The organism is Rossellomorea sp. GCM10028870, from assembly GCF_042666755.1.
Taxonomy (GTDB): domain Bacteria; phylum Bacillota; class Bacilli; order Bacillales; family Bacillaceae_B; genus Rossellomorea.
Genome location: NZ_JBHTGN010000001.1, coordinates 1,282,050 through 1,397,392 on the forward strand (window position 1 = coordinate 1,282,050; position 115,343 = coordinate 1,397,392).

Below are 115,343 nucleotides of genomic sequence, written 5' to 3' on the forward strand. Positions count from 1 at the left end.
CTATTCTACCCTATTAATGTAGTCGTTCCTTCTGTTGAAACTGTTGACTCCGCAAGTGAAGCAGTAGGCTATGGTCTGCAAATTGGGAAGGCGTTCTTTATTGGGATGTTCATTAATATTCCTTTATTTGGTACCTTTACCTATTTGGTCATGAATTCCATCGTTAGAAGATACCGTGAGTCTATGCTTACATTCGTTCAGAAGAAATGGGATTTATAATTATTTCAATTCTCTCTTTAACAACCAGTAACAGTAAAGATCGTAGTACTCTCCCATGAAATAATGCTTGTCCCTGAATATTCCCTATTTTTCAAATCTGAGCTTCTCAAGTAAACCGATGGAGGAATGATTTTTCGGTGCTCCATAAGCGTGAATTCGATTAAGTCGTAAAGAAAGCCATGTTTTAAACATTTTCCCACGGCTTTACTCATATACCCTGCCCCCCAGAAATTCCTCAGCCAAATCGTACCCGATTTCAGCAATATGATTATAGTGATCCCATAAATGAAATCCCACGGTTCCCACTATAACCTCCATCCACTTTTCTTATGATCCCCCAGCGATTATGGTTTTTGTTTTCATCATCATATGTATTCCACTCTATATAGTTCTTGGTTGCTCTATAAAACAACTCCTCGTCATAGGGATACTTACATACGTTTCATTAGAATACAAATCCAAGATAAAAGGTGCATCTTTTAAGTGAAGTTCATTTAAAGATAAACGGCTTGTTTCCAAATCAGGAAAATGTCTCACTCTAATCCTTCTTTTATATAAAATGATGAAACTCTTTCAGGTTTATATTCGTATATTCTTGTATAAAGATTCTATCTTAACATTACCACACTATATACTAATCCACCTCGTGTTTTGTTATAATTTAACTATTAAGTAACGAAAACGATTAGGAGAAAAAGGAGGATTGTCATGACTGGAACCATTGCTGTTATCATGATCTTTTCAATACCCATCCTCGGAATCATAACGGATCATTTCCAAAAACAATCCAAGCTAAAACAAAAAATGATAGAAGACCAACTCGAACTGGAAAAACTGAAACACGAAAATTTTGTGATTGAAACGCAGAAAATGAGACTCGAATTAGAACAAATGAAACTTCAGGACCCGAAGGAAAAAACGCAAATTCTATAAATTAAAAACGCCAGTATTTCCTGGCGTTTTTATCTATCTGGCATTATTGATTCAAGGCCACTTGAGTTATATTATTTATACTCCTTAAAAATGCCGCTTGACTTTAACGCTTAAAAGCATTTAAGATATAAAGCATCTTGATCATACATATTTGTGAAGAGCTGTGATGGATTTGAAGTAGTGATCTCCTCCCTGTTATAGAGAGCTAGTGGTGCTGGGAACTAGTACATAGGAAAATCATGAATTACGTTTCTTGAGCTTCTTGTTCTGTAGTGGAACAAGACGGTTATTGTCCGTTATCAATTCGAGTGGTAGGCAATTTGCTTACAACAAGGGTGGTACCGCGATCTTTTTCGTCCCTGCTGATTTATTCAGCAGGGATTTTTTGTATGTTTCTACTTTCGCGCATAAAAGCGTTTAAGCGCTAAATAACATCTTGAAATAAGGAGAATTTAATATGAACCAAACCATTCCAAGTCATTTACGCCAATTTGTAGCTGAACAGCATTATCATTCATACACTCCTATCGATCACGCCGTGTGGCGTTATGTGATGAGACAGAATCATCACTTTCTTGAAGATACCGCACATGAAGCTTTCACTGAAGGATTAAAAGCCTCCGGTATTAACATAGACGAAATTCCTAAGGTAAGTGATATGAACAGGCACTTAGGGAAAATTGGCTGGGGGGCTGCAATTGTAGACGGTTTGATCCCTGGCACAGCGTTCTTTGATTTCCAAGCTCACGGTATTCTTCCGATAGCTACAGATATTCGTCAAAAATCGAATATCGAATACACCCCTGCTCCTGATATATTGCATGAAGCAGCCGGACACGCTCCCATTCTGTTTGATGAAACCTATTCCCGATTTGTAAAGATAATCGGCAATATAGGAGCAAACGCTTTTGCCTCTGAAGAAGAACACGAAGCATTTGAAGCAACCAGGCATTTATCCATTGTAATGGAGGATCCAAGCTCCACTGAGAAAGAAATTGAAGAAGCAAAGCAGATGTTAATTAAAAAGCAAGAGGCCGTTTCCGGTCTATCTGAAGCAGAACAAATTTCACGAATCTTTTGGTGGACAGTGGAATTCGGTTTAATTGGTAATTTTCATCAACCGAAGATCTTCGGTGCAGGACTGCTTTCATCGGTTGGAGAAAGCAAGCACTGTTTATCAAGTGAAGTGATCAAAAGGCCATTCACCATCGAAGATGCCATCCATACTAGCTATGATGTTACCTCCATGCAAACTCAATTATTTGTTTGTGAAAGTTTCGAACAACTCATTGAAGAAGTCGAGAAATTCGGAGAGACCATGGCTTTCCGTAAAGGTGGAACAGAAGCTATAGAGAAAGCGATTCATTCTAATCAACTTGCTCATTTCGAATACAATTCAGGATTACAAGTCACCGGTATCTTCAAAGAAGTCATAAAAAATGAGCATGGTGAAGCTATCTACGTCAAAACCGCAGGACCTACTTCACTTTCCATCCAAAACGAGCAACTGGATCATCACGGGACAGATCATCATGCTGATGGCTTCGGTGCACCTATTGGTATCCTTCAGGATGGTACCATTCTTGAGAATCAGACCGAAGCGGATTTAAGGAAGCTTGGCATTGAGATGAATAAAATAATGCAAATCACATTTGATGGTGGAATTGAAGTCTCTGGACATGTGACGAATCTCGTCTTTCACCATCATCATCTTGTTCTCATATCAATTGATGAATGTATGGTGACTTTGGGTGAACACGTTTTATTCCATCCTTCATGGGGAACATACGATTTGGCAGTAGGCAGTGAAATTGTTTCAGCACGGCCACATGCGGCAGATTATGATGCTTTCTTCGGAGAAGACCCTCTTATCAAAGAAGAGGATGGCAGATGTCATGATTTTACACCATTGGACAGTCTCTTCAGAGAGGTCAGAGAACTGAGAGAGGTAGCCTTTTCCAGAGATCTTATTCATAGTATAGTAGGAAGGCTGAAAGAGGATTTCCCTGAAGAGTGGCTGCTTAGACTTGAAGTTATCGAACTACTGCAGATTCACGAGCCGGGGTCTCAGTTAAAGGAAGAGCTTCTGAAAGACTTATATGCTTTAAGTAAGCAGGATCGGTTTGCACGTCTCATTCAAAATGGCCTAGATGTCATGTATGGAAGGAAAGGAGTTATGGTATGAAGAAGTTAAGTGAAGCTGCCATTTCTCATAAACTTGAAACTCTTGAGAAATGGCGCATTAAAGAAGAGAAATGGATTGAACGGCGCTATCGGTTCAAAGATTACCTTGAAGGAATACGGTTCGTCAACAAACTGGCAGAGGCAGCCGAGCAAGTGAATCACCATCCTTTTATAACGATTCAATACAAATTGGTTATTGTAGAGTTGACTTCCTGGAGTGAAAATGGTCTGACAGATTTGGACTTCGATGTGGCCACTCAGTTTGAAAAGCTCTATAAGGAAATGGTGTAAACAAAGAGACAGTCACACGTGGCTGTCTCTTTTCTTCAATGCCCCCTAATCCAAATACTCACCCGTCAAACTTGAATTCAAATATCTAGCCATACCCGTTTTCAGTTTCTTCATTCCATGTTTTCTATAAAACTCTTCATTACCGGTTGTTGAGATTAATTGAACGCAAGAAACATCTTTTAACTGCTCTAATAGGTCACTCATTATGAGACTTCCGATTCCGATTTTTTGATACTCTAGATGAACGACCACATCATATATTGCGGCATTGAATACGCCATCCGTAAGGGCTCTTCCAACTCCAATGATCCTACCATCACTTATAGCGAAAGATACTATATCACTTCTTTGAAAAACCTTGGTAATTACTTCATTTGAGTGCTTCAACCATCCTGCTGACTGGTACACTTCACATATCTCATCCAGCTTATTCGAATCAAATTTGTGATAAATATTGATCTCCATTATTTTTCACCTTACCTATCCCAATCCGATCATTTTCATAAAATCATAGTTATCTTCATCTTCTCAAAGTCTTGTCTCTTCATGATTAATAAGTGTTCCCCGCTTCTGACCTGAGCATATTTTCTCCATGATTCCTGCCTGGTCGAAATTAAAAATGTGTACAGGGAGTTTATAGTCCCTTGCTAAAAGCAGAGCTGATTGATCCATGACTTTAATATTATTCGTTACAACGTCATCATAATTTAAATTATGGTACATCTTCGCCTTTTTATCCCGTTTTGGGTCACTTGTGAAAACACCATCTACTCCCTGCTTTGCTACCAGGATGGCCTCACTATTCGTTTCGATTGCTCGCTGAACGCTGGGGTAATCCGTCGTTACGAAAGGTTGACCGTTTCCTCCACCGAATATGACAATGTATCCTTTGTCAAGATGGTGAACGGCACGAAGGCGAATATAAGGTTCGGCAACCGTTGATACTGGGATAGAGGTCATCACTCGAACTTCTTTGTCGGTCTTACTTTTCAGCACACCTCTAAGCATTAAACTGTTGATGATCGTTCCAAGAGTACCAATGCTATCAGCTTCTACCCGCTCAATCCCCCAAGTATCTGCCAGACTTCCTCGAAATATATTGCCCCCGCCCACAACTATGGAAACTTCAATCCCCATATTGACGATCGACATGATTTCGCCTGCAATGTGATCAAGCTCTTCAGTGCCAAAATTATTTCCTTCCTTATCCGCCAACGCTCCACCACTTAATTTAATTAACACACGCTTGTATCTCATCACTATTCCTCCCCTGGACATAAAAAAAGAACTAAAAAGGGAATGAATACCCTTTTAGTTCTTTTTATAGGAGAAGAAATGCTGAAATATGATTGATGATTGATTAACATTCCTTCTCCCCCTCTCGCACTATTCAGAATTTTCCTTCTCTCATTGTATAGAAAATACAGGAAATGTTCAAGTGGATTTTTGAATTAGTTGGCCTTACTACCCAAGCCATTTACCTCTTCTTGTAATTTCACCATAACCTCATTTAACTCCAACACACCTACGTTTCCTTCCTTTCTCTTACGTAACGAAATAGTATCACTTTCGACCTCCTTATCCCCTATTATCATCATATATGGAACTTTTTGCATCTCTGCTTCTCTGATTTTCATACCGACTTTTTCTACACGATCATCGATTTCTACCCTAAACCCTTCTCTTTCTAATTGAGACTTCACACTTTGAGCATATTGGAGATGTGCGTCGGAGATCGGAAGGATTTTGACCTGGTGGGGAGCTAACCAAAGGGGAAAATCTCCTCCGAAATGTTCAATGATGATTGCCATAAAGCGTTCGATTGAACCGTAAATGGCTCGGTGAATCATAATCGGTCTGACTGCTCCATTGTCTTCGCCAATATATTCACACTCGAATTTTTCAGGCATTTGGAAATCAAGTTGGACCGTACCACATTGCCAGCTTCGCCCAAGAACGTCCAGTATATGAAAGTCTATTTTAGGCCCGTAGAAAGCACCGTCTCCTTTATTGATCTGATAATTGACTCCTCTCTCTTTCAATACAGCTTCCAGATCTCCTTCGGCTTGATCCCATAATTCGACGGAGCCCATAAAATCTTCCGGCCGAGTCGAAAGCTCGACCTTATAGTCAAACCCGAATTTACTATAGAAAAGATCGATAAGATCCAATACTTTATGAAGCTCCGACCGAATTTGATCTTCCCTAACAAATAGATGAGCATCATCCTGAGTGAAGGAACGGACTCTCAATAATCCGCTTAATGAACCCGATAGCTCATGTCGATGAACTAATCCCAGTTCAGCGTAACGAAGGGGTAATTCACGATAACTTCTTCTCTTGCTTTTATAGATCAAGACTGCCCCTGGGCAACTCATTGGCTTGATTGCATATTTCTGATCATCTACCTCTGAGAAATACATATTCTCATGGTAATGATCCCAGTGCCCCGACTTTTCCCATAGCTCCTGCTTCATCATAATGGGAGTCCTAATCTCCTGGTATGCTGCTTTCCGATGTTCCCTCTTCCAAAAGTCTTCTAACTCATTACGTAGTAGCATCCCTTTCGGTAAATAAAAGGGCATCCCTGGTGCTTCCTCCATCGATACAAACAGCTCCAGCTCCTGACCTAATTTCCTGTGATTTCGCTTTTCCACTTCAGATTGAATTGACATTTTGTCTCCTCCTAATCATTTTTTCATATAAAAAACCGCATTCATCCCTGTCAAGGGACGAATGCGGTCGTGGTACCACCCTAATTCCGAAGTGCTAAACAGAAGCCCTCCGCTCAAAGTTGATAACGGTTTTCCCGATTATGGATACTGACATTTCACCATAATAGCTCCAAGGTGGTAAATCATTTCCTTTTCTTCAGGGCTCTCAGCCATGTGACCCTGTTCTCTGGTAAGAAAAACAGCAAATGATTCGTGTCCTCTTCATCACTTTTTATTCAATTAATAAAAAAACCGCACCCATCCCTAACCAAGGGACGAGTGCGGTCGTGGTTCCACCCTAATTCAGAAGTGTAAATATTACTCTTCGCTTAAGTAAGATAACGGTTTTCCCGATTATGGATACTGACATTTCACCATAATAGCTCCGAGGTGGTAAGGCATTCCTTTCTCTTCAGGGCTCTCAGCCGGTGACCCTGCTCTCTGATCAAGAAAAAACGGAATGAATCATGTCCTCATCTTCGCTTTCGTATAGTATATTCAATTTTGTTAAATTTGTTATTGAAATTATATGGTAGTATTTTCTAACTGTCAAGAGTGTTTAAATAAAAAAAAGAAAAATAATCGCGACTAGAACAAGCCGATAGATCGCAAAAGGAATTAGTTTGATTTTATTAATCACCTTCAGAAAAAAGTGTATCGACAGATAAGCAAAAAGAAATGCACTTAAGAACCCAACCAATAGAAACGGTAAAAACTCAGGGGTAAAATACATCCAGTTCTTCATAAGAGAAAGCGAACTTGCTCCCAACATGATCGGAACCGCCATAATAAATGTGAAATCTGATGCTGCCCGGTAGCTTAACCCAAGTAAAACCCCTCCAGAAATGGTCGAACCCGACCGAGAAAAACCTGGCCATAATGATAAGCATTGAATAAGCCCAATCATCAGCGCTTTTTTATGGGTTATCTGATCGACATTCTCCACTGTGACAATCTTGGGACGAAACAAATCCGCTGCAATCATGAGGAAAGCACCGATTGTTAAACCAGCCAGAACTGTATTAAGCGAAAAAAGATGCTCATCGATATAATCCTCAAATAACAAGCCCAGGATCACTGCAGGAATTAATCCAGCCAGAATATGGGTTAATTTTAAATTGGATGATTTATTTGCGGTACGGTGTTTAAATCCGAGCAAATCTTTAAATCTTTCTCTAAATACAATGACAACTGCTAAAATTGATCCTAATTGAATCACAACTTTAAACGTATTTGCCGGATATTTACCCAATATCTCTTTTGATTTGATCCATAAATCGTCTACTACAATCATATGACCAGTAGAAGATACAGGGGCAAACTCCGTTAACCCCTCAACCAAACCTAAGATGAATGCTTTTATTAACATGATGACGTCCATTTATCAATTCTCCTCTATCTTTTATTCATTCTGTTTATAGGACAGTCACGAAAGATAGTTGGAGTGATATTTCACGATGACCTCAAAGCCGGTTGAATCCCCACGGTAATGGGAATAGAGTCTGTCATTGGAATGAATGGGAGAAGTTAGAGGTAGAATTCTTTTAAAAGGAATTCTACTTTTATCTTCTATTTTCTTCGTCACTAGAGGAGGAGTTAATGAGAAAGAATCATCGTCAAGAAAGGCCATCTGCGCTTGATCCTGAATGACTTCTTCTCCACTATGAGCCTGTATGGCGTCTATCTGCTGAAAAATTCCACAACAGCAAAATAGCACAAGCAACATGATTTTCTTCACACTTTTCCCCTCCCCTCCCGTGATAATCTAGCTTATCATACTATAACCGACAGGGGACGACAATAAGGAAATGTACGCTATTGATCAGAGCACTTCCAATGAATCATCAGCCAAAATGTTCACGAAAGGAGTCTAAAATCAATTTTCTGAGTCAAATCAACAAAAAGCACAGTAAAGGGCTTCCCTATACTGTGCTTCTGACCTAATGAATATCTTTCTTTTTGAACCTCCCCCCCCTTACCTCTGCTATATCAGCAATAGCTAGAAAAGCGGATGGATCATGTTCAGCGACGATGTCTTTAAGTTTGGCTTCCTCCAGACGTGTGATGACGCAGAATATCACTTTTTTGTCATCTCCTGAGAAGGCTCCTTCCCCCTTCAAATAGGTCACTCCTCTCCCCAGTCTGTGTAAGAGAGCATCACCGATTTCCTTATAATTTTCACTTATGATCCAAACCGATTTGGATTCGTCCAACCCTTTAATGGTAATATCAATCATTTTAAAAGCTACGTAATAGGCCAGAAGTGAATACATGGCTCTATCCCAGCTAAATACAAATCCGGCGGAAGCCAAAATGAATAGATTGACAAACATAATAATTTCACCTACAGAGAAGGGCAGCTTTTTACTTGATAAGATAGCAAGAATTTCCGTACCATCCAGGGATCCACCGTAACGAATGACCATACCCACTCCTATTCCAAGAACGATTCCTCCGAATAAAGAAGCCAGTAGAATGTCTTGTGTGAAGGCAGCTACCGGATGAAGAAAAGTAGTTGAAATCGACAGTATAATAATGCCGTAAAGTGTAGAGAATGCGAAGGTTTTTCCGATTTGTTTATAACCGATGAAGAAAAAGGGGATGTTGAGAATAAAGATGAAAAGACCAAGTTTAACGCCTGTAATATGGGAGAGCATAATGGAGACGCCAACGATTCCTCCATCAATGACCTGATTCGGGACTAGAAATATTTCAAGACCAACTGCCATAATCATCGCCCCGATGGTAATGAGGACAGCTCTTTTCACTACCTCTTTAAGGGGAATCTTTTTATGCTTTACTTTCACTTGCTGCAATTGATTTATTACCTGTCCTTCAATCATCTTCATTCCTCCTCCAAAGATAAACATCACGCGACAACTACTGAACTCATCTCACTGGAATCAAAATGATCTATGTAACAAACAGAAAACCAATACCCTTAAGTTCCCTAAAACAAGCTTGTATAACTTATATATTCTATTATCCCCTCCAAAATACCTGCTTATAGTAAGGGACGGACCTCTAAATGAGCACAGTCCAACTTCCATTGGCTTAACGAATACTTGGTTTTAATCCTTCTAATCAAGTTATCCAGCCATTCTCTATTTAACATTTCAAGGTCCGTCCCTCTGCCATTAAATTTGACTCGAAGGGGAAAATGAAGTATTTTTAATACTTGTATATTCATATTTTGGATAAGCTGGAACTGTTTTCTGTTTCCAGGTAAATTAGGTTTTGGAGGCTTTTCTTTGATTACATTAATCAAAACTTTGTTGGTCAATATTACAATATTGTTTTCATTTACGTATAATGCTAACGTATTATTTCCATTTAAAGAGAAACAAGTTCCACATTTTAAACATAAAATCACTTATGGTCTTATCGCATCCTTTGGGGCTTTACTGTGTATGCTCTATCCGATTGAAACCCTTGGAGAAACTCACTTTGACTTACGCATGATCGCCATTTTAATTGCGACAATCTATGCCGGTTTATTATCAGGATCGATCGTTTTAGGATGCGTGATCATCTTCCGCTATTTAATAGGCGGTCCATATGTCATGGTTGGAATAGCGGTCTCAGTTCTGGCATTTGTAATAGGCATTCTCTTTCGTAGGCTGTTATTAGATACACAATATAAATTATTGGGGAGTACAATCATCTTCCTGGTTCATTCATTGTTTTACATCACGATTATAAACAACTATATTCCTATTCTTCATTTGCCGTTTTATTTTATTTATTTCTCTGTTTTCTATTTTACTTTTCTAGCTCTGGTGTTCATTATTGAACATTTGATTCGAACGAACAAACAGATCGAAGAAATGGTGTATCTCGATAAATTGAATATGGTGGGCCAGATGGCAGCTTCCATCGCCCATGAGATTCGAAATCCCCTTGCAACCGTCAGAGGGTTCATCCAGCATCTAAGCGAGGACACTGAGGATGAACAGTTTAAAAGGTACTCTCCTCTTATTCTAAATGAATTAGATCGTACGAATAAAATCATCACAGATTATCTTAGCGTAGCAAGACCTGGTGAATTTCAGCTGTCTACAATCAACCTGGAAAGAGTGATTCAGGACTGTGTCGACTTACTAAGACCATTTGCCTCCTATTCGAATACATCGATACTATTCCATCAAAATGGCACCCATTATATTAAGGGTGATGAGCATCATATGAAGCAAGCGATTATGAACGTCATAAAGAACGGTATTGAATCCATTGATGAAAATGGGGAAATCATCATCTTTTTAAAAGAAGACTCTTCCAGGGACAATGTGGTAATCAATATTTCAGACACGGGAAAAGGAATGACTGGGGATGAGTTGAAAAAGATCGGGTTACCTTTTTACACCACGAAAACAAAGGGCACCGGCCTTGGAAGCATGGTGACGAATAAAATCATTCGTGAAATGGGTGGAATGATTGAGTACGAAAGTGAGTTGAATAATGGCACCGTCGTGAAGATCCGTCTACCTCTCACAACTAAACAATAATTCTCACCAAAAGCTTAGGGTATTTTAACCTAAGCTTTTTTATTAAAAAATCTCATCTCTCTTAATCTATGATACACTTAATTCATCAAGATTTTCCAGTTCTTTCACAACCTGATGGGAGGCTAAATACAATGAGCAAAAGATGGACATTCCTATTTCTAATAGGTCTAATCGTAACACTTTGCAGTATAACCATTCTCAATAAGCCGACAGAAAAAGATTTTACCCTTTGGCTGCAAGAAGAATACACTATTGATTGCAATAAAGACTGCTCTATCATTGAATTGGAAAGTGGTAATGGCAACATCACAGAGAGGATTAAGCTTGCAAATGGAAACGGGGCCTTTTCTCCTGGACTATTTACATTACATATAAATAGACACTACATAAGCCTGTATGACCCGAACCGCATATTTAGTCTAGAAGTCATCGGATTTAATGGAAGATTCTACAAAATGAATTCCGAAAATCGGATTGAGAAATACGGTCTGTTAGAAAATCGGGAATGAATAAAGAACGCAATACAGTTTACATAATTATATTATTGATAAGTGTATACCCATTACAAAACCCGACTCTACAATAGAGCCGGGGTTTCTGCCTGCTATTCCAAAAACCTCAACAAATCTCCATAAATGATATCATCCGACATCGCCAACTCTTTTCTTACCGTTTCTTTGAACGGCTCGCATAATGATTCAGTAGCGGATGTTTCACTATTCTTGTCATAGCAAACATTGTCTTTAAAGACGTACTTTTCTGTAACAAAATCTCCATCCCTGAAAATGACTGGATGATCTTCCTTTCTAGTGAACAGGTTATGACCAAATGAAAGATTATCTTTCATCTTAATCCCCAATAAGTGAAGAATGGTTGGACGAATATCGATTTCTCCCCCTATGGTCTCAATCGTTTTCCCTTTTTCTCCCGGGACATGGATAATGAGGGGTACCTGCTGAAGCTTCACATGATTCACCGGGGTATCTTCCTGCCCCAAAAGCTCGAACACTCCATTTTCATATTTTTCTGAGATGCCATAATGGTCTCCATAAAGTACAAATACAGTGTTCTCATACATTCCGTTTGCTTTAAGCTTGTTAAATAATGTCTTTATCGCTTCATCCTCGTAACGTACCGTGGTGACATAACGGTTAACAACATCCTCCCCTGTGGAAGCCTCTGGAATAAGTTTATCTTCTTCTTCTAATAAAAAGGGAAAGTGATTCGTCAGCATTATGAGACGCGTATAAAATGGTTGCGGCAATTTTTCAAGATATGAAATAGATTGTTGGAAGAACGGAATATCCTTTATTCCATAATTGACTGAGTTATCTTCAGATACATTGAAGTCTCTTTTCGAAAAGTAGCGATCATATCCTAACGATTCGTACATCACATCACGATTCCAAAACGAACGATCATTCCCATGAAAAACAGCGGCATAATAATCTTCTTTCTGTTTCAAAATATGGGGCATGCTTTTATAACGGTTATCAGGTTTACGAACAAAAGCTGATCCACTAGCTAAGGGATATAATCCTGTATCAATCATAAACTCAGAGTCTGACGTCTTTCCTTGTGCAGTCTGGTCATAAATTTGATTGAAATAAAAACTATCCTTAATTAAAGAATTCAAGAACGGTGTGATTTCTTCTCCGTTGACTTTTTGATTGATGACAAAATTCTGTGTAGATTCCATACTGATTAATACGAGATTTTTTCCTTCTGCAACTCCAAATAAGTCTGACTCATTTCGCTTCTTGGATTGTGTATATTTAAGGGATGCTTCTGTATCTGATTTACTGGCAAGCATCTTAGTGAATGGAACCGTAGATTCGACCCCAATATCATATAAATGATAATTATAAGGTCCCACTGATTTGACCATTTGCTCTCTGTCGTAGGATTCAGCAAATAAATACGGTGATTTCACTAGCCCTAATCCAACTGTAACGAGTAGTAACAGGAGGCTTAATCCGATATATGAAAGCTTCCACCTTTTTGACACATTAACGGGATGAGTCCACTTTTTCTTTAATAACCATCCGAGCAGAAGGAAATCTGTAATTAAGAGAAGGTCCCAAGGACTCATCAGTTCAAATGTACTTGGCCCGATGCCCCCTACATTTTTAAACTGAAATAGAATCGGAACGGTTACAAAATCGGAGTAAAACCTAAAATACAATAGATCACCGTATAGTAGACCAGTTGCAATCCCCATGGCAAGGACGACAACAGAGGGTTTTATCTTTTTTGAGAAATAAAAACTGAACCCGACTAATATCATTAACGAACCAATGGAATTGAATAAGATAAGTAATAAGTCCAAGAAGGATTCTATATGCAAATTAAATCCAATAAGGGAAACTAAAGCGGTCTTTAACCATAGGGTTACAAGGGCAAACCCTACTAGTTTATATGTTTTAAAACGGGAGAAAAAAAGGGTAATCCGACTCATTTAACAGCCCTTGAATCGACATTGCTTTGATATTCTTTGTTGAGTATGTTCATTGCTTTCAAAACCTTTCGTTCGTTTTGTGTTCCCATGAGTGCCACCTGCACCCAGTTCCTCTTAACCAAATAGTCACTTTCGTAGCTTAATAAAATACCTCTATCTTTACAAACATCTCCAAACTGTCTACTACACTGTTCCCTCTCTAGTGCAATTGTAATCACTCCTGGGGAATAGTTTTTATCACCTAGTATATGAAATCCTCCTAGTGTTAACACACACCGTACTTTATGAGCTAATTTTTCATGCATTTCATACTCAATAAAATGCAGTGCCTCCTTTAGTGCCCTTACTAGGTTAGATGAGTGGGTAAATGGGATGCTTCCATTCACCTCGTACATTCCCATATCCAAGTACCTTGGAATTGATGTGCTGGATTGTATATCGTCCCTATGAAATACAATAGCGAGGCCGGGATAAGAGCCTAACCCCTTCCCACTGACTGTTGTGGCAAAGTACACTTCCTTGAAGTTCACTGGAATGGTCCCAACAGAACTACAGGCATCGACGCATAGCTCTACTCCATACGTTTTACACAAAGAAAGTAGCCCGTCCAAGTCATACAAATAGCCTGTCGACGTTTCACAATGAACCGTCCAAAGCCATTTTATGTTCTGATTTTTCTGGAGTAGGCTTTCCACTTCGACCAATGAAATGGGTTCATTCCAATCCTTTTCAAACGTTTGAAAATGTAAATCAAACCGGTATGCGTGATCAATCAACCGGTACCCAAATTCTCCGTTTGCCAGGATAAGGCCGCTGCCTGACAAACATTTCAGCTGAGCTGCAACCATGTCATTAGATAGGGTACCCGTTCCCACTGCAACTTCTGTATAGTTTGCGTTTGTTATCTCGCATAATGATCTTTTTACTTCTTCCATTTCATGAATAAACATCGTGCTTCTATGAGAAACGGGTTCTCTTTTGAAAGCTTCTTCTACCTTTCCATGAAGTGGAACCGGCCCTGGAAGGAAAGAAAGCGGAACTGATTTTTCTGTTTTGCGAATCATTAATCGCTGAAAGGCTTTCGTCGAATTTTCGAAGCTATGACGGGTTAAATACATTGGCTGGAATTTTGCCCCTTCCTCCCCTACTAGATCGGCAAAGGGCTGGAAACCTATTCGTTTATACAATTTCAGCTGACGAACCGTCCCTGAAATGAGAGCCATCGTATATCCTTTCTCCAAACAATAAGATACTAAACGCTCACATAATTGATAAAAAACCCTCGTACTTCTATACGCTTCCTTTACAGATAATAAGCGAATTTCACAAGGGACAGCATCAGTCGGCAAATATTCATTAAGATTTCTCAGTTTTAAATCCAATGAGAAGGGACGCTTGTCACGAACTGCAATCATGCCCACCACTTCACCTTGATCTTTAGCAATCACATATGTATTTTCATCGTGAAACTTATCAATCAGTTTGCGTTCTTGATTTCCTTCGTGCTGAGGTATTTCTTCTACAAAGGTCTCATAATTCAATGTATAAATTTGTTGAAACTCATATGATTCACTTGCTATTTTATACTGAAGAGAAAGGTTGTCCATTCTCGTACCTCCTATGTATCGACAGATTGCTGCTTCATCGTTTATGAGCCCATAGTACAAAAACAAATAGTGACAATAATCCGATTGAAATGGTGAATGAACCCTCAAGCACATACGCCGTAATCGGAATGCTTGCCATTGAAAGAAAACCGGCTATGGGGTATCTTCTCAAAATTAGATATAAGATTCCCATAGTGATGGCGAAAATCCCAATGGTAAGGGGACTAAGAAATAAGGCAGATGCTAAATAAGCAACTACTCCCTTTCCACCGTGAAATCCAAGCTGGATTGGAAACAAATGTCCGATCATGGCAAATATCGAACTGAGAACTAAGTAACTCTCGCCTTCTGCCAGTTGTGCCGTGATCATGATTGCAAGAATCACTTTCCCGGCATCAATCAGGAGCGTCAGAAGAAATCCTTTTTTCCCTATTGCTCTACCTGCGTTCGTCGCACCGACATTTCCGCTTCCCAGTTTACGGATATCTTCACCGGTAAACATTTTCACTATATAATAAGCACCTGTTATACTTCCCAGTCCATAAGAAACCAAAATGATAATACTTATGATCATACTATTACTCATCATACCTACACCTGTCTTTTCTTATATGTTAATAGACGGATTGATACCCGAGAAAGTTTCATATATTTACAATTCCCCTACACTCTTCCTTTTTCTTAAGAGATAGAACGGTAAATAAAGGAGGATGAATAATATAAGGGCGACACCTTCAAGAGCAAGGAGGTACCAGGGATACTCGCCTAAATAATCTATGGGACTTGCATTATACGGTTTATGAGAAAGAAACATATAATTTGCTCCAACCAGTCTGTTCAACAAAAACACGATAACAGCGATCAGATTTAAAGCGATGAATGCCCTAACCATAGATCGGAACGTTATTGTGAAGCCTTCTATCCATACCATGTACAAACAGGATATAACGATCGTCAGATGTGCTAAGAAAAATTGAAAATAACGAAAATGAGGAAAACCAAAAAACAACTCAGGTGTCACGATGGCAATAAAAGCACCCGTCATACTGGCAAAAAAACTGATTTCAAAGATTCTATAGCTTTTCGTTATGAGCATGATCGTGCACAGATACAATGAGATGGAACATAATTGAAACGGCAAATTAATGGCTACATCCCAATGATCATTGATAAAGTACCAAATCTGAAATAATGCTTCACTCAAAACCATAAGCACCACCAGAAGCCATTTAAACACACTCTTACCCCTGCCGTTTAGTTGATTTCTGAACACATACAAACCGATCATACATCCAAACGAGACAATCATTGCTACCACATGGGATACCGAAAACAACTCAAAAGGATACTCCTCATATCTAAAATTCATCATCTCTTTCACCAAACCCCTCAACTCCCCTTCGAACACCCATCTATACTATATTCTCTTAATCCTTCCTCAATTCCTTTAAGGGACGGACCTCCCCAAAGATATCTAGCAATCATCGCCCTTAACACAATCGAAATATTCCATCCCTCCCCATTCCCTTGCTCTAAGTATTTAACCCCATGACAAAAAAATCCCCGTTAAGAATCAATCAGATTACTTAACAGAGATTTCTCCACTCTATAACTATATAAATCAAGTTTGCAACTAACATACATCTATAAAAAAACTCCCATCTCAATAAGGAAATGGGAAATTTTTTGCTTTATTGAACCTTACGCAATGGAACGTCTTGGTTCTTATAAATGAAATCAAGAGCCAGTCGATTAAATTCACTTGGCTTCTCTACATTGCACACATGTCCACAATCCTCAATGAACACTTTCGTAGCTGAGGGATCTCCCTTTGTATCCTGATCAAGTGACTGAACAAATAGATGATCTTCTTTCCCGGAAATATAAAGCTTAGGAACATGAGAAGCCCTTTCCTGCACAGAAGCGTACGTTGATTTCACAAAGGGTGTCAGACGATACCATCCGAGAAAATCATTACGATTCATTTTCTTTGCTTCGCGAATGAATAACTTTCTCGAAATTCTGTGATTGCTTTTAGGCATCATGATGTAGGCGAAAATTTTATACAACCACATGAATGGGATCATGTTTTTCACTGCATCACCAATTTTAAGTAGTGTATTGGATAATAAATTGAATCTAGTGATACATCCCCCTAAGACGGCACTTTTTACTCTGTTTGGAGCAGCTTGTAATAAAGCGTGAATTAGAACCGATCCTAAAGAAATTCCAATAAAATGAGCACGTTCCACTTTAAGATGATCTAATACCTTAAGAACTTCACGCACATTTAAATCAATTGTAAACTTTTCATTATATGATTCTACGCTTGGGGACTCCCCATGCCCGGGCAAATGAATCGTTATTACATTATAATATTTTTTGAATATATCGAGCTGCTTACCGAAAATTCTCGAGTTTCCTCCAATTCCATGAAGAAACACCACATATTCTTTGCCGACTCCTTGATGAACATTGTATTCTAGCATCAATTCTCTCCTTAAAACAGCATAACCTACCAAAAGAATGAATGAATCAGCCAATTATTCGAGAACCGTTTTACTTCTATTAACTATTCTTTAATGTAAAAATCGATTTTCAATACAATTGCTTGATGCACTCTAAACTCTTGAAGCCTTACCTTAATTATCTATCATTCTAAACTATATGAAGTCGCTTTGTCATATAATAGCTGAAGAAATTCCGAACATTTTGTGATGAATGGGAGAATACCTGCCATTTTTAGAAATCCCTTACATTTATCGACATGTGGCCATCTAATTTTCAGCTCGGTAACAAGAAGCCTATACTTCCTTCACCATCATGACATCTTTCGTGAGCTCACTTAAACCCAATTCCTTTTGGATATCCTTTTCAGGAATATCTGACGCATGAAACGTAATGGTTTCGGCTCCCCTTGACCTTGCCTCGTTCATCAACACACAAATCATTTTACCCTTATGAGTCTTGAATTCTTGTAAAACCCCAAATGACAATACTTCACTATACTTTGTATCTTCACGTAACGTTATGCCCATGACGCCAATCATCTGTTCCTCGTAAAAAAACGCAATGGAAAAGTCAAAGTCAACGGATGAATAGTATTCTTCCATCATTTTGATTTGGGCTTCATTCACTTCAACCTTTTCCTCAATTATGGAACGCCAATCTTCAAATTTCACTTTGCACACAATTCCCATATTAACAGTGTAACTTATGAATAAATTCCCTCTCAAGAATGTACTAAAACAAAATGTAGATCCAAACCTAATTATGAGATTGGGATACATTTTCTTTCATATGCCTTACTACCGCACTAAAGAAGTGTTAGAAGAATTAAATAACGGACATTAATCAATTTCCAAAAAAAGAGCTACCCAGGTCGGCAGCTCTCTTTACTATTATTTTTTATACTCGTATTTAACGAACAACGGTAGAATCAACGAGATCACAAACGCCAAACCTACGATCACACCAAAAGTCATCGGTTTTGATAACCCTTGTTCAGGTGCAATCAATAATCCGAATACAACTGCTGGAACGATGATTAGAAATGAAACAAAAAATTTTGAGGCAAAATTTATTGTATGCTTTTTACCACATTGACTGCACTCAATAGGTTTATAAGATCTCCAAATGGAGAATAATAACTCTTTCCATTGAAACTGATTCTTACATACATTACACTTCTGCAAAGCATTTCCCCCTATGTAAAACATCTACTCTACTCTCTAGTGTACCATTTTTAACACTTGAGGAGTTACTTTTCTTCACATGAAACATTCCAAGAGAGGATCCCTTCTTCCACCTCTGCTAAACCCTCGTTGCTCTCACACGCTTCAATTGCCTTTTTTAAACCCATTTTATCTAGCATTACGATGGTAATCACCATCAGAATCGTAAGGATTACAAGTAAAGACTTCTGTTTCACCTTCATACATTGAAAACCCCTTTAAAAAACGCCTGATATTCCACTTATAGGGAATTATACCATATCCACCCTCCGAATTGACCTATACAAGGAAATTCGCACTTAAATATATATTCATGCAGGAATTTAAAACTTTCATTCGAATTATGTACTATAACACTTATACATAAGGGGTAACTGCATTGATACAATCATTTAAATTAAACGTTCAAACATTAGGTCAGAAGATGCCCGTTTATATTTTTAAAGTCGATGATGTTCTTGTTGATACGGGACCATACAGTATGAAAAATGAAGTACGTACTATTTTTAAAGAGCTCCAGATTAAAGAAGTCATTCACACTCATCACCACGAGGATCATACTGGTAATAGTTCTTGGATTGAAAGGTTTTACTCCATTCCTCAATGGATTCATCCTTTAGGGGTGGAAAAGTGCAATGACAATACTAAACTTCCTTTTTACAGAGCTATGTTCTGGCATAATCGTCCAGCGTTTCACCCTTTACCACTTCAGAAGGAAGTATTTAAAACGTCGAAACACTCCTTTAGAATTGTTCATACACCTGGACACGCTGAGGATCACATTGTTCTCATTGATGAAGAGAAGGGCATTTGCTTTTCTGGGGATTTATATTTATTCCATTCTCCTACTTCTAATTTTTCATTCGAGTCTGTACCAGAGCTCATTCGATCAATAGACAAAACACTGCAGTATTCCTTTCAAGAAGTGTATTGTTCACATCAGGGGTACTTGAAGCATGGGAGAAAGCTTTTAGAGAAAAAACGAGACTATCTTATCAACCTTCAAGAAGCCGTCACCAAAGCCCACCTGGAGGGAAAATCGCCTAAAGAAATTCGTAATCACCTGCTGCCAAAAAACAAACTCTTTCAATACATCTCACTCTTTGAAAACTCGCCTACACACACAGTCAAATCAATCATCAAAGAAATATCCTAAAAAGGAAGGTCCGTCCCTCTTCACGTACGAGGGACGGACCTTCCTTTTAATGATCTTCGATGCTGGTGAAGTTTCGTTTGAGTTCAAGCTGACAAATGACATCCAAGATTCTTGTTCCGATGAATTGGCAGGCAATAGCAAATAGGATGATTTTCAAATCTACCACGATTCCTGTCAGAAGTAACAGATTACCATTAATGACAAACAGTGTTTTTCCAGGGGTGTATCCTCTAAGCTTTGAAATGATTAGGGCTAAAATATCCATCCCACCTGAGGATGCTCCCATTCTGAAAAGGATGCCTATTCCTATTCCGAAAAGGATGCTGCCAATGAGGAGATCAAAGAAAACAATTGAAACTGTACTCGTGATTAAGGACGATGTGAGATTCACCACACCCGATGTGACTGTCACACAATACATGGTCCATATGGTATTTTCTTTTCCTAACCATTTAACTGCCGCTAATAATAAACCTGCATTTAATGCCCACAGCGTAATGGCAAATGGAACATTCATCAAATAGTTTAGTAGTACACTTACACTTGCGGCTCCACCTGAGGGAATGAAGTGAGGAAACAAAAAAACCGACATGGCCAATCCTTGAATGCTTGCTGCTACACCTAAAATAGTACCTTTTCTTACAACATTCATATGTACATTGCTCCCGATTCTGTATAGGACTCTATTTCATAGTCTAGTAGCTCTTTACCCCCTGTGCAACAGAGAAATGAAAATGGATAGATGGACCACTTAATATCCTTCACAAATTACAGGCATATTTTCAGGTAAAGCAATGGTTTAGTACTATTAACTCGGACAATTAAATCTTTTCCAACCCACTTTATCTTTCATTTAACAAATGCATGTCTTCCTTTTCACACCGACCCTGCCTTTATCTTCTATCTTCTTTATGTAGCTTGTAGCTACCGGTACTTTACATGCTGTATCTCCAACATCGACATGTACCCTCCCAATTTTTTTCGCCACTTGTTTTGCCTCATCTAACAAAGGAGCTACATGTGCTCCAACAGAAATGACAAATCCATTCATTACGTAACGTACTCTATTTCTCTCTTCATGAATCGTATTTTCAATATGTTTCAGATACTGTTTGATTTCGTCTATATTGATTTCTTGATCTGAGGTTATACTAATATACCCTGCATAGGCACTCCAACCAGCCGTTGCCACCATTTCATATTCCGATTTGATCCACTCGTTTGCTAATTCAATAGCGTAGGCGCTCTCCGCGGTTACATTAGCGACAGTGTATTCAGCCAGCATATACCAATCTGCTTTATCGACCCAATCCTGTAGCATTTCCTTATTCATATTTTTGGGATTTACAGATAGCCCCGCCAGGTACATGGCATCGAAGTTGCCCGATTCGTACAGGCTTAGTACAAGCCCTTGATCATTTTTCACATGTTTAACCAGTTTTTTTAAGTCACCAATTTTCACTCCGAATAATGGTTCATGTGCGCCATGACGTAAATATGTATTCTTGGTCTGCTCGTTCCCCATTTCTTCAAGTGCTGCCATCACTTCATCAAAATTCATGTTTAACCACCTCTTCAACATTAATTGTTCACTTGTTTCTTCCTATACATGAATAGTTACTTCTTTCCTTCATTCATCTTCCTTTCATGTTCGATCAACCATTTTTTCCGGGTAAGACCTCCTGCATAGCCGGCAAGATCTCCATTTGTTCTGATCACTCGATGACAAGGAATGATGATGGCAAGCTGATTACACCCATTGGCCCTTGCAACTGCTCGAACAGCTGCTGGGCTGCAAATATTTTCAGCGATTTCAGTATAGGATCTGGTTTGTCCACAAGGTATCCTTTGCAATTCTCTCCAAACGTTTTCTTGAAAAGGCGTTCCGGTGATTTTCAAAGGGGTTTGGAAGATTGATAAAGCGCCTTCAAAATAGGCATTTAATTCCTTTTCAATGGAACGAAGTGGCTCTGTAGTACCGGGAATGATTGCTGCCTTTGTTTTCTCCCGCATTCTTTCCACTTCTTTTTCTAGACCGCGTCGGTCAACAAACTCCAACAGGTAAAGTGCCTCTTCGTCGGAAATTCCAATCATCGGTCCAAGTTTCGTATCAACCCAAGCTGCTTTAAGTATTTGATGTTGATGTGACATAGCGGGTGCTGTTCCCATAATTCTCGAAAAAGCATCTCTAAATCCACTGCTTGATTCATATCCCGTTGTAAGTTGAGCATCTATGACCATCGACCCTGACCTGATGTGCTTCATGGCAAGCCCCATCCTGCGGGCTCTGGCATATTCCACAAAGGTCATACCGAACCGCTTCTTAAATTGACGCCGAGCAGTTGATGCATCAATGGATAGCTCCTGAAAATCCTTATCCTTCCAACGTTTTTCAGGATTTGATTCAACAGCCTCTACCAGCTTTTTCACGACATCCGAAATACTATTTGGGTACGTTAACGGTTGGCATCTTTTACATGGTCGAAACGACGCCAGAAGGGCTTGTTGAGCTGTTTCATAGAATTCACAGTTCTCAAATTTAGGTTTTCTTGCAGGACAAGTCGGGCGGCAAAATACACCTGTCGTTTTAACCCCTACATAAAAAACCCCATCATATTCCGTTCTTTTTTCAATTAAAGCTTGATAATACTCCCTTTGTAATTCGACTGAAATCATCCTCATTCCTCCATTTTATTATCCTAGTCTTATTATAGCTCCAATCAAAAAACGCTGCCGCCGAAAATCAGGCATCGTTTTTTTAGAATTATTGAAGTTCCATTCATCTCTACGAATACTGAGGGACGGACCTATGGATTCCAACAAAATATTGTAACAAGCAGGGATTCTATAACCCAATAGATAAAGTATTAAAGTAGCGAATATTTATCATTCAACCTAAATTACTATAAAGGAGAATCCCTTATGAAACTGACAACACAACAATGGAATACTGCAGCTACCTATATCAAAACCCATGCAAGACCAATTGATCAAAAGATATTCAGCTATTTTTTTGAAGAAGGAAGTAAAGAGGAAGCAATCATAGAATTATCTCGTTTCCAAAATGCTGACGGAGGATTCGGCCGCTCTTTAGAGCCAGATTTCCGCTTGGATAGTTCATCTCCAATGGCAACAACCGTTGGATTACAGTTTGCCAAAGACTTAAAGCTTTCAGCCAGCCATCCTATCGTTCAAAAAGCGATGAGCTATCTACATGACACATACGATGAGCAAATCAACGGCTGGCATGCTGTGCCTGAAGAGGTTAATTCTATTCCCCACGCTCCCTGGTGGCATTTTGATTCTGATAAGGGATATTGCCGCGTTCAAACGACTTGGGCGAACCCTAACGCTGAAATAGTAGGTTATTTCCACTTATTCCACCCAGAACATCCACGCTTACAAGAGTGGACTGAAAGAGCGGTCACAGAATTAAAGAATCTTCCACATCCGATAGAAATGCATGATTTTCTCTGTTATCAACGACTCCTTTTTGAGGTGAAAGAAGAAACGGAATCCAATCTCTATAGAATTCTTTCTTCTTCCGTACGAAAGACGGTTTGTACCGATCCATCACGCTGGAATGAATATGTAGCCAAACCATTGCAGATAGCCAGTCATCCTGCTTCCCCGTTTTATGAAGCGTTAAAAGCGGAGGTATATATGCAATTGAATGTCGAAATTGAAGCACAACACCAGAAAGGTTATTGGCATCCCAGTTGGTCCTGGTTCGGTCAATTTGACGAGACATGGCCAGTTGCTGAAAAGGAATGGAGAGGAATATTGACCCTTGGTATGCTACGGATTTTAAAGACCTATGGTAGGGTAGAATGTTAATTAATAATAAAAAATCCGGAAGACTTCCCTTCCGGATTCTAAAAATTATTTAAAGTTGTCTTCAAACCATCTTTTTGCTTCATCTACTTCGTCACGACGAAGCTCGTGACCGCCTTCAGTCCAGAACTCTTTCACCTGTGTTCCGGCATCATGAAGATTTTTCACAAGTTCTTTTGTCTCTTGTAGGGGAATGAGTGGATCTCGCTTACCAGCCCCAATGAATACATTAACATCACTTAAATCGGGAAGCTCGACATTTCGTCTTGGAACCATGGCATGAAACAGGATTCCACCTTTTAATGCATCCTTGTAATGATACATTAAACTAGCCGCGATATTCGCTCCATTGGAGTAGCCTAACGCAACGATATTGTGACGATCGAATCCATAGTTATTAGCGCTCTCGTCGATGAATTCATTTAATTCCTTCGTTCGGAATACTAAATCCTCTTCATCAAACACTCCTTCCCGTAAGCGGGCAAAGAAGCGGGCCATTCCATTTTCATCCACATTCCCTTTTACGCTTAATACCGTAGCATCGGGCTCAATCATCTCAGCCAGCGGTAATAGGTCCCGCTCATCTCCACCTGTTCCATGAAGGAGTAGAAGTATGGGTAAGTCTTTATTTCCTTGTTTAAAAAGATGTTTCATGCTGCCTTCCTCCTTTATTCTTTTGTATCTAAGGGTTTTAATTTAGCTTCTATGGAATCTCTTTGTGCTTCAAAATATGGTGGAAGTGATAAATTTTCACCTAAAGTATCAAAATCTTCATCGGTCTCAAAGCCAGGTCCGTCTGTAGCCAGCTCGAAAAGAATGCCATTTGGTTCACGGAAGTAGAGGGAACGGAAATAGTATCTTTCAACAAAGCCTGAATTCGGCAGGCGGTTTTGAGTGATCCACTCTACCCACTTTCGCAATTCATTTTCATCTTCAACACGGAAAGCGACGTGGTGAACACTTCCTCTTCCCGGTCTTTCTTGCGGAATATCGCTCCGTTCTTCTATATATACCTCTCCACCAGTACCGCCATCCCCTGTTTCAAACACGCGGATATCGGGTTGTCCATCTACATCTGAAGGAAAAGTCCTTGTTTCTCTAAAACCTAATACGTCTCTCAATACCATTGCCGTGTTTTCCCCACGGGCGACCGTCAGCGTAACAGGACCCAGGCCTACAATGCCATGCTCAACTGGTACAGGGCTCTTGTCCCAAGGCTTGCCGCCAGGAACTCCTTCGTTCTTTTCATCTGACACAAGCATGAGACGCTGTCCTTCAAAATCACGGAAGCTCAGTGTTGCCCTCCCACTATTGTGAGAAATCCCGTCATGCTCGACACCTTTCTCTTCAAAGCGGTTTTGCCAAAAAGCAAGAGACTCATCCGTGTTCACTCGCAGTGCCGTTAATGAAATACTATTCGTCCCTTTATACGTATGCCCCGCATGTGGAATTTCGAAAAATGTCAGGTCCGTCCCTGGATTTCCTCTTTCATCTGCATAGAAAAGATGGTAGACGGATGTATCGTCTTGGTTGATCGATTTTTTCACGAGTCGAAGCCCTAGTATTTTTGTATAGAATTCGTAATTTTTCTTTGCATTTGCTGTAATCGCAGAAACGTGATGCTGCCCTTTAAGTGGTTTTAAGTTCATAGCAGATTCACTCCTTTGTGATATGCTTGCTTACTTACTATCTACATCATACACAAAAATTATCTTTAATTCAAGATATTTTATTTCAAAGTGTTAGCTATTGCTTTTTCTATTCTCTTTTCTTGTGTACGCTGTTTCAATAAGCCTGTTTTTCGTAAACCTTGTCACTATTCGAAGGAAATCCACCAAAAAAAAGCATCCGTACACCTTGTACGAATGCTTTTCATTCTATTCAATTATACGACTTCATTATTCTTAATGGTCAGAGCCTGTGACAGAGTTGAGGTAATCGTAAGGTTTTCAAAATTCACTCCAAGCTGAACGGCTGTTTGTGCTATCTCTGGGCGTAGCCCAGATAGAATCGGCTTAACACCGATCAACTGAAGTGCATCTATTAGCTGAAAGATTTGATGGGCAACCATCGTATCTATTAATACAACTCCAGATAAGTCGATGAACAATTGAGAAACTTCCTTGTTAACACATTGTTCTAACGCATTCTCTAATATTAATTCCGCTCGTGAAGGATCAATATTACCAACAAGGGGTAAAAGTGCTGTATGTCCATTTAAGGATATGACAGGTGAACTTAATTCATTGATCACTTCCTGCTGGGATTGAATCTGCTCTTCCACCACTTTCGTTTGCAGCTCAACAAATCGCAACATAGCCCGGTCAAATGCTTCAATGATTACTTGATTCCAACGGCTGAATTGTTCGAATATGTTTTCTTCCATATGAGTTTCCGCATATTCTTTCAAGAATTCCAGGTATTGATGTCTAACCCTCATGAATTCTTTAAGAATATAGTGATTTGGCGTTTCTAGATGTTCTTTGTCCTCTGCAATGGTCAAGACCCATTCATCGATCCTCTGGTTAAACGTTTCTTTATCCTCAGCAAACACACTACAAAGAATGCCGTGAAACTCAAAGTTTTGTTTTTTTAAAGTTTCTATCACCTTGGGATCTGAGGAAGAATAAACACCACTTGTTGTGTTTTTATCCAGGGAGTTATACCAATCTTCCGTTAATTGACGAGCCTTACTTAATAAAAATGTATGTAGTTCCCGATTTCTGTGCATGTATGATTCCTCCTATGATATTATTCTTCTTCCCTGTCTGACGCAATGAGTAGTTGGGAAATCATACTCTTTTCTCATGTAACTTCGTATAAAAAATTTGACTTTTCGTACAGGTTCAAGTTAATCAATTCACTGTAATTCTCGACATTTTCTTATACTATCCCTCATTCTATATCACATTCATACCAAATTTCCATTCAGACACACTTATCTGTGAGCATTCCAGGTCCGGCCCCAAGTAATACCATTTACTACACTATTCAAATTTAATAAAAATCCAGATCAATTATGAGTATATTCTAAAAACATTACATTATTTTGTAAAATCAACTCTACAATTCACAATATAAAGTGTATAATGGGGGTATTAACTGAGAAACAGACAGCAGGTATGTCTCGATATACTATTTCGATGTATATGAATCTCCTACTAGAAACCAACCGCAAATCTTAATATGATGTCGTAATCCTACTACTTAGTCATTTGTCAAAATAGTTGGGAGCTGATGAGAGAATGAAAAACAATTTGACAAGAAGGTGTATTGAATCACTTGCTATCCAAAGTGCCTATCATTTCTGTGAGACTATAGGAATCAAACCCAGTTTAGTCAATCTGACGATGATTACAGGATTCTCAGAAGAAAGAATACTGGAAATACTCGAAACGAAGTTTAGTAATCAAAGTGTTAAAACAGAAGATCACTCTTTCTAACTCTGTGTTTCCCCTTTATTACTCTACAAGCCGATTGTCCTTCATCCCCTAACCTTTAACTTTAAGTTCTTTCATCACCAAAAAATTCCATTTTTATTTTGAAACAGTGGGTCCTTGCCGATCTTACCAGCAGCTTAATAAGAATAGACTTTTGAACTTATCGCCATAAGTAAATAAGGCAACTCCACTTTGGAAGTTGCCTTTTTAATATGAATTTTATAATACATTAAAATACCTTGCTTCAGGGTGAGCGAAGACCATCGCTGTTACCGATGCTTCTGGTTCCATCATACATCCGTCTGTTAAATGGATTCCAATTCTTTCAGGTTGAATTAGCTTAAACAGCTTTTTCTGATCCTCAAGTTCGGGACAGGCGGGATAACCAAATGAAAAACGCTGTCCTTGATAGAGAGTCCGGAACCGGTCCTGCATCGTAAAATCAACGGGATCAGGGAACCCCCATCTGCTTCTCATCATTTCATGCACTCTTTCAGCCAGTCCTTCTGCTGTTTCTAAGGCAAGAGCCTGCAGGGCGTGACTTTCAAGGAATCGGCCATCTTCCTTCATCTCACTTGCCCACTGCCTGATTTTCACACCGGCCGTTACCGCAAAGAAACCGACATAATCCATTTCTCCACTTTCTACCGGCCGCAAGTAATCTGCTAAACATAAATGCTGATTTCCTGCTTGTCTTGGAAAATGAAATCGTTCTATTTCTGTGGAAGAATCATCCGGGTGATAAATAACAACATCTTCTCCATCTGATTGAGCAGGGAAAAATTGATATCTTGCAGCTGCCTGAATCATCCCTTCCCTATTTGCTTTTTGGAACAATTCATCTGTTACTGCTTTTAGACCGACCGTCCGCTCGTCTCCCTCTTCCAGTAATCTTGAAATTTTCCCTTTAATCCCCAGATGATGCCCAAGCAGCATTTGCTGATTAATGTAGGGATGAATTTGATCAAGTGAAAATTCTTTTATGGTATGTGGAATCAAGTCAGAAGGGACATGAACCTTTACATCTTTTGCAACTGTTGAACGTACTTTCACCGCAACAGAAGCTGTATTTCGATTCGGTGAATCTTCATTCGAAACGACCTTACTTAACTTATCGCGACACTCTTCTTCCAACTGCAATCTTGTTTCTTCATTTTGAATCTTATTCATGATGCCAAGTCCATCCATTGCATCCTTCGCATAAAGAACCAGCCCATCGTATTCCCGGCCAATTTTATTCGTAGTGAATTTTCGGGTGAGTGCCGCACCACCTACTACAAGAGGAACTGAAATATCAGACTGTTTTAAATCTTGAGCAGTAATGACCATTTGTTGGGCAGACTTCACAAGGAGCCCGGACAAACCTACGATATCCGGCTTTTCTTCCCGTATAACTTCTATCAGTTCCTGAGGGGTCACTTTAATGCCTAAATCAATCACTTTATATCCATTATTACTGAGAATAATATCAACGAGATTCTTACCGATATCATGAACATCCCCCTTAACCGTAGCTAAGATCACTTTGCCTTTCGAAGATGAACTTTCCGTTTGTTCCATATGTGGTTCCAAATGAGCAACGGATGCTTTCATGACTTCGGCACTCTGTAATACCTCCGCTACAATCAGCTGGTTATCATTAAATAATCTTCCGACTTCACTCATTCCGGCCATAAGGGGGCCATTGATGATATCCAGGGGAGCATCATATTTCTCCAAGGCGATATTTAAATCGGCAATCAGTCCCTCCTTCGTCCCTTCCACCACATAATGAGCCAGTCTCTCCTCTAGATTCATAGTATTGACGGGTACCTTTACTTCTTTCTTTTTCCCTCTATAAAATGCTGTAAATTCAGCCAGGGTTTCATCCGTCGTTTCAAATAAGAGTTTCTCCGCCATTCGAACTTCTTCTTCAGGAATAGAGGCAAAGCGCTCTAGTTTTTCCGTATTGACTATGGCATAATCAAGGCCCGCTTTTGTACAGTGATAAAGATACACAGCATTGAGGACTTCTCTTCCGACAGGAGGCAGTCCAAAAGAAACATTACTAACCCCTAAGATATGAGGGCATTCAGGTAAGGCTTCCTTAATCCGTCTTATCCCTTCAACGGTGGCATTGGCTGAACCGATATATTGCTGATCCCCTGTTCCCACAGGGAATACGAGAGGGTCAAAGATGATGTCTTCTGAGGCAACCCCATATTTCTCTGTTAACAGTTTATGTGAACGAAGGGCAATGTCTACCTTACGTGCGACTGATACACCCATTCCTTTTTCATCAATCGTCCCTACTACAACCGCCGCTCCGTATTCCTTCATCAGCTTTGTAATCTTCTCAAACCGCTCCTCTCCGTCTTCAAGATTAATCGAGTTAATGATTACTTTCCCTTGAGAATATTTTAAAGCGGTCTCTAGCACTTTCTCATCCGTTGAATCAATGACAAGTGGAACTTTTACTTTTTTCACAACCTCCTGGATAAATACATTCATATCATCTACTTCTTCACGATCGGGATCTGCAAGGCAGATATCGATCACCTGAGCTCCATTTTTCACTTGTGCTCTCGCAATCTCTGACGCTTCTTCTATCTTATTTTCTGCAATCAATCGTTTAAATTTACGTGAACCGATGACATTCGTCCGCTCTCCGACCAGAATCGGTCTTCTGTCTGCATCCTCATAGACGAACGCTTCAATTCCCGACACCGCATGAGGGTGAGACTCATTGGGTTTACGAGGAGGTAATCCCTTTACCACATTTGAAAGGGCACGAATATGCTCCGGTGTCGTTCCACAGCACCCTCCAACAAGATTCACCCAGCCTTTCTCAGCAAAACCTTTCATCTTTATACTGAGTGAATCAGCCGTCTCATTGTAATTTCCTTCTTCATCAGGAAGTCCTGCATTCGGATAACAGCTTACATAGGTAGTGGCTAAGCTTGATAAGGAACGGATATGGTCACGCATAAATTCAGGTCCTGTTGCGCAGTTTAGACCAACTACCAAAGGGTTTAAATGTTCAAGGGATAAATAAAATGCTTCGATGTTCTGGCCGGCGAGTGTAGTGCCCATAGGCTCAATGGTTCCGGATAACAAAATGGGGATCACTTTCCCTCTTGATTCAAAAGCAGTTCGAATTCCGAGGTTTGCTGCTTTTACATTTAACGCATCCTGACTCGTTTCAAGTAACAGGACATCGACTCCTCCATCGAGAAGACCTTCTGCTTGAACCCGGTAGTTGTCTACTAAGTCATCGAAGCTTACCCCTCCTGTAACAGATAAGGTTTTGGTAGTGGGACCGAGAGATCCTGCAACAAACCTGGGCCACTCGGAAGTTGAGACATCTTCTACTGCTTTTTTGGCGATTTCAGCTGCTACTTTATTGATTTCGTATGCTTTAGATCCTATATCATATTCGTCCAACACAATGGGGGTTGCCCCAAACGTATTCGTTTCAATCACATCAGCCCCTGCTTTCAAATATTCCAGGTGAATCTGATAGATGACCTCCGGCGCTGTTAAAACCAGATTTTCATTACATCCTTCAAGCTCTTCTCCACCAAAATCCTCTGGGGATAAATTCGCTTGTTGAAGCATCGTTCCCATTGCTCCATCGAGTACGAGTATTTTTTTCCTAAGCTGTTCTTCAAACAAAGTGATGGCCATAGGGAACCTCTCTTTCTGTGCTGGTTTTCTCTTGTATATGATGAATCAGTTCAATGCTCATATCGTACCTGACAAAAGGCGTGATAAGATAAATCCCATTAAAAAGATCTATTGCTGTATCAAGTAAGTCTTTTGCAATATCCATTCCAACTGCTCTTGCAACTACAGGATCACTTCCCGCTTCCTTCATTCTTTTTCTTGTTTCTTCTGGAACATTGATTCCCGGTACTTCATGATGGAGAAACTCAGCATTTCTCGAACTGATTAATGGCATGATTCCGATAAAGATCGGAACATCTAAATGCTTCGTAGCTTCATGTACTTGAATCAGCTGTTCTTTCCCAAAGATCGGTTGAGAAATGAAATAGTCAGCTCCGGCTTTCTTTTTCTTTTCAAGCCTTTTTACAGAAGCGTCTAAATGACGGAAATTTGGATTAAAGGCCGCTCCTACTGAAAATTGAGTACGTTCCCGGAGTGACTTACCGGAAAAGGATATCCCCTCATTGTTTTGTTTGATGAGTTCAATAAGTTCAAGGGAAGATAAATCATAAACGGATGCTGCCCCAGGAAAGTCTCCAATCTTCGCCGGGTCACCCGTAATCGCTAAAATATTGTGAATGCCCAACGTGTGCAATCCCATAAGATGGGATTGAAGTCCTATCAGGTTACGGTCCCTGCAAGTGATGTGAACTAAAGGTGTAAGATCAAATTTGGACCTGACCAGACTCCCAATGGCGTCATTACTAATACGAGGAGATGCTAACGGATTATCAGCAAGCGTGAGTGCGTCAATTCCAGCTTTCTTTAATGCCTCAGCCCCTTGGAAGAACAGCTTTGTGTCGAGATGTTTAGGTGGATCGAGTTCAACAATGAGTGTTTTCTTTTCTCTTACATGCTCATGCAGCAAGTTTCCCCTGATTGAAGGTGATGATAACTGAACAACCTTTTTTGCTTTCACCACTTTCTCTTTAACAGGCTCACGGCTTTTTAATCTGCTTGCTACAGAACGAATGTGATCAGGTGTGGTTCCACAGCAGCCTCCAATGATTCTTGCACCTTGCAGTCGCAACTCATTGCTTATATCCCCAAAGTAATCAGGCTCAGCAGAGTAATAGAATCGACCTTCTTCATAGTTTGGCAGACTGGCGTTTGGATAGACGGAAAGAAATGCCCTTTTAGGTAATGGAACTTCCTCTAATGAGTTCACCATATGAAATGGCCCCATGCGGCAATTGATACCGACAACATCGGCCCCTAATAATTCTAATTGCTGAAGTGCGTCTTTTATCTCCATTCCATTTTGAAGAACTCCTGTTTCATGTAGAGAAACTTGAGCAATGACAGGAATGTCCGTTTCACGTTTGACAATGTTTAAAACCGTGGTTAATTCCTCGAAATCATAATAGGTCTCAAGCAAGATGCCATCTACACCTTCTAATAATAAACAGTAAAGCTGTTCCCGAAAGCTTCTTTTGATTTCTTCCAGCGACACATTTTGTTTAATGCCCCTGATTCCCCCGATGGTCCCCAGAATATAGGTGTTAACACCAGCGGCTTTTCTTGCTAGACGCACTGCAGCTGTATTTATTTCCTTAACCGAATCCTCCAATCCGTATCTGGAAAGCTTTTGATAATTGGCTCCATACGTATTGGTCTGAATGATATCTGCTCCTGCATCAATATACTCCTTATGGACTTTCAACACTTCATTTGGGTGGGAAAGATTCAATTCTTCAAAGCATCTGTCCACTCCATATGAATACAACAACGTTCCAATGGCCCCATCTGCAATCAAGATTCTCTCTTTCAGTGCTTCTAGCAACGGCTTCATGACATTCCCTCCTTTTTATAAATTTATAACGTTGTTTCGGTTGGTCTTTTGAATACTATCTAAACCTTTATGAAGATCGTTAATCAATTCATCCACGTTTTCAAGTCCTACTGATAATCGTAATAAACCATCAGTAATCCCTCTCCTTTCCCGTTCAGCTTTCGGCATAGAAGCATGTGACATCCTTGATGGATAGGATAGAATTGATTCAACAGCTCCTAAACTTACGGCGAATACGGGAATGTTTACATTTTGTATGAGTTGCTTCACTTCCTCTGCACCCTTTAACCGGAAGGAAAGAACCGCTCCAGGACCCTCTGCTTGTCGGACTTGAATTTCACGACCGGGATGATAGCTCAAGCCTGGATAATACACTTCTTCTACTTCCTTTCTCTTTTCTAAGAAGCTCGCAATCTTATAAGCGGATTCTGATGATTCCTTCAATCGTACATGCAGTGTTTTCAGCCCTCTTAAGAGCAACCAGCAATCCTGGACACCGAGGACCGCACCGAAAGAATTCTGCAAGAAAGCAAGCTTCCTGGCAATCTCTTCATTTCCCGTTACCGCGAGCCCCGCCAAGACGTCACTATGTCCGGCAAGAAACTTAGTGGCACTGTGAAGAACAACATCAACACCTAAGCTGATCGGTCTTTGCAGCAGGGGAGTCATGAAGGTATTATCCAGAAACGTTAAACATCCATTCGCCTTGGCAAGCTTCACGACTCCTTCAATATCGGTGATGTTCAGAAGCGGATTGGAAGGTGTCTCCATATAAATCACTTTCGTATTGTGTTTAATTGAACAAGCCACTTCATGAAGATCCTTCATGTTCACAAATGAATATTCAATCCCAAATTTAGTGAGGACCTCTGTAATCATTCTGTATGTCCCACCGTACACTTCTTCTGATACTAGAACGTGGTCGCCACTCGATAATAATAAAAAGCTTGTGGAGATTGCCGCCATCCCTGATGAAAAGGCAAAGCCTCTTACTCCACCTTCCAATTCCGCTATCGTTTCTTCAACAGTTTCCCTCGTCGGATTTCCCGAACGGCTGTAGTCATATGTTCCATATTGATCAAAATCCTGTTGGTGAAAGGTTGTAGCATGATGTAACGGTGTAGAGACCGCTCCTGTTTCTTTATCAAATCCGTGAGAATGAATGAGTGACGTCTGAAGTGAAAATGGTTTTTTACTCATACGTAAGCACCTCTTTTTCCAATTGTTGAAATACATTCTCCAGGTCTTCAATCAGGTCATCAATAAATTCAATTCCTACAGAGAACCGCAGGAGCCTGTTGCAGATACCCAACCTATTTCTTTCTTCTTCGGGAATGTCTGCATGTGTTTGGGTTGCGGGGTAGGTGATAAAGCTTTCAACCCCTCCTAAACTTTCAGCAAACGTAATAACTTTTAAGTGTTTGAGAAAGGGATCCACCCATTCTTCCTTTGCGATTCGAAAGGAAAGCATGCCGCCTTTTCCCGGATATAAAACGTCCGTTACACATTCGTGCCCTTCAAGATATTTTGCTAGTTTTCTTGCGTTTTTTTCATGTTGAGCCATTCGGAGACTAAGGGTTTTCATCCCTCTTAATAAAAGCCAACAATCAAATGGTGAGAGAACCGCGCCGATGGAATTTTGAATGGTGCAGATTTTTCCCGCCAGCTCCTCTGTGTTTACAACCACAACACCTGCCAGCACGTCATTATGGCCCCCTAAGTATTTCGTGGCGCTGTGAATAACTATGTCTGCTCCTTCAGTGAGTGGCTTTTGAAGAACAGGTGTGTAGAAGGTATTATCGACAATTAAAAGCAACCCGTTACACTTTGCGATTCCAGCAACCTCAGAAATGCTTGCTTCATTCATTAATGGATTGGTTGGCGTTTCAAGAAAGATGGCCTTTGTTCTCTTAGAAATTTGTTCTTCTATGGAGCCGGCATCACTTGTATCGACGAAATGAAATTTGATACTATATTGTGCTTCATACTGTACGAACAAACGGTAGCTCCCGCCGTATAGGTCTTTCGAAACAATCAATTCATCCCCGCTGGAAAATAAGCTAAGGATTGCCTGAATCGCTGCCATCCCCGAGCTGAAGGCAAACCCTCTGTGCCCTTCTTCCAATTGAGTGAGGGTGTCTTCTAAGGTTGCGCGGGTTGGATTTCCTGTTCTTGTGTAATCATAGCCTGTCGATTGCCCAATCCCCTTATGTTCATAAGCAGTCGATAAATGAATGGGTAGGCTCACAGCACCCGTTGCAGGATCTTTCCGGTTTCCCGCCTGGACAAGCAAAGTATCAATATGTTTTTTCAATATTCTTCTCTCCTTTTCTTTCCCTGTAAACGAAAAGGGAAAAAACAAAAAAACCTTCTTAATGAAAATAAGAAGGTTTTGTACGTTCGTTCTCCCTCTTATCGTCCAAGTTGACATCAACTTGCTGGAATTAGCACCATACCTAAAACTGTGGCTGGTTGCTGAGGTGTCTTCGGGCCAGTCCCTCTACCTCTCTTGATAAGAAACTATATGATTTTGTGAAAAATAACTTTCCCATAACTTATAACAAAGAAGAACAAATGTCAATGAGAATTATGAATTATCCGAAAATGAAGCATACATAGTGACGCAACTTTTTGAGCCGTTTTTCGTCTGCTTCTATATTCTTGCAGAGGTCCGCACATTCCCTCCAATCAACTCCAGATGAATGGCTGAATTCAAAAAATAGAGCGATTCATTTTATTTAATGAAAGATACCCATTTTCCTTTTAATTTCTTTCATAAATGGAATCGTCTTTTCTCTTGCTTTATCGGCTCCTTCTTTTAAAATGGCATCCAGCCTCTTGGGGTTGGCTATTAGTTCTTCATATTTGGATCGAGGTTCCTCGATAAATGAATTCATGACTTGGAATAGCTCTTTTTTCGCTTCTCCCCACCCTATTCCGCCTTGAAATCTCCTTCTCATTTCTTCAACTTGATCGGATGTTGCAAATTCCTTATAAAGCGAAAATATGACGGACGATTCAGGATCCTTAGGCTCCTCAGGGGGTGAAGAATCTGTTTTGATTTTATTGATTAGTTTTTGAAGCTTTTTTGATTCTTCAAATAATGGGATGGTATTGTTATAGCTTTTACTCATTTTTCGTCCATCAAGTCCCGGTAGAACAGATGTTTCTTCCTGTATCACATAATCGGGAAGAACAAATGTTTCGCCATATTGCTTATTAAAGTTTTCTGCAATGTCCCTTGCAATTTCGACATGCTGAATTTGATCTTTACCGACAGGAACCAGTTCCGTTTGGAATAGAAGGATATCCGCCGCCATCAATATCGGGTAGGTGAATAAGCCCATGTTGACCCCTGCATCTACTTCTCTGCCCCTTTTTTGATTATCTTCAACTATTGATTTATATGCATGGGCCCGGTTCATTAATCCTTTCGGTGCAAAGCAAGCGAGGATCCAGCTTAATTCAAAAATCTCAGGTACATCAGATTGACGGTAAAAAATCGCTCGATCAGGATCCAACCCTAATGCTAACCAAGCTGCCGCCACTCCATAAGATAGTTCTTTCATTTCATGCTGATCATGTATCTTCGTTAACCCATGATAATCCGCAACAAAATAAGCGGTGTTGTAGGATTGATTCTCTGCCAATCGTAATGCCGGTTTAATGGCGCCAATATAATTCCCTAAATGAATCCTGCCTGTTGGTTTGATACCAGTCAGAACTTGTTTTTTCATAACAATCCCCCCGTCTAAAATAATAAAACCAAACACAAAAAGGGCTTCTCATCCCCTAAAAAAGGACGAGAAACCCGTGGTGCCACCTTCATTCGCTTACACTTTAGTAAACGCACTCATATGTACAGAAGTCGCCTTCGATACATCGTCTCTTTTATCGGTGAGACCCTCCGCCATAACCTACTTCATTTCAGCCTGGATGCTCAAAAGCCCATTCAACGATTTCACCATACTGATTCTCACTATCCATCAGCTCTCTGAAATGTTTCGTTCGTCTACTCTTCTTCCTCATCGCATTTAACTATTTTAGTGTTTCCATTATTTTAATGTATCAGGAAATAATGGTCAAGTAGGCGAAAACACATTTTAGATTTCTTTAGATGAAAGAGGAAGGAAAAGTTTTATGCCTCTCTTATTAAAAGGGAGAAATTTCATATCCGCGATCAGATGACTTGCATATCCGATTACACACGCTTCAAAAACTCCATCAATCATTATTGATGACTCCAGATAATGGGCAATCATGCCATAATATACAATTCCAAGAACAGAGTGAGTATAACTGCGATGTGAAACGAATGAGGCAACGAAAATATAAATGCCCAACAACCATAACCACGTTTCATTCAACTGCCAACCGCATGCTGTCACACCGATGCCGGTAATCATCAGCATCCTTCTCTGGGTAATGAAACTCGAGAGAATCATCATTCCTGCACCATATCCAATCCCGAGCCATTGTTCTTTCCCAATTCCTTCAAGATAGCTGTACACCATCATTAAAAAACCAATGATTTGTGCCACTGCTCTGATCATTTTGGGTGAAAAAGTAACCTTGTTACTAAGCTTTCCGTCAATATCCATATCAGGCATGAGTCCGGATACCCCGCCTATTGCCACAAGTGTGGCGGTTATGTCAGGACCAGATCCAAATGAGTTCGCCACAATAAATCCCGTTGCTGCTCCAATAGCCATATGTGCTGTGCCGTTCAAGTGTGTCCTCCTACTTTCGTATCTCATTATGTATGTACCAGATTACTATGATAGCCTTTATTATCCATATTGACTATGGGAAGTACGAATTAATTTCTAAAGATGAGCCGATATGCGCGCAATTATTTCAAGAAGGTAGGACCTTTCATGAGGAACATAGTGATGGTAACTCACCCTTTGCTTAATGAAGTCCGTTTTTCCTGTTTCATTAATATGAAATCCTTCTACTTCTATTTCCGCTTTCGTTTGTTGAACGAGGGCTTTAAAGTCTTGAAGAGTCGTACGGAAAATACCGGACACTTCTTCTAACTGAAGTTGAAACTCGTCATATGCAACCGGCTTGGAATACAGGAATACGTGAGTTAGTTCCCGATCGATCATATCCCGTTGATCTAATTCCCCTTTTACAATTCCTAATGATTGCAGTTCATCTATCTTAATAAGAAGTCCAAGCTCTTCATGAACTTCTCTTACGCCGTCTTCAATCTTCTCTTCTGACAAGATATGTCCAGCGGCGGTAATATCAAGCAAGCCAGGGAAATCCTTTTTCTTATCACTTCTCAGTTGGAAGTAAATATAGGTCTCTCCACTACTCTCATCATAATGCGCAAGCCAACAGTGAAAAGTTTCATGCCAATATCCCTTTAAATGAACCTCGGAACGACTCGCTACTCCAATCCTATTACCGTATTCATCAAAGACGGCTAGTTGTTCTTCCTCCACCCGTATCCCTCCTTTATTTCATTTCCTCCAGATAATCTTTAACCTCCAAGAGATCTTCAACCACAATATCCGCTTCACGCAATTCATTTTCCTGAGAAAAATCAAAAGCACAACCTATCGAAAGAAAGTGATTTGCCTCTGCTCCTTTGAAGTCAGACAATCTATCACCAATCACAATCCCATGTGTCAGATTATGATCCTCTTTGATTTTTCGAATCAACTCCCCTTTGTCATCTGAATGTATTTCCTGAATGCTGTAGCACTCTAAAATCCATTGATCCAAATGAAAGTACTCCACGACCGTCTTTAAATAATGAGGATAGCCGTTGCTTGCCACAAAGATCGGAAAACCTCTCCCTGATAAGTAAGCTAATATTTCCTCCGTATGTGGATAGAGAGATCCATTTCCCTTCTGAATATTTTCAATCAGTTTTTCATGAAATAGATCATTCACTTTCCCATGTATATGTAAGGGATGATGAGGTAAAAGTGTTTTCCACACAACAGAAAGAGGGACACCCATAATTTCTCTGTATATTTCAAGAGGTGTATCCTCTTTCCACGTTCCTTCATCTCTTAGTCGTTGAAACGTATCATGAAGTGAAGCTTCAAGAATACGATCCGTTTGAAATAACGTTCCATCCATGTCAAAAATCATTGCAGCTTTCATCTATATTCTCCTTTATTGCCCTTCGTACATTTATATGTTCGACGATTTAAGCTTAAATTACAATCTTGCTTACATGAAATAACCTTCTACAATCATATCAAATCTACGGTCGAAAGAAAGCAGCTACGTTTAGATGAACAACTTCTTACTGAGTATAGCTGTCCATTTGTGACCACCAATCTTTTTTAACAAAAAAACACACAAGAACGCTTCTCTCGTGTGTTAAGTCCTTAAATCGGTGTATAACTTGCTTTCTTTAAGATGCATTTGGAAGATAAAAGAGGACCGTCAACATCATGCCGATAACAGAAAAGATCACGATACTAACTGCTACAGACTTATGAGACTTTGACACATGTTTCTTCTTTAACACGTTAATAAACTTAAAAGCCAATAACGAAAGAATGAACAAAGATACAAACAAGAGCTCGCTCATGGACAATCCCTTTCTTCAGTAAGGTGTATTCTTTTTAAGATATGAAATCACTTTACCATATTTTCTTATTCAGTAAAAATATTTATTCTTAGAAATAAAAATATATCCAATCAGGCGTTTTGCGAAGCGCTTTTTCCCAGGCAGGGAGTTCACTAAAAGCCTTCATGGTCAGCTTTTTACTATGCTTAATGTCATTATGGATGAGTGATTCTAATTCGGCGGCAACTTTTGCATCGCGTATGATGCAGTTGCTTTCATCATTTAAGTAGAAGCTGCGTGGATCCCAATTGGCTGTACCTATATCAGCCCATTTATGATCGATGACCAGCACTTTACCGTGGAAAAATCCTTTTTCATATAAATAGAGATCCACTCCGCTCTCTAACAAAGTTTTCTCTATCCTGTAACTTGGCGGCTTCGTAAACCATGCATCTGTATTGTCCGGGATGAGTATTTTCACTTTTACCCCACGCTTCACTGCTTTCTTTAAAGCTGATACCAGTTTCCCATTTGGTAAAAAGTATGGCGTTGTAATTGTGATACTCTCTTCCGAACTGTTAATCCAGTTTACTGTCTTATCTACAATACTGTCTCCTGTAGAAAACAAGAAATGAACGTTGCTCCCCTCATTTTCACTTGAAGTACGAGTAGGATGCACGCTCTCCATACTTTCTGCTCCATCCTCGACCCAGTCCCTTTTAAACTGCTGTGCCACCTCTTTTCCTGCCTCACCCTCCAACCGTATGTGATAGTCCCTCCAGTACCCAAGCTTCGGGTCTTTCCCTAAATATTCATCCCCCATATTGAAGCCTCCAATATAGGCAATTCTTTGATCAATGGAAACGAGCCTGCGATGGTTCCGATGATGAAGGGAATAGAAAATGTTCTTCAGGGATAGAGACCTGCTTTTGACAATTTTCACCCCTCCTTCTCCCATCCTATTTATACTTTCCTTCTTAATGTCTGAACCAAGGAAGTCGACAGACAATCGAACATCTATACCTTCCTTAGCCTTTTCAATCAGCAAATCAAAAAACTCGTTGGAAATCTGATCATCCCTGATAATAAAAAAATGAATCCAAACCAGCTCATCTGCTGTTTTAATATCCGCAAACAATTTTTTATATAAGTCCTTCCCTGTATTATAGACGTTGATTTCAGCTTTACGAGAAAGGGTTTCCGTCATTGGGTGAGTTCTCGCATAGTTTTTTACACCTTGTTTCACATCCCAGTGCATGATGAGAAACAAAATCACGATGAATGCAGCCGTTATCAGGATTCCTTTAAGTCCTTTTTTCAGCAAGAGAACTCACCTCCTTTTTATGTAGTGTTAGCTTTTGTTTAAGGAGAAGGACTATACATTTCCATTCAAAATATATCAAAGTTCCAGGCATCTTTTGTTCCTATTTTACAATTTACCGAAAAAAAGAGCATTAACATAACGTTAATACTCTCAGTTGATTTTTTTATTGATTCTCAACAGATTATAGATTAAGCGTGCGAACACAAAAAGGAGGCCACCAATAAATGAACCCAATGTATTCATTATCCAATCATCAATATCCGTTGCTCTTCCTAATGGAAGATAGTATTGAGCAAACTCTATTCCAAAGGAGAAAAGTGCTCCGATAAATGTCACCATCAGAATAATCTGCTTTGACTGCCTCATCCACCAAGCAATAAAAAAGGCTAATGGAATGAACAATAATATATTGGCCATCAAGTTTCGAATGGGCACATCTAAATGATTCCGGTAAATTAAATTCAACTTCAAATTAGAAAATGGATCAAAATTCACAGATCCCTCTGAAACATTTCCACCCGTCAATGGGGTCATTGTGATTAAACAGATTGCTCCAATCGTTATACACGTAAACAGAACAGGCAGTAAATTCATCCATCTGCCCTTCCCCTTTCTCTTCTTCCAAAAGGAGACCGCAAAGATAAGGGAAATCGTCACAACCACAATAATTGGAAGAACCCAACCAAATGCGCTCCATAATTCTTTCATGATTCCTTTTCCTACTTTCCTCTAGGCTACAACGATGATTTAGTTTATTTACGATGATATATGTTTGAAAGAGAAGCATTATGACAACTGGCGAATCGTCACCTCAGCAGTCTCTTTATCGATTCCATTCCAGGAGGTGTGGATTTCAAAAGTTCCTTCTTCAAAAAACAAAGGGAATTTTCGTTTAAAAAAAGGCTGCATCGGTAAATTTAAGGCTGCTGACTTTAAGACCCAAACCAATTCACCTTCGGGTTTTCAAGGAGCTCACCTGTGGTTTCATAGGCAAGGTAATTATACACGATATATCGAAATCCCTTTCCAGGTACAACGTATTCATCTAACCCTTTATACCTTAATTTTTCCACCTGTAAACCTGTCTCTTCTCTTACCTCTCGGATTGCACCTGCTGCCGGGCTTTCGGGGAAGTCAATTTTACCTCCCGGGGCAATATAACCGGGATAATCTTTCCGCTCCGGCCTATTTAATAACAGCACTTTGTCCCCACGCTGTATCATTACTAACGAATACATCACTGTATCTACTTTCATTCATTCCTCATTCCTTCATACTTGTTCCAATCCACTTACGATGCCCCTGAATCCTTAAAGTCAGACCATCCTTATCCAGCTTTTCTAGAAACGGTATCATATATTTTCTGGATAATCCCAGAGCAGCTTTGGCATCAGCTATATCGAATGTTTCGCCGGTCTTTTCTTTTAAGCCTTCAACAGCTTTCATAAAAATTTGATAAGAATAGGCTTTTTTATTATCCAATTGCACGATTTTCTTTTCCTGGATAAAAAAGTGATAAAAATCAGACTGCCATTTTTGAGGAATACCTACTTGATGAAAATACTCTTCCATGTCTTTTACGTGTGTCCCATCAGCCTCTAATAAGATAATGAGCTGTTTGCATCGTTTCTCCCATTCAGTAGGTAAGTGAGGAATGAATCCCTCTAAACAAAGAAAGCCACTGTTTCGCTTCCAATGTTTTTGTTCAATCACATAGTCCACTAAATCTTCTGTGTACCTTTTTAAAGTTTGTTTCAACTCACCACTATTGATCCCTCGCAATAACGGAAACTCCTCGTGAAACTCTCGAAGAATCTGTTCGATCGATTTCACACATTCTTCAACTATTTTCATATGAGAGATCTTGGATTCTGAAAGTACAACCCATTGATCATCACCCTGTAGCAAATCATGCAGTTCTCTATGCGATAAAGAGGCTTCACTTAAGATGAAATCTTCATCTACACATTTATATTGTTCAAGTAGCCTTAGAACTCTTTCCTGAGGCGTCCCGTGCCGTTCAGACTGAAGAAGGGCCATCGTTTCCTCTCCGAACTTGTATTTCCCACCATTCGGCTGAATAATCCAGCCTCCTCCGATGGTTTCCATTGGAGAGGGTCTTCTTAGTATAAAACGATCGCCTCTTTTGACAACAATCGATTCATCAAGCCGGATCTGGCATAAAATAAGCTCGGTTTCCGACTCCACTTTATTTCGATCAAAAAATACGAGCTTCCCCATCACTTCGGAAGTTCCTACATGGAGCACAACAGGCATTCTTTGTTTTATAGGATGGTTTACTGCATGTATTACTTCGAGACACACATCAATCGTGTTGGTCACGGTAAGATGAGTGGATGTGACGAGTACATTTCCTCTTTTCAATTCTTTGTAGTCCACTCCAGAAAGGTTTATCGCTGCACGTTGACCGGCAAAAGCACGACTCTCTTTCCTATGATGGGCTTGAATTTGTTTCGCTTTTGTATGTATTCCTTGAGGTAATATGATTATTTCTTCTCCAGTGTCCAAGGTTCCTTCAAAAACGGTCCCTCTTACGACTGTCCCTTGACCCTTTAAAGTAAAAACTTGATCAATCGGTAAACGAAAATCGCCTCTGATACTTCTTGAAGCCATGCCTCTTAATGTAGTAATGATTTTCTGTTTTAACTCTTCGACACCCTCTCCTGAAATACTATCTGCCACCAAGACACTGGCCCTTTCAAATACCGTTCCTTTCAACTCATCTATCACTTCTTCAAGAGCCATATCCCGTAGTTCTTCATCAACTTTCGAAATTTTCGTCAGCACGACAATACCGTGAGTAACTCCTAGTAACGACAGGATATCAAGATGTTCCTTCGTTTGCGGCATCACACCTTCGTCTGCAGCTACCACTAACACAATGAGATCGATCCCGGCCACACCTGCGATCATCTGGCGAATAAACCGCTCATGACCAGGAACATCCACTACGGAAATCTCCATTTCTTCATCATTATATAATGGGGCAAACCCGGGTTCAATCGAGATGCTGCGATCCTTTTCCTCCTTTAATCGATCAGTATCAACAGAAGTAAGGGCTTTTGTGAGAGTGGTTTTTCCATGATCAATATGTCCGGCCATTCCAATCGTATAATATTGTTTCCCCATCCTCTCACCTTCCCTTTACCTTTTCTTTTGGAAGCGGAAAAATAGGACGCCTGCCATTATGGCAAAACAAATGGCGAATAGGATTCCCTTCCATACATCTCCATCTGAAATAGATTTCAATACCCATAATAATATAAATAAAGTTATGGCTATATCAATCATCAACATACCTTTTGAGTTTCGAATGTTAATTCACCTGCTACCCTCTAATTTAGTTGCGCTACTTTCACTTTATCATAATCCCGGTTTACCGTTCCATTAGGTATAAACCTTGGCATACAATATTCCCAATCATAGCGGTTCCCCTTTTTATCATTATAATCCTTAAAACCCTGATTTTGGAATGGATTTCAATAATAAAAAAGAGAATCACCTGACATTCTGTGATTCTCCTTCCTAGTCTATTTCGATCCTTCTTTAATCAATGTTTTCATATCTTGGACAATTTCATCGTATGGGACATCACTATTGCCACTATACGTTTTTACGACAGTACCTTTTTGATTCACCAGGTAGAAGCTGGTACCATGAATCATCTGATCGGAATTAGGATCGTCGGCTACGATCGAGCGGAAGGAACGTTCGGCCAAATTCTTTACCTCGTCAAATTCATAGCCTGTAAGCAGTTCCCATTTACTCGTGTCTGCTTCAAAGTTTGAAATATATTCTTTTAATGCGTCCGGTGTATCATTTTCAGGATCTACGCTGAAGGAGACGATTTTGTATTCCTCTACTCCTTCTTCTTTCAGCTTTTCTTGAAGCTTCGTTAAATTAAATGTCATAGGTGGACAAACTGTTTCACAATTAGTGAATATGAAATCTGCGATCCAGACTTGTCCTTTCAAATCATTCAAACCGACTTCTTGATTATTTTGATTGGTATAAGAAAATTCTTTCACTTCATAATCTGTTTCTGCTTGAAAGTCACTATTACTGCAACCTGCAAGGAGAATACCGATGATGGTCATCACCACAATGAATGGTTTGGTTTTTGACATCTTTATCTCCTCCGACTTTATCTATCTCTCCCATTCTATGTTAGTAAAAAGAGGATAAAAAAACAATCAGCAGAGGCAATATTCATTGTCTATTTTGTGAAAGCTCTGCTTCCCTTCCAATATCAAACGCTCCCAGACTTCCAGCGTATGCACCTTTCTCTGGAAAAATAGGGGTGTAGGATAACATATCTTGAAATTGTGTAAGGTCCTCTTTTAAAGCAGGATTTGATTTCAACGTACTTCCAATAAATACGAAATGCTCTAACTTAAGAACTTGAGATGCTTGAGATGTAAGCAGAATAATGGTTTCTGCTATCATATTTGTTAGAGCCCGCAGTTTGTCTGCTTTCTTAGAAGATGCATCCCCTTTAGCAAAATTTGCAGCTGTCAAATGTTCAGGAACTGGAGAATTCATTGCCTCATAAACGTCTCTTACTGTTAAATCAACTTGCTCTCGTTTGCCTACTTTTGATAACCGTACCAGCTCGTAATAGTCAGACTCTCCAGTTAGCAGACCTCCCAATCCCATAAAGGTTCCGCCACCTAACCCACTACCGAGTAATCTCTCACATCCGTTTTCATCAACCTTAAAAATAGACGTCCCTGTACCTATATTTATGAGGATGAACTGTTTCAGGTCACTATTTTCCTCTTTAAGGAGCAGTTTAGCTCCACTGCAAACTGCTTCGAATTCACGAACAATATGTGCATGTGGAAAGATCTCTCCCCACTTCTCTGCTTTTCCTCCCGTAATGAAGAGTTTATGATTTTGGGCCAAGAGTGTAAGCCACTGCTGCACATTCTCTTGCTGCTCACTGGTAAATGTTTTAAAATGCATTCGGCCAGTTTCTTCATACACGATCTTGGTTAACGTGCCGCCAGCATCTACCCCGACTACACTCATTCTTCCCGTTCCTCCATTTTTTTCTTGGAAAATAAATAGTGCAGCGTAAATCCATGAACGACCATTATCGTAAGGAAAGCAAGAAAATAATAGAAAACACCTATGACCCCATCTGAAGTATCCTCTGTTATGAGCCACCATACGGATGCAAAGAGAAGAAAAAGAAATTGAAGTGCGACTCCCTCCAAGAATGGTTTTTTATAGGTATTAAAATCCAAAAGCCTTTTCCAGCTCCATCCAATCGCCACTACGGCAGATACTAACAATAGTAATATGTAGATACTTATTTTCATCAGTGATGCCTCCATTCAAATTCATACTATTTCCATGTTATTCAAATGACCTGGAAAATGAAAGAGAAAAAGGGAAAAACACCAATTTATTTTGGTGTTTTTCTACACTGATCCTATTCCATGCTTTTGTGATCGTAACGATAGGCGTTGAAATGTGTAATATCCACTTTTACTTTCACTTCGTCTAATGAATGGTCTGTTAAATAGAATGAAGGCTGTTCTTCAAGCTTTCTAAACTTTAGTGGATGGTATCTATACCATTTTTCACCTACATTCAGTAAATCCACTTGCTTTTCCAACCCAATATTATACACTTTTTTAATTTCATTTTCCAAAGACTTTTCCAATGTACTTTTCACATCTTTATATGGAGAATCCACTAATTTTTCAATTAGCTCAGCTTTCACGCTGACTTCAAGTGAAAAGGTGGAGAAATCACCTCTTTCTTCCTTGTACTTTATTTTAGGCTCTTTCGTCAATAGTTTAAATGTAGATACCAATTCATCATCAATATATAGAGGATAATCGATTTGATTCTTTTTGGTAAGCAACCAATCAACGATGATGGAGGGTTTAGAAGGGAGGTCTCCTTTGAATTGTGATTGTTGAAACAGACTATAACCGCTCAGATAAAGTACAGGGTATGGTTGATCGGTTTGCCAGGATTTTTTATCGATACTGATATTTGGGATGAACGCTGTCCCCATCGGTTCATAGTACTCCCGAAGAAAATGCATTAAACTTGTTGCACTAATATCATCTTGTAAAGCCTCTACGGTTTCTTCTGTCAAAAGGACTGTATAAACGGGAGGATATTGAAATAAACCATTCAACTTAAAGATTTCCTCCATGCTCTCGTCAGTTGTAAACAATAGAAGATTGGGCCTTAATGATCGATTTCTGCCCACATCCTCCAGAACTTCTTTGAATTTAAACTTGATCAAATTTTTTGAGACGACGAGAGTTTTTGTATGTCCAAAAAACAATGACGGCCTCGATGCTTTATATAGGTTTCTTACAGCCATATTCAGGGTTTTACCGGAAGCAGAACCGACAAAAGTCGGAACAGGCTCTGTCGGCTTACTCCCCTCCTGCTTGGCTACATTGGCAAAATTCAAGCCTTGAAGATATGCAGTATATAACTCGTTCTCTTCATTATAATCCAATCCGATCGAGACGATATAAGTTAGGTCCTGAATGTTTTTTGACCCCGTGCATCCTGTTAATAAAAGTGCTGCAGCAACTAAGATGAGCTTACTTATCATATTGATCATAATGATCTATCCCTTCCTTGTATCATCATCCGGGCTCGTTGTAGGGGTGCGCTTCTTATAAAACTGAATAGGCAACCGGAACAATGACCGAATGAATTCATTCCAACTGATTGGAGCTACAGAACCAAGGAATGGAGTACCATAGGAAGATTTCGTCGCTAAATAGAGAACCGTCAGAATAAAGCTCATCACAACACCGAATAATCCAAAAAAAGTGCTAATGAGCAATACAATGAACCTTAATATCGTTGTTCCATATTTCAATGTTTGATTGACGAGTGTAAACGACGAAATATATGTAATGGCACCAATAACAAGCATGGTTGGCGATGTCAACCCGGCACGTATGGCGGCATCTCCCACAATCAGCCCCCCAAGTACAGAAACCGTCTGTCCAATTGCCCTGGGTAGCCTGACACCCGCTTCATTAAAAAACTCAAACAAAAATAGGACGATAAACATCTCAACAGGAGCGGAAAGGGGCAAGCCGAACCTGGACATGGAAATCGTAGCCACGAGCAGATAGGGAATTTGTTCAATATTATAAGCCGAAAATGCCACCCATAATCCTGGTAAATAAGCTGAAATCAAGATCCCGGCTACTCGCAGGATCCTTTCCAAAGATACATATACGTAATTGATACTAGAGTCTTCTGGTGATTTCGTTTGTAACAGAAGATTTATTGGCGCAATTGAAACAGTTGGGTACCCATCCACCAAGAGGGCAAATCTTCCCTGAACTAATGAATCAATGATAAAATCGGGGCGACCTGTATAATCGAAATTAGTGAAAATTGAATTAGGGTTGTCATCCAGCATTGATTCCAGCTGTTGATTGCTGGTTAGAACATCTATATCCACTTTTTCTAACCTGGTATATAGCTCATTGAGAATACGCTCATCGATTACATCACTCAGGTACATGATGGCGATTTCTGTATGACTGCGGGTCCCTATCTTATATTTTTCCACGGAGAGCGTTGGAGTGAAAAGCCTTCTCCTAATTAAAGATATATTTGTATTTAAGTCTTCAACAAATCCATCTTTTGGCCCGCGGATGGATGTTTCAAGCGATGATTCTTCCGGCAGCCGTTTAGGAAAATTGCCTGCATGTAAGGAGATAATTTTTTCATCGATGAAAAACAAAATATACCCATTGAATAGAGCAGTAGAGAGCTTATCCAGGGACTTTCCCGTTTCATCTACTGCTTGGAAATTCCCCTCCATCTTTTTTGCATAGGACTTTTCAGGAGACTCTTCTAATTTTGGGAGAATGAATTGATCGAGATAATGTCGATCGACCAAACTCTCAAAATACACCAGGGTGACGACTTCATCGTGAAAAAAATGTTCTCGAATAAGTAAATCATGACTCTTTGAAAATAATTGCGTTAACTCTTTCAAAGTGTCCTCTTTTTCTTCCACTATCCGCTTTTCTTTCGAAGACTTCTTCATTTTGAACATCCTTTACTTTATAAATCGGAGGATTACTGCTGACGTAATAATTTGTACGATGAAAAGGACAACGGTTGCAGGGAAAAAGTAGATATATAAGAACTTATAAAAAAAATAAGAATCAACATCAATGAAAATAAGTACTAACAGCACTAGAAAAATTGGCACCAACACTTTTAGTGACATTCGATAACGAGCCTTCTTTTTCGTAAAAAACACGGCTAGCAGAAACATGAATAAACTAATCCTGATAAGTGCCCCACATAACCACTGATAGAGAGCAAAGAAATCTAAATGCGTAATAAATTCCCCAATGGCTAATATTCTCCATTGTTCATAAGCTGGATATCTCATATTCGCTGATTCTACATGTCCAAATTCCATGATAGAAGCGGTTAATGGCCCGAACATCAAGCCCATAAGTATTAGCCCAAGAACGATTAAATGATGAAATTTAATCTTCCCTTCACTATAAGGCTGTATTAATACAATCAAATATAATTCAAGTAAACCAGATAATACATAAATCATTCCTTTTAAGACAGGCTCATATCCTTGACTGAAAATTGGCAATAATAAACTGGGATCTTTCATATTTGTGTTTGTAAAAGCAATGAAAAAACCAAATAACATAACTAATGGCAATAATATCCCACTCGCGATGGCCATATGTTTGATCCCTGACCAACTGATTAAGAAGCAAATAATGTAGATGCTTCCTACCACTAATAATGATGGAACATCTGCTAAAAAATATGCGCTTAACCATATTATTAAATCAACAAAGGTTATATATGCACCTGATAACAAAAATAAACATATAGGTAGTGAGAATAGGAAAACAAGCCATTTGTTCCACTTTTGATTAAGTAGATGATAGAACCCTTCCGGTGGAGAATTCTTTACTATGTAATAAATGAGGAATGTGACGATAAAAAATATTGGATAGGTTAAGATAATACTGATCCATCCATCTCGTCCGGCTGCTTTTAGGATACTTGGTATAAGCATGACATGATTTAATAAACCGGTTGAAAGGATGAGCAATAATATAAGCTGTCGAGGAATTAAAATAGGACGAATGCTTTTCATAGTTTATCTCCAAAGTTAGGTAGTTTTATCTCTATTTATGTCCTACATATAAGAAATCAAACCTCCTTTCCCAATTAAGGATCGAGTACGACCGTTTCTTTTCCTTATAGAAATAAAAAGGTCAAAGAGCTATTCTCTTTGACCTTTTTAAATGAATTGTGATGATCCAAAGTGCTAATAGGACTATGCAAGAAATTGAAATTCTGTCCTGCTTCCGCTTTGAGAGGATATGACTTCTAATCGTGCGTCGATTCTCTCTTTTAACTCTGGAACATGTGAAATTAACCCTACAAGTCGGCCACTGCTTTGAATATCCATCAATGCTTCAATTGCATGGTCCAGAGATTCTGGATCCAGCGTTCCAAATCCTTCATCGATAAACATCGTTTCAAGTGAGACGCCACCTGCGTACTGCTGAACGACATCAGCAAGTCCGAGGGCCAATGCCAACGATGCTTTGAAACTCTCCCCTCCGGATAACGTTTTAACGTGTCGTTCCTGACCCGTGTATTGATCAAATATGAGAAGCTCTAAACCGCTCTGGACGTTTCCTTTGCTTCTATCTGTTTTTCGAATCAGCTGATACCTCCCCGACGTCATTTTGATTAATCGTTCATTTGCCACTTGAAGAATATCTTCAAGGAATGATGCCAGCACATATCTTTCAAATGTAATTCGATTTGCATTTTGACCACGGGCCACTTCTGCCAGATGTCCCACCATTTGATATCTGGATTCTAAATGCTTTATGCCGTCGTTTATGCTTGTCACCCGTGAAAGGATAAGCTTATTCTCTTTCGTATTTGTCATGATTTTATTAAGTTCATCATTTACAAGTCTAAGTTCACCGGTAACCCGTGATATGTTATCTTCAATGCTTTTCACATCAGGCTTATGTTTATCCTCTAAGTGCTTATCGATGTCATTAAGACGATCGGAAACGGAACGCAAGTCTTCACCATATTTCTTGATCTTCTCTTGAAGACCCAACACTTCTGCTTCAGACTTTTTCGCTTCCTGAAATGCTTTATAGTGGGGAAAACCCTGTTCTGTAAGAAGCTTAAGGAATGCTTCACGTTCTGTTTTCATCTCGGCATCTACTTTTTGTATCTGCGTATCTTTGTCACCCACTTGTGACTCTTTTACGCTGTACATGTTCTCAAGCTCATAGTATTGCTTCTGGGCGCGCTCGTATGCCGTCTTCAACTCTTCTTTTCTTTGCTTCTGCTCCTTTAACACTTTGTTAAATTGATCTTTTGATCTGAGCTCATAAGGAATAGCTTCCTTCACCTTTTGAAGGGTAGTATCCTTCGTAAGGAACAGAGTATTCAACTCCTGTAGCTTGTCTAGATTTTTCAACCTTGAGCCGTCCAGTTCTTCTAGCTTTTCCTTTCCTTTTCTTACTTCCTCCCTCATTACCTTTGCTTGTTCGACTTCCCTTTTCTTTTCCTCCATTTTACGTTTTAAGGCTTCAATCTCTGAAGTCATTTGAGAAAGAGTATCATCTATTTCTTCCCGCTTAAAGTCGCTTTTCTTTTCACGAATGTTCCGAACGATATCGTCTATCTGATCCTGAATACCCTGCATTTTGGTTTCCTCTTGAACGATTGCGAGGCCCATCCTTTTCTCTTCCTGGTTGAGTTCCTCCTGCTTTTCCTTCGCCGCTTTCAAATCTTCCTGAGAAGGTAATGAATCGACCCTGGCGGCTGGATGTGGATGATACTCTGAGCCACAAACGGGGCAAGGAGCGTGATCAACCAGGCCTTTTGCAAGGTGTGCAGCTTGAGCAGAGTGCCACTTTTCTTCTAAATGGGCCAGAGTTTCAGACGCATCCAAACTTTGTTTCTGAAGGTGACGATACTGTTCTTTTAATTTTTGCTCTTGCTTATGGACAAGTTGAAATTTTTGATCTATCCTCTCTATCTCATTTACCTGTTCTAAAAAAGATTGATTCTCTTGCAAAGATTTTTCTAATTGAAATAAATCTGCTTGACCATTTTCCGCTTCTTCAAGTCGTTTCTCCCGGGATTTTATGCCTTCTTGTAAAAATGATATCTGCTCTGTCTGTTTTTTGACAATGTCTTGCTGCTGTTCATATCTTTCTTTCATTTCTTTGGTATCTTCCATCAACACATCCAAAGAATCTATATCTTTTTCCATTTCTTCGAGTTGAGTAATTTTCTTTGAAACGGCGTCCCTGAGATTTTCGTTATTCTTTTCTTCTTTTAGTGTTTCTTTAGCTGCTATAAGCTTTTCCAAGATTGCATTCTTTTCCTCCGTAAGGTGAGCCAATTGACCCTTCAGTTCCTTCAAGTTTCGATTGAGTTTATGGCAATACTCATCTTGTGGAACTAAACGGGAGGCTCGCTGGGCTAATAAAATGTCTCGATCGATTGATTCAATTTCAGGCTTTAATTTTAAAAGGGATTCTTTCTGAACTCTTAGTTTTTCTTGAAGCTCGTACTGATCGGCCAATCCTTCTGCCTCTTGAAGCCGTTTCTGAAGGGCATCTCTTTTTTCCTGCACACTTTCATAGGTAAGCTGCAATTCTTTCTCCCTTATTTCCATGCTCTCTATATGAGCAGGAAGAAGTTGAAGAATACGGTGGTCATTCAATGGATTTTCCAATAGTAGTGATTGAAGCTCTTCATTTTCTTCAAAATGAATTCTAAGTAATTCCCTTGTTCGTTCTTCAATAGAGGTTTCTACTGACTTTTTTAAGTCGTCTGCCTCAGATTTCAGTTTTTCCTGGATGGTCTTATAGAGCTCTGTATGAAATAGGCGTTGCAGGATAAGCTCCTTATCTTTACTGTCTGAAGTTAAGAGCTTTCGAAACTCCCCTTGAGGAATCATAAGAATCTGTCTGAATTGATTGGCATCCAGTTGAATCAACTCTTTGATCTTCTCATCCACGTCTCTGACGTTAGCCGCCAGCAGCTGTTCTTTCCCATCTTCATCGTATACGTATAATTCGGATCGGGCATTGATGGTTGTGTAGCCTTCTCCTCTTGCTTTCTTTTTATCCTGCTGAGGGGAGCGCCAAATACGATACAATCTGCCTCTTAAACTGAATGTAAGCTCTACCTCCGTAATAACATCATTACTAGCAAATTGACTTCTCAGTTCAGTCGGACTGCGATCTTCACCACTTGCCTTTCCGTAGATGGAATAGGATATTCCATCAAAGATAGTCGTTTTGCCTGATCCTGTCTTACCTGATATCACGAACATTGTGCGGTTCCCCAACGAACGAAAATCAATCGTTTCTCTTCCTGCATAGGGTCCGAAGGCTTGCATCACTAATTGAAGAGGCTTCATGCTTGATCGACCTCCTTTCTCGATTTTTCAATAACGTTTTGCAGGACTTGTTCCTTTTCATCGGTAAATTCACCTGTCGTCATATCACCGTAGAATTCTTTAAACAAGTCAAGCTCCGACCTTTTCTTATCCTCTAGTACGCGGAACGTATTTTTCTTTTTTGCATCGGTGAGATCCAATTTTCTCTCCAAATGAAGGACATTCGGATAAATTTGGCGCAGTTGGTTGATGGGATCGATTAACGTTCCTTCATCATGTAACATAATCTTTAAATAGTCATCCACTTTCTGGGATTGATAGAATTGGGGATCCAGAAGTTCTTCCATAAGACCCTCGAGTTCTCTCATATCTTGTTTCGGTTGAAGCACTTTTTCCCGTAAATGGAAGGACCCGTCCCCTTCTATTTCTACTATGCTCACTGATTTTCGCTGATTCGCTTCAGAAAAAGAGTACTTTAATAGAGATCCTGAATAACGAATCGTTTCATGCTTAATAGCATCTGGACTATGAAGGTGCCCCAAGGCTGTGTAATGAAAAGACTTAAACACATCGGCACCTACACAGCCGGATCCTCCAACAGAAAGAGTGCGCTCTGAATCTGTGGTTTTACCCCCCAGTACAAATGCATGGCCTACAAAGACATGTGGTTCATTCGGATCCATGGTTTCTTCAATCCGTTTCACAATCGCTTCCATTGCAGCGTGATGAGAATTGATTGAATCGTCTTCAAGGACTTGTCTGACATTACCAGGCTCAGCATAGGGAACGCAGTGGAAATTAACCCCATTAATCGTGATTGGAGTAAAATCCTTTGTCAGCTTCCCTTTCAAGTAAAAGTGACTATGCTTGTACCATGATGACCCAAATGATAATCGTTCTGCACTATCGTGATTGCCCGAAACAGCTACTATAGGTGTGTTTAACTCTACATTAATCCGGAATAAAACCTCATCCAATAACTCTACAGCTTCAGTAGGAGGAACGGAACGGTCATAAAGATCACCTGCAATCACGACTGCATCGGGCTCCTCCTCTTTCACGAGCTCTATCAATTGCTCTAATATATAGCGTTGTTCTTCTGTCATATAAATGCCATGAACCAGTTTACCTAAGTGCCAATCGGCGGTATGAATGAATTTCACTGCTGTTGTCTCCTCTCCGGTCATTGCGTTTCTCCCTAAATTATATCAAACTAAGAAGTTATAGGTGAAAAGAAATGTCACCTAATAGAACGATTGTTCCTATATCACTTTAATTATTATTGAACGTCGATAATTAGAAAGGAAAAGGAGGCCACTCATATGAAATGAGGCGCCTCCTTTCTATTATTCTTTTAACTGCTGAGGTAGTGTTTGTATCGACGTTATCACGGCCTCCAGCTTCGTCTCAATACGATATAGGAGATACATCGTGACAACAATCGGAAAGCCTACTTCAGAAACGAATGAAATAATAGTTTCCACCCTTTTCCCTCCTCTCATCTTTTATATAGGTAAAATGAGAGAAAAAGGAGACTATATAAAAAGAAAAAGCGAATCCATTATTTTCATGGAATCGCTTTTTAAATTTATCATCCGTTTAAATCACTTATTAAGCTTGAGCTTACTAAACCTGCTTCATCAAGAATTTCTTTGATTTGGTTTTCTGCTTCATTTAATTTCTCATTAGCTGCCGCTAAATCTGTTTCGCCCTCTTTAGAGAGAGCTTCAGCTTTCATATCAAATGATTCTTTCAGAGTGGATTTGAATGATTCCACCGCTTCTTTTTGATCATCAAGACCTTCAGGGATCTCCATGCCTTCTACTGCTTTCGCAGATTCTGTTGCTGATGCTGCAGCGGCTTCCTTCATTTTTTCCAACTCTTCTCCTGCAGGAGGCGCTTCCCCTGCCATTGCTTCTTCATATCCATTAAGATCAATATCAACACCATTGACGGTTGTTGTTAAATTCAAATAAAAATCCATTAAATCTCCAGCAACATTTGTGTTCTCTTCCGTTGCATTTGATGTTTCATCTTTTTTAGCTTCGTCAGTACCTGAATCAGAACACCCAACTAAAGCTAAGGATAGACCCAGACCTAAAAACCATACTTTTTTCATACTTGTTTTCCCCTCTCTGTCTCAATCAACATGTTCAAGTATAGAAGGTAAGCAATTCCTTTAGGAAATCGCTTTCTTCAATTTATGATAAGCCGGCAAAAAGTATCTTATCACGGGGAGAATCGACTGGTAAAGAAGAATTTTCTAATTTCTCCAAAGTTTAAATCTTATAAATATTTAAAATATAAAGCCTATTTTCTATCTGATTATCACACTTTACTCACGGGTCAATGGTACGATTATCTTCTAAACCATTTGAACAAATTTTTCTTCCATGGTATAACTTATCTATACGTAATTCCGGGGCTGATTGTTGAGCTGGTGCTTGCCTAGGTCTTCAAAACCTCCTGGGAGGCGCGTGCCGTCTCCGCTGGGTTCGATTCCCAGGCAGTCCCGCCACTTTAAATTTTTTATATCCTTACACATGAAAGAGCCCTAATGTTCATTCCATAAGGGCTCTTATTTCATTGGTTTTGTAAGGTTTCCCTCCTTCTTCTCTCTGAAGCTTGAACTGAATCAAACATGATATGGAAGGTGGTTCCTTCTCCCTGCTCGCTCTGCACCCTGATATCCGCTCCATGATCACGAAGAATTCTCAGACATATGGTGAGCCCTAAGCCCGTGCCTTTTGTCTTCGTTGTGAAGAAAGGCTCCCCGAGTTTATCCAGCGTTTCTTTTTTCATTCCTACCCCCTCATCTTTAAAGGTTAATTGAACCTTGTTATGAGAGGACAAGTCTGCCCTTATCGTAATCGTTCCTCCATGTGGCATTGCTTCTATGGCGTTTTTAAGTAAGTTAATAAATACTTGTTTTAACTGATTTTCATCTCCACGTATATGAAGCTCCCTTTCATGAAAATCGGTCTGGATTTCAATATTATATAATATGGCATTCGTATTTAACAATTTCGCGACATGATCGAGGGTCTCAATAATATTAATTCGTTTGTATGTAACAGATTGCGGCTTTGCGAGTATCAATAACTCACTCAGCACAAGTTCAATCCTCTTAATTTCAGAAAAGACAATCCCTAAGTATTCCTTCGTCTTCTCATCTGCATCATCTCTTAATAACTGCAGAAAGCCGTTAATCGACGTTAGGGGATTTCGAACCTCATGTGCAATCCCGGCTGCTAATTGCCCTGCCACAGATAGTTTTTGAGATTCGATGGCTAACGTTTCATTCATTTCGATCAATTCTTCTTCATTATGTACTCTTTCGGTAATGTCTGATATGGTTCCTACCGTACCAAGAAGCTCACCATTTACGTTATAATTTAACTTAACATTCACTTCACCCCAACGAAACTGACCCTCCCTCTTTTGATAAGAGAAGTCCATTTTCATTTTCTCCTTTTTCAAGCTTATACTTTGTCTCACCATTCTAAGAATTTCATGACGTTCATGAAGAGATATAAAATGAAGTGCATTCTTATGTAAACTTTCTTTAACCGTATAACCCGTATAGTCTTCCCAGGATTGATTCAGAAATTGAAACTCTCCTTTGGAATTGGTATGAAAGACAACTTCATCGATACTCTGAAGTACATGCTGCATTTCTTCATTGAGACGCTTTACTCTCTCTTCACTCTTTCGTAAGGCAGCTAATGTTTTATGGCTGGTGTCATGATTTTTCCCCATATAGTAGCTGATAAAGAGAATCAATAGAGTGAACACCAAATCCACCTTCAAATCCACTGGATAATGCAGAACAAAGTAATAAATAAAATCCCATGTTAAGACTAGTAAAAGTCCAAACAGCACTGATACTATTCTCCCCCTATATTTCATCCTATGAGCCCCCCTATCCATCCAAACGTGAGAATCGAAATAGAAAGAATTTTCGCGATATTTGTTATTTATTAGTATATCATTTGTAATTGAGAACAGTATAGACTTCTTTTGTAAAAACAGCGATATTCTTGTCACAAGCTTTTCCCTTGTCTATAATGAATACGATACAATCGCTTTTTGAAAAATTGAGGTGAAAGCATGCTTGAAGGTTGGTTCTTATATTTCATACTATTTTGGGTCGTTTTTTTAGTAGCTTCATTTGCTATTGGTGGATTCTTTATGTTTAGGAAATTCTTAAAGAGATTTCCTAAAGAAGATGGAAAATCCGATTTGGATTGGGAAGAACATTATGTGAATGAAACCATCCATTTATGGGGTGATGAGGAAAAGAAAATGCTCAATGAGTTAGTCACACCCGTACCCGAATTATTCAGGGACGTAGCGAAGCAAAAAATTGCAGGTAAAATTGGTGAATTGGCTTTAAAAGACAGAGCCTCTTCCATTACTCAGGAATTAGTCATAAGAGGGTATATCCTGGCGACTCCGAAACGGGATCATAAGTTTCTTCGAAGAAAACTAAACGAAATGCAAATAGATGTAACCCCATACGAACATTTATTCTAGGTGACAGGAAGGAAAGAGAATGGGATCGATACTAATTATTCCGATTGTGCTATATTTAATTTTTATTATAGGTGCGGCATTTCTGTACATTAAATGGAAGAAAGCAAAAAAAGGTAAACAATAGTCGTTTACCTTTTTTTCATTCACTTTTTATATGATTAATCAATGGGATCCTCTGCCTTACCGTATCGAATGACATCGAGTATCGCTTGTCCATCGCTTGGTTTCCCTTCTCCATTTCTAAACGGAAATAATGAAAAGAAAATAAAGTAAACGGAGAAATATACAAATTGATAGAAAAAGATGTGAACAGGAATGACCCCTTCATAAATCAGGAAATTAATAGCTAAAATCGCAATCAGGTTAAATAAACTTCCGGAAATATAAATAAGGACATGAACCCAAACCTTGTTATACTTCAATTCTGTATATTGACACCAGCCTTCCATAAAATACATTCTTCTCACTTCTAATGGACCAATGTTGATTAAATGCTTACCGGTTCCAATGCAGAATTTTATCTTTGCACCAAATATGCGAGCAATGAAAATATGTCCTGCTTCATGGACAATGGTGACCAAAGGCAGTGTTAAAAAAAATGCCAGAAAAAACGTCCAAATATCTGCTAGCGTAAACAATACTTATCCCACCAATATCTCTTGTTATTTTCTTCATCTCTCTCTTTGCCCTAAATAACTATTCTCTAAGCGTATGGGTCTCCTTTGTAAAGAAATCGTAATCTGAGATTAAGAAATTTCTAAAATAGAAATAGCAGGGTGATAGGAATCACCCTGCTATTTACCCAGTGAATTAAATTGAATTCGTTGTTAAATCTTGTTGCTCTTGGTGCAGCTTTCTATATTGAAGATACATGGCGATTCTCCATGGTACAATCATTCCAAAGGCAAGTATCCAGAACATCCCGCTTAGTTCACCATAATCAATCGATGCACTGAGGATAGACTTGGCTACAATCCGTATTAACAAAAGCCCAATCAAAATAAATGCGAACGCCTTAGATCGTTTTAAATAAATATCATTCTCACGAATTTCGAATTTGGAGGTCTTGATCAACAATACAGAAAAAATCATTCCTACCGTAATCGCTTCTAGAAATTCTCCTAAAGTAACTCGAAAGACAGGGAATAAGAACATTAAGGCACCAGTACTCATAAACAAAGGTGGTAAAATAATCTTCTTACCACTTACAGGCCTTTTCTGAGCCTTCATTCTAATAAATATCACCATAAACCCCATAAAAATCGCCACAATGGATGAAGCAATCATCATAAACCATCATCATCCTTTTAATTTCTACTTTCATACCTACCCTATTATAGCCTAAATGAAAGAAAAACGAAAACACAAAAAAGAGAGAATGAATCTAGTCTTCACTCTCCCGTTCCATTTGATCATCCTAAAACTCTTTTGATGGCTTCCTCCACACGCACATCGTCAAAAGGTTTCACTATAAAGTCCTTTGCTCCCGCTTCAATGGCTTCCACCACGACCTTTTGTTGTCCCATGGCCGAACACATGATAACTTTTGCTTGAGGAAACTCCGATAATATTCTTCTAACCGCTTCAATTCCGTCCAGCTCAGGCATCGTGATGTCCATCGTCACTAAATCCGGCTGAAGCTCACGAAACTTTTTTACGGCTGTGAGTCCATTCTCAGCTTCCCCTACAACTTCGTGACCGCTGGAGGAAAGCATGCTTCCAAGAGTCATTCTCATAAATTTCGCATCATCCACTACAAGTATCGTTGCCACAGATGTTTCCTCCTCATATACGCTACCCGATGTCTATCGAACCATATTTCCTAATTCATCCAATTAAACTATACCATAAAACGTAATGATCGTTCAATTTAATCTGTATGTTCTATACTCATATTATAGGGTTAAAATCCCGTGAATCCCCCAAATATGGAAGTAAGATAGGCAAGGATGACTGTCATCCAATCAAAGAATAGCATGATCCCTACTGCAATCATCACATATCCTCCTACCTTTACGATCTTTCCACTGTTTTTTCTGATCCATTGCATTCTTCCAATAAAGAATGACAGAATGAAAAACGGAATGGCAAACCCTAACACGTAAGCTGTCATATATATAACACCTGAACCTGGATTAGAGGCGGCAAGGGCCAGAACGGAAGCAAGAATCGGTCCGGTACAAGGAGTCCAGCCTGCAGCGAATGCCATTCCGATTAACACGGAACCAAAAAATCCTGCCGGTCTATTCTTGAACTCAAAACGACGGTCCTTCATCAATGTTTCCGGGGTAAACACGCCAATGACTACCAAGCCAAATAAGACAATGAAGATAGCTCCAAGCTGACGAATGAGATCCTTATAATCCAAAAAGAAGTTTCCGATAAGGGAAGTTCCAAAACCGATGGCGATAAAGATTGCCGAGAAGCCCACTAAGAAAAATAACGTATGTAATAAACTTCTCCTTTGGAGCATTGCATTATCCGTTTTGAGCTCATTGACACTCATTCCTGTTATGTAAGAAAGAAAAGCGGGATATAATGGCAGGCAGCATGGAGATATAAAGCTTAGGAAACCCGCTCCAAATGCTAAGAAAATATTAATATCAGACATTTTTACAACTCCTACATTTTTGTATATATCTCTATTCTATCAAACAAATCCCGATTCTATGAGGAATGATTGTGTGAAAGATTTGTGACCATTATATTACATGAACATTTTACTTTTTCAAATGTATTAAACTCTCTTTTCTTTTTTAAAAAACCAATAATTTTGCTTTGAAAAACAGTTCCATTTTCGTTATACTAATAAAAAGTTACAGTTATTACTAGTTTTGTATTCCATCTGTAAGGACATACAAAAGAAAGGAAACAGCCGTGTCTAAAAAAGAGCTTCTCGAACGAATTGAAAAACAGCGTGCTCAATTAATCGATATTGTTGCTGAAAATGGACTCACGTCACCTCAAGCTATTCAATTTAGTCAGGAACTTGATCGTCTGTTAAATAGCTACAACTCCTTATACATAAAAAAACGCTCCCCTCAAATGAGCTAAGACCTTAATGAATACAATTATACTATTCTCATATAAATAACAACGACCAAAAGGCAGGCTCTTTCATCTATAGAGTCTGCCTTTCATACATTCAAGAGCCCGATATGGCATCTTCCATACCATCTACCAGACCATTTTGAAGAAGATACATTTTATGATAAATGCCTTTTTGAACAAGTAATTCCTGATGACTTCCTCTCTCTACAATCTCCCCTTGATGAAGGACCAGGATCAGGTCTGCATCTTGAATGGTAGAAAGCCTGTGGGCAATGGCAATCGTTGTTCTTCCCTTTCTCATCCTTGATAATGCTCCTTGAATGGCTTCCTCCGTTTCCGTATCAATATTGGCGGTTGCTTCATCCAGTACTAGAATTTTAGGTCTGGTCGCAATGGTACGCGCAAAAGCGATTAATTGTCTTTGTCCACTCGAAAGCGTCGACCCCCTCTCAACCACTGGATGCCCATATGCTCCCGGTAGTTTTCTAATAAAGGTATTGGCTTGAACGAATGTGGCAGCTTCCTCCACTTCTTTATCCGACATCTCTTCACAGTGAAGCTTAATATTATCCCTGATCGTTCCGAAGAAGAGAAATGGATCCTGTAGGACAAGCCCCATTTTTCCACGAAGCTCTTCTAATGAATAAGATTTAATGTTTTGACCGTCTATGAGAATATTGCCACGTTCGAATTCATAGAACCTCATGAGTAAATTGATGATTGAGCTCTTCCCGCTTCCTGTATGTCCGACCAGAGCGACCGTTTCACCAGGTCTTGCAGTAAATGAAATATTCTTAAGAACCTCTCTCTGCCCATCATAAGAGAATGAAACATTGTCAAATGTTATTTCCCCTTCACTGATTGTTTCTTTTGAACGATTCTTCAAATTCTGTACAGGGGAAAGCTCTTCCTCATCCAGCAGCGTAAAAACACGGGAAGACGCAATGATTGCCTGTTGAAACATGGAAAGCCTCATCATGATTTGATTGACTGGCTCAAAAAATCTGTCCAGATAATTAACAAAGGCATATAAAACCCCTATTTCGATAGGCTGATTCAATGAGGTTACGCCAAAATAACTTAGCACAACAATCAAGGCAGCCACATAAACCAGATCAATGGCGGGCCTTAATAATAATCCATCCACTTTAATATTCTTCATGCCTGCCAAATAATGTTTTTTATTAATATCTCCGAATTCTTCTCTTAGTCTTTTTTCCTGCCTGAACACTTGAATGATGGACATCCCCTGGAGTGACTCACTAAGCTTTGCATTAAGCTGACTTAATCTCTCACGCATATCCTGATAGAAGATGGCACTAAATTTGCGATATAGCTTCATTATCATAAAAATGACTGGCAAGATGAATAAACAGAAGATGGCCAACTGGCTATTGAGTGCAAACATGGCAATAAAGATACCCGTTAATAAGAATGCTCCTTGAATGAAGGATACTAACACGCTCACAAACATATCTTTAATCGCTTCCGTATCATTCGTAACACGGGAGACAATACTTCCCGCCGGGGTCTTATCAAAATACTTCATACCTAAACCTTGAACCTTCGAAAAAACATCCACACGCAGTTGCTGAATGATCTTCAGGGCTATTTCCTGAAACTTCAGTAATTGAAAGTAGGAGATCAACACATTTCCAATCTGAATGAATAAATAAGTTGCTGAGAGCCCTATAAGCGGTCCATATGGAAACTCTCTTGGAGTTAAATAATCGTCTATAAACACCTTAATAATGATCGGTCCAAAGACATCACCGATCGTGGTCAACAACAGTAATGAAAATGCATAAAATATTGTTTTTTTGTGAGGCTTTGTATATTTCAATAGACGAAAAAATATGTTCCTCTGCTCCTTGGCTGTTAAAGTCGGTATAGTATCCATATCTCACCCTCCATACTCCACTAATTCTTCTAACTGTTGACGCAGATACATTTCCCGATACCATCCCTTTTTCTTCATCAATTCACTATGAGTGCCTCTCTCCATGATCTTCCCTTCTTCGAGAACGATGATCAGGTCTGCATGTTGAATGGCGCTTAATCGATGAGAAGTAATCATGGTCGTTTTTCCTGCCCGATTTTCCTTCAAGGAAGTCAAGATGGATTCCTCCGTCCTCGCATCAACGGCTGACAAGGAATCATCAAGAATAAGTACCTCCGAATTCATTAGAAGAGCTCTTGCAATCGATATCCTTTGCTTTTGTCCACCAGACAAGGAAACCCCTCTTTCACCGACCACAGTATTGTATCCGTCGCTGAAATGGACAATATCATCATGGATATGCGCAAGTGCTGCCGCCTCCTCCACTTTTTCTTTCGGGGTAAGTGGATAAGTGAAAGCTATATTCTCAAGAATCGTGGCAGAAAAAAGAAAATGATCTTGAGGCACATATCCAATACTTTCACGCAGGCGGGTTAATTTATAATCTTGGATCATATGCCCCCCAAACGTTATCTCTCCCTTATACCCTTCGAATTCCCTTAGCAATAGTTTTAAGAGGGTTGTTTTACCTGCTCCCGTTTTCCCTACAATTCCAATCGTTTGACCTTTCTTTAAGGAAAATTGAATATCTTCTAAAGCATGGACTTCTTCATCCGGATAAGAAAATGACTCAATCTTATACTCAATATCTCCTGAGGGGCATACATCCAGTGCTCTTTCATGATCTTCAATGTTCACCCTTTCATTCAAGAGTTGAGATACACGTTCGTAAGAAGCACGTCCTCTCTCCACAATGTTGAATAACCATCCGAATGCGAGCATTGGCCAAATGAGAAGTCCCAGATAGGTAGTAAAAGAGATCAGTTCTCCAATCGTCAGTTCTCCACTCACGACAAACCGTGAACCAAATACAATCGATAAAAAGAAAGAAATGCCTACTATTATGGAAATGGTGGGATCAAATAAGGAATCCACTTTTGCAACGGATATATTCTTTTGCACCACATCTTCAGATTGCTTTCTAAATGATTCGATATCCTCTTTTTCTTGCCCAAACGTTTTAAGAACCTTAATCCCCGTTACACTTTCCTGCGTTTTATCATTTAAGGATGAGAAGGCTTCTTGAGCTTTATGAAATCGTTTATGTAGAAGAGTTCCATAATAACTTGTCAGGATTGCCATGAATGGCATGGGGATCAAAGCAATAAGGGTAAGCTTCCAACTGATTGTAAAAGCCATGGCCAGTATCACAAAACCTCCTGTAGATATGGAATCCACGAACGTTAATACTCCTACTCCGGCCGTTTGTTGTATCGCCTGAAGATCATTTGTTGCATGCGCCATCAAATCACCGACTCGCCTTTTTTGGTAAAAGGATGGCGACATCTTGGTAAAATGATGATATAACCGATTCCGAAGCAAGCGGGAAAGCTTGGTTGCCGAACCAAAAATCATGATCCTCCACACAAATCTCAGTCCATACATCGATAGAGCTGTGATGATCAGAATAAGAATCCATTTCATCATGTCTTCCCGAGTTAATGAATTTTCTTTCATACTATCTACAATTATTCCAACAACCTTTGGTGGAATCAATTGAAGGAATGCTACAAATAAAAGTAGAATGGTTCCTGTGATATAAGACTTTTTCTCTTGCAGAAAAAACCATTTTAAATCTAAAAAGACTTTCATACTCTCTCCCCCGTATCCTAATACATCGACTCTTTATTTTACCAAATTTCAAAAAAATGAGAAATCTTTTTTATAAGATAAATAAACCAAAAAAAAACACCTCTTAATGTCTTAAGAGATGTTCTAATAGTTGGTGTTATACTAATGGATTTGAACAAATGGTTCTTGGTCCACTTCTTTTACGATGGTTGCTTTAAGACCCTTTGGTGTCTTCACATAAAGGTAAACGGGGGTATGAGGGAAGTAATCGACGATCTCGGGGCCAATCGCCTGAGAAAAACCAATTAGTTCTGTTTCTTTCACCATACCTGTATGTACATCGATCACAAGTTTATTCAACGTGTCCTTTTTGTATAAGCCTTTCCCAACAAACTCAATATCTTGATGAGAGAAATATTTCGAAACATAATCTTCTAGATCACGAATCCGATTATGTAGATCACGGTCTTTCTCTTCCCCTTCGTCACTAGGAAAATAATAGTATTTATCAGTAACATCAGTCCATTTTTTTACACTTTTGTCATTACCGTCTACATATCCAGCTGAAATATAGTTTCCTGACACGACACTATTTAATGGTTGAAGTTTATATAAGGAAATCATTATAGGAACATCTTTCAGTTCTTTATTGGCTCTCACTCGACTGACAACGGTGTTAGCTATTTTCTGTCCGTATTCCTTTAACTGTTTGTCATCAATCTTCGCCTCATCAAAGTGCATGAGCTTATTTTCATCTTCGACTCGAATATAATCTACCGTATTCATAGCAAGACCCAGGGAGATCCCTTTAATTTTCCCTTTTGAATCAACGTAGTTCTGCTCATGGATATATGCGAGATACATGGGATTCTTTTTTTCCAGCTCCATCTGCTGTTCCCAGCCCATATCATCCGTAATCTCCAGAACAGGATTAAGTCCCAATTTATTAGATTCTGACTTTCTTCGCAACCATGTATTTAGACCTTTAAGGTATTGGCCTTCTTCGTATACATAATCCTCAGGGGAAAAATGCTCGGTTGATAAAGACATAAGGCCTGTCTCGATTTCATCCATATCACTGCGATTGTTAATCATCATCGTAATTAGTCCACGATTGACCGACTTCTTCTCTTTGTTCACTTTATAATTTAAATATTCGCGAGCGTCTCCAGCTGCACTATTTTGAATTTCAAGTGTTTCTTCATCCATCACTTCTTGAGGCTTATTGCTGCATCCTGCAACAAGAATCAAGAGAGACAGTGAAACAATCATCCATTTTTTCATATGACTCCCTCCGGACTATATTCTATCATAAATTCAATTTCAAACTGAATGATAATTCTCAAGTTTTTATGAATACATGAAAATAATCAATTTATCCTGCATTACTAAAGGAATGCAATCTTTAAACCCATCTCTCCAAATATATATATTACAAATAGAAAAAGCACTCATCATCTGAGTGCTTCTACCTATTACTTCATGTTCTTATTCATTGCATTCATCATTTGATTGATTTTCTTTTGGGATGGTTAAAAGAAAAACAGCCCAATTCATTGGTATATCAACGTTTATCAAAAGTTCCCGATCACTTTTCCTATTATGGAAAATATACCATGAGAAAGGATGATTGTCCACTGAAAAATAAACTCTTCTATTATATATGGTTAATTTTACTTTTCACCATCAAACCACCGTAGGAAGCTGATTTTCGATATCTTATATAGTTTCCCAACCTTAACCACATGAAACGATGGATTTTCCATCAACTCGTATGACTGCCTTCTCCCTATTTCTAAAAAATGCTGCACATCCTTCACTGTCATCACATCAGGAAGCTCTTCTCTTGTTAATTTGTTGTCCATGGTGTCCCTCCTTCACAAAAGATGATTGTATAAAGGAAATGAAATATTGTCAAAATTATGTAAAATAAATTAATGTACTTATTTTTCCAATAAAAAAGGACTCCTCAAGAAGCAGGGAGTCAATCTCTATCTGGCAGTGTTCATCAGGGATTATTTTTTTGTTAGTCTAACTCTTCTTCGAGTTCTTCAGTTTCCCAGTCATGGTGATCAACATTTTCCACCTTAAGATTAATAGTTTCGCCATTAGGCATGAAAAGTTGTAATTGACCTAGTACAAAATGCTGCAGATCATATGACTCAAAAAAGCTTTAAAATCCATATTTGTTTCCCCAGATACAGTAAGTTCCAAATTTCCCACAACTAATTTATTATTTTCCATTTAACTCTCTCCCTTTTATGTAAGCACTTCATTCGTGCTATTATAATTTACAAGCAATTCCAATGAATACAATGGATAAAACATAAATAATTAGAGTAATATTACTCATTCATTACTTATTAAAGTAAGTTCGGACAATTACCAACTTCTTCAACCTAAGTTTGCTTCGTTTTACACATTCCAAAAAATAATACGTAACCAAAACTAATAAAGATTGTTGCTCCTATTAGAATAGCTTTAATCATATAATCACCTCGTTTTACATTTCTTAACTCTATAGTACAACCGCAGAAGTAGTACGTCAATAGTATTTCTCGAAAAGTTCTACTTCTGATTTGAAAAGTTATGTTATAATCAAAATAACTAAATGTAGAGAAGACAATAGGAGTTGAAGTTAATGGCTTACAGGTTTAATTTAGAGAACATATTAAAGGAATTGGAGCTGACAATGAATAAGCTGAGTGTTGAGTCTAAAGTGCGTTCAGGCACAGTAATTTCACTTGCTAAGGGCGATGCTAAACGTCTAGAACTAGACACCATCCACCGAATTCTAGACGTATTAAATGAGACAGCAAAAGTGAAGAACATAGATCGTACTTATACAATTGATGATTTAGTTAGATATTATTTTTGAAAATCACTAATGAAAAATGGACAGTATTCAAATTGAATACTGTCCATTTTGTATTTATTAATAATAGAATGTTTTTGTAAGTGCTCTTTCGTCAACACTACTAGAGCCAGAAAATGAAACTGAGAAACCTTTAAATTCTAATCCTATAGATCCCCATGAATCAATATCATGCGCATAATATGCATGTACTTGTGAACTTCCTCCACTCGGTAAAGACACACCATCTTTAGTTTCTAAAATTAAACTCCCAAAGCCAGAGTTAGCAGATGATAGGGTTGCATGACCTTTCAAATCCGCATTCCAACCTAATCCACCGTCACCACTGTATGGATATATTGTTGAAGATTCAGTATTCCAATTAATACATGTTTGTAAGTCCCCACCATGGCAATAATCTATCTTACTGTAAGAACTGCCGTCTTGATATCTAAACTTCGATTCATCCCACTTCACTCCAAAAGGATCTTGTAGTTTCCAGAATGGCTCCTGCAACCAGGTATATCCAACTATAACCATGTACATATCTCTTCCATCAGATGTATATCCATTATTAAAAATATCAACTCTAAATTCCATTTCATCTTGAGGAATTACTCCAAATGTTGTAAATTCACCTTCTTTTTGTGGTTCTGAATCAGTAGTTAAGATGCCTTTCTCCCCACCTAGGTATTCTTTAGGATTTGAATTAACAATGTGCTCTTTCTTTGAAACTGACATATTGTTAATCACTTCTTCTGGAACTCCTAAATCCTTCAATTTCAAATCATAGGTACCTTCAATAGTTGGTGCTGCTGATGCTTCTTTATCTGTGAGCACTACCATTGATACAGAGAATAATAAAGCCGCAATAATAAACTTTAAATTTCTCAAATTAACCACCCTTTCCAAAATTTAATAAAAACAACAAAAATTAGAATAGCATATTAATAGTGTCAAATCGACATTTTCCTCAAATTTAAGAAGTTAATCACCGGCAAATTCCAAATTAAGGATTATAAAAGGTGAATATTTTACTGGTGTTATTTAACTATCTTTACAGATTTTTTAAAAGACGATATCATTCTTAATATAATTTTATTGGAGATGATTCTTTGCGTATCCTTATTACATTTCTTGGGTTAATTTTTGGGGGAATTCTATCAGTCTTAGTTTTTCCACATTCTATTTCTGCTTTATTAGGTGCAATTTTATTTTTCACTGTGTTCACTTCCTATAACATCAGCAAGAAAAATTCCAATTTCAATTCATCAAAGGACTAGATATAAGTTTTTTGTATTAATTCAAAATCATAACGAATAAATCAAGAAGCCGATGAATAATCGGCTTCTTTTTTACTACAAAAAAATACACCCTCATTATTTTGAGAGTGCTTTTTTTGTATTATTTATTATTTTGGGTTTGGGATGATTCTTGACGAGTATAAATTTTATCAGATTGATTAGCAATTGATTCTTTGCTATCTTTACTCATTTTCAGTCTTAAGTTAATTTCATGTAGTATTACTTCCGAAAAACCTATGATCAGCATACCAGAGATAATTCCGGCTGCTGACCAAGGAACTATTACAGTAAAGTTCGTATCATATCCGTATATATCACTATTATTTCCAAGGATGACCCCTAAAGGATCTCACCAGTAGCTAAATTTACTAAGTCGGCTAACTTAATTTGAGCAACAAAGTTATCACCGTACTCATTATTTCTAGTTTGTGTGTCATATTTAAATGAAATGTTGTAGAGCTTCCCTGTCTTAGTTTTTTGAATTAGATTATTTTCAATTAAGTATTCAACCAACTTAGTTAGATCCTCTTTCTTATCCGTTGAGTACCAGATGACCGCTTCCCCTTGACCTGCACCACGATACATACTCTTATCAATGGTTGGGTCACTGTGCTTAACTAATTTAGCTGAACCCTCATGTACAGCCTTAACAATTTTCCCTTGAAGATCTTCAGTAATTTCATTTGTAAAAGTCGTAAACTTACCTACATTATCTGTATCATTAAATGGTTGTTTTGTAGGCAAGCCCTTTCCGTACCAATAGTAGCCTCTAAGTTTTAGATTAGCTAATTTTTCATTCATGGAATAAAGCCTCCAATAATAAGATAGTTATATTTTATCACTACATTTGAATTTATGGATATATTTTCTAATATTTTAAATTATCAGGTTAAAACTTACTTGACATTGGTATTGAACTTCTGGCTTCATGGGGTGATTGCAAGGAAATACGGCTAGGGGAAAAGTCGACTACCTATGATTGAATGTAAAAAAACAATCAATCATAGATAGGCGACTTCATGGTACATCATGCTAAGGTATCCGTTTTAGTGTGAACCCTATTTGTCGATAAGAATTTTCATCTTAAACAAGCTTACTGTATCAAGTAGCCCTAACAGGTTCCCTTTCGGTACTTATAACTTGTCCTACTGTCCATATGGACACTACCCTTCCTTCGATCAGCACTGAAGTAGCTTTCACTATTCAGATACAAACACAAATAGGGAAATGTTCATTGTATCCTATCCTCATTTATCTGCATCGGCTGAGTCACTACCTTTCCAGTTTAGATTATAGTCGTGTAAGTTGGCAGTCCACGACCCGGAATCACCTGTTTTAGGCAATGAAGAACTAAGCCTTGTATCATACTATTTTTTTTAGTAAAATAAAGACAGGGAAATTCCATATTTAATTATGGGATGCTATAAGGTAAGAAAGAGTTCAGTGAATGCCGTCACTGGCTCTTTTTTTGTTCTCAATTATTTCTGATTTCATTTAAAATTAGGTGCGATAATTCGATATGTGAATCATCAGGAACACCAATGATAGGCTCTAACCTGACAATAGCTTCACAGAGTCGTTTAACACGATCTAATACCTCTTTTTCACTCTTCATGGTGTAATTGCTCTCCTAGATGTGTAGAATGGTCTGGTGGCTTATCTGAGCTTACCTTTTCTAGTTCTTCCAGTATTCATTAGCGGACTGCTTGAGATGGCTTTATTTGATAACTGCTCCTCACTGAGAGAAGCTAAATATATTTGTGTAGTTTGAATTTCAGAATGACCCAAGAGTCTTGATAAGCTATGCAAGTCTAAGTGACCATCGGATAAAGTGGTAACCGAATAATAATGACGTAGGTTATGCGGTTTAACTTTGTGTTTATCAATTCCAGCTCTCCTACCAGCCTCTTTGACTAAATTATCTAAACCAATATGAGATAATCCCCTACCGACATAATTCAAAAAGTAAAAATCCTCCTCGATCAACCGTTCTTGAAAATATTCTTTCTTTAATCGCTCATAGCGAATAAGGATCTTTTTGAGTGCAGGACTAATATAAACAAATCTTTCCTTGTTTCCTTTCCCATGTACCAAGATTGCTGTTTCTTTAATGTCTTCATTTGTTATCCCACGGACTTCCATTGCACGTAGACCACAATCAGCCATCATAGCAATAATCGCTTTATTCCTAGCCTCCAAGTAGCTTTTATAAGAGAAGGAATTGATCATGGCTTGAACCTCAGAAGTACTCAGTCCTTCGAATACTCGCTTTGGTACTTTTGGTAACTCTACTTTCTTGGCTATGTTATCTTGTATGTACTCTTCCTTCTCGCACCAAGAAAAGAACGCTCTAACCATTTTAAAAAGGGAAACAATACTCTGAGGTTTGAGTCCAGATTGATGTTTATACCTCACATAAGCTTTTAGATCATGAATGGTGACACTCTCAAGTGTTGTTAAGCCCCTTTTGTTATGTAAATACTCTTTCGCCTGATTTAATTCGAATCGTTTATTAATCATTGTTTTCTTAGTGAAACCTTTTGCCATGCAGTGGTATAAATATTCCTGAATTACATCATCAAGCAACAACAAAAAAGACCACTCCCCCTGCTTAATTTTTCTACAGGAAAAGTGGTCTTATTTTTGAAAACGTGAAAGATAAACCAATTTGAATGAAATTTGCTAAGAAAGATTAACCAAACAACATTTTTATGGCTTATCTTTTTAGTAAACCAATCATCAGATGGTCAATGAACCTTGATGTAATAGGCTTGTGCTTCTACCTATTACTTCATGTTCTTATTCATTGCATTCATCATTTGATTGATTTTCTTTTGGGATGGTTTTTGGCCCATTTGCATCATCATCATGCGTAACATTTGCTCGTTAATTGGTGGATTTTTCTTAAGATAGCTCATCATATATTTACGAGCAATGAAAAATCCTAGTGCAACTCCAGCAAGTAATGCTAGAACTCCAACTAGAATAAGTAACCCAGTCGTTGACATACTCTTACTTCCTCCTTCATGTTGTCCTTATAAAAGTGTACTAAACCATGAAACATTATACAATATTTCAGTCATAATTTCTTATTAATATATAAATTTTCTTTGTTTTATTGGCTTTAACCAACCAAAACGTTCATTTTGTATATCGATTGCCAGTAATTGACCCATATTCTTTCGCAAAATTTCAAAGAAAATATATTCTGATTCATCTTGCCCCCAGGTGTTCAGCGTCATCCATTTTTCATTTAGAACCAGGGTAGCCCCTGAGGCCCCTCTTTCGATTGTCGCTACAGAGTCAACCCAGGCCGCTCCTTCAACCTTCATTAATTCATGCTGGAGGAGTCTTTGAGTAGGAAGGTAAGGGATAGGTTTAGTAATATATTCTACTTGCTTAGAGATGATATCATGAAGATCTCCTGAACTTGCTTCCCAATCGGAAAACAATTGATAGAACATTCTTTCTCGACCATAATAGTGCTGAACAAACGTTTCTTCAATCCAATAGATTTGATAGTTTCGCACCTTTTCTCCCTCCTGCCTTTCTTTCATATAGTATAAATCAACTAGAAGGGAGTCATTGTCAGAAATTGTTGAAAATCTACACTAGTTTTGTCGAAGTTTATTTTAACTCATACACTCTACTGAATTCTCCTGAGTTACTATATGAAACTGACTATCATCACTATACCCATTATCTACCATACATACTCCCTTTAACAATCATTCATTTTTCCGTTCTAAAAAAGGTCAACTCCTTAAAGAGTATTAAGGAGTTGACCTATCAAATCTTTATTTATTTCTGAAGCAATGCCTTGATTCTTGACACTACATTGTCTGAAGTGAATCCATATTCTTCTATAACTCTTGCCCCAGGAGCTGATGCGCCATATCCATCAATCGCTAAGATATCGCCTTCGTCTCCAACATAGCGATCCCAGCCCATTGGAGATCCCATCTCAATAGCAAGGCGTTTTTTCACACTCTTAGGTAAGATCGATTCTTTATACTCTTTTGACTGTTTCTCGAAGCGATCCCAAGACGGCATACTTACGACAGATACGCTGATTCCGTCTTTTTCCAGTACATTTTGAGCTTCTACCGCTAAATGCACTTCAGAACCAGTCGCAATCAGTAGTGCATCAGGCTGATCTTTGCCGGAAGCTGATACCACATATGCTCCTTTATCTACTCCGTTATATGCTTTATCTGCAGTACCTTTAAGAGTTGGAAGATCCTGACGAGATAGAACTAACATCGTTGGCTGATCCTTGGACTCCAAAGATAACTTCCATGCTGCAGCTACTTCATTTCCATCACCAGGTCTGATGACACAAAGGTTAGGCATTGCACGTAGTGAAGCAAGCTGTTCTACAGGTTCATGTGTCGGTCCATCTTCTCCGACAGCGATACTATCATGAGTGAAAACATACGTTACCGGTAAGCCCATTAATGCAGCTAAACGGATAGCCGGTCTTAAATAATCACTGAATACGAAGAATGTTCCCCCGAATACGTGCAGTCCACCATGGAGAGCCATACCATTCATGGCAGCACCCATACCAAATTCACGAACTCCGAACCAGATATTGCGTCCTTCATACGATTCAGGCATAAAATCTGCTTCATCTTTGATCATCGTTTTATTGGATCCCGCTAAGTCTGCTGATCCCCCGATGAATGAAGGAAGATTCTTAGCAATCGCATTCAAGACTTCACCGGAAGAAGCTCTGCTTGCTAATGCTTTACCTTCTTCATAGACAGGAATGTCACGATCCCATCCTTGTGGAAGATCGCCTTTAATGGCAGCTTCTAATTGAGTAGCAAGTTCTGGATGTTCTTCTTGGTATTTAATGAAAAGGTTAGCCCACTCTTCTTCTTTTTGAGAACCGGTTTGTTGGATTTTTTCCTCGAAGCGGCTGTACACTTCATCAGGAACATGGAAATCTTGTTCAAATGTCCATTGGTAAGCTTCTTTCGTAAGCTTCATTTCGTCTTCACCCAGTGGAGCACCGTGAACATCTGATTTCCCTGATTTATTAGGCGCACCATATCCGATGACCGTCTTCACTTCGATCATTGTAGGACGAGTTGTATCACCTTGAGCTTCTTCGATTGCTTTAGAAATTTCCTCAAGATCATTACCGTCTTCAACGCGGATATATTGCCAACCATAAGCTTCAAAGCGACCTTTCACACTTTCAGAGAAAGATTTATCTAAATCCCCATCAAGTGAAATATCATTTGAATCATAAAGAACGACTAGACGGCCTAATTTTAAATGTGCTGCTAATGAAGCTGCTTCAGAGGATACACCCTCCATCAAGTCTCCATCTCCACAGATAGAATATGTAAAATGATCCACAATATCGTATTGATCTTTATTGTATGTAGAAGCTAAATGTCTTTCAGCTAATGCCATACCAACTGCCATACCAATTCCTTGACCAAGCGGCCCAGTCGTAGCTTCTACTCCTGGAGTATGTTTGTATTCAGGGTGTCCTGGAGTTTTACTTCCCCATTGACGGAAGTCTTTAAGATCATCCATTGAAACATCATAACCTGATAAATGGAGCAGGCTATACAAGAGCATGGATCCATGACCCGCAGATAAAACGAAGCGATCGCGGTTGAACCACTCAGGATTTTTCGGATTATGATTCATGAATTTTGTCCAAAGAGCATACGCCATCGGAGCTGCTCCCATAGGCATTCCAGGGTGTCCGGAACCCGCTTTTTCAATTGCATCGATAGATAATGTACGGATTGTATTAATTGCTAATTGATCTGTGTTATCAAACATATGTCAGACATCCTTCCTTTTAATGTACCTTATTAATATTAATCTTCTTTGATAGTTTATACAACTATCTTGAATGATAACATGACTTTATAGAGGTTGAAAATAAAAACCCTTAAATTTCAGGAACGGAGACGGCTTTATCAGACACGACAAGCATGCAGCATGACGAGGGGGTAGAGGCCGTAGCAGAATGATACTTAAGGAATTGGCAAGTACTTTATCGCTCTACTTTTAAGTTTTGTCGTCACCCCGCAACAAAAAACGCCAGGTCCATTTATATCAGACCTGACAGCTCGTTAACTTAATGCATTTTCTTTTTACTTTGGATATCCTGGATCTTCTTAGGGGTCACCTCATTACCTTCCGGATCAAAGATTCTTGTATTTTCAATGGTCCCTTTCATCGATTGACGAAACGTTTCCAGGTATTCTTTTCTCAACTTGGACTGCTCTTTTGCTTCTTGTTCTGTTAGTCCAGTGCTTTTAGACTTTTTGGCAAGTTCATTGATTCGATTCATTTTCGTTTTTGAAAGCATCTATAAAAACTCCTTTATTGCATAGTCGGCAAAATCTAAAACACAACTGAAAGTTAAGCGTCATACTATCGTCATGTTACTAGATTAAAGGAGATAAAACAAGAGTTACGCATTTTCCAATGAAGCCATATATTCTTTAAAACGCCTATGTACGGTAGCTTTGGAGACGTCATACCCAAACCCTCTTAGTGTAGCTGCAATTTCAGCAAAAGTCAGTTCATTCTTTCTTAACCTGACAATTTCCTCAACGGGTACTTCAATCCGCTCTCTTCCATCTAGATTCCCTTTATTCTTTAGATTTTTATGAGGTTGAAAACCATTTTCCACTGCCCTTTTCATTCCTCGTCTGATTTTCAAATTATGGAGTTTCCTTTGGTATTCTTCAACCATGCTCACGATATTAATCACCATGGAATCTGATTCAGATAAGTGAAGCTCGCCACTATGTGTTTGACTAATAATCTTAACTTCCTCTTTTAATAGACAATGAATGAGGGCAATTTTTGCATTTCCCCTGCCAATCCTTGTTTCGTCCTGTATGAGAACAGCCGCAATCGACTCACCTTTAATCAAATCAAGAAGTTCCAGAACACCAGGACGATCTAATTCAAAACCGCTTGCTTGATCTTTTATGATAGCAGCCACTTCGTATTGGTGTTCTTGTGCTAATTTCACTAATTCCTCTTCTTGACGTTCCAAAGATGTTTCCTGTGTGTCTTTCTTTGTACTTACTCTGCAGTAAATTACTGCCTTCATCTTCTATCCCTCTATTCTTCGTTCATTACCAATTCATAATCTGAATGGGTGGATAATGTCGGATTTTCTATAGGTAACACAAGTGATTCACCGGGCTTGATCGAGAATGATGTGAGATTATTTTCCTCTCCTACCCAAGCGATAAATTCTTCCACTGTCATAGAGTATTCTTCATTATATTGTTTGGCAATAGTCCAGAGCGTGTCTCCATCCTGAACGGTGATACTTTGATAAGACGGTTGATCTGCCATGACAAATAGTAAATAGGCTGCAGAAAAAAGCGCTAAAACAAATAATATAATAATGTAAGAGAAACGATTCCAAATGTGTGATAACATAAAAAATACCTCCATACGAATGTTTGTTCTGTTTTGTTATTTTTATTGTAATACGAACATTCGTTTGGTGTCAACAGAAATTCGAACTTATGTTTGTATCAGCTGGAAAGACATGCTATAATGGGAACATAAGATCTATAATAGAGGTGCGTGAACATGACAAAATTGTCTAAAAGACAGCAAGACATACTAGAATATATTAAAATTGCAGTAAGAGAAAAAGGATATCCACCTTCCGTCCGGGAAATCGGGGAAGCCGTTGGTCTTGCTTCTAGTTCCACCGTACACGGACATCTGGCCAGGTTAGAGAGTAAAGGCCTCATTCGCCGGGATCCCACCAAACCAAGAGCCATCGAAATTTTAAATCTTGAAGAGGATACGATTCCACGCCAGCGAGTTGTGAACGTTCCTTTAATCGGTAAGGTTACAGCAGGTCAACCCATCACTGCTGTCGAGAATGTAGAAGAATTCTTTCCACTGCCTGAGCGTATGGCACCTTCTGATGAACAGGTCTTCATGCTGGAAATCATGGGTGATAGTATGATAGAAGCCGGGATCTTGGATGGGGATTTCGTTATCGTGCGTCAGCAGCAAACAGCGAACAATGGAGATATCGTCGTAGCGATGACCGAGGAAGATGAAGCGACTGTAAAACGTTTCTTTAAAGAAAAGGATTATGTTCGATTACAACCAGAGAATTCAACAATGGATCCGATCATTTTACGAAATGTATCCATTTTAGGAAAAGTTGTCGGAGTTTATCGTCAAGTACATTAATAGGTTTAAGCCGCTATGTTTAATAGCGGCTTAATTTTTTATGTAATTTGGAAGACTATTAAAGAATAAAAAAGCAGTGGGTCGTAGCGTTTTTGCTACGACCCACTGTTTAAGGATTAATACATTTGAATGTATTGCTCGCGCTCCCATGGGTGTACTTGTGTACGGAACATATCCCATTCGATTTCTTTCGCTTCAACGAAGTGTTCGAAGATGTGTTCTCCAAGGGATTTAACGATTACTTCATTTGTTTTAAGGTTTTCTAATGCAGCGTGTAATGTTGCTGGAAGATCTACGATTCCTGCTTCTTCACGCTCTTTTTTGTCCATGACATAAATGTTGCGGTCGATTGGCTTAGGAGCTGGAAGATTATTTTTGATTCCATCTAATCCAGCTGCCAGTAATACAGCCATCGCCAGGTATGGGTTAGCCGCCGGGTCAACACTACGAACTTCTACACGTGTGCTTAATCCACGAGAAGCAGGGATACGGATTAATGGGCTGCGGTTACGAGCAGACCATGCAACATAACAAGGAGCTTCATATCCAGGTACTAAACGTTTGTATGAGTTTACAGTCGGGTTCGTGATCGCTGTAAAGTCAGTGGCATGTTTAATGATACCTGCAAGGAATTGACGAGCTGTATCGCTTAATTGCAAATCTCCCTTTTCATCAAAGAAAGAGTTTTCCCCATTTTTGAATAGGGACATGTTACAGTGCATTCCTGATCCATTTACACCAAATAGTGGTTTTGGCATGAATGTAGCGTGCAAACCATGCTTACGTGCAATCGTTTTAACTACTAGTTTAAATGTTTGGATATCATCACATGCTCTTAATGCACTTGCATATTTAAAGTCGATCTCATGTTGACCAGGAGCAACTTCGTGGTGAGATGCTTCGATTTCAAAGCCCATTTCTTCTAGTTCTAATGCGATATCACGACGGCAGTTCTCCCCTAAATCTGTAGGAGCTAAATCGAAATAACCACCGTTATCGTTTAATTCTAATGTCGGCTCACCGTTTACGTCTAATTTAAAGAGGAAGAATTCTGGCTCAGGTCCTAGATTGAAGTCAGTAAACCCCAGCTCTTCCATTTGGCTTAAGATGCGCTTTAAGTTGTTACGCGGATCTCCTTCGAATGGAGTGCCATCTGGATTGTAGATATCACAGATTAGACGGGCTACTTTTCCTTTTTCAGCTGTCCATGGGAATACTAACCAAGTATCTAAATCAGGGAATAGGTACATATCTGATTCTTCGATACGAACGAATCCTTCAATTGAAGATCCGTCAAACATCATCTTGTTATCTAATGCCTTTTCAAGTTGACTCAGAGGGATTTCTACGTTCTTAATCGTCCCCAGAATGTCAGTGAATTGCAGTCGAATGAACTTTACACCTTCTTCATTCGCTAATCTTAGAACATCTTCTCTAGTATACTTTGCCATTTACGTATTTCCTCCTCAAGATTATTAAAGGTTTTATTTAATGAAAAAAGCGAGACATGTCACCTTGACGCAAAGATGCTTTAGTAAATCGACCAGAATGCATCAATTCATTTCGGAGTAATTTACGCAGCTCGTCATCAGATAGATCTTGTCGTGCTTTTTCTTCCTTTTCATTACTTACGTCAGATACCACTTTACTTTCATTATGACTGGATACAGCAAATATCTTCTTAATCCCAGCCATGTTGATGCCTTGATCTAACAGATCCTTTACTTCCAATAACTTATCAATGTCATTCAAGGAAAAGAGCCTGCGATTCCCCTCAGTACGTGCAGGGTTGATCAGCTGATGCTCTTCATAGTAGCGAATCTGACGAGCCGTTAAGTCCGTGAGCTGCATGACAATACTGATAGGAAATAATGCCATCGTTCGACGAATTTCACTTCCGCTCATCTTGATTCCTCCTTTTCTTTCCTTCTTGACCTTATTATATGTAATGTAAGGAGATCTGTCAATCATATGTTAGATTTTCTTACATAAGAAATCAAAAGAAAGGGATAGTCAAAATTAGACTATCCAATTACTACTTTATTATCCGTTCGCAACAGTGATTAAACCTTTTTCAATCAAATTATCTACTGCTATGCAAACGGCGATTTTTACATGGGCGTAAGTTAACCCCCCTTGGACATACGCTACGTAAGGTGGTCTTATCGGTCCGTCTGCAGATAATTCAATGCTGGAACCTTGTATGAATGTTCCTGCGGCCATAATGACGTCATCTTCATAGCCAGGCATATAGTTGGGATATGGAGTGAAATGAGAATTTATAGGGGATGCAAACTGGATTGCCTGACAAAATGCAACCATCTTATCTCTGTCATTGAATTGTACCGACTGGATTAAATCTGTTCGTTGTGCATAAGGACTTGGATTTGTATCCATGCCAAGCTCCGTTAAGAAAGCGGATGTGAAGACGGCACCCTTTAATGACTGTGCCACCACATGTGGCGCCAAAAAGAAGCCTTGATACATTTCTTGCAAACTGTAAAGAGATGCCCCGGCCTCGGCCCCTATGCCAGGTGAGGTCATTCGATATGAACATGCATCTACGTATCCTTTTTTCCCAACGATATATCCTCCTGTTTTAGCAAGGCCGCCACCAGGATTTTTAATAAGGGAACCGGCCATTAAGTCTGCACCTACGTGACAAGGCTCTCTTTCTTCAACAAATTCTCCGTAGCAATTATCTACAAAGACGACGATTTCAGGGTTAATTTCTTTAACGAAATCAATCATTTCTTTGATTTCATCTAGAGTAAATGAAGGTCTATTGGCATATCCTTTAGACCGCTGTATCCCTACCATTTTTGTCTTGGAAGAAATCGTTTTAGCCACTTTTTCAAAATCGATTTTTCCTGATTCGAGTAAATCAACACTTTGATAGCCAATCTGAAAGTCTTTCAGAGAACCGGTCCCTTCTCCGCGAATACCAACAATTTCTTCTAACGTATCATATGGTTTTCCCGTTATATACACCAGTTCGTCCCCAGGTCGAAGTACACCAAATAAGGCGATTGAGATTGCATGAGTGCCTGATATGATCTGAGGTCTCACCAGTCCCGCTTCTCCCCCAAATACATCTGCATAAATACTTTCTAATGTGTCTCTCCCTGCATCATCATACCCATATCCTGTGGAAGGAATAAAATGAGAATCACTTACACGATGCTTTTGAAAAGATCTAAGTACATTAAACTGGTTTTTTTCCGCTCTTTCTTCTATTTGTTTATGAATTTCTTTAATGCTTGCTTCAACTTTTGTTACCAGTGGCTTTAGAATGGTTCCGTGCACTAATTGTTCATACATGAGATTTTTGTTTCCCTTCTACCTTTGAAATTTCTTGATGTTTCCTGCGATTGGATGATCTTCCAAGTGATAGCCCGTCAATTCATAAACCTGGCTTTCCTCTATAAATTCCAGTTTTCTTAAGATGGTTTCATTCTTTAATTGTGAAAGGGCCTTCCCTTCACTCGCTGGAATGAATACATGATAAGATGTCATATGTTTTTTCACGATTTCTTCTATTTTTAATAAAAGCTGCCCGCGATCGTGTTCGTTTAAGGCACTGATCATTATATGATCCCATTCACTACTCGGAACAAAGTCAGGGTCCATTACATCTTTCTTATTGTATACCGTTAGCTGAGGCAGTCCATTCATGTCCAAGTCTTCTAATAAAGCTTGAACGGTCTTTTCGTGCTGACTGTAATCCGGATTTGAACTATCCACAACATGGAGAAGAAGATCCGCTTCCTTTACCTCTTCCAGCGTAGAGCGAAACGCCGCTACTAATGTAGTCGGGAGATCTTGGATAAATCCGACAGTATCCGTAAGTAATGCCGTGTATCCGCTGGGCAAGGGCATCTTCCTTGTCATCGGGTCCAATGTAGCAAAGAGTTGATTCTCTTCATAAGAATCTGCTAATGAGATTCTATTAAACAAAGTCGATTTGCCTGCGTTTGTATAGCCGACCAATGCTATTTGAAAGGCTTTGTTACGCTTTCTCCGTTCACGATACCTTTCTCTGTGTTCAACTATGATCTGCAGTTGTTTCTTAATGTCATCAATTCTGCGATGAATATGACGACGGTCACTTTCCAGCTTTGTTTCACCCGGCCCTCTTGTACCAATTCCTCCTCCCAACCTTGAGAGAGACGCCCCTTGACCGATTAATCGAGGAAGAAGGTATTGAAGTTGAGCAAGTTCTACTTGTAATTTCCCTTCTCTTGAACGGGCGCGCCCAGCGAAAATATCCAGGATCAGCTGAGTACGATCAATCACCCTTGCATTTAAATCTTTTGATAAATTCCTGATTTGACTCGGAGATAGTTCACCATTAAAAATGATAATATCCGGTTCTAATTGTTCTTCTAAAAGGGCCAGCTCTTCCACTTTACCTTTTCCTATATATGTACCAGGATGAACGCGATCCCGCTTTTGAGTTAATATAGCCACAACCTGACCTTGAGCCGTTTCCGTCAACTCTTCAAGCTCGTCTAGACTATACTGAAAACGCAAGTCTTCTTCCTCCAGTTGACACCCAACAAGAATGACTTTTTCCTTCACTTCATTCTTCAATAAACATCCTTCTTTCTGTACGTTTCATTATCATTTTCATCATACCAAATTCGTCTCGTAAACTCTATGTAAAAGGTAATGAAAAATGGTTGCAATTAAGTGCAAACGTGTTAAAATCAGTATGTTTGAATAAACAAAACATCGCTCACATTCTACATACTGGCATGTAGCATATTGTAATAGGGTTAGGAGGAATGTGTATGACATGGGAAGTATTGAGCATTATTGGTACCATTGCTTTTGCTATTTCAGGAGCTATCATTGCCATGGAAGAGGAATACGATATACTTGGTGTTTATATATTAGGAATTGTCACAGCATTTGGTGGAGGTGCCATTCGGAACTTATTGATCGGCGTCCCTGTTTCCGCTCTGTGGGAACAAGGCATGTTATTTCAGATAGCCCTTCTATCTATAACAGCCGTCTTTCTTTTCCCTAATAATCTCCTTAAGCATTGGAGAAAATGGGGGAATTTCTTTGATGCAATAGGTCTATCAGCCTTCGCCATCCAAGGAGCACTATACGCTTCTGAAATGAATCACCCGATAAGTGCTGTCATTGTGGCAGCCGTATTGACGGGAAGCGGCGGTGGAATCATTCGCGATCTTCTTGCCGGCCGGAAACCGTTAGTGCTTCGATCAGAGATTTATGCTGTGTGGGCGGTTCTTTGTGGAGCGGCCATTGGACTGGGAATTGTCCATTCAGCCTTTGAACTGTACTCTTTATTCATCATTACCACGACGTTGCGAGTACTTTCCTACTTATATAAATGGAGGTTGCCGAATAGGAGCTTAAGAGCACATGTTTAATGAAAAAATGCATTCTTTTATGAATGCATTTTTTTCATAGATTCTTAGATTCTTATTGTTTACTAAGTATGGTCATTCAGAAGAAGCTTTGTTAAACACCAGATCATTGCTGCGAATGGTTAATAAATCATGTCGATCATAACAATTTTCCATTAGGAGGCGCATTGCCTGAGCACGGATTGACTTTTCTAATACATTCCGTACATATCTTCCGTTTGAAAATGCCATGGGAGATAGTGTATTTTTAGCTGAATGAAGATGCTCCCTTATCTTTCTTTCTGCATCGTGACTTAATAAATACTCCTTCTCTTCTAACATCCTTCTTCCAATTTCCATCAGCTGATCAACTGAATAATCAGGAAAATGAAATACGAGAGGAAATCGTGATTGCAGTCCTGGATTCAAGGTGAGAAAGTGATCCATTTCCCTCGAATATCCTGCCAGAATCAAGATAAATTCATGCTGCTTATCTTCCATATGTTTGACAAGTGTATCAATCGCTTCTTTCCCGAAATCCTTTTCTCCGCCTCTGCCGAGAGAATACGCTTCATCAATAAATAAAATGCCTCCTAGGGCTTTTTTGACAAGGTCTCTTGTTTTTTGAGCTGTGTGTCCAATATATTCACCGACCAGATCAGCTCTCTCTGCTTCTATTAAATGTCCTTTAGAAAGTACATTCATTTTCAAGAACAGTTTTCCAATGATTCTTGCTACGGTCGTCTTACCTGTACCGGGGTTTCCTTTGAACATCATATGAAGTGCTTGTTTTCCTGCTTTCAACCCCATTGCTTCACGTTTCTTATTGACATATATCCATGCATAAATTTCTTTCACCATTTTTTTCATTTCTTCCATTCCCACAAGAGATCCGAGTTCTTCTTCTATTTCTTTTAAAGCGACATGCTCTTGAGGGAGAGACTGAGGAAGAGATTCATGCCTCAACGTATCTCGTACTGAACTCCGTTTTTGAGAATTCAATACAATGCTGATTTGACCATTATTTTTCATTCTCATTGGTTGATCCAAAGGTTTCACCTCACTATTCTAAAGACAGTATACGCTCCTGAGGATTTTAGGGTGACAAACGCCTATACTTCACCTATTTTTTCGACAAATATGAAGAATTCTGTCTATTCCTGCGCTTTCCCGAGAAATAAAAAGAAATACGGAGTGTTTTGCTTCGTTTATGTTACAACAGGTTCATCATTATATAGCTGTTAAAAACTAGTTTGTAGCATTGTAAGTGAGGGACGTAAAAAAAGCCTCTCTTATCATCCTATTCAATTACATTTCTTTTCATTAACTAATTCTGTTAATCCTTACTCAGATTCATGGCGTTTATGAGAAAAGGATCCGATAATAACTACAAAAAAAGCTGCCCCTAGAGGCAGCTTTCGAAAGCTTTTTCACAATTAATTGGTTGTCTCTTCAAAATTTATTTGGACATTACGCTGTGGAGCGAATGTTGAAATGGCATGTTTATATACAAGCTGCTGTTTTCCATCGCATTCAAACAGCACGGTAAAGTTATCAAAACCTTTCACTTGACCACGGATTTGGAAGCCATTTAATAAAAATACCGTACATAGTGAGCTTTCTTTTCTCAATTGATTAAGGAATTGATCTTGGATATTAATGGATTGTTTCATGGTTAGTCCTCCTCTTCTATCTCTACATTACTTATTCGACTTTAATTGAAGCTTTCCTGCAATAAATTCTGAAATATCCTCGATAATTTCGGCGTGCTGATTCTCATCTGTCATATCGAACCAGGCCACATCCATTTTATTTCTGAACCATGTCAGTTGACGCTTTGCATACCTTCTGGAATTTTGCTTTAGGTTTTCTGTTGCTCGTTCCAAGCTGACTTCACCATCAAAATAATCATAAAGCTCCTTGTATCCGATGGCCTGAACAGACTGAACATCCCTTATACCTTCATCGTATAACCCTTTAACTTCTTCTAATAGACCCTGTTTCATCATTAAGTCAACACGAAGGTTTATTCTTTTATAAAGTTTATCCCGATCCATGGTTAATCCAATTAAAGCAACATCGTACTGCAGCTCCTGGGATTGCGCTTCTTGATACTCAGACATTGTCTTCCCAGTACAATGATAGATTTCCAATGCTCGAATAACTCGGCGGGTATTATTCCGGTGAATATTCCCTGCTGAAACGGGATCCACGGATAATAACTGATCGTGAAGCCACCCGGAACCATTCTTCTCTAGGCTTGCTTCCAGCCCCTCGCGATAGTGTTCATCACCTGGAGTTTCAGTGAATTGATAATCGTATAGGACAGACTGAATATAAAGTCCTGTCCCCCCTACAATAAGAGGGATTTTCCCATGAGAGTGTATTTCCGATATTTTCTTTCGGACAAGCTGCTGAAATTCAGCTACAGAAAAGGATTCATCAGGATCTTTAATATCAAGTAAATGATGCTGGACGCCTTCCATTTCTTCGGGGGTGATTTTAGCGGTACCGATATCCATTCTTTTATAGATTTGCATGGAGTCACCACTGATGATTTCCCCTTTAAACCTCTTTGCAAGTTCTATACTTGTATTGGTTTTCCCTACAGCAGTCGGACCAATAAGAACAATCACTTTCTCTTTCTCATATCTTGTCATACGTTCACTGCTTTCTATGTAAATGATTCTTTACATATTATCGTACCATAATGATAGATGTTGTGAAATCACATCTTGCTAGTTTGTCCATTTCTTTTATTATTATTCCCAGAGATTAAACTTTTCTGCCTCCCTTCTTTATTGATGTCAATGTACCCGTTTATGGAACAGGTAAAACTGCTTGAAGGAATCCTTCAAGCAGTTTTAGTTAGTTATTCTGCTTTTAATTTTAACGTGTCTCCACTTGGGTTGGAGATTGAGGTTCCATGATAGTCACCATTAATCCATGCATTAATTTGATTATGATACCATTCACTCTTATAATGACCCGCTTGTCCAGGGCCTACAATATGAAAGCCATTGTTCATGTTCTCTGTATCGATAACAAATCTCCATGAAGCACCATGATTGACGATTCCACTCTCATTGTAGCTTGCAGCCCCCACCGTCACTCTACTTCCTCCCACTGCCACAGGATCTCTGTCATTTAAGAACCATTTCAATACTGAAGATGCTCCCGATAAAGGATGTTCAAAGTATACTCTATGATACATTCCCCACTCCCACTCGTTCATTGAAGAACCATATTCTTCTTCCAGCTCGTCTAATGCTTGGGTAAGTGAAGCTGTCAGGAAAGTCTTGTATCCTCCACTGTCCACAAACCACTGAGATTCCTCTCCGTTATGAGCCTTCCGAATGAGTTCATCCACGACACTTTGACGGCCTTCAAACAGTTTCATCATATCTTTTGGAATTTCCTTTTTAAATAGACCAGTGGAAATTTCGTTCATCCATTGGTGAAAAACGAGTGGAGCAGCTAGTTTTTTATCATCTTTATTGTTCCAGGACTTCAGCAACTCAACAGCTTCTTTTTCTTTAGCTGTTAATGAGCCGCTTTCCATATCTTCAATCAGAATAGGAACCATTTCACGTGCATGTAAATTCATCTGATCCATTTGAAGGTCTTTCATATCGGAAAGAGCGATATCCTTTTTTGCTTCTAAATACTCAGATATTCTCATGTACCGATATGGCTGAGCCCAGTGATGACTAATGTGATATGGATATTCTTCGGAAACCACTTTATTATTTGCTGTTGCAATGAAACCCGATTCTGGATTGATGACTTTGGGAAGCTCTTCGAATGGTATAAATCCTTCCCATTCATAATCAGGATCCCACCCGGGAACAGGGAGAAGTCCGTCCCCTTTTTTCCTGATTGGAATTTTCCCATTTGCCTTATACGCAATCGTCCCATCCTCTGAGGCAAATACGAAATTTTGGGTAGGAACATGGAAGTCCTTTAAGGCTTCTTCAAATTCATCCCAATCCTTTGCCTTATTGATGTTAAGGATTGCGAGAAGTTCCAGACTTGGATCAAGTGCTGTCCATCTCATTGAAAGCACCTTTCCACTCTCATTTTGATGAGAAAACTCTGAAATCACCGGTCCATGTCTTGTGATTGTGACTTCATAAGGAATGGTGTCACCATCTTTTACTTTAATGGGCTCTTCTATGATCGTTGCCCTTTCCCACTTTTCATCATATAAAAACAGAGAAGGATCTTCATCATTTTGTTTTTCTACATATAAGTCCTGAACATCAGGTCCCGTATTTGTTACCCCCCACGCAATTTGCTCATTATGACCAAGGATGATCCCTGGAATACCGGCAAAAATCACTCCACTCACATTGACTTGTGGTGATTCCAGGTGCATCTGATACCATATGGAAGGAGTTCCCAATGAGAGGTGGGGATCGTCTGCTAGAAAGGGCTTACCACTGGCTGTTTTCTCTCCGCTTACCACCCAGTTGTTGCTCCCATTAAACTCCGGTGGAATGACAGCACTGGCAAATGATTGCTCCATATCAACCTGAACTTCTCCTATTTCTGATAGGATGGTAGGAGCGTCTTCAGGGTATGAAGGGAACAAATCATACGCATTATCTTTTGGCAGGTTTTCTAATGCCCAGTACCGGAAAGCCTGTCCTTGCCAGTGGCCCCCTAAATCAAATGCCATATACTTACCGATGGTTAATGAATCGATGGGAGTCCATCTTTCAGGTTTATAGCCAAGCAGAGTGAATTCAATAGGGAGCCTTCCTTCATCTGTGGCTTCTTGCATAAAAGCGTTTACCCCATCGGCATACCATTCGAGAAGCTGCTTGGCTTCATCCGGATATGCGGCAAATGAAACCTCCGCTGCCCTCCGCAAACCAAATGTCCGGAAGAACTTGTCCCGATCAATTGCTTTCTCACCGACCACTTCACTCAATCGCCCCGAAGCCTGTCTTCTGCTTAGGTCCATTTGAAATAGACGATCCTGCGCCTGTACATAACCCTGTGCCATATAAAGGTCTTTTTCATTTTGAGCAAGAATATGGGGCACGCCGTCTTTATCCCTGATCACTTCTACATCTTGGGATAAACCTTTTAATGAAATAGCACCCGATGTAACAGGCAGCGATCTGTCAATGTAATAATTTGCAAAAATAAGGACTCCAAGCATGATAAACAGAATGGTTCCCGCTGTCCATAATATAATTTTAAGGCGTTTATTCTTTTTCTCCCTTAGAAGCTCTATGCCTCCATTCATTCCATTTCCCCCTATTTCATATATTGAATTTTCTGAATATAACTATATCTTAGTATTAGCTTTTTGTGAGAAGAATTCCTTCTACTAAAATGCATTCTGAAAAATTCTATATGTAAAAAGAGCCTGGGACAAAACTAAAATGCCACGATGTAAAGACGAACAATAAAAGTGTAGGTTCTTAATACCGCTAATGATTTCCGTGCAAGACTACGCTTTCCGCGGGTAGCCCGTGAGCCTCCTCGGCAAGCCTGCGGGGTCTCACATAAGCTACTTTTCCCGCAGGAGTCTTCGTCTTGCACTCCAATCAACCGCTGGAAACAGCTAAAATCAAATGTATCGAAATAAATAATAAACCCGAAAAATCCGCTTCCTAGAAGGTAGATTTGTTCGGGTTCCACTTAGACTAAAACACTTATGTCCCAGCCTCTTTATAGAGGTACAGTATGTTTCAATCTGGACCAGAAAGTCATGATCAATATTCCACTCGTTAAAAAGAAAATGGAGCAGGAATAAAAAATAACGTTGATGGTAAAGTAGTCTAATAGAAATCCAGTTCCCATAACGGCTCCACTTGAGAATAGAGACGTCCAAAAATGGTACACCCCGATACTCTTACCTCTTGAGGCATGGTCTGTCACTTCACTTATCACTACCTTCTCTGACGTTTTCTGCAAAGCCCCCAGTACTCCCAGACCTACCTGAATGAAGTATACCTCATGAATGGATCCTGCTGAGGGTATAAAAAGGAACAGAAAACTCATTCCTACGGAGTAAATGACTAGAAGACTCGGTCCTCCGATTAAATCAGACAGCCTTCCAATGAAACGATGACTAATGGCAGCACTTAACGTAAACAATCCATAAGCAAAACCAAAGCTTGAAAATGAACTACCGATATTTTGTATGAACAATAGATAAAAAGGAAAGGACACACTTGCAGCTACCATGGCAAAACTTTGGGAAACGATCAACCACTTCATTGGCCATACTCCTCATAAAATAGATTCACAAAACGTTCATCGGGATCAAGCTGTCTCTTCTTACTGAAGAATTCTTCTGCATTCGGATAGGCAACATGCATTTGTTTTACTGTAGGATATTCGTAATAAGGAAGATAATAGCTGCCGCTGTGTTTCAGTGTCACGTCAACCATGCCTCTAATGATCTCTCCTGTCTTCTTCTTTTCCTTTTCATCCATTCCCTGATTGATTAACAGAACAAGTGCAAACATATCGTCCTTGGCGTAAGACATAAGGGCTTCTTCATTGTGTTTAACATATCGAACCGTAATATTCATTAAATTAATGTCCTTATCAGCTAAGAACTTTCGTAAATCATCTATATATTCTTCATACTTATCCACTGGGATAAAATACTCTTGTAATATATCTGTGTCATTCTTTCCCTCGTGCTCTAGAAACTCTGATTCAGAACGCATCACATTATTTCTCGTTTCCAAATGACCGTCTCGATCCCGAAAAAAAGATTTCTGCATGGTCCAAAATGCATCTTTTCCCCAATCAAAATCTCTTGAGAGTCCTAACAAGAATTTCGTTAAGAACGTAAATTTATCTTCTTTCAGTTCATTATGATTAGAGTACTCTTCATGCTTTGGACTTATCAAATAGTCTGTCACATACATGTCTTGGAGGAACGTGTCAGGTGCTGTAGACAATCGGGCCAGATGCATTTTCACCTTGTCATTTTGTAAGACATTCCCTTTAAAATAGTTCTCATATTCATCATAGTTCAGTTCTTCTGTTTTTATATAATATAATTCATCTGAAGTAAGCTGAAGTTCCGCATCCATTATGACTCCGAACAATCCGTATCCCCCGATAACCAACGGAAAATATTCTGAGTTTTCTTCTCTCGATACGGTTATGATTTCGCCATCATGCTTCATTAGTCTAAACCAATTCACGGTTTCAATTAAAGCACCATTTCGTATGTCTCTCCCATGCACATTTACAGATAAAGACCCTCCTACAGTAAAAATATTTTGGGACTGCATCACTTTCACTGAAAGACCATAGGGGTTAATCGCTTTTTGAATATCATTCCATGTTACACCGCTTTGCACATGGATAGTTTTATGAACGGGATCAACTTTAAGCACTTTGTTAAATCCCGTCATGTCCAACACGACGGCATCTGGGTAATATGTATGTCCTCCTTGACTGTGTCTCTTCCCCGCAATCGAAACTTTAAGGTCCTCTTTTTGGGCTTCATTTATCGTATTTACTATACTATTCTCTTCCTTGCCTTTTACCATTTTTTTGATTTTCATTGGCATCAATCTACCTACATCTGAAATGACATTGCCCGAGTCAGTATTAGTTATCATCCACTGGAATATCACTATGTAGGAAATCAGAATAAGGATCAGCAAACATAACCTGTTTTTTCTCTTGGACCCAATAATCATTTCCTCTCCTCCAAACTTACCCTTTTAGTGTAATTTTACACAATATTAGTTATTTTTCAATATATTTTAGCCAAAATAAAAAAGCTTGTGATGAATTATCATTTCAATCACAAGTTATTTATACTTAACAGGGCTTTGCAAAAATTCCATTATGAACTTTTTTTGTAACCATACTTATATCTACTCCATTATTATTAAAAAAAGAGAAGAATTAAATTAGTTACCATAATATTATTACTGACAAGAAATTCCCTGCACACCACTTCGTTTAGGTGATAGAGCATGTGGGGTACAAGATATTCAGAAGGTGATGAACATGGCATTTGATTATGATCTTGATTTCGAGACGATTGATTTTCGGGAGCAGCCTGAAAAATATCGGGTGGGACGAGGGGAACAGGGTGTATTACTTGTCGAACCATATAAGAGTGAAATCCTTCCCCACTGGCGCTTTAAAAACACCGATATTGCCAAAGAATCTTCAAATAAGATATATGAGTTGTTTATCCAATACAAACTGGAAAATGATTTTGTAGGAATGGACATGGCCAGAAAGTTTCTTCAAATGGGGTATACAAGAGCTCGACGTTACGCCAACTATCCAGGAGGGAAAAAGTATAATAAAGAAGGAGATTTAAAGAAGAGAAAGATAGACGAAGAGAAAGCTGCATCTGCAGCAGTATTCGAAACAAAGTGGAAGCTTGCCAGAGAGGATGAAGAGTATCTTCATCTTAAAAAAGAACACCAAAGCAACTTTGGTTAAAGACAAAAAGAACAGGGGTGAACTACTGCTGGTTCATCCCCCTGTTCTGATCCTACATTATACGTTTAAACATCTTTTCCATTTCATACGTTGAATAGTGGATAAGTATCGGTCGACCGTGGGGACAGGTATATGGATCACTGGTCCTTCTAAGTTCATCCAGTAAAGCTTGCATGTCCTCATTTCGCAAATGATGGTTTGCCTTGATCGAACCTTTGCAACTCATCATAATCGCTGCTTCTTCCCTGAGCTTTTTGATATCCACCCGGTTCATTTTTAACACCTGTTCGATCATATCTTCGATGGTTTGCTGTTCTTCCCCTTTTGGAAACCATTGAGGATGAGCCCTGACAATAAAGCTATTGTAGCCGAACTCTTCCAGAAACACACCAACGTCTTCCAGAAGATGGCGGTATTCATTAATTTTAATATACTCGTCTGTAGAAAATTCAAGAGTAAGTGGGACCAGGAGTTCTTGGAGCTCTTTCGCAACCTCTCCCACTTTTTCTTTAAAGAACTCATATTTTATTCGTTCTTGAGCTGCATGTTGGTCAATAATATATAGGCCACGATCATTTTGGGCGAAGATATACGTACCATGCATTTGGCCGACAGGATAAAGCGGGGGAACTCCAGGAGAGCGGCCTTCCTTTTCAAGTACTTCTTCCACATTTGTATCCTGGAATCCCACTGCTTCCTCAAGGGAATCCATTAAGTCCGGAACTGCTGGTTCACCGGATACAGGAATTTTTGCCTCATGGGATTCGTCCCTTGGTGGTTCTGGTTCATAAAGCTTTTCCAACTCTTCCTTAGGAAGCAATCGTTCACGGACCTCACCTCTGAATCCCGTACTTTCTTCTTTCGGTTGAGGTTTATGCGAATGGTCTAGGCTCATAAACGTTTGCTCTGATTTCGGTTGTACAACCCTTGGTGCCACGGACCCTGAAGGAATCAATTCTCTTCTTTTAAACACCTTTTTGATTCCTTCAGTAACTAATGTATTTAATTCACTTTCTTTACTTATGCGGACTTCCATTTTGGAAGGATGTACATTCACATCTACCAGTATCGGATCCATTTCTATGCTAAGAAGGACGATAGGGTGACGCCCAATCGGAAGAAGTGTGTGATACCCCTCCCCGATCGCTTTCGCCAAAGCATAGTTCTTTATAAACCTCCCATTGATCATCGTTGAAATATAATTTCTGGAGGCACGTGTAACCTCCGGCAGGGAGATATAGCCCTTTACCTTGAAATCAAGTGAGCTCACTTGGATTGGCACCATCTTCTTGGCTATTCCGATCCCATAGATAGCGGCCAGAACTTGCAGGACATCCCCATTACCATTGGTGTGTAACAAAGATTTACCGTTATGCAGAAGCTTGATTGAAACGTTAGGATGCGCCAGGGCAATCCGGTTCACTACATCCGTAATGTTTCCCAGTTCAGTATGAATGGTTTTCATATATTTCAATCGTGCAGGTGTATTGAAAAACAGTTGGGAAACTGTGATATCCGTCCCTTTTCTTGACGACGTTTTCTCAAGGGAATGAATTTCTCCACCTTCAAGCTCGATACATGTACCCGGACCATCTCCCGTGCTCGTTTTCAGGACAAAATGGGAAACGGAAGCAATACTGGGCAGGGCTTCACCTCTAAATCCCAAAGTACGGATACGGAATAAATCATTTTCGTCTTTAATTTTACTCGTTGCATGGCGTTTGAATGCTGTCTTCACATCGTCTGCTTCAATTCCGTCACCATTATCAATGATTCGTATCGAATGTAAACCTGCTTCTTCAATATGAATTTCGATCACAGTTCCGCCTGCATCTATGCTATTTTCAAGGAGCTCTTTCACAACAGAAGCCGGTCTTTCCACTACTTCACCGGCGGCAATTTTATTTGAGAGGGAATCATCAAGCTGAAATATTTTCACCACAGTTTCACCTCCTTTAGTTTTTTAATTTTTTCTGGATTCCGTAAAGGGTGTTCATTGCATCTAATGGAGTCATCTCCAGAATATCCAGCTTTTTAAGCTCATCTAAGCATTTCTTCTCTTTAGAAGTAAAATTTTCTTTTTTCTCCTGTTTCTCTGCGGTAAAGAAGGAAAGCTGGGCAAGTTCTTCTTCATTTGGTTTTTGTTTATCAATAGCTGTTTCCCTAGCTACAGCCACTTCTTTAGAAAAAGATGGCACTTCCTTTCGCTCGAGTTCAAGAAGGATTTCGTTCGCTCTCTCTATCAGGACCTTAGGCAGCTCAGCAAGCTCGGCAACATGAATTCCGTAACTTTTGTCGGCTGCCCCCTCCTTGATTTTATGAAGGAAAACGAGCTTTCCGTTCTGTTCCATGGCACTTACATGCACATTTTTCACTTTTTGTAGTTCTTCTTCAAGAACGGTCAATTCATGATAGTGAGTAGAGAATAAGGTTTTCGCTCCTATATGATCATGAATGTATTCAATAATCGCCTGGGCAAGTGCCATTCCATCATAAGTGGAGGTACCGCGACCAATTTCATCAAATAATATCAAACTTTGCTGAGTCGCGTGGATGATCGCATTTCTCGCCTCTAACATCTCAACCATAAACGTACTTTGACCTGAAATCAGATCATCGGCTGCCCCGATGCGTGTGAATACTTGATCGAAGATTGGCAGGTTTGCCTCACTCGCAGGAACATAACAGCCAATTTGAGCAAGAATACTGGTTAAAGCTACCTGTCTCATATAGGTACTTTTCCCCGACATATTCGGTCCTGTAATAAGAAAGACTTCTCTTTCTTGATCCATATAGCAGTCATTCGGAACATATTCCTGAGCACCCATAACCTTTTCCACAACTGGATGACGTCCATCCCTCAGCAGGATTCTTCTTTCGTCATTAAAAACAGGGCGGGTGTAATGACGCTTTTCACTGACCGTTGCAAAACATTGAAGAACGTCCAATTCACTTACGAGCTTCGCAAGCTTCTGAAGGCGGGGAATGAATTCTTTCACTCTTTCACGAATTCCAATGAACAGTTCATATTCCAAATCAACGCTTTTTTCATCAGCCTGAAGGATAAGCGCTTCTTTCTCCTTTAACTCAGGGGTGATGAATCGCTCCGCATTTGTTAATGTTTGTTTTCTTTCATAGCGGTCTTCTTCCAGGTGTTGAAGGTTTGCTCTCGTTACTTCTATATAATAGCCAAAGACTCGGTTAAATCCTACTTTAAGGGACCTAATTCCCGTTCGTTCCCTCTCGTCCCGTTCGAGTTGAGCAATCCAGGACTTCCCGTTTTTACTTGCATCGCGGAATTGATCAAGCTCCTCATGATACCCATCTCGAATTAAGCTTCCCTCTTTAATGGATAGTGGAGGATTTTCTACAAGCGCTTGTTCGAGGAGGTCTGTTAATTCTTCACACGGATCAAGCTTGCTTACGATGTCATCGGTTGCTTCATTTTCGAGTGATTCCACCAGATGTTTTAAAAGGGGTACTTGCTGAAGCGATTTTTTCAGCTGAATCAGATCCCGTGCATTCACATTACCGAACGCAACCCTTCCTGCCAGTCTCTCAAGATCATACACTTCCTTTAAACGTTCTCTAAGGTCCTGCCTCTCGAAGAATCGCTCCAATAGCACTTCAACAACCGTTTGACGCTTTTCGATGTCCTGTTTATGAATAAGTGGTCGATCAATCCACTGCTTTAGTAATCGGGCTCCCATAGCCGTCATCGTTTCATCTAATAGCCAAAGAAGCGAACCTTTCTTTCCTTTTGATCGGATCGTTTCTGTCAATTCCAGATTTCGTTTTGAGTAGTAATCCATTTTCATAAATTGATGCAGCTGATATGTCTCAACTACTTGTAAATGATCAAGGCTTCTCTTCTGTGTACGGAAGAGGTAGTGAAAAAGGATGGATGAAGCTTCTATTAGTTTATCTTGTTTTAAAGGGGCAACGAGATGAGCGAAATCTTCTCTTGCTTCAGCTTCTTTCTCATAGGATAAGGTAACATCGTTTCGTTCTTTGATCTTGCCTTGTACCGCTTCACTAAGATCCGGGTGAATGACAACTTCCTTCGCACCAATCGTAGATAATTCATTCAACAATGCTTGAAGGCCATCTGTCACTAATGTCACTTTTGATTCCCCTGTTGTTAAGTCACTATAAGACAATCCGTATGTTTGGTCATTAAAATCGGACACAGAAGCAATATAATTGTTCTCTTTATCATTTAAGCCTTTCCCATCCATTACCGTACCGGGTGTAATGAGCTGAACAACTTCTCTCCGTACAACTCCCTTAGCTTGTTTCGGGTCTTCGGTTTGTTCACAAATTGCTACTTTAAAGCCTTTATCGATGAGCTGCTCTATGTAGTTAGGAGCAGAGTGATAAGGAACACCACACATGGGAATACGTTCCTTTCCTCCCCCATCACGACTTGTTAACGTTATTTCAAGTTCTTGAGATGCAGCAATGGCATCATCAAAAAACATTTCATAAAAATCTCCTAAACGAAAAAATAAAAAGGCATCTTGGTATTCTGCCTTTACTTGTAAGTATTGTTTTATCATTGGAGTATATTGTGTCATGGTTTCATTCAAACCTTTCCAAGTAAATCTACTAATCTCTCGACTATTCATTATATCACACGTAAAAGGTTTGGAGCATGTAGTAGATTGAGGAAACCAGATCTGGTAACTTCAAGATTAGTGTGTACCTCCTTTACTCACTCAAAAAAATAGATCCGCTTCTAGAATGAGAAGCGGATCTATTTCTTACTTACTTGGCTTGTTTTGCTATGCTTGACTCATCGTCCAAACAGCTGGAGTTTTTTTCCTTAAACTTGAAAAAATATTTATAAGAAAAGAAACCAATCAACAGTATAGCCCCTCCAATGAGAAGGTAGGTTTGTATGTTACTCATCAAAGATTGTACATGTTTGAGATTTCCATTCTTCCCGACTATTAACATCGTGAGGGTGATGGGAAAGATTCCGATAAACGTCAGTCCGCCAAACTTCCATTTGTTCACTTTACTAATACCTGCAACATAAGAGATATAGTTACCAATGCCAAGTGGTCTCGTGATGGCAATACTCCACAAGCCACATTTCCGAAACCATTTCTGACCTTTAGCCATTTTCTTTGAGCTGGTTTTTTCTTTGATTTTATCTTTTAATTTATATCCTATTCCATAAGGGATATAACTAAATAACGTATAAACCAAGCTGCTTGTGAATGCTAATATGATCAGCTTCGTCCATGATGGATCTAAAAGGTAACCATATGTCAGCGTCACGAGAGCTCCTGGAAATGGTAAGGATGACGCTTCAATTGCATTTCCAGCGAATAATCCCCACATCCCAAGCTCCTTAATTAAATTTATTACAAAATCAAACATCGGTGTGTTCCCTCCACGATTCATTTATATATCCTTTTCCCTATTTTGCATATTAAAAACGCTCACAAAGAATAAGAATTCATCCACTGGAGGGAAATAATGTATTCGAATTGACCCTTATTCCATTTCCTCAAGAAATGCATGACCGTCTATTTTCCATTGATCTTCAATCGCATCTTTCCGAATGATGAATTGAACGTCATTTTCGTCCTGAGATTGATCGGAACGTACCCATTTCACTCTAACCTGAATCTTCATCCCAACCAGTGCAGGTAAATCCTCTACAGGAAGTATCGATCTTTGAGTAATATCAATATGTTTCACTTTCTTAAGGGCCTCCTTCACAGACCCATTACTTCCAAACATCACTTGTGAAAGTAACTTTTGATCATGCTGATTGAAAGCAATCTCCATAACGCTGATCAACTCATAGGGGTCTAATTTGTATAGAAACCCATCCAGTTTTCCACCCGCTTTTAAAATCATGATCTTATGGGCCAAATCAGGTGTTGGTGTCTTATGGGTTGTACTGCCATAAAAATGCACGCAGAAATGTCCCGGAAAATTGTTTTGGAGAGCGCCTGCTCCGTGCGGCATTCCGTTCATTGAGGCAGATATTAGTTGATCATGTACTAAAACGAGAATTGCACGACGGTCCCAACTCCATTTTCCTCCATAGATGGATTTCATGATTTTCGTGTCTTTTTTTGTAATTGGTTGTACATCCGCATGTTTGCTTCCTGCTCTTCTTTGTACCTCGAAAGAAAGGCCGGTTTCTACATCAATGATCGTAAAATACGATTGTTTAGGAATGATTTCTTTCACTTGATCCCACGGAAGTATTTCTACAGTAAAACTAGGCATTGCCCCCGCAGGTTTAGCACTGCAGGCAAAAAGTAAAGACACAACCATCATGAACCTGAATAAATAAAGCATGTAAAGACCTCTTTTTTTTCCTTAGTTTCTAATCACAACTGCAAATACATAACCATCAATTTTTGGCAATTAGGATTTAACATGAAAGAAGCCTTTTCCACCGATACTACATACGAAAGGAAGGGTTCATATGCTCTGGATTAAACTTAGTTCAATTGGTCTTTTACTGTTTCCTGTGATGAATGGTCAAGATCAATTACATATTCAATTTCAAAATCATGCGACAATTTCGATAGAACGAAATTCATTGATTATACCATTGGTGGATGAACCAATAATGGACGAAAAGCAATATGAGGAATTTGTTTCAGAAGTGCAAAATCAGGTCTATACCCCTCCTCAGAATGCTTATATCAATGAAAAAAATCAAATTATTTCAGAAAGAGCCGGTTACAAACTTAATGAACGGCGATTTCGTGATCTGGTTTATTCCTTCTTCTTTTCTAGAGGGTCAATCAATACGGAAGCACCCCTTATGACAATACATCCCAAAGTCGACAGTGAGATCCTTTCTCACATCCGAACACAGCTTATTGGAAGATACGTCACATATTTCAATAAGCATAATGAGGAACGGACTCAAAATATCGTTCTAGCGACAGAGAAGATCAATAATACGGTTGTGTTCCCTGGAGAAGTATTCTCCTTTAACGGTGTGGTAGGAAAAAGAACGAAAGAAAAGGGATATAAAAAAGCCCCCGTGATTGTAAAAGGGGAACTCTCAGAAGATATTGGGGGTGGTATTTGTCAGGTATCATCCACTTTATTTAATGCGGTTGACCAGGCAGGTGTAAAAATATTAGAACGGTATCATCATTCAAAGAGGGTTCCTTACGTGCCTCTGGGAAGAGATGCTACAGTTAGCTGGTATGGACCCGACTTCACTTTTAGAAACGCTTATAACCAGCCACTGCTCATCCGTGCAAAAGTAATTGGTGGGCAAGTTATCACTTCGATTTATTCTTCCGATCTTATCAATGTAGAAAAAAGGAAGGTGCCTAGCGCTTCACAAGAATTATCTTCCGAGAAAGATGTGAATAAATCTATTCAAGAATAGTGTTCTTAGAATGAAAATGCACCTCCTTATTCATGAGGTGCTTTCCTTATTAATTGTATTCTAGAAATTCAATTCGATTACCAAATGGATCAGAGACGAAAAAGCGATCTCTGCCGTTAATCGGAGTATCTTCTTTTATCCTGATACCTTTCTCCATCAGGGTACGCCTAAGTGCATCTAAATCTGTAACAAGTAATCCTGGATGTGCTTTTGTTGCTGGCACAAAATCATTTTGTACCCCTACATGAATTTCTTGTGGTCCATATTGGAACCAACAACCGCCTCTCCCTTGAAGGTTTTCAGGTTTCGGTATTTCTTTCAGACCAAGAATTTCACCAAAGAACTTTCTAGCTTCCCCTTCGCTGCCTTTTGGTGCAGCAAACTGAATATGGTCAATACCTTTGAAAATGATGCTCATTATGTATCTCTCCCCTTTGATTCTTACTCGTTCATTTTACCATAAAATTCAATTTAAGAGAAAAAAGGAAAACATCTGCAAAGCAGATGTTTCCCTGGAATTATAAATTATTGAAGTTGTCGGATTCCATTCATAACGGTTGATACTAACAGATCCAAATCTTCCTCCTCAATGTTTAATGGAGGTGATAATGTTAGCACATTATTGTAACCGGCAACCGTTGCACCATTTTTCCCAATGATTACCCCTTTTTGCTTACAGTACCCAATCACTCCATTGACCATAGAAATATCTAAAGGTTCTTTTGTATCCTTATTACTTACCATTTCAATTCCAATTAGCAGACCTTTCCCTCTGACATCTCCAACATATTGATGATCTTGCAAATGATTTTTCAACGTGTTCAAAGCCTTTTCACCGAGATCAGCGGAGCGTTCAAAAAGCTTCTCACTCTCCATGATTTCAATGTTTTTCAAGGCAAGAGCACATGCTGCCGGATTTCCGCCAAATGTATTAATATGACGGAAGTAATCATATTCCTCAGATCCTTTAAACGCTTCATATATCTCTCGCTTCACGGCTGTTGCAGACAGTGGAAGGTACGCACTGGTAATCCCCTTAGCCATCGTAATGATATCCGGCTTCACATCATAATTCATGAAACCAAAAGGCTTGCCTGTACGTCCAAACCCACAAATCACTTCATCGACAATCATGAGTGCACCATGCTTCTCACAGACTTCTTTCGCCGCTTTCATATATTCATCTTGTGGAACGAGTATCCCACCCCCTGTGATGATCGGTTCCATGATTAACGCAGCCACTGTTTCACTTAATTCCCAGGTCATTGCTTGATCAATTGCCTTCACTCCAGGAAGTTCATGTGGACTTCCCCCCGATGTTTCATCGCGATAGCTATCGGGTGGAGCGATATGGATAAATCCGGGAGCTAACGGCTCATACTTATATTTCCGCTGAGCCTGACCTGTTGCGGCCAGGGCCCCCATGGAATTCCCGTGATACCCTCTATATCTGGAGAAGATTTTATACCGTCCGTGTTCCCCTTTTTGCTGATGATACTGCCTTGCTATCTTAAAGGCGGTTTCATTGGCTTCTGAGCCACTGTTGGAAAAGAAAATGACATAGTCATCCCCTAGTAAATGATTTAATTTCTCAGCAAGCTCAATAGCCGGCTGATGACTTTGTGTTAGTGGAAAGTAAGCCATTTTTTTAAGCTGAAGATAAGCTGCCTCTGCTAATTCCTGTCGACCATATCCTACGTTTACACACCATAGCCCTGCCATGCCATCCAGAAATTTTTGACCATCTTTATCTGTAATCCAAGACCCGGCAGACTCTGTAACGACCATTGTTCCATCAGGATTGTATGGTTTCATGGAATGCCAAATGAGCTTTTCATCATTCCTTAACCATACATCTTGAGATTGACCTGCTTTCACCATGAAAGTTCCCCCTAACTCAGATTAAAAATCAAATCGAGAAGTGATCATTTTCTTCCTAGTATAGAAATTTACTCCGTCCTTACCGTTTACATGCATATCCCCATAGAAAGAATCCTTCCACCCTGAAAATGGGAAGAACGCCATTGTCGCAGGAACACCAACGTTGATACCCAGCATTCCAGCGTCTGCTTCTTCTCTGAACTGTCGGACAGCCTTTGCATCTTTTGTGTAAATCGTAGCACCATTTCCATATCTTGATTGACGAATATAATCAAGTCCTTCATCCAAATCCTTGGCTCTCAGCAAACTGAGGATAGGGGCAAACATTTCTTCTTTTGCAATGGTCATATCCGGTGAAACATGGTCAAAGATCGTTGCACCCAAGAAGTTTCCTTCCTTGAAGTCATCCATTTCTTTACGCCCATCTCGTATGAGGGAAGCGCCTTCCTGCAGGCCTTTGTCAATATACCCCAGTGTCTTCTCTCGATGTTCTTTTCGAATGACGGGAGTGAGAAGCACTTCTTCGTCCATTCCGTTACCAATACATAATTCATCTGCTTTTTTACTTAAAGCTTTAACAAACGGTTCATTATCCCCTACAACCACTACGGCACTGCACGCCATACATCGCTGGCCAGCGCTGCCAAACGCTGAACTGATAATATGCTCAGCCGCTTTATTCATATCTGCATCAGGCATGACAACATGATGATTCTTCGCACCGGATAATGCCTGCACCCTTTTCCCATGAGAGGCAGCCTGTTGGTATACATATTTAGCCACCGGCTGAGACCCGACGAAGGATATGGCTGCGACATCTTTATGCTCGATCAATCCATTTACGACATCATGTGCACCATGCACGACATTTAGTACACCATCGGGCATTCCCGCATCTGTTAATAACTCTGCAAGCCTATTGGCTAAAATCGGGGTTCTTTCAGATGGCTTCAACACGAAAGTATTTCCACACGCAATTGCAAGCGGGAACATCCATAGGGGTACCATCATAGGAAAGTTAAAAGGCGTGATCCCCCCCACTACACCAAGTGGATAGCGGAACATTTCTGAATCTATATCCTCTGCAATACCACTAAGCGTTTCACCCATCATTAAAGTCGGTGCACCACAAGCGAATTCCACACACTCAAGCCCCCGCTGCACTTCACCATACGCCTCTTTAAATGATTTACCATTTTCCTGTACAACCAGTTTGGCCAACTCCTCATGATTGTCAGAAAGTAAGGAATGGTATTTATATAGAATACGGGCACGTTTTGGAACCGGCGTCTTCTTCCACGTTTGTGAGGCTTGCTTAGCAGCCTTCACAGCCATAGCGACGTCTTCTTTAGTAGAAATCGGAACTCTTGCAATCTCTTCATTTGTAGCAGGATTCACTACTTGTAAGGTCTGCGAGCTAAGAGAATCAACCCATTCACCTCCAATGTAATTCTTTAACACAGCTACGTCTTTTTTTATGATCGTCATACTCAGTTCCTCCTTATTTTTTCATCGGAATTTTCTGATTGGTGTAGAACCTGTCGTATAGCTTATAGTTTTATTATGAAAGAAATTGTAAGTGGTTTCATTAGACATTGTGTAAAATAACCTGATATCTCAATTTGACATTTTACAATTAATTAATCTTCGACTTTTTCAAAGAGCTAAGTGGTTGCAAATAGTCATGGGCAGCAAGGAGAAACTCGATGGCCACACGTTTATCAGAGGTCATGAAATCATCTCCAAGTAAATCTTCAATTTTTTTGAGGCGATGGTAGAGTGTTTGTCTTACAATAAATAGTTGTTTGGATGTTTCCTGTTTTGATCCCTGACATGCAAGGAAAACCTTCAACGTCTTCAATAGACTGCCATCATGTTTACGATCATAATCCAGGAGCGGAGTGAGGTACTCTTCGATCATTTCCCACAGATTAACATTGTTGTTAACAATTGAAATCAGCCTGTATAAATGCAAATCATCAAAGAAAAAATACGCTTTTGATGCATCCACCTTTGACTGAAACATGAGACTATCTTTAGCTGTTTCATAGCTCTTGTGAATTTCCATCGTCTCCATTTGGTACTTGCCAGTTGCAAATACTGTTTGTGAAGAATCTTTAAAGAAATCAGACTGAAGAATCTTTTCGTAGGCAGTGGTGACTCTCGATTTCCAATCTCCAGTCCTCCTGGTGTCCAGAAGAATGAAAATGAGATCATTTCCTATTCTTTCGGGTAACACACGAAAACCCTGTTGTTCAAAAATGCTTCTGGTGACAAGGTTAAAAAAGGTTAAATCAATCGGCTCTTGTTGATTCAGCCTATTCGTCTGGCAAATACAGACGACACCACCATTGACCTGTACATTTAAGTCTCCTAAAAATGCGGATAGTCTCTCATAGGACTGTTCTCCTTTTAGCCAACAGGTAATCCATTTAGAGTCTTCTAAACGTTTTTGCTCGTTAAAATACAATTCTCTCATTAAATACTGTGCTAACGCCGTTGAAGTTCTGTCCAATATGAGGAGCTCGTATTCGCTAAAAGGATGATCGCTTCTGTATATACATAACTCTGCGTATTCCTGGTCAAATAGAATAACTTTAGTGGAGGCAAAATGATGATTACGGGAATCTTTATGACTGTGATAACATTTTCGTATTCTCTCTTCATCAGGTGAGCACATGAGAGGATAGATTTCCACCTCTTGCTCTTTTAGCTGAAATAGTACAGGGACAGCAAGCTCCTTATGTAAAACCTGAAGGATCTCTCTGAAGTGATTTACGCCGAGGAGCCTCCTGTTTAACTCCTGTGCATATGAATCCAGTTTTTTTATCATGTCGTATTGCTGATTGATGAGTACGGAGTGAATATCCTGAGTTATACTAACAAACGGAACTTCCCTTTGAAACACGATAATAGGAAAATCAAATGCATCTGCACACTTTAATACAGAAATTGGAATCGTAGAAATATTTGTATCAAGTTCAATGCAAATGGCCGCTGCTTCACTCTCAATTAACTGATGAAGGAGTGAAAGAAAGGTCTCCTCCTCTTGTAAAGCGATTCCTGTAGAAAGGATCAGTTCATTTCCATTAAGAAGATTCTTTATCGATGTTACTTCGACTACATGGACCCACTTAACTTGACGGCTGAGACCATTGTGCCCAGCAATCACTTTAGCATGTTCAAAGTACCTTCTTACTAGAATATCTTCTACTGAGAAATAGTAATTACTTTTCATTTTTCTCTCCTCTTGTTCTGCCTTAGGAAAATGGAGAAAAAGGATTGGCGGAACCAATCCTTCATTTTGCTTCTATTCTTCTATATAGGGGATTGCAAACTGGATCTCTTCACTCCACCATTTCATTATTTCTTCATCTGATAGCTTTTGTGAAGATAAAACGGCTAACACCCAATCGATTAGCTCATCAGACGTTTGCATATTTCCAGGAAAGAGTGTCAGTTCCTTTCCTTCATGAGGTCCCATAACGTCACTCATCCAAGTTTCCCCCTTCAACTTTTAGTTTTGAAGTAATAGATTTGAGAAATATTTTCGTGCATTTGCCGTTTTCACATGAAGAGTGGCACTTCTTTTATTTTCAGTATGCTTAAACAGAACAAATGCCCCACTTAGGTTCTCTGTTATTTTCTCAATTTTAAAGCCTTTTTGAATGAGAAAATCAATTTTATCCCGTTCACTTAAAAACTCTTGATAATCAGACATGACGACACCCTTTCTATCGTATCTTCAGATAACTACCTTAACTACCTTGCTTCCATGATTCTAAGAAAAACTTGTGCCTGTTGGCGATTCGTCTGATACAATGACTTCTTCGTCGACTTGAATTTCCCAATCGCGGCCGACAGACAAGCCAAGATATTTCTCATCACTCGGATCAATCAGTTCTGCCTGCGCGTATTTCTTAAACCACCAGAATTTAGCCAATACATAATAGCAAATAGCTCCAACCCCGAAGCCGACTAAAAATGAGAAGTTTGGAACGTAATAGGAGGCAATCCCTCCAATAATCCATGAAATGAACCCTGCAAGATTCACTCCTTTCATATACTTGAATTGTCCTTTGTCTTCATATAATGCAGGTACATTGACTCTTCGTTTCCTGATAAAGTAATAGTCTGAAATCAAAATTCCAACGATTGCTGACAGAATTCCCCCTACAAAAAGGAGAACCGGAATGATGACACCAAATAAATTCCATGGCTGTACAAGTGTCCCAACGATACCTGCTGTAATAACCCCTGCCCAGAACGGAAATCTCGGTCCCCCGACATTAGAGAATATGGTTGCAGCCGGAACGATATTCGCAGCAATATTCGTTGACCATTGAGCCAGGACGATCATCAGGAGAAGGACCCCTAATACGAATCCGCTCGCTGCTTCTTGAAGAGCTACAACGGGATCATAATTTAGTACGGCAATATATGAAATCCCACCAATTAACACCATAAATGATTGAGTGATAGGAAGAGCTACAAGGTTACCAATTAACGAGCTTTTATTTCTCTTAAACCAATTCCGCTCATTTTTTGGAGCTTTCATGAATCGGGAAATGGACGGAATGTCAGCAGATAGAGTTGCCCAAAATCCCATATTACTGAATATGACAACCAGGAAAGCCGTAAACGTGGCAGCACCTGTTACCGGACTTTCAACCCAGCTCCAAATGTCTCTCCCTTGAGAAGCAGCTGAATCAGACAGGGAAGAATACATCCATACAGAAATAAGAATGATGACAGGTGCAGCAAGGTCGGCAAATCTTTCTACCGCTTTGATCCCCAGAGCAGTATTTACTAATTGAAGGACAGCAAAAATCAAGAAACATACAAACCAATTATCAAAACCAAATAAAATATTTAAAATACCATTCATTGCTGTTGCACCAAAGTAAGTGTTTATTCCAAACCACATTGATGCAGCCAGACCTCGCACTACAGAAGGAATATGGGTACCAAGGGTTCCAAAAGGTGCTCTCATATAAACTGGAAATGACACCCCATGCTCAATCCCGATATCCCCGGTCAATGTAATAAATAGACCGATCGCAAGTGACCCAATAATGGTGGCAAGCACAACAAGAGGCAGAGGCAGGGATACGACCCCGGCTCCTCCAATGGCGAAGGTTGCAAGGACCACAACCATTCCTACCCACATAAATGAATAGCCAAGCTTGGTGATTTTTCTTTCGCTCTCTTTAATCGGTAATAAATCAGGAGACTTTAAATAACTTTTCTTCATCTTGAACACCCCTTATTTGTTTGCATCGAATGGCAAAACCAAATCTTTGACAAGAGAGGCCAGAGGAAGGCAGTCTCCCCTCCCCCGGCAGGAGTTGTTCTACAGTTAAGGTGCATTGTTTTCTAAAGTTTTTAAGACTTAGAGGATTGGAGTGCTTCACTCTCTTCACTTGCAAGAAGCTTACCGTATTTCGCTCTCTTAATATACTTTCCGGTTCCCAGCTTACCGACGAACTGTTTATCTTTAATGACATATTCACCTCTGGACAATACAGAAACAGGTTCACCTTTTATATTCATGCCTTCAAACGGGTTATAATCTGCTGCCATATGATGAGTTTCAGCGCTTATCACTCTCTCAGCACTTGGATCGAAAATGACCACATCTGCATCAGAACCCACTGCAATGGTTCCTTTCTGAGGATAAAGACCAAACAGCTTTGCACTTCGAGTAGACATGATATCAACAAACTGGTTTAAGCTTATCCGCCCTTTCTCAACTCCTTCTGAGAATAATATGGATACTCGGTCCTCAACAATCGGTCCGCCATTCGGGATTTTAGTGAAATCATCTTTCCCAAGATCCTTCTGCCCTTGGAAATCAAATGAGCATTGATCAGACCCTAACGTTTGCAGCTGGCCACTTTTCAAGGCATTCCAGAGAACATCTTGGTGCCACTTCTCACGAAGGGGCGGAGACCAAACGTATTTAGCTCCCTCAAAATTCGGACGCTCTAAATAGGTTTGATCAAGCACAAGATACTGAGGACATGTTTCTCCCCAAACATTCAATCCTTTACTTCGTGCTGCTGAAATCTGTTCAACGGCATCAGAGCAGGATACATGTACAACATATAATTGGGAATCTGCCAATCCGGTTAGTTTAGCTGCGCGGCCAGTCGCTTCACCCTCCAGTTCAGGAGGTCTCGTCAACGCGTGATAAATTGGTTCCGTTTTCCCTTCCTCTAAAGCCTTTTCGGTTAAATACTCAATAACGTCGCCATTCTCAGCATGTACCATTACCAGTGCCCCTAATTCCTTCGCGGCTATTAAGGTTCTAAATAGCGTTTCATCGTCTGCCTGGAACACATTCTTATATGCCATAAAGACTTTGAATGATGTAATCCCCTCTTTATCCATCACCTCAGGAAGCTGTGATAGAACATCTTGATTGATTTCCCCGATCATTAAATGGAAACTATAATCGATGACTGCTTTATCCTTAGACTTCGCATGCCAAGTATCAATTGCATTTTGAAGAGGTTCTCCCTTATTGGTCAAACAGAAATCAATGAGTGTCGTCGTTCCTCCAAACGCTGCTGCAATGGTTCCACTCTCGAAATCATCCTTTGATACCGTCCCACCGAAGGGCATTTCCAGATGAGTATGGGGGTCGATCCCACCGGGAAAAATGTACTTTCCCTTCGCGTCAATTACTTCTGCACTGCTAGTATCGAATCCTTTACCTATAGCTGCGATCTTCCCATTTTGTATAAGCACATCCGCTTTATATGTGTCTGTTGCCGTAACAACGGTTCCATTTTGAATTATTTTATTCATTTTCATACCTCCAGAATTATTTCGCCGTGTTTGCTCTAGCTTCGGATAGGTTCCCTACCACCGCTTGACGTTCATTCCATGTCATTGGCATATGTCCGCTTGGAACCTCTATCATGTCAATAGCTCCATCAACTGGACATACAATCGAACATAAATTACAACCGACACAATCTTCTTCCCGCACTTTTAAATAGCTGTTTCCTTTAGGGTCTTTCAGCATGTCAATGCATTGATGAGATGTATCTTCACAGGCAATATGACATTTATTACAGTTAATACATACATCCGTGTTGATTTTTGCCACAACACTATAATTTAGATCAAGATTTCCCCAATCAGAAAATCTCGGTACTGATTTCCCGACGATATCCTGGACTGAAGCAATCCCTTTTTCATCCAAATAATTATTTAAGCCATCAAGCATATCTTCGACAATTCTAAAACCGTGATGCATAGCAGCAGTGCATACCTGAACCCCCGATGCTCCCATTAGCATAAATTCGACGGCATCCTGCCAATTTGAGACTCCTCCCATCCCTGAAATCGGAACGTTGATACGTGGATTTCTGGCGCATTCGGCAACCATATTCAATGAAATCGGCTTCACTGCAGGTCCGCAATAACCTCCATGAGCACCTTTTCCGGCTACATGAGGAATGGTGTTCCAGGAATCCAGATCAACCCCCGCTAAACTGTTGATTGTATTGATCATACTTACTGCATCCGCTCCACCGCGGACAGCCGCTTCAGCTGTGACTGTAATGTCGGTAATGTTTGGTGTAAGCTTTACAATTACAGGTGTCCTGGCTACCTCTTTCGCCCAATGGGTTTGTTTCTCAACAAGTTCAGGTACCTGACCGGACGCAGATCCCATCCCCCGTTCAGCCATTCCGTGTGGACATCCGAAATTCAGTTCCAGTCCATCAACACCGACATCTTCAACCTTCTTTACGATCTCATGCCACTTTTCTTGTTTAGGCTCTACCATTAATGATGCAATGATTGCATGATTCGGAAACCGTTTCTTTGTTTCATAGATTTCCTTCAAATTCACTTCTAATGGACGATCTGTAATAAGCTCTATATTATTAAATCCAGCTACCCTTTGACCGTTAAAGCTTACCGCTGCAAACCTTGAAGATACATTTATAATAGGCTCCCCTAATGTTTTCCACACAGCTCCACCCCAACCGGCTTCGAATGCTCTCTGAACCTGGTAGCCTGAATTTGTTGGCGGCGCGGACGCCAGCCAAAATGGATTAGGTGATTTTATTCCTGCTAAATCAATGTTTAAATTTGCCATGAGTTCCCCCCCTAGGACAATCTTAATTCACGTGGACTTTCTCCAATTGTGCATGTAAATGATAGGCGGCAAGTTTCCCTTGCTCTGCAGCCGTAACGACCATCGCCTCTCCTACTCCCTTACCAAAAACAACGTCTCCACAGGCGAAAATCTTTGGATTAGAGGTTTGGAAGGTTTCCCGATTAACCTGTACAACCCCGTCTGAATGCTCCAGTCCGAACTGTTCAATAAGCGATAGATGACGAGTTTGCCCAATCGCTTTAATGACTGCGTCAACAGGAAGCACAAACAGTGAGTCTTTTACAGGAATCGGACGTCTTCTTCCATCTTCCCCGGGCTCTCCTAACTCCATCTTGATGCATTCGATTCCCGTTACTTCTCCCGCATCATTTCCTATAATTCGCTTAGGTGCCGTTAGCCAGCGGAATTCTACTCCATCCTGCTTTGCAAATTCGTACTCAAAATCATAAGCCGTCATCTCTTCTTGTGTACGTCGGTATAAGATTTTTACATTGTCTGCTCCTAAGCGGACAGAACAGGTAGCTCCATCGATGGCTGTATTTCCCGCCCCAATCACCACCACTTTTTTGCCCACATAGTCTTGCGTCAGCTTGCCACTTTTCGTTGCCTTAACAAATTCAATGGCGTCATGAACTCCTTTTAAGTTTTCCCCTTCAATTTTCAAATCTGGAACATGGGACATTCCTGCTGCCAGGATGACAAAATCATGGCTCTCTACGATTTCATCTGCAGATATGTCTTGACCAACTTTTACATTGGTTCGAATATCGACATTCAATTTCTTTACCTGGTCCACTTCCCAAAAGGATACGCTCTGGGGTAGGCGGAAAGATACGATACCATAAGTATTCAAGCCTCCCGCTTCTTTTTCAGCTTCATAAATGGTCACTTCATAACCGAAACGTGCAAGTTCCCTTGCAGCAGATAGACCGGCTGGTCCCCCTCCGATAATCCCAACTCTAATCCCGTTTGGTTCTCCTGCTTGAAATAGCACAGTGTCGTTATGTCTCGCCCAATCTGTTGCATATCGCTGCAGGTCACCAATCATGATTGGCTTGGTAGAATGATTCAGTACACAAGCCCCTTCACACAGCTCTTCTGTCGGACAGACACGTGAGCAGCTCGCTCCCACGGGATTTGCAGTCATGATTGTTTTGGCCGATCCTTTCAAGTTTCCTGATGCGATTTTTTTAATAAAAGAAGGTATATCTATGCTTGTGGGACAAGCTTGTATGCACGGAGCATCATAACAATACAAACAGCGATTCGCTTCCTCCAATGCTTCCCTATTGGTCAATCCTTCATGGGCTTCGAGAAAATTCTTCTCAAGATTGAGTAACGAAAGTGTGTTAGACAAACTGACTTCCCCCTCTTTATTTCCAATTGATTTTCATTACCTATTAAACACACCACGGCTGACAATGATGGTTCACCGTCAGCCTCAATTTATCAAGGAAGTAAAGCCGTCATATCGTTATAGGTTTCAGGCCTGCGATCACGATAGAACTGCCATGTATCCCGGACTTCTCGTAATAATTTCTTATTCATTTCACCTATGATAACCTCATCACTATCTCTGCCTCCAATGGAAACAAAGCTGCCTCTCGGATCGACTAAATAAGACTGTCCGTAAAATTCACCCATATTCCAGGGACCCTCAAAACCAACACGATTAATAGCTCCTAAGTAGTAGCCGTTTGCCACCGCATGGGCAGGCTGCTCAAGCTTCCATAAGTATTCAGATAAACCAGCTACGGTTGCAGATGGATTGAACACAATTTCTGCCCCTTTTAATCCTAATAAGCGGGCTCCTTCAGGGAAATGACGGTCATAACAAATATAAACTCCCACTTTTGCATAAGCAGTATCGAATACCGGGTACCCAAGGTTACCAGGTTTAAAATAATATTTCTCCCAGAATCCGTAACCTTCCTCTCCAACTCCCACATGTGGAATATGCTGTTTCCGATATTTTCCGAGATAGGATCCATCTGCATCGATGACCGCTGCTGTATTATAGTAAGTGGCTATTCCTTCTCTCTCATAGATTGGTAGAACGATGACGACACTAAGCTCTTTGGCTAACGCCTGAAACTGTTTTGTGGTTGGACCATTGGGTATTTCTTCGGCAGAGTCATACCACTTTGGATTTTGTTCGGAGCAAAAATAAGGACCATAGAAAATTTCCTGTAAACAAATGATTTGAGCTCCCTTTTTTGCTGCGTCTCGGACCAGTTCCACATGTTTCTTGATCGCTTGCTCCTTATGGACGTCTACTCCTTCACTGCCATCCACATCATGAGAAGCTTGAATAAGTCCAATTTTCACCAAGTCTGACATTTCATTACCCCCTACACAAATAGATTTTATAAAATAGTAAGCGCTTTCATTGTTTTTTGCTCCATTGTTTCACACTTACTAGATTTCACTGGCTGAAATTAAAGTCTGAATTTTAAGTATTTTCACTTTATTTTAACTCGTACATTTACAGAATGCACTATACATTCTGTAACACTAACTTCCTATCTTATTTGTCACTATGTACATTCTTGAAACATTCTGATCATCTTGATCGTTTCTCTTAAGGTAGCATACTTATTTTACGAAATTTGTAGAATGATTTGTTATAATCTTTTAAAAATTCAGTTTTCATTCGACAATAAAATCTGCCTATTCTCTGGATTCATTTATTTTCATTCCTAAGAGTCTGTGCAACTGCACTTGAACCATTTGAACTTTCCAAATAAAAAACAGCCTTCTCTATTGAAAAGGCTGTTTTTGTCGATAATCGTTATGAATTTACTGAGTTCATCTCTAGTAATTTTTGTCTGCGGGGTTTGTATTTTACTACTTGTCCTACAAACCAAATCAAGACAGCCAACCAAATGACGGATCCAATTATCATCGCTGTTGAATAAGGTAGACCAAAACCTTCTGGAGCGTAAAAAATATACGAACTCACAACTCCTGTCATAAACAATGCAGGGATGCTGCAAATCCAGTGGAACCTTGCCTGCTGTAATAAATAAATGGCAGCGGTCCACAACATGACGGTTGCTACTACCTGGTTAGACCAGCCTACATATCTCCACAGGAAGGTATAGTCGATTTGAGTAAGTAAAAACGTCGGGATTGCCACAGGAATGACCAACAAGACCGGCAACCATTTCCCTTCTACATCTTTCTTCCGCAGATCTTTCAGTAAATCTGCAAGCATCATTCTAGAGGATCTTAAAGCGGTATCGCCTGTTGTAACTGGAAGGATGATTACACCAAGGACAGCCAGTATTCCACCTAAAGTTCCTAACGTCGTATTGCTGATCTCATTTACCACTCCAGCAGGTCCGCCTGCGGCCAACGCTTCTTGAAGCCCCGCCGTTCCATTGAAGAATGCCATACCTGCTGCAGCCCAGATCAAGGCAATGATCCCTTCAGCTACCATCGCCCCATAGAATACTTTCCGACCTTCACTTTCTCTTTTTAAGGTTCTGGCTAAGATGGGACTTTGAGTGGAATGGAATCCAGAGATTGCTCCACATGATACAGTAACCATCAGTAAAGGCCATAGAGGCAGTTCATTTGGATGTAAATTTTCAAATGTTAGATTTGGGACTGGATGCTCAAAGAAGAACAAGCCAATTCCGATCGCCACTGCCATAAAGATAAGGATTGCTCCAAAGAACGGATAAACCTTTCCAATAATCTTATTGATCGGTAAGATAGTCGCAATAAGAAAGTATGTAAAAATAAGGATAAGAGACGTCATAAAATTCAGAGGTGTTACCTCAGCCATTAATTGTGCAGGTCCCGACGTAAAAGCAGCGGCTACGAGAACCATCAACACGATCGATAAAATGTTCATAACGGATTGCACGGGCTTTCCTAAGTATTTTCCCACGATAGAAGGAAACTGTGCTCCATTATGCCTAAGTGATAACATTCCTGAAAAGTAATCATGAACCGCTCCTGCAAACAGAGTGCCGATCACGATCCATAGAAATGCTACAGGTCCATATAAAGCACCTAAAATTGCCCCGAAGATCGGACCTAACCCCGCAATGTTTAACAATTGAACCAGGCTCGCTTTCCACCAGCTCATGGGCATATAATCCAAGCCGTCTTTCTTTTTATATGCAGGTGTCACATTGGAATCATCAACACCGAAAATCTTTTCTACCACCTTTGAATAAATGAAATAACCTACTACTAGAATACAGATGGATGCAAGAAATGTTAGCATCACGATGTCCTCCCTTCAGTAAATGAATTTAACGTTTATTCTAATACGATAAACGACAAAAAACAACAGAATTTTCTAAAAATATTATTTTTTTAGAATAAAATGAAATATATCTTATGTACTTAAGACGTTTAAAACAATGTTGTAAGGGATATCATTATTTTAAAAAAGTTTTATAACATAATACATATTCAGTGAATCATGTTGACAAAATCAACACTCTTTCAGAAAAGACCCTTTTGAAAAGGCAAAAATAAAAAACACCCCTTATAAGAGGTGCATGACACGCGCTGGAAGCTACTGTATCTTTCCTTTTGCAAATTTTTCATGCGCTTTTAAAAATTCTTTATTATTCCTTTCCTTTGCAATTTCCAATGGAGTACGTTCATTTCCTGAATGTAGCTCTTGCCCTTCTCCGTGAACCAGTAATAGGGACACAATCTCTTCACTTCCGTCGAAAGCAGCGATATGTAAAGGTGTGTGACCAGATGAATCCGGTTGATTTACATTCGCTCCTTGCTTTAGTAAAAATTCCACAAGTTCTTTAGAGGCTTTCCCTGCTATCCCTGCATGCAAAGCTGTGTTGGAAGGTATGTAGGAAACTTTCGAATTCGATAGGGAATTGATATCCGCACCAAAATTCAAAAGAAGTTCGACAATCTCCATATGTCCATAATGTGCAGCCACTCCCAAAGCCGTTAATCCATGTTCATTATCTGCATTACAGAGGTTTGTGTCATTTCTCAATGACTTTTCTACTGTCACTTTATCACCGGTTTCAATTGCTATAAAAAATTCTTCAATTGTAAAGGTTGTCATCACTTTCACCTCATTTTTTCATAATTACAAATATTCTACCAATTCAAATCAAAAAAAGATAGGGAAGACTCCCAAAATAGGGAGTCTTCCCTATAAAAAATTACTGATCCAGTTTTAATTTGGCTAAAGCATCAGCTAATGCGGTATTGACAGGCTCTTCCTTCTGTTGTGTTTTCAAATACTTATTTACATCTCGTTTTGTAGCTTTACTGTTCTTTGCTTTTTTCCTACGATCATTGAACGTTGATAGTTTTTCTCTATGTCCACATACACAGGTGAACATCTGCCCTTCCCCTTCTCCTCTTAAATCCAAGCGCTTATGGCAGTTAGGGCAACGGGCATTCGTCTTTTTACTGATATTTTTCCGATGACCGCATTCACGATCTTGACAGACCAGTTTTTTTCCATGCTTGTTTTTTATCTCCAGCATCAGATTCCCACAGTCTGGACATTTCGTACCCGTTAGATTATCATGAGAGAACTTCTTAGTGGAATTCTTGATTTCACTTACTGATTTCTTCGTGTAGTCTTTAATTTCTTTTAAAAATTCCTGTTTATTAAGGGAACCGTTCGCGATTTTCTCAAGTTTTTGCTCCCACTCTGCTGTGAGTGTCGGGGATTGTAATTCAAGAGGGGCCAAATCCAATAATTGCTTTCCTTTAGAGGTTATAACAATTTCTTTTCCTTTCGGCTCAATCACTCCTGAGTTAAAAAGCTTTTCTATTATATCTGCCCTTGTCGCAACTGTACCCAGTCCCCCCGCTTCATGTATGGTATTGAGAAGATCTTTGTTGCTATCTTTCATGAACTTTTTAGGATTTTCCATAGCAGATAGAAGTGTTCCTTCATTGAAACGGCCGGGAGGGTCCGTTTTTCCTTCTGTTTCTTTCATTGCCAGAACAGTAAACATATCCCCTTCTTCCATTTTTGATAGCAATTGATCTTTTTCGGAATCAAAATCATATACTTCTTTCCAACCGTTTTCTAAAATCCGCTTTCCTTTTGTCTGAAAGGTTTCAGTACCTATCCTTGCTTCTATTGTCGTTTGCTCATACAGGTATGGAGGGTAGAATGCGGCTAAGAAGCGTTTCACGATTAATTCATAGATCTTTCTTTCACGGTCCTGTAACTTTTGGAGGAACGGTGTCTCCTCCGTCGGGATAATGGCATGGTGATCTGTCACCTTTTGGTCATCGACATATGCTTTTGAAAGCTGCATTGAGCTCTGCAACGCTAAATGAGCCATTTTGCGATAAGGTTGGACGCTCACTGCTTTCAATCGGTCCTTCAATGTAGATACCATATCACTGGATAAATGCTTGCTATCTGTTCTAGGATAGGTTACTAATTTATGCTGCTCGTACAATTTCTGCATAATGGATAGTGTTTCTTTAGCTGAGAAGCCAAAAATCTTATGGGCATCCCTTTGGAGTTCAGTTAAATCATATAAAGAAGGAGCGTAATTCTTCTTTAGGGATTTTTTTACTGACTGAATAGTGATTTCCTTTTTGTCTTTCAATAAATTCATGACGTTTGTTATTTCTTCTTTAGAAAATGTTTTTGTATCTTTATTTTTACGGTTTGTCCAAATGAACGTACCGCATTCCGTTGTGGCTTGTGCCCCATAATAAGTTTGTGGTTTAAAGTTCCTGATTTCTTCTTCCCTTTGAGCAATGATGCTTAACGTAGGTGTTTGTACACGTCCACATGATAACTGTGCATTGTGCTTGGTAGTCAGAGCCCTGGTTGCATTCATTCCCACATACCAATCGGCTTCAGATCTCGCTTGGGCAGCAGCATATAGGTTTTCGTATTTTTGGGCATCTTTCAGTTTATTGAATCCGTCTTTAATCGCTCTGTCGGTGACAGATGAAATCCATAATCGTTTCAGCGGTTTATTTACCCGGGCCTTTTCAATGATCCAGCGGGCAACAAGCTCCCCTTCCCGACCGGCATCAGTGGCAATGACAATCTCTTTTACGTCCGGACGGTTCATTTGCGCTTTGACTGAACTAAATTGCTTCCCTGTCTTCTTAATGACCACGAGGTTGAGGGATGGGGGAAGCATAGGTAAATCCTCAAGGTTCCATGATTTGTAGCGGTCATCGTAGCTCTCAGGTTCTGCTAATGTGACTAAATGCCCCAGGGCCCAGGTAACAATATATTCGTTCCCTTCCAGGAATCCATTTCCTTTTTTCGTACACTGAAGTACTCTGGCAATATCTCTACCGACAGAAGGCTTTTCTGCCAGGACTAAAATCTTTTTCATGTAAAAAATCCTTTCACAGCTAAAGTTTCAATATCTTTTTTATTTTAACATACAATAAAACGATTAGTCCTTTAGAGTTCACGTCTATCAAAGGTTATACTATACTTAGGAATAGTTGATTTACACAAAGGGGTTATAGGACATTGCATCATGACATACTAAAAGATTCCTTTCTTCCCAAAGAAGCTTTGGGCATCTTCATCATTGTTTTAATCAGTTTATTATCTAAAGGTTTAGGAACTCTCTTCCCTCTCATCGGGAGTTTGTTATTTGCGATTGTAATTGGAGTAATTCTTCAGAATA

At 39.5% G+C, this 115,343-nt stretch carries 107 protein-coding genes, 1 tRNA gene, 1 pseudogene, 1 riboswitch and 4 other annotated features (2 of these 114 cut by a window edge); of the genes and pseudogenes, 18 read left to right on the forward strand and 91 right to left on the reverse strand.

Features of this window, described 5'->3' with window-relative positions:
- Nucleotides 1-219: the end of a DUF2062 domain-containing protein gene (locus ACFQWC_RS06720; RefSeq protein WP_341357905.1), read on the forward strand. The gene continues 258 nt to the left of window position 1, outside the view; 219 of the gene's 477 nt are visible here — the last part of the coding sequence; its start codon lies off the left edge, out of view; it ends in the stop codon at nucleotides 217-219.
- Between the two features lie 17 nt (nucleotides 220-236).
- Here ACFQWC_RS06720 and ACFQWC_RS06725 read toward each other — a convergent pair whose 3' ends face one another.
- Nucleotides 237-431, reverse strand: a complete 195-nt coding sequence (locus ACFQWC_RS06725; protein WP_377106643.1) for a hypothetical protein — start codon at nucleotides 429-431, stop codon at nucleotides 237-239.
- 496 nt (nucleotides 432-927) lie between these two features.
- On the opposite strand from ACFQWC_RS06725, the gene ACFQWC_RS06730 reads away from it, so the two are divergent.
- The 3 genes from ACFQWC_RS06730 to ACFQWC_RS06740 all read left to right on the forward strand — a co-directional run bounded on the left by ACFQWC_RS06730 (nucleotide 928) and on the right by ACFQWC_RS06740 (nucleotide 3,627).
- Nucleotides 928-1,152 carry a hypothetical protein gene (locus tag ACFQWC_RS06730; RefSeq protein WP_299741187.1) on the forward strand — a complete coding sequence of 75 codons (225 nt, stop codon included), beginning with the start codon at nucleotides 928-930 and terminating at the stop codon, nucleotides 1,150-1,152.
- Between the two features lie 154 nt (nucleotides 1,153-1,306).
- Nucleotides 1,307-1,516 (forward strand) — a binding site (T-box leader).
- A gap of 93 nt (nucleotides 1,517-1,609) precedes the next feature.
- The gene (locus ACFQWC_RS06735; RefSeq protein ID WP_377106645.1) at nucleotides 1,610-3,337 is read left to right on the forward strand and encodes an aromatic amino acid hydroxylase; all 1,728 of its coding nucleotides are present in this window, start codon (nucleotides 1,610-1,612) and stop codon (nucleotides 3,335-3,337) included.
- Nucleotides 3,334-3,627 carry a 4a-hydroxytetrahydrobiopterin dehydratase gene (locus ACFQWC_RS06740; RefSeq protein WP_299741183.1) on the forward strand — a complete coding sequence of 98 codons (294 nt, stop codon included), beginning with the start codon at nucleotides 3,334-3,336 and terminating at the stop codon, nucleotides 3,625-3,627. Before ACFQWC_RS06735 ends, ACFQWC_RS06740 begins: the two co-directional genes overlap by 4 nt.
- Before the next feature lie 45 nt (nucleotides 3,628-3,672).
- Here the strand turns inward: ACFQWC_RS06740 and ACFQWC_RS06745 are convergent, their stop codons facing one another.
- The 6 genes from ACFQWC_RS06745 to ACFQWC_RS06770 all read right to left on the reverse strand — a co-directional run bounded on the left by ACFQWC_RS06745 (nucleotide 3,673) and on the right by ACFQWC_RS06770 (nucleotide 9,184).
- Nucleotides 3,673-4,092 (reverse strand): GNAT family N-acetyltransferase, encoded by a 420-nt coding sequence (locus tag ACFQWC_RS06745; protein WP_299741181.1) that lies wholly within the window; start codon nucleotides 4,090-4,092, stop codon nucleotides 3,673-3,675.
- Nucleotides 4,093-4,155: 63 nt separating this feature from the next.
- On the reverse strand, nucleotides 4,156-4,884 hold the full coding sequence (pyrH, locus tag ACFQWC_RS06750; protein ID WP_299741179.1) for a UMP kinase: 729 nt from the start codon (nucleotides 4,882-4,884) through the stop codon (nucleotides 4,156-4,158).
- Nucleotides 4,885-5,078: 194 nt separating this feature from the next.
- On the reverse strand, nucleotides 5,079-6,302 hold the full coding sequence (gene thrS, locus ACFQWC_RS06755) for a threonine--tRNA ligase (protein ID WP_299741177.1): 1,224 nt from the start codon (nucleotides 6,300-6,302) through the stop codon (nucleotides 5,079-5,081).
- A gap of 50 nt (nucleotides 6,303-6,352) precedes the next feature.
- Nucleotides 6,353-6,576: a binding site (T-box leader), on the reverse strand.
- A gap of 33 nt (nucleotides 6,577-6,609) precedes the next feature.
- Nucleotides 6,610-6,830, reverse strand: a binding site (T-box leader).
- Between the two features lie 70 nt (nucleotides 6,831-6,900).
- On the reverse strand, nucleotides 6,901-7,722 hold the full coding sequence (locus ACFQWC_RS06760; protein ID WP_299741176.1) for an undecaprenyl-diphosphate phosphatase: 822 nt from the start codon (nucleotides 7,720-7,722) through the stop codon (nucleotides 6,901-6,903).
- Between the two features lie 45 nt (nucleotides 7,723-7,767).
- Nucleotides 7,768-8,079, reverse strand: coding sequence for a flagellar basal body-associated FliL family protein (locus ACFQWC_RS06765; protein ID WP_299741175.1), 312 nt, complete (start codon nucleotides 8,077-8,079; stop codon nucleotides 7,768-7,770).
- Nucleotides 8,080-8,281: 202 nt separating this feature from the next.
- Nucleotides 8,282-9,184 (reverse strand): YitT family protein, encoded by a 903-nt coding sequence (locus tag ACFQWC_RS06770; RefSeq protein ID WP_187443370.1) that lies wholly within the window; start codon nucleotides 9,182-9,184, stop codon nucleotides 8,282-8,284.
- A 408-nt stretch (nucleotides 9,185-9,592) separates the two neighbouring features.
- Here ACFQWC_RS06770 and ACFQWC_RS06775 point away from each other — a divergent pair, with 408 nt between their 5' ends.
- On the forward strand, nucleotides 9,593-10,846 hold the full coding sequence (locus ACFQWC_RS06775; protein ID WP_341357901.1) for an ATP-binding protein: 1,254 nt from the start codon (nucleotides 9,593-9,595) through the stop codon (nucleotides 10,844-10,846).
- 131 nt (nucleotides 10,847-10,977) lie between these two features.
- A complete protein-coding gene (locus ACFQWC_RS06780; protein WP_377106650.1) occupies nucleotides 10,978-11,355 on the forward strand; it encodes a hypothetical protein in 378 nt (125 codons plus the stop codon).
- Nucleotides 11,356-11,450: 95 nt separating this feature from the next.
- Here ACFQWC_RS06780 and ACFQWC_RS06785 read toward each other — a convergent pair whose 3' ends face one another.
- The 8 genes from ACFQWC_RS06785 to ACFQWC_RS06820 form a co-directional block, all read right to left on the reverse strand.
- Nucleotides 11,451-13,304, reverse strand: coding sequence for an LTA synthase family protein (locus tag ACFQWC_RS06785; RefSeq protein ID WP_377106652.1), 1,854 nt, complete (start codon nucleotides 13,302-13,304; stop codon nucleotides 11,451-11,453).
- Nucleotides 13,301-14,911 carry an aminotransferase class V-fold PLP-dependent enzyme gene (locus tag ACFQWC_RS06790; protein WP_377106654.1) on the reverse strand — a complete coding sequence of 537 codons (1,611 nt, stop codon included), beginning with the start codon at nucleotides 14,909-14,911 and terminating at the stop codon, nucleotides 13,301-13,303. The genes ACFQWC_RS06785 and ACFQWC_RS06790 overlap by 4 nt, the downstream gene beginning before the upstream one ends.
- Before the next feature lie 34 nt (nucleotides 14,912-14,945).
- On the reverse strand, nucleotides 14,946-15,497 hold the full coding sequence (locus ACFQWC_RS06795; protein ID WP_299741166.1) for a glycerol-3-phosphate acyltransferase: 552 nt from the start codon (nucleotides 15,495-15,497) through the stop codon (nucleotides 14,946-14,948).
- Between the two features lie 66 nt (nucleotides 15,498-15,563).
- Entirely contained in the window at nucleotides 15,564-16,280 is a 717-nt protein-coding gene (locus ACFQWC_RS06800) for a YwaF family protein (RefSeq protein ID WP_377106656.1), read from the reverse strand.
- 322 nt (nucleotides 16,281-16,602) lie between these two features.
- Nucleotides 16,603-17,400 carry an alpha/beta fold hydrolase gene (locus tag ACFQWC_RS06805; RefSeq protein ID WP_299741164.1) on the reverse strand — a complete coding sequence of 266 codons (798 nt, stop codon included), beginning with the start codon at nucleotides 17,398-17,400 and terminating at the stop codon, nucleotides 16,603-16,605.
- A 315-nt stretch (nucleotides 17,401-17,715) separates the two neighbouring features.
- Nucleotides 17,716-18,093 (reverse strand): hypothetical protein, encoded by a 378-nt coding sequence (locus ACFQWC_RS06810; RefSeq protein ID WP_377106658.1) that lies wholly within the window; start codon nucleotides 18,091-18,093, stop codon nucleotides 17,716-17,718.
- Nucleotides 18,094-18,312: 219 nt separating this feature from the next.
- Nucleotides 18,313-18,606, reverse strand: a complete 294-nt coding sequence (locus ACFQWC_RS06815) for a TIGR04104 family putative zinc finger protein (RefSeq protein WP_299741160.1) — start codon at nucleotides 18,604-18,606, stop codon at nucleotides 18,313-18,315.
- A gap of 65 nt (nucleotides 18,607-18,671) precedes the next feature.
- Entirely contained in the window at nucleotides 18,672-18,848 is a 177-nt protein-coding gene (locus ACFQWC_RS06820) for a hypothetical protein (RefSeq protein ID WP_299741158.1), read from the reverse strand.
- A gap of 176 nt (nucleotides 18,849-19,024) precedes the next feature.
- Here ACFQWC_RS06820 and ACFQWC_RS06825 point away from each other — a divergent pair, with 176 nt between their 5' ends.
- Complete coding sequence (locus tag ACFQWC_RS06825; RefSeq protein WP_299741156.1) at nucleotides 19,025-19,801, forward strand: MBL fold metallo-hydrolase; 777 nt, start codon at nucleotides 19,025-19,027, stop codon at nucleotides 19,799-19,801.
- A gap of 46 nt (nucleotides 19,802-19,847) precedes the next feature.
- Here ACFQWC_RS06825 and ACFQWC_RS06830 read toward each other — a convergent pair whose 3' ends face one another.
- From ACFQWC_RS06830 to ACFQWC_RS06840, 3 genes are all read right to left on the reverse strand, one after another.
- Nucleotides 19,848-20,453 (reverse strand): YitT family protein, encoded by a 606-nt coding sequence (locus tag ACFQWC_RS06830; protein WP_299741154.1) that lies wholly within the window; start codon nucleotides 20,451-20,453, stop codon nucleotides 19,848-19,850.
- A 201-nt stretch (nucleotides 20,454-20,654) separates the two neighbouring features.
- Entirely contained in the window at nucleotides 20,655-21,362 is a 708-nt protein-coding gene (locus tag ACFQWC_RS06835) for a DNA alkylation repair protein (RefSeq protein ID WP_299741152.1), read from the reverse strand.
- Nucleotides 21,363-21,418: 56 nt separating this feature from the next.
- Complete coding sequence (locus ACFQWC_RS06840) at nucleotides 21,419-22,477, reverse strand: bifunctional transcriptional activator/DNA repair enzyme AdaA (protein WP_377106662.1); 1,059 nt, start codon at nucleotides 22,475-22,477, stop codon at nucleotides 21,419-21,421.
- A 246-nt stretch (nucleotides 22,478-22,723) separates the two neighbouring features.
- On the opposite strand from ACFQWC_RS06840, the gene ACFQWC_RS06845 reads away from it, so the two are divergent.
- Entirely contained in the window at nucleotides 22,724-23,638 is a 915-nt protein-coding gene (locus ACFQWC_RS06845) for a hypothetical protein (protein ID WP_377106664.1), read from the forward strand.
- Between the two features lie 45 nt (nucleotides 23,639-23,683).
- Here ACFQWC_RS06845 and ACFQWC_RS06850 read toward each other — a convergent pair whose 3' ends face one another.
- From ACFQWC_RS06850 to ACFQWC_RS06860, 3 genes are all read right to left on the reverse strand, one after another.
- Nucleotides 23,684-24,289: an alpha/beta hydrolase gene (locus ACFQWC_RS06850; RefSeq protein WP_377106666.1), complete on the reverse strand. Its 606-nt coding sequence runs from the start codon at nucleotides 24,287-24,289 to the stop codon at nucleotides 23,684-23,686.
- Between the two features lie 14 nt (nucleotides 24,290-24,303).
- A complete protein-coding gene (locus tag ACFQWC_RS06855; RefSeq protein ID WP_299741145.1) occupies nucleotides 24,304-25,284 on the reverse strand; it encodes a ring-cleaving dioxygenase in 981 nt (326 codons plus the stop codon).
- Between the two features lie 236 nt (nucleotides 25,285-25,520).
- Nucleotides 25,521-26,366: an STAS domain-containing protein gene (locus tag ACFQWC_RS06860; RefSeq protein WP_299741143.1), complete on the reverse strand. Its 846-nt coding sequence runs from the start codon at nucleotides 26,364-26,366 to the stop codon at nucleotides 25,521-25,523.
- A 514-nt stretch (nucleotides 26,367-26,880) separates the two neighbouring features.
- Here ACFQWC_RS06860 and ACFQWC_RS06865 point away from each other — a divergent pair.
- A complete protein-coding gene (locus tag ACFQWC_RS06865; protein ID WP_299741141.1) occupies nucleotides 26,881-27,078 on the forward strand; it encodes a hypothetical protein in 198 nt (65 codons plus the stop codon).
- Nucleotides 27,079-27,294: 216 nt separating this feature from the next.
- On the opposite strand, the gene metH is transcribed toward ACFQWC_RS06865, so the two are convergent.
- From metH to ACFQWC_RS06980, 23 genes and pseudogenes are all read right to left on the reverse strand, one after another.
- Entirely contained in the window at nucleotides 27,295-30,741 is a 3,447-nt protein-coding gene (gene metH, locus ACFQWC_RS06870) for a methionine synthase (protein ID WP_299741139.1), read from the reverse strand.
- A complete protein-coding gene (locus ACFQWC_RS06875; protein ID WP_341357889.1) occupies nucleotides 30,722-32,572 on the reverse strand; it encodes a bifunctional homocysteine S-methyltransferase/methylenetetrahydrofolate reductase in 1,851 nt (616 codons plus the stop codon). The genes metH and ACFQWC_RS06875 overlap by 20 nt, the downstream gene beginning before the upstream one ends.
- Nucleotides 32,573-32,587: 15 nt before the next feature.
- Nucleotides 32,588-33,772, reverse strand: coding sequence for a cystathionine beta-lyase (metC, locus tag ACFQWC_RS06880; protein WP_377106669.1), 1,185 nt, complete (start codon nucleotides 33,770-33,772; stop codon nucleotides 32,588-32,590).
- Nucleotides 33,765-34,886 carry a methionine biosynthesis PLP-dependent protein gene (locus tag ACFQWC_RS06885; RefSeq protein ID WP_377106671.1) on the reverse strand — a complete coding sequence of 374 codons (1,122 nt, stop codon included), beginning with the start codon at nucleotides 34,884-34,886 and terminating at the stop codon, nucleotides 33,765-33,767. The genes metC and ACFQWC_RS06885 overlap by 8 nt, the downstream gene beginning before the upstream one ends.
- 95 nt (nucleotides 34,887-34,981) lie before the next feature.
- Nucleotides 34,982-35,091: riboswitch (SAM riboswitch) on the reverse strand.
- A 219-nt stretch (nucleotides 35,092-35,310) separates the two neighbouring features.
- A complete protein-coding gene (locus ACFQWC_RS06890) occupies nucleotides 35,311-36,309 on the reverse strand; it encodes a tryptophan--tRNA ligase (protein ID WP_377106673.1) in 999 nt (332 codons plus the stop codon).
- A 58-nt stretch (nucleotides 36,310-36,367) separates the two neighbouring features.
- Nucleotides 36,368-36,610, reverse strand: a binding site (T-box leader).
- 65 nt (nucleotides 36,611-36,675) lie between these two features.
- On the reverse strand, nucleotides 36,676-37,302 hold the full coding sequence (locus tag ACFQWC_RS06895) for a metal-dependent hydrolase (RefSeq protein WP_299741130.1): 627 nt from the start codon (nucleotides 37,300-37,302) through the stop codon (nucleotides 36,676-36,678).
- Nucleotides 37,303-37,398: 96 nt separating this feature from the next.
- Nucleotides 37,399-38,025 (reverse strand): NUDIX hydrolase, encoded by a 627-nt coding sequence (locus ACFQWC_RS06900; protein ID WP_299741129.1) that lies wholly within the window; start codon nucleotides 38,023-38,025, stop codon nucleotides 37,399-37,401.
- Between the two features lie 13 nt (nucleotides 38,026-38,038).
- Nucleotides 38,039-38,695, reverse strand: a complete 657-nt coding sequence (locus tag ACFQWC_RS06905; RefSeq protein WP_299741127.1) for an HAD hydrolase-like protein — start codon at nucleotides 38,693-38,695, stop codon at nucleotides 38,039-38,041.
- Nucleotides 38,696-38,951: 256 nt separating this feature from the next.
- Nucleotides 38,952-39,131, reverse strand: coding sequence for a hypothetical protein (locus ACFQWC_RS06910; protein ID WP_299741125.1), 180 nt, complete (start codon nucleotides 39,129-39,131; stop codon nucleotides 38,952-38,954).
- A gap of 88 nt (nucleotides 39,132-39,219) precedes the next feature.
- Nucleotides 39,220-40,434: a cardiolipin synthase gene (gene cls, locus ACFQWC_RS06915; protein WP_377106676.1), complete on the reverse strand. Its 1,215-nt coding sequence runs from the start codon at nucleotides 40,432-40,434 to the stop codon at nucleotides 39,220-39,222.
- A 150-nt stretch (nucleotides 40,435-40,584) separates the two neighbouring features.
- Entirely contained in the window at nucleotides 40,585-41,142 is a 558-nt protein-coding gene (locus ACFQWC_RS06920) for a VanZ family protein (RefSeq protein ID WP_299741121.1), read from the reverse strand.
- 78 nt (nucleotides 41,143-41,220) lie between these two features.
- Nucleotides 41,221-41,690, reverse strand: a pseudogene (locus tag ACFQWC_RS06925) (NUDIX domain-containing protein).
- A 7-nt stretch (nucleotides 41,691-41,697) separates the two neighbouring features.
- Nucleotides 41,698-43,584, reverse strand: coding sequence for a selenocysteine-specific translation elongation factor (selB, locus tag ACFQWC_RS06930; protein WP_377106678.1), 1,887 nt, complete (start codon nucleotides 43,582-43,584; stop codon nucleotides 41,698-41,700).
- 401 nt (nucleotides 43,585-43,985) lie between these two features.
- Nucleotides 43,986-44,582 (reverse strand): SCO family protein, encoded by a 597-nt coding sequence (locus tag ACFQWC_RS06935; RefSeq protein ID WP_299741115.1) that lies wholly within the window; start codon nucleotides 44,580-44,582, stop codon nucleotides 43,986-43,988.
- An 82-nt stretch (nucleotides 44,583-44,664) separates the two neighbouring features.
- Complete coding sequence (gene coaW / locus ACFQWC_RS06940; RefSeq protein WP_377106681.1) at nucleotides 44,665-45,486, reverse strand: type II pantothenate kinase; 822 nt, start codon at nucleotides 45,484-45,486, stop codon at nucleotides 44,665-44,667.
- Complete coding sequence (locus ACFQWC_RS06945) at nucleotides 45,483-45,779, reverse strand: hypothetical protein (RefSeq protein WP_299741111.1); 297 nt, start codon at nucleotides 45,777-45,779, stop codon at nucleotides 45,483-45,485. Before ACFQWC_RS06945 ends, coaW begins: the two co-directional genes overlap by 4 nt.
- Nucleotides 45,780-45,892: 113 nt before the next feature.
- Nucleotides 45,893-47,053, reverse strand: a complete 1,161-nt coding sequence (locus tag ACFQWC_RS06950; RefSeq protein ID WP_299741109.1) for a Ger(x)C family spore germination protein — start codon at nucleotides 47,051-47,053, stop codon at nucleotides 45,893-45,895.
- Nucleotides 47,054-47,059: 6 nt separating this feature from the next.
- Nucleotides 47,060-48,508 carry a spore germination protein gene (locus tag ACFQWC_RS06955; protein ID WP_377106683.1) on the reverse strand — a complete coding sequence of 483 codons (1,449 nt, stop codon included), beginning with the start codon at nucleotides 48,506-48,508 and terminating at the stop codon, nucleotides 47,060-47,062.
- Nucleotides 48,509-48,520: 12 nt separating this feature from the next.
- A complete protein-coding gene (locus ACFQWC_RS06960; RefSeq protein WP_299741105.1) occupies nucleotides 48,521-49,600 on the reverse strand; it encodes an endospore germination permease in 1,080 nt (359 codons plus the stop codon).
- Nucleotides 49,601-49,783: 183 nt separating this feature from the next.
- Nucleotides 49,784-52,918 carry an AAA family ATPase gene (locus ACFQWC_RS06965; protein WP_377106685.1) on the reverse strand — a complete coding sequence of 1,045 codons (3,135 nt, stop codon included), beginning with the start codon at nucleotides 52,916-52,918 and terminating at the stop codon, nucleotides 49,784-49,786.
- Nucleotides 52,915-54,060: an exonuclease SbcCD subunit D gene (locus ACFQWC_RS06970; protein WP_299741297.1), complete on the reverse strand. Its 1,146-nt coding sequence runs from the start codon at nucleotides 54,058-54,060 to the stop codon at nucleotides 52,915-52,917. Before ACFQWC_RS06970 ends, ACFQWC_RS06965 begins: the two co-directional genes overlap by 4 nt.
- A 183-nt stretch (nucleotides 54,061-54,243) precedes the next feature.
- Nucleotides 54,244-54,381, reverse strand: a complete 138-nt coding sequence (locus ACFQWC_RS06975) for a YvrJ family protein (protein WP_299741101.1) — start codon at nucleotides 54,379-54,381, stop codon at nucleotides 54,244-54,246.
- Nucleotides 54,382-54,488: 107 nt separating this feature from the next.
- Nucleotides 54,489-55,016, reverse strand: a complete 528-nt coding sequence (locus ACFQWC_RS06980) for a hypothetical protein (RefSeq protein WP_299741099.1) — start codon at nucleotides 55,014-55,016, stop codon at nucleotides 54,489-54,491.
- A 302-nt stretch (nucleotides 55,017-55,318) separates the two neighbouring features.
- On the opposite strand from ACFQWC_RS06980, the gene ACFQWC_RS06985 reads away from it, so the two are divergent.
- A tRNA-Sec gene (locus ACFQWC_RS06985) sits at nucleotides 55,319-55,415 on the forward strand.
- 65 nt (nucleotides 55,416-55,480) lie between these two features.
- Here the strand turns inward: ACFQWC_RS06985 and ACFQWC_RS06990 are convergent.
- Complete coding sequence (locus ACFQWC_RS06990; RefSeq protein WP_299741097.1) at nucleotides 55,481-56,806, reverse strand: ATP-binding protein; 1,326 nt, start codon at nucleotides 56,804-56,806, stop codon at nucleotides 55,481-55,483.
- Nucleotides 56,807-57,007: 201 nt separating this feature from the next.
- Here ACFQWC_RS06990 and ACFQWC_RS06995 point away from each other — a divergent pair, with 201 nt between their 5' ends.
- A complete protein-coding gene (locus tag ACFQWC_RS06995; RefSeq protein ID WP_299741095.1) occupies nucleotides 57,008-57,433 on the forward strand; it encodes a DUF2621 domain-containing protein in 426 nt (141 codons plus the stop codon).
- A gap of 158 nt (nucleotides 57,434-57,591) precedes the next feature.
- Here ACFQWC_RS06995 and ACFQWC_RS07000 read toward each other — a convergent pair whose 3' ends face one another.
- The 4 genes from ACFQWC_RS07000 to ACFQWC_RS07015 all read right to left on the reverse strand — a co-directional run bounded on the left by ACFQWC_RS07000 (nucleotide 57,592) and on the right by ACFQWC_RS07015 (nucleotide 60,044).
- On the reverse strand, nucleotides 57,592-58,071 hold the full coding sequence (locus ACFQWC_RS07000; RefSeq protein ID WP_299741093.1) for a site-2 protease family protein: 480 nt from the start codon (nucleotides 58,069-58,071) through the stop codon (nucleotides 57,592-57,594).
- 172 nt (nucleotides 58,072-58,243) lie between these two features.
- Nucleotides 58,244-58,723, reverse strand: coding sequence for a CcdC family protein (locus ACFQWC_RS07005; protein ID WP_377106689.1), 480 nt, complete (start codon nucleotides 58,721-58,723; stop codon nucleotides 58,244-58,246).
- 122 nt (nucleotides 58,724-58,845) lie between these two features.
- Nucleotides 58,846-59,205: a response regulator gene (locus ACFQWC_RS07010; RefSeq protein WP_299741089.1), complete on the reverse strand. Its 360-nt coding sequence runs from the start codon at nucleotides 59,203-59,205 to the stop codon at nucleotides 58,846-58,848.
- Nucleotides 59,206-59,336: 131 nt separating this feature from the next.
- Nucleotides 59,337-60,044 (reverse strand): cytochrome c biogenesis CcdA family protein, encoded by a 708-nt coding sequence (locus ACFQWC_RS07015; RefSeq protein WP_299741087.1) that lies wholly within the window; start codon nucleotides 60,042-60,044, stop codon nucleotides 59,337-59,339.
- A 266-nt stretch (nucleotides 60,045-60,310) separates the two neighbouring features.
- Here ACFQWC_RS07015 and ACFQWC_RS07020 point away from each other — a divergent pair, with 266 nt between their 5' ends.
- Nucleotides 60,311-60,487: an aspartyl-phosphate phosphatase Spo0E family protein gene (locus ACFQWC_RS07020; RefSeq protein WP_082051130.1), complete on the forward strand. Its 177-nt coding sequence runs from the start codon at nucleotides 60,311-60,313 to the stop codon at nucleotides 60,485-60,487.
- A gap of 91 nt (nucleotides 60,488-60,578) precedes the next feature.
- Here ACFQWC_RS07020 and ACFQWC_RS07025 read toward each other — a convergent pair whose 3' ends face one another.
- From ACFQWC_RS07025 to ACFQWC_RS07040, 4 genes are all read right to left on the reverse strand, one after another.
- Nucleotides 60,579-62,384, reverse strand: a complete 1,806-nt coding sequence (locus tag ACFQWC_RS07025) for an ABC transporter ATP-binding protein (protein WP_377106692.1) — start codon at nucleotides 62,382-62,384, stop codon at nucleotides 60,579-60,581.
- A 3-nt stretch (nucleotides 62,385-62,387) separates the two neighbouring features.
- Entirely contained in the window at nucleotides 62,388-64,136 is a 1,749-nt protein-coding gene (locus tag ACFQWC_RS07030; RefSeq protein ID WP_377106694.1) for an ABC transporter transmembrane domain-containing protein, read from the reverse strand.
- Between the two features lie 141 nt (nucleotides 64,137-64,277).
- Nucleotides 64,278-65,399 carry a CamS family sex pheromone protein gene (locus tag ACFQWC_RS07035; RefSeq protein ID WP_299741080.1) on the reverse strand — a complete coding sequence of 374 codons (1,122 nt, stop codon included), beginning with the start codon at nucleotides 65,397-65,399 and terminating at the stop codon, nucleotides 64,278-64,280.
- A 389-nt stretch (nucleotides 65,400-65,788) separates the two neighbouring features.
- Nucleotides 65,789-65,980, reverse strand: a complete 192-nt coding sequence (locus tag ACFQWC_RS07040; RefSeq protein ID WP_377106696.1) for a DNA-binding protein — start codon at nucleotides 65,978-65,980, stop codon at nucleotides 65,789-65,791.
- Nucleotides 65,981-66,756: 776 nt separating this feature from the next.
- Between ACFQWC_RS07040 and ACFQWC_RS07045 the strand changes: the two genes are divergently transcribed.
- Nucleotides 66,757-66,993 carry a helix-turn-helix domain-containing protein gene (locus tag ACFQWC_RS07045; protein WP_377106698.1) on the forward strand — a complete coding sequence of 79 codons (237 nt, stop codon included), beginning with the start codon at nucleotides 66,757-66,759 and terminating at the stop codon, nucleotides 66,991-66,993.
- A gap of 57 nt (nucleotides 66,994-67,050) precedes the next feature.
- Here ACFQWC_RS07045 and ACFQWC_RS07050 read toward each other — a convergent pair whose 3' ends face one another.
- The 10 genes from ACFQWC_RS07050 to yneA all read right to left on the reverse strand — a co-directional run bounded on the left by ACFQWC_RS07050 (nucleotide 67,051) and on the right by yneA (nucleotide 75,710).
- Nucleotides 67,051-67,863, reverse strand: coding sequence for a hypothetical protein (locus ACFQWC_RS07050; RefSeq protein WP_377106700.1), 813 nt, complete (start codon nucleotides 67,861-67,863; stop codon nucleotides 67,051-67,053).
- Nucleotides 67,864-68,056: 193 nt separating this feature from the next.
- Entirely contained in the window at nucleotides 68,057-68,191 is a 135-nt protein-coding gene (locus ACFQWC_RS07055) for a hypothetical protein (protein WP_377106702.1), read from the reverse strand.
- Between the two features lie 421 nt (nucleotides 68,192-68,612).
- Nucleotides 68,613-69,074, reverse strand: coding sequence for a hypothetical protein (locus ACFQWC_RS07060; RefSeq protein WP_377106704.1), 462 nt, complete (start codon nucleotides 69,072-69,074; stop codon nucleotides 68,613-68,615).
- Between the two features lie 855 nt (nucleotides 69,075-69,929).
- On the reverse strand, nucleotides 69,930-70,865 hold the full coding sequence (locus tag ACFQWC_RS07065; protein WP_377106706.1) for a tyrosine-type recombinase/integrase: 936 nt from the start codon (nucleotides 70,863-70,865) through the stop codon (nucleotides 69,930-69,932).
- A 194-nt stretch (nucleotides 70,866-71,059) separates the two neighbouring features.
- Entirely contained in the window at nucleotides 71,060-71,281 is a 222-nt protein-coding gene (locus ACFQWC_RS07070; RefSeq protein ID WP_044337285.1) for a YneF family protein, read from the reverse strand.
- A gap of 84 nt (nucleotides 71,282-71,365) precedes the next feature.
- A complete protein-coding gene (gene sirA / locus ACFQWC_RS07075) occupies nucleotides 71,366-71,803 on the reverse strand; it encodes a sporulation inhibitor of replication protein SirA (protein WP_299741078.1) in 438 nt (145 codons plus the stop codon).
- A gap of 271 nt (nucleotides 71,804-72,074) precedes the next feature.
- On the reverse strand, nucleotides 72,075-74,081 hold the full coding sequence (gene tkt / locus ACFQWC_RS07080) for a transketolase (protein ID WP_377106709.1): 2,007 nt from the start codon (nucleotides 74,079-74,081) through the stop codon (nucleotides 72,075-72,077).
- A gap of 301 nt (nucleotides 74,082-74,382) precedes the next feature.
- Nucleotides 74,383-74,616 carry a DUF896 domain-containing protein gene (locus ACFQWC_RS07085; RefSeq protein ID WP_341357881.1) on the reverse strand — a complete coding sequence of 78 codons (234 nt, stop codon included), beginning with the start codon at nucleotides 74,614-74,616 and terminating at the stop codon, nucleotides 74,383-74,385.
- A 105-nt stretch (nucleotides 74,617-74,721) separates the two neighbouring features.
- On the reverse strand, nucleotides 74,722-75,372 hold the full coding sequence (locus ACFQWC_RS07090; protein ID WP_299741072.1) for a YneB family resolvase-like protein: 651 nt from the start codon (nucleotides 75,370-75,372) through the stop codon (nucleotides 74,722-74,724).
- 11 nt (nucleotides 75,373-75,383) lie between these two features.
- Nucleotides 75,384-75,710 (reverse strand): cell division suppressor protein YneA, encoded by a 327-nt coding sequence (gene yneA, locus ACFQWC_RS07095; RefSeq protein ID WP_299741070.1) that lies wholly within the window; start codon nucleotides 75,708-75,710, stop codon nucleotides 75,384-75,386.
- A 156-nt stretch (nucleotides 75,711-75,866) separates the two neighbouring features.
- On the opposite strand from yneA, the gene lexA reads away from it, so the two are divergent.
- A complete protein-coding gene (gene lexA, locus ACFQWC_RS07100; RefSeq protein WP_044337292.1) occupies nucleotides 75,867-76,487 on the forward strand; it encodes a transcriptional repressor LexA in 621 nt (206 codons plus the stop codon).
- A 116-nt stretch (nucleotides 76,488-76,603) separates the two neighbouring features.
- Here lexA and glnA read toward each other — a convergent pair whose 3' ends face one another.
- The 4 genes from glnA to hflX form a co-directional block, all read right to left on the reverse strand.
- Entirely contained in the window at nucleotides 76,604-77,938 is a 1,335-nt protein-coding gene (glnA, locus tag ACFQWC_RS07105; protein ID WP_148969244.1) for a type I glutamate--ammonia ligase, read from the reverse strand.
- A 37-nt stretch (nucleotides 77,939-77,975) separates the two neighbouring features.
- Nucleotides 77,976-78,392 carry a MerR family transcriptional regulator gene (locus ACFQWC_RS07110; RefSeq protein WP_299741061.1) on the reverse strand — a complete coding sequence of 139 codons (417 nt, stop codon included), beginning with the start codon at nucleotides 78,390-78,392 and terminating at the stop codon, nucleotides 77,976-77,978.
- Between the two features lie 138 nt (nucleotides 78,393-78,530).
- Nucleotides 78,531-79,808 (reverse strand): methionine gamma-lyase family protein, encoded by a 1,278-nt coding sequence (locus ACFQWC_RS07115; RefSeq protein WP_299741059.1) that lies wholly within the window; start codon nucleotides 79,806-79,808, stop codon nucleotides 78,531-78,533.
- 18 nt (nucleotides 79,809-79,826) lie between these two features.
- On the reverse strand, nucleotides 79,827-81,080 hold the full coding sequence (gene hflX, locus ACFQWC_RS07120; RefSeq protein ID WP_299741058.1) for a GTPase HflX: 1,254 nt from the start codon (nucleotides 81,078-81,080) through the stop codon (nucleotides 79,827-79,829).
- 200 nt (nucleotides 81,081-81,280) lie between these two features.
- On the opposite strand from hflX, the gene ACFQWC_RS07125 reads away from it, so the two are divergent.
- Entirely contained in the window at nucleotides 81,281-81,889 is a 609-nt protein-coding gene (locus tag ACFQWC_RS07125) for a trimeric intracellular cation channel family protein (RefSeq protein WP_299741056.1), read from the forward strand.
- A 72-nt stretch (nucleotides 81,890-81,961) separates the two neighbouring features.
- Here the strand turns inward: ACFQWC_RS07125 and spoVK are convergent, their stop codons facing one another.
- The 6 genes from spoVK to ACFQWC_RS07155 form a co-directional block, all read right to left on the reverse strand.
- Nucleotides 81,962-82,915 carry a stage V sporulation protein K gene (gene spoVK / locus ACFQWC_RS07130; protein ID WP_299741054.1) on the reverse strand — a complete coding sequence of 318 codons (954 nt, stop codon included), beginning with the start codon at nucleotides 82,913-82,915 and terminating at the stop codon, nucleotides 81,962-81,964.
- Between the two features lie 386 nt (nucleotides 82,916-83,301).
- On the reverse strand, nucleotides 83,302-83,538 hold the full coding sequence (hfq, locus tag ACFQWC_RS07135; protein WP_299741051.1) for an RNA chaperone Hfq: 237 nt from the start codon (nucleotides 83,536-83,538) through the stop codon (nucleotides 83,302-83,304).
- 27 nt (nucleotides 83,539-83,565) lie between these two features.
- Nucleotides 83,566-84,525, reverse strand: a complete 960-nt coding sequence (gene miaA, locus ACFQWC_RS07140) for a tRNA (adenosine(37)-N6)-dimethylallyltransferase MiaA (RefSeq protein WP_377106714.1) — start codon at nucleotides 84,523-84,525, stop codon at nucleotides 83,566-83,568.
- A 212-nt stretch (nucleotides 84,526-84,737) separates the two neighbouring features.
- Nucleotides 84,738-87,122, reverse strand: coding sequence for a penicillin acylase family protein (locus ACFQWC_RS07145; RefSeq protein WP_377106716.1), 2,385 nt, complete (start codon nucleotides 87,120-87,122; stop codon nucleotides 84,738-84,740).
- A 428-nt stretch (nucleotides 87,123-87,550) separates the two neighbouring features.
- Complete coding sequence (locus ACFQWC_RS07150) at nucleotides 87,551-88,102, reverse strand: MFS transporter (RefSeq protein ID WP_377106718.1); 552 nt, start codon at nucleotides 88,100-88,102, stop codon at nucleotides 87,551-87,553.
- Nucleotides 88,099-89,550, reverse strand: coding sequence for an FAD-binding oxidoreductase (locus ACFQWC_RS07155; protein ID WP_377106720.1), 1,452 nt, complete (start codon nucleotides 89,548-89,550; stop codon nucleotides 88,099-88,101). Before ACFQWC_RS07155 ends, ACFQWC_RS07150 begins: the two co-directional genes overlap by 4 nt.
- A gap of 316 nt (nucleotides 89,551-89,866) precedes the next feature.
- On the opposite strand from ACFQWC_RS07155, the gene ACFQWC_RS07160 reads away from it, so the two are divergent.
- The gene (locus tag ACFQWC_RS07160; protein ID WP_299741047.1) at nucleotides 89,867-90,313 is read left to right on the forward strand and encodes a DUF4385 domain-containing protein; all 447 of its coding nucleotides are present in this window, start codon (nucleotides 89,867-89,869) and stop codon (nucleotides 90,311-90,313) included.
- Between the two features lie 52 nt (nucleotides 90,314-90,365).
- On the opposite strand, the gene mutL is transcribed toward ACFQWC_RS07160, so the two are convergent.
- The 4 genes from mutL to ACFQWC_RS07180 all read right to left on the reverse strand — a co-directional run bounded on the left by mutL (nucleotide 90,366) and on the right by ACFQWC_RS07180 (nucleotide 96,637).
- Nucleotides 90,366-92,255 carry a DNA mismatch repair endonuclease MutL gene (gene mutL / locus ACFQWC_RS07165; RefSeq protein WP_341357880.1) on the reverse strand — a complete coding sequence of 630 codons (1,890 nt, stop codon included), beginning with the start codon at nucleotides 92,253-92,255 and terminating at the stop codon, nucleotides 90,366-90,368.
- A gap of 13 nt (nucleotides 92,256-92,268) precedes the next feature.
- Entirely contained in the window at nucleotides 92,269-94,890 is a 2,622-nt protein-coding gene (mutS, locus tag ACFQWC_RS07170; protein WP_341357879.1) for a DNA mismatch repair protein MutS, read from the reverse strand.
- A gap of 190 nt (nucleotides 94,891-95,080) precedes the next feature.
- Entirely contained in the window at nucleotides 95,081-95,701 is a 621-nt protein-coding gene (locus ACFQWC_RS07175) for a DedA family protein (RefSeq protein ID WP_341357878.1), read from the reverse strand.
- 117 nt (nucleotides 95,702-95,818) lie between these two features.
- Nucleotides 95,819-96,637 (reverse strand): hypothetical protein, encoded by an 819-nt coding sequence (locus ACFQWC_RS07180; protein ID WP_299741039.1) that lies wholly within the window; start codon nucleotides 96,635-96,637, stop codon nucleotides 95,819-95,821.
- A 130-nt stretch (nucleotides 96,638-96,767) separates the two neighbouring features.
- Between ACFQWC_RS07180 and ACFQWC_RS07185 the strand changes: the two genes are divergently transcribed.
- Nucleotides 96,768-97,694 carry a VanW family protein gene (locus ACFQWC_RS07185; protein WP_377106723.1) on the forward strand — a complete coding sequence of 309 codons (927 nt, stop codon included), beginning with the start codon at nucleotides 96,768-96,770 and terminating at the stop codon, nucleotides 97,692-97,694.
- A 49-nt stretch (nucleotides 97,695-97,743) separates the two neighbouring features.
- On the opposite strand, the gene ACFQWC_RS07190 is transcribed toward ACFQWC_RS07185, so the two are convergent.
- From ACFQWC_RS07190 to ACFQWC_RS07255, 14 genes are all read right to left on the reverse strand, one after another.
- The gene (locus ACFQWC_RS07190) at nucleotides 97,744-98,112 is read right to left on the reverse strand and encodes a VOC family protein (RefSeq protein ID WP_299741035.1); all 369 of its coding nucleotides are present in this window, start codon (nucleotides 98,110-98,112) and stop codon (nucleotides 97,744-97,746) included.
- Between the two features lie 107 nt (nucleotides 98,113-98,219).
- Complete coding sequence (locus tag ACFQWC_RS07195) at nucleotides 98,220-99,575, reverse strand: aspartate aminotransferase family protein (RefSeq protein WP_299741033.1); 1,356 nt, start codon at nucleotides 99,573-99,575, stop codon at nucleotides 98,220-98,222.
- Nucleotides 99,576-99,596: 21 nt separating this feature from the next.
- Entirely contained in the window at nucleotides 99,597-101,063 is a 1,467-nt protein-coding gene (locus ACFQWC_RS07200) for a CoA-acylating methylmalonate-semialdehyde dehydrogenase (protein WP_299741030.1), read from the reverse strand.
- Between the two features lie 148 nt (nucleotides 101,064-101,211).
- Complete coding sequence (locus tag ACFQWC_RS07205; protein ID WP_341357877.1) at nucleotides 101,212-102,813, reverse strand: PucR family transcriptional regulator; 1,602 nt, start codon at nucleotides 102,811-102,813, stop codon at nucleotides 101,212-101,214.
- Nucleotides 102,814-102,885: 72 nt separating this feature from the next.
- On the reverse strand, nucleotides 102,886-103,071 hold the full coding sequence (locus tag ACFQWC_RS07210; RefSeq protein ID WP_299741026.1) for a hypothetical protein: 186 nt from the start codon (nucleotides 103,069-103,071) through the stop codon (nucleotides 102,886-102,888).
- A gap of 21 nt (nucleotides 103,072-103,092) precedes the next feature.
- The gene (locus ACFQWC_RS07215) at nucleotides 103,093-103,296 is read right to left on the reverse strand and encodes a hypothetical protein (protein ID WP_113968125.1); all 204 of its coding nucleotides are present in this window, start codon (nucleotides 103,294-103,296) and stop codon (nucleotides 103,093-103,095) included.
- A 60-nt stretch (nucleotides 103,297-103,356) separates the two neighbouring features.
- Nucleotides 103,357-104,829, reverse strand: coding sequence for an NCS1 family transporter (locus tag ACFQWC_RS07220; protein ID WP_299741024.1), 1,473 nt, complete (start codon nucleotides 104,827-104,829; stop codon nucleotides 103,357-103,359).
- Nucleotides 104,830-104,960: 131 nt separating this feature from the next.
- A complete protein-coding gene (gene hydA / locus ACFQWC_RS07225; protein WP_377106728.1) occupies nucleotides 104,961-106,388 on the reverse strand; it encodes a dihydropyrimidinase in 1,428 nt (475 codons plus the stop codon).
- 16 nt (nucleotides 106,389-106,404) lie between these two features.
- Entirely contained in the window at nucleotides 106,405-107,691 is a 1,287-nt protein-coding gene (preA, locus tag ACFQWC_RS07230; RefSeq protein ID WP_299741020.1) for an NAD-dependent dihydropyrimidine dehydrogenase subunit PreA, read from the reverse strand.
- A 22-nt stretch (nucleotides 107,692-107,713) separates the two neighbouring features.
- The gene (locus ACFQWC_RS07235; protein WP_299741018.1) at nucleotides 107,714-109,069 is read right to left on the reverse strand and encodes an NAD(P)-dependent oxidoreductase; all 1,356 of its coding nucleotides are present in this window, start codon (nucleotides 109,067-109,069) and stop codon (nucleotides 107,714-107,716) included.
- Nucleotides 109,070-109,161: 92 nt separating this feature from the next.
- Complete coding sequence (locus tag ACFQWC_RS07240) at nucleotides 109,162-110,052, reverse strand: nitrilase-related carbon-nitrogen hydrolase (RefSeq protein ID WP_299741016.1); 891 nt, start codon at nucleotides 110,050-110,052, stop codon at nucleotides 109,162-109,164.
- 451 nt (nucleotides 110,053-110,503) lie between these two features.
- Entirely contained in the window at nucleotides 110,504-111,952 is a 1,449-nt protein-coding gene (locus tag ACFQWC_RS07245) for a carbon starvation CstA family protein (protein WP_299741015.1), read from the reverse strand.
- A 297-nt stretch (nucleotides 111,953-112,249) separates the two neighbouring features.
- A complete protein-coding gene (locus tag ACFQWC_RS07250) occupies nucleotides 112,250-112,771 on the reverse strand; it encodes an ankyrin repeat domain-containing protein (protein ID WP_299741013.1) in 522 nt (173 codons plus the stop codon).
- A gap of 100 nt (nucleotides 112,772-112,871) precedes the next feature.
- Nucleotides 112,872-115,040, reverse strand: coding sequence for a DNA topoisomerase III (locus tag ACFQWC_RS07255; RefSeq protein ID WP_341357876.1), 2,169 nt, complete (start codon nucleotides 115,038-115,040; stop codon nucleotides 112,872-112,874).
- Between the two features lie 143 nt (nucleotides 115,041-115,183).
- Here ACFQWC_RS07255 and ACFQWC_RS07260 point away from each other — a divergent pair, with 143 nt between their 5' ends.
- Nucleotides 115,184-115,343, forward strand: the 5' portion of a protein-coding gene (locus ACFQWC_RS07260; RefSeq protein WP_299741009.1) for a YeiH family protein. Its footprint extends 830 nt past the window's final position; 160 of the gene's 990 nt are visible here — the first part of the coding sequence; its start codon is at nucleotides 115,184-115,186; the stop codon falls past the right edge of the window.

Bases quoted from the DNA above. Each gene is read 5' to 3' on its own strand.
- ACFQWC_RS06840 (WP_377106662.1), bottom strand. From the start codon at position 22,477: ATGATTTCAGTCGAATTACAAAGGGAGTATTATCAAGCTTTAATTGAA.
- hfq (WP_299741051.1), bottom strand. From the start codon at position 83,538: ATGAAACAATCCATTAATATCCAAGATCAATTCCTTAATCAATTGAGA.
- pyrH (WP_299741179.1), bottom strand. From the start codon at position 4,884: ATGAGATACAAGCGTGTGTTAATTAAATTAAGTGGTGGAGCGTTGGCG.
- ACFQWC_RS07180 (WP_299741039.1), bottom strand. From the start codon at position 96,637: ATGCTTTATTTATTCAGGTTCATGATGGTTGTGTCTTTACTTTTTGCC.
- ACFQWC_RS07125 (WP_299741056.1), top strand. From the start codon at position 81,281: ATGACATGGGAAGTATTGAGCATTATTGGTACCATTGCTTTTGCTATT.
- ACFQWC_RS07090 (WP_299741072.1), bottom strand. From the start codon at position 75,372: ATGAAGGCAGTAATTTACTGCAGAGTAAGTACAAAGAAAGACACACAG.
- yneA (WP_299741070.1), bottom strand. From the start codon at position 75,710: ATGTTATCACACATTTGGAATCGTTTCTCTTACATTATTATATTATTT.
- ACFQWC_RS06730 (WP_299741187.1), top strand. From the start codon at position 928: ATGACTGGAACCATTGCTGTTATCATGATCTTTTCAATACCCATCCTC.
- ACFQWC_RS06995 (WP_299741095.1), top strand. From the start codon at position 57,008: ATGCTTGAAGGTTGGTTCTTATATTTCATACTATTTTGGGTCGTTTTT.
- ACFQWC_RS06910 (WP_299741125.1), bottom strand. From the start codon at position 39,131: ATGAGCGAGCTCTTGTTTGTATCTTTGTTCATTCTTTCGTTATTGGCT.
- ACFQWC_RS07005 (WP_377106689.1), bottom strand. From the start codon at position 58,723: ATGATGATTGCTTCATCCATTGTGGCGATTTTTATGGGGTTTATGGTG.
- ACFQWC_RS06845 (WP_377106664.1), top strand. From the start codon at position 22,724: ATGAAACTGACAACACAACAATGGAATACTGCAGCTACCTATATCAAA.
- ACFQWC_RS06960 (WP_299741105.1), bottom strand. From the start codon at position 49,600: ATGAAAAGCATTCGTCCTATTTTAATTCCTCGACAGCTTATATTATTG.
- ACFQWC_RS06795 (WP_299741166.1), bottom strand. From the start codon at position 15,497: ATGAGTAATAGTATGATCATAAGTATTATCATTTTGGTTTCTTATGGA.
- ACFQWC_RS07040 (WP_377106696.1), bottom strand. From the start codon at position 65,980: ATGGACAACAAATTAACAAGAGAAGAGCTTCCTGATGTGATGACAGTG.
- ACFQWC_RS06955 (WP_377106683.1), bottom strand. From the start codon at position 48,508: ATGAAGAAGTCTTCGAAAGAAAAGCGGATAGTGGAAGAAAAAGAGGAC.
- preA (WP_299741020.1), bottom strand. From the start codon at position 107,691: ATGGCAAATTTAAACATTGATTTAGCAGGAATAAAATCACCTAATCCA.
- ACFQWC_RS07220 (WP_299741024.1), bottom strand. From the start codon at position 104,829: ATGAAGAAAAGTTATTTAAAGTCTCCTGATTTATTACCGATTAAAGAG.
- thrS (WP_299741177.1), bottom strand. From the start codon at position 6,302: ATGTCAATTCAATCTGAAGTGGAAAAGCGAAATCACAGGAAATTAGGT.
- coaW (WP_377106681.1), bottom strand. From the start codon at position 45,486: ATGAGTGTAGTCGGGGTAGATGCTGGCGGCACGTTAACCAAGATCGTG.
- ACFQWC_RS07200 (WP_299741030.1), bottom strand. From the start codon at position 101,063: ATGACGATCATAAAAAAAGACGTAGCTGTGTTAAAGAATTACATTGGA.
- ACFQWC_RS07210 (WP_299741026.1), bottom strand. From the start codon at position 103,071: ATGAGTGACGTTATGGGACCTCATGAAGGAAAGGAACTGACACTCTTT.
- ACFQWC_RS06770 (WP_187443370.1), bottom strand. From the start codon at position 9,184: ATGATTGAAGGACAGGTAATAAATCAATTGCAGCAAGTGAAAGTAAAG.
- ACFQWC_RS07145 (WP_377106716.1), bottom strand. From the start codon at position 87,122: ATGAATGGAGGCATAGAGCTTCTAAGGGAGAAAAAGAATAAACGCCTT.
- ACFQWC_RS06935 (WP_299741115.1), bottom strand. From the start codon at position 44,582: ATGTCAAAAACCAAACCATTCATTGTGGTGATGACCATCATCGGTATT.
- mutS (WP_341357879.1), bottom strand. From the start codon at position 94,890: ATGACACAATATACTCCAATGATAAAACAATACTTACAAGTAAAGGCA.
- miaA (WP_377106714.1), bottom strand. From the start codon at position 84,525: ATGACAAGATATGAGAAAGAGAAAGTGATTGTTCTTATTGGTCCGACT.
- ACFQWC_RS06740 (WP_299741183.1), top strand. From the start codon at position 3,334: ATGAAGAAGTTAAGTGAAGCTGCCATTTCTCATAAACTTGAAACTCTT.
- tkt (WP_377106709.1), bottom strand. From the start codon at position 74,081: ATGTTTGATAACACAGATCAATTAGCAATTAATACAATCCGTACATTA.
- ACFQWC_RS06735 (WP_377106645.1), top strand. From the start codon at position 1,610: ATGAACCAAACCATTCCAAGTCATTTACGCCAATTTGTAGCTGAACAG.
- ACFQWC_RS06835 (WP_299741152.1), bottom strand. From the start codon at position 21,362: ATGAATTTTGATGAAGTGATGGCAGCACTTGAAGAAATGGGGAACGAG.
- ACFQWC_RS06905 (WP_299741127.1), bottom strand. From the start codon at position 38,695: ATGAAAGCTGCAATGATTTTTGACATGGATGGAACGTTATTTCAAACG.
- ACFQWC_RS06990 (WP_299741097.1), bottom strand. From the start codon at position 56,806: ATGAAATATAGGGGGAGAATAGTATCAGTGCTGTTTGGACTTTTACTA.
- ACFQWC_RS07245 (WP_299741015.1), bottom strand. From the start codon at position 111,952: ATGCTAACATTTCTTGCATCCATCTGTATTCTAGTAGTAGGTTATTTC.
- ACFQWC_RS07150 (WP_377106718.1), bottom strand. From the start codon at position 88,102: ATGAAGTGGTTGATCGTTTCCCAAAGTTTTGCCATGGTAGCTGCAAGT.
- ACFQWC_RS07115 (WP_299741059.1), bottom strand. From the start codon at position 79,808: ATGTATGAACAATTAGTGCACGGAACCATTCTAAAGCCACTGGTAACA.
- ACFQWC_RS06865 (WP_299741141.1), top strand. From the start codon at position 26,881: ATGAAAAACAATTTGACAAGAAGGTGTATTGAATCACTTGCTATCCAA.
- ACFQWC_RS06890 (WP_377106673.1), bottom strand. From the start codon at position 36,309: ATGAAAAAACAAGTTCTGACTGGTATCAAACCAACAGGCAGGATTCAT.
- ACFQWC_RS07035 (WP_299741080.1), bottom strand. From the start codon at position 65,399: ATGAAAAAATGGATGATTGTTTCACTGTCTCTCTTGATTCTTGTTGCA.
- ACFQWC_RS07060 (WP_377106704.1), bottom strand. From the start codon at position 69,074: ATGAATGAAAAATTAGCTAATCTAAAACTTAGAGGCTACTATTGGTAC.
- ACFQWC_RS07025 (WP_377106692.1), bottom strand. From the start codon at position 62,384: ATGGATACTATACCGACTTTAACAGCCAAGGAGCAGAGGAACATATTT.
- ACFQWC_RS07015 (WP_299741087.1), bottom strand. From the start codon at position 60,044: ATGTCTGATATTAATATTTTCTTAGCATTTGGAGCGGGTTTCCTAAGC.
- ACFQWC_RS06875 (WP_341357889.1), bottom strand. From the start codon at position 32,572: ATGAAGCCGTTGCTAGAAGCACTGAAAGAGAGAATCTTGATTGCAGAT.
- ACFQWC_RS07085 (WP_341357881.1), bottom strand. From the start codon at position 74,616: ATGCTTTCAAAAACGAAAATGAATCGAATCAATGAACTTGCCAAAAAG.
- ACFQWC_RS07195 (WP_299741033.1), bottom strand. From the start codon at position 99,575: ATGGTGAAAGCAGGTCAATCTCAAGATGTATGGTTAAGGAATGATGAA.
- ACFQWC_RS07240 (WP_299741016.1), bottom strand. From the start codon at position 110,052: ATGTCAGACTTGGTGAAAATTGGACTTATTCAAGCTTCTCATGATGTG.
- ACFQWC_RS07155 (WP_377106720.1), bottom strand. From the start codon at position 89,550: ATGATTATTGGGTCCAAGAGAAAAAACAGGTTATGTTTGCTGATCCTT.
- metC (WP_377106669.1), bottom strand. From the start codon at position 33,772: ATGAGTAAAAAACCATTTTCACTTCAGACGTCACTCATTCATTCTCAC.
- ACFQWC_RS06830 (WP_299741154.1), bottom strand. From the start codon at position 20,453: ATGAATGTTGTAAGAAAAGGTACTATTTTAGGTGTAGCAGCAAGCATT.
- glnA (WP_148969244.1), bottom strand. From the start codon at position 77,938: ATGGCAAAGTATACTAGAGAAGATGTTCTAAGATTAGCGAATGAAGAA.
- ACFQWC_RS06920 (WP_299741121.1), bottom strand. From the start codon at position 41,142: ATGAAAGAATTATGGAGCGCATTTGGTTGGGTTCTTCCAATTATTGTG.
- ACFQWC_RS06790 (WP_377106654.1), bottom strand. From the start codon at position 14,911: ATGGACAACCTTTCTCTTCAGTATAAAATAGCAAGTGAATCATATGAG.
- ACFQWC_RS07175 (WP_341357878.1), bottom strand. From the start codon at position 95,701: ATGTTTGATTTTGTAATAAATTTAATTAAGGAGCTTGGGATGTGGGGA.
- ACFQWC_RS06780 (WP_377106650.1), top strand. From the start codon at position 10,978: ATGAGCAAAAGATGGACATTCCTATTTCTAATAGGTCTAATCGTAACA.
- ACFQWC_RS06800 (WP_377106656.1), bottom strand. From the start codon at position 16,280: ATGAATTTTAGATATGAGGAGTATCCTTTTGAGTTGTTTTCGGTATCC.
- metH (WP_299741139.1), bottom strand. From the start codon at position 30,741: ATGGCCATCACTTTGTTTGAAGAACAGCTTAGGAAAAAAATACTCGTA.
- ACFQWC_RS06855 (WP_299741145.1), bottom strand. From the start codon at position 25,284: ATGAACTTAAAACCACTTAAAGGGCAGCATCACGTTTCTGCGATTACA.
- ACFQWC_RS06980 (WP_299741099.1), bottom strand. From the start codon at position 55,016: ATGAAAAAAGTATGGTTTTTAGGTCTGGGTCTATCCTTAGCTTTAGTT.
- ACFQWC_RS07215 (WP_113968125.1), bottom strand. From the start codon at position 103,296: ATGTCTGATTATCAAGAGTTTTTAAGTGAACGGGATAAAATTGATTTT.
- hydA (WP_377106728.1), bottom strand. From the start codon at position 106,388: ATGAATAAAATAATTCAAAATGGAACCGTTGTTACGGCAACAGACACA.
- ACFQWC_RS06760 (WP_299741176.1), bottom strand. From the start codon at position 7,722: ATGGACGTCATCATGTTAATAAAAGCATTCATCTTAGGTTTGGTTGAG.
- ACFQWC_RS06945 (WP_299741111.1), bottom strand. From the start codon at position 45,779: ATGAAAATAAGTATCTACATATTACTATTGTTAGTATCTGCCGTAGTG.
- ACFQWC_RS06805 (WP_299741164.1), bottom strand. From the start codon at position 17,400: ATGCTAGAATACAATGTTCATCAAGGAGTCGGCAAAGAATATGTGGTG.
- ACFQWC_RS07030 (WP_377106694.1), bottom strand. From the start codon at position 64,136: ATGAAAGTCTTTTTAGATTTAAAATGGTTTTTTCTGCAAGAGAAAAAG.
- ACFQWC_RS07045 (WP_377106698.1), top strand. From the start codon at position 66,757: ATGGCTTACAGGTTTAATTTAGAGAACATATTAAAGGAATTGGAGCTG.
- ACFQWC_RS07185 (WP_377106723.1), top strand. From the start codon at position 96,768: ATGCTCTGGATTAAACTTAGTTCAATTGGTCTTTTACTGTTTCCTGTG.
- lexA (WP_044337292.1), top strand. From the start codon at position 75,867: ATGACAAAATTGTCTAAAAGACAGCAAGACATACTAGAATATATTAAA.
- ACFQWC_RS07250 (WP_299741013.1), bottom strand. From the start codon at position 112,771: ATGACAACCTTTACAATTGAAGAATTTTTTATAGCAATTGAAACCGGT.
- ACFQWC_RS06820 (WP_299741158.1), bottom strand. From the start codon at position 18,848: ATGAAGGTGAAACAGAAGTCTTTACTTGTAATCCTTACGATTCTGATG.
- ACFQWC_RS07255 (WP_341357876.1), bottom strand. From the start codon at position 115,040: ATGAAAAAGATTTTAGTCCTGGCAGAAAAGCCTTCTGTCGGTAGAGAT.
- ACFQWC_RS07110 (WP_299741061.1), bottom strand. From the start codon at position 78,392: ATGAGCGGAAGTGAAATTCGTCGAACGATGGCATTATTTCCTATCAGT.
- ACFQWC_RS07070 (WP_044337285.1), bottom strand. From the start codon at position 71,281: ATGTCAACGACTGGGTTACTTATTCTAGTTGGAGTTCTAGCATTACTT.
- ACFQWC_RS07160 (WP_299741047.1), top strand. From the start codon at position 89,867: ATGGCATTTGATTATGATCTTGATTTCGAGACGATTGATTTTCGGGAG.
- ACFQWC_RS06785 (WP_377106652.1), bottom strand. From the start codon at position 13,304: ATGAGTCGGATTACCCTTTTTTTCTCCCGTTTTAAAACATATAAACTA.
- ACFQWC_RS06860 (WP_299741143.1), bottom strand. From the start codon at position 26,366: ATGCACAGAAATCGGGAACTACATACATTTTTATTAAGTAAGGCTCGT.
- ACFQWC_RS06725 (WP_377106643.1), bottom strand. From the start codon at position 431: ATGAGTAAAGCCGTGGGAAAATGTTTAAAACATGGCTTTCTTTACGAC.
- selB (WP_377106678.1), bottom strand. From the start codon at position 43,584: ATGGGGAAACAATATTATACGATTGGAATGGCCGGACATATTGATCAT.
- ACFQWC_RS07190 (WP_299741035.1), bottom strand. From the start codon at position 98,112: ATGAGCATCATTTTCAAAGGTATTGACCATATTCAGTTTGCTGCACCA.
- ACFQWC_RS06965 (WP_377106685.1), bottom strand. From the start codon at position 52,918: ATGAAGCCTCTTCAATTAGTGATGCAAGCCTTCGGACCCTATGCAGGA.
- ACFQWC_RS06850 (WP_377106666.1), bottom strand. From the start codon at position 24,289: ATGAAACATCTTTTTAAACAAGGAAATAAAGACTTACCCATACTTCTA.
- ACFQWC_RS06950 (WP_299741109.1), bottom strand. From the start codon at position 47,053: ATGATCAATATGATAAGTAAGCTCATCTTAGTTGCTGCAGCACTTTTA.
- ACFQWC_RS06745 (WP_299741181.1), bottom strand. From the start codon at position 4,092: ATGGAGATCAATATTTATCACAAATTTGATTCGAATAAGCTGGATGAG.
- ACFQWC_RS07205 (WP_341357877.1), bottom strand. From the start codon at position 102,813: ATGAAAAGTAATTACTATTTCTCAGTAGAAGATATTCTAGTAAGAAGG.